The organism is Streptomyces sp. NPDC048254 (assembly GCF_043201895.1).
Taxonomy (GTDB): Bacteria; Actinomycetota; Actinomycetes; order Streptomycetales; family Streptomycetaceae; genus Streptomyces.
In genome coordinates this window covers 341,061-455,905 of sequence record NZ_JBICZJ010000010.1, presented here as the reverse complement: position 1 = coordinate 455,905, position 114,845 = coordinate 341,061, and the positions used below count along the sequence as shown (strand labels likewise).

The window sequence follows — 114,845 nt, the reverse complement described above, 5'->3', positions numbered from 1 at the left end:
AGATCCTCGGCAAGGACGGCCACGTCACCGGCCTGCGCACCGAGCGCACCGCCCTGGACGGCACCGGCAACGTCAAGGGCACCGGCGAGTTCAAGAACTGGGAACTCGGCGCGGTCTACCGCGCGGTCGGCTACCTCTCCGACAAACTGCCCAAACTCCCCTGGGACATCGACTCGGGCACCGTCCCGGACGAGGGCGGCCGGGTCATCGAGGACAGCGGCAACCACCTCCGGTCGACCTACGTCACCGGCTGGATCCGCCGCGGCCCGGTCGGCCTGATCGGCCACACCAAGGGCGACGCCAACGAAACGGTCTCCAACCTGCTCGACGACCACGCCAACGGCCGGCTGGGCACCCCCGAGTCGCCCGCGCCGGAGGCCGTGAACACCTTCCTCACCGAACGCAACGTCCGCTTCACCACCTGGGAGAGCTGGCACAAGCTGGACGCCGCCGAGAAGGCCCTGGGCGAACCGCAGGGCCGCGAACGCGTCAAGCTCGTCGAACGCAAGGACATGCTCCGCGAGAGCGGCGCCGGGATCCGGTCTTGAGGCACGCTTCACACGCCGCGTGCAGCTGCGCACCGCGCCGATGGTGGTCCTGTTCTGGGCATACCGCGCCAAGACATGACAAGTTCCGTGCCAGCTCGGACGGGCCAGTCATGCACGCTTCGGGCGGGCGGAGTGCATCCGTCGGCACCAGTCCTCGATCAAGATCCGGGCCATTCCCGGGCCGGCAAGCCGCTTCCTGCTTCGATTAAGGCTATTCTTGCTGGTCAACGACCTACCAGCAGGGTATCGCCAGCAGACGAAGAACGTTCTTTGTTACGCCCCAGGCAATCTGACACGGTGGACACCTGTGACGAGGATTCTTGGTTGGCGCAAAAGAGGGATGGTTGACACCGATCAGATGTTTGATCCGCCGACCAGCGCCGACGGGCAGGCTGGGCGCCCATCGCCCCCTGAGGAACGGAACCTGAGGTTTGCTGGAGAGGAGCCGCTGACCGTTTGCTCCAGTGCTGCGGATCCGCGGCGTGCATGCGTGGGAGTCGTGAAGAGTTCCCGCATGGTTCTGGGGATTCGGTCACGGGAACGGAAGGATCCGGGGGGCTTTCTCGGCGCCCGCGAACAGGGCGGGCGCCGCTCCATGCGATGGGAGACCGATCAACGATGTTCACTCCGGTACGGAGCAGAATACGGACGGCCGCGCTCGCGCTCTCGGCCATTACGGCCCTCGCCTTAGGCGCGACCGCCACGACCGGCGCGGCAGCGGCCCCCGCTCTCGCGAAACAGGGGCCGACCTCGGTGGCGTACGTCGAGGTGAACAACAACAGCATGCTGAACGTCGGTAAGTACACCCTCGCCAACGGCGGCGGCAACGTCTTCGACGTCGCCGTGATCTTCGCGGCGAACATCAACTACGACACGGGCACGAAGGCGGCGACCCTGTATTTCAACGAGAACGTGCAACGCGTCCTCGACAACGCCGCCACGCAGATACGGCCGTTGCAGCAGAAGGGCATCAAGGTCGTCCTCTCGGTGCTCGGCAACCACCAGGGCGCCGGCTTCGCCAACTTCCCGTCCCAGCAGGCGGCTTCGACGTTCGCGAAACAACTGTCGGACACCGTGGCCAAGTACGGCCTCGACGGCATCGACTTCGACGACGAGTACGCCGAGTACGGCAACAACGGCACCGGCCAGCCCAACGCCAGCTCGTTCGTGTACCTGGTGTCGGCACTGCGCGCCAACATGCCGGACAAGATCATCAGCCTCTACAACATCGGCCCGGCCGCGTCGCGCCTGTCCTACGGCGGCGTCGACATCACGTCCAAGTTCGACTACGCCTGGAACCCGTACTACGGCACCTGGCAGGTCCCCGGCATCGCACTGCCCAAGTCGAAGCTGTCGCCGGCGGCCGTCGAGATCGGCGGTACCTCACAAAGCACGGCCGCCAGCCTCGCCCGCCGCACGGTCAGTGAGGGGTACGGCGTCTATCTGACGTACAACCTCGACGGCGCCGATCGCAGCGCCGATGTCTCCGCGTTCACCAGGGAGCTGTACGGCAGTGACGCCCGCTACACGCCGTAGACCGACCACACTCCCCGGCGTCCGGCTTCCCCTCGGGGCGTGCTGCATCCCGTAGGGCCGCGCCTCGGGCAGGCCGCGCTTCCGACAACGATGTCGGAAGCGCGGTCGCCACAGGTACCGTGGCCGCGCTGTACCGAAGTGCCAGCCGGAGCCGGTGCCCCGGCCGGCAGGATCGCGTCGAACTCGGTGGACCGGGCGGTCGTGAAGGTGCGCTGCACGGTGACCGGGTCTCCGCCTCGGTCCAGCACGCCGCCTGCTGGTGCGATGACCAGCGGAACCGTGCCGGCGTCGAGGATCGCCCGGCGCACTTCCCCTACGCCGTCCAGATCGTCCGCAGCGAGTTGGGAGAGGGCGGGGCTCGGTTCGACCACCGCAGGCGGGAGGGTCGCCCCGGGGACCGGAACCCCGGACCGGCCGCGACGTGCGTGCAGCGGTCCGGGTCAATGTTGGCGAGCACCTTCACCGCCCTGTTCCTTGATCGCCGTCTCCCAGCACTCGCCGAGCTCGAAGGTGTGAGCAGCGACGATGTGTTCGCGCTCGACGGGAGACATGCTGAGCCAGTTCAGCCGGGCCTGGCTGAAGTGGATTCGCCGGCGTCGAAGCCACCGTCGACCGCGGCGGCACCACCGCCGCCCGTCGGCTGACGGGCACTTGGCCTGGCTGACAACTCCCGTCGGCGTCCCCCACGACCCGAACCTGGGCGGACGTCCAGGGGCAGCCGACCTTCCGATAGGAAGGCGCCCTCCACCTCCGCTCCGAGCTCGAACCGGCCCGCGGGACTGGATTCCGTGATGGGTCAGGGGGTGCCCAGCAGGTCGGCGAGCTGTTGGAGTCGCTCGGCGTCGGGGCTGCCTTCGGCGGCGGTGCAGACCATGAGCGCGGGGCCGGGGTTGCCCGGTATCGGGTAGGCGTCCCAGTCCAGGTTCAGTTCGCCGACCCGGGGGTGGTTGAGGCGCATTTGGCCGCGGGTGGGTTCCGCCACGTTGTGCAGCGCCCACAGGGCCGCGAACTCGTCGCTGCGGACGGCGAGTTCACCCACCAGCTCGACCGCGCGCGGGTGGCCGGGATCGGCGGCGACCTGCGTCCGCAGCATCCCGATCAGCTCCGCGACGGTGGCCGCCCGGTTCGGGCACGCCCGGTCGGCTTCGGGGTGCAGGAACAGCGCCAGCAGGTTCCGCTCCCTCTGCGGCTGCCGGGTGAACTCGCCCAGCAGGACACCACCGAGCGGGTTCCACGCCAGCACGTCCAGGAAACGGCCGACGACCAGCGCGGGCGAGGGCATCGTGTGCAGCAACCGCTTTGTGGTTTCCGGGACTTCCTCCGGTTCGTACGAACGCGGCGGGCGCGCCGGCGTGCGCGCCGCGGCGGCGAGGCTGTGCAGGTGCCGGGTCTCCTCGGCGGAGAAGTTCAGGGCGCGCCCGAGGGCGTCGAGGACCTGCTCGGAGGGGCGTACGTCGCGTCCCTGCTCCATGCGCTGGTAGTAGTCCGAACTCACCCCCGCCAGCAGGGCCAGTTCCTCCCGCCGCAGCCCGGCCACACGCCGTCGCGGGCCGGGTTCCAGGCCGACGTCCTGTGGGCGCAGCCGGGTTCGGCGGGTGCGCAGGAACTCGGCGAGTTCGCGCCGGGGATCGTCGCTCATGGCGTGGGAGGAGTCGGTCACGGCGCCAGTATGCCGTCGGCGCGGCCCGCGAGGGTGGGTCTGCCAGACCCAGGAAAAGGAGAACGACCGTGCTGCCGCTTGCGGGGTCCAGCATCGGAGGCAACCACACGGCCCACCACGGAAGGACAGCGACATGAAGGCCGCTCAGATCACGAGTTTCGGTGCAGCGGATGTCCTGCAGATCAATGACGTCGACCGTCCCGCTCCTGACGCGGGTGAAGTTCTGGTTTCGGTCGAGGCGTCCAGCGTGAACGGACACGACGTGATCGTCCGCTCCGGGGAAGTGAAGATGATCTCGGGACGCCGGTTCCCGATCGGTGTGGGCCTGGACTTCGCGGGAGTGGTCGCCGCGACCGGCGCCGGTGTCGAGGGTTACCGGGTAGGGGACCGGGTGTGGGGCATGGTGCATCCTCGTCAGCGGCACTCCGTCGCCGGGGCGGCCGAGTACGTCGTGGTCCCCGCGAACCGGATCTCGGCCGCTCCGGCGGACCTTTCGTCGGTCGAGGCGGCGGCCTTGGTGGTCGCGGGTTCTACGGCGCTGATCGCGCTGCGCGACAGCGTGGACCTGGCGGACGGGGAACGGGTCCTGGTCCGGGGCGCGGCCGGCGGAGTCGGCACGGCCGCCGTGCAACTGGCCCACGCCATGGGCGGCCATGTGACCGCGCTGGCCCGCGACCGGCACGCCGAACTCCTCACCGACCTCGGCGCGGACGAGGTCCTGGACTACCGCTCCACCACCTCGGACGAGATCGGCCCGTTCGACGTCATCGTCGACACCGTCGGCACGGAACTGCACTGCTACCGAAGCCGGTTGACCAAGGGCGGCCGAATGGTCACCGTCGGTCTGTCCCCGTCGGCCCTGGCCGCGATCGCCGCCTCCAGCATCCACGGATCCCGCCGCATCCGCACCTTCAGCGCCAACCCCGAAACCCCCGTACTGCGCGCCGTGGCCGGCCATGTCACCTCGGGTGCGCTGCGCCCGGTGATCGACAGTGTGTATCCGCTCGCGGACATCGCCGCGGCGCACCAGGCGTTCGAACGCGGCGGCGTCGTGGGCAAGCACGTGATGACCGTGCCCCGCGGCTCCCTCTGACGGACTCCGGTCAGCGGGGTGTGGTGCGCAGGTCGATACCGCGGCCATGGGCGTCGGCGGTCACGATCCGGCTCGCGATCCGGGACAGCCGCTTCCGGTCGGCTTCGGGCAGCGGCTCGACACACCTCTCGATCTGCTCAGCGAACTGAGCGGCGACCTGTTCGACGAGTTGGTGGCCGGCGTCGGTGATCGACACCTGGTAGGAGCGGCGGTCGACGGCGCTGACGGTACGGGTGACCAGACCCCGGCGCTGTGCCCGGTCGACCAGGCCCGTGATCGAGGACTTGTCGAGGCCGAGATGCCGACCGAGCTGGTTCATCGTCGGCTCCCGGTCCCGCAGTATCCCGAGCATTCGGGTCTGGACGACCGACAGATCGTGCTGCCCTGCGATCTCGGCCAGGGCGCTCTGCACCAGGAACGACAGCTGAGCGAGCGCGTCGACCAGCCCGAAGTCCTCGTCTGCGGGCGACGGTGCGGGCGGGGGCGACATGTCGCGGGATGACGTCATGCCCCGATCTTACTTGCAAAGGTACGCGGCACCTACTACTTTGATTCGTGGCACGAACTAAAACCTTCGCGGCACCTACTAAATCCTTCGCCCCGCGTACCAAACCTGAGGAGAGCAGCCATGGACATCCACGCCGCCGTCGTCAGCTCGTTCGACAACCCGCCCCGCTACGAGCCCTTCGACCTGCCCGCCCCCTCCGACGAGGACCAGGCTGTCGTCGACGTCCTCGCGGTGGGCCTGCACCCCCGGGTGCGTACCGGTGCGTCGGGCAGCCACTACACCAGCACCGGCAAGCTGCCGATGGTGCCCGGCGTCGACGGAGTCGGCCGGCGCGAGGACGGCCGGACGGTGTACTTCGTCGCCGATGACGAACTCGTCGGCCCGATGGCCACCCGGACCGTCATCGACAGCCGCCACAGCGTCGTACTGCCCGACGGCGCGGACGTGGTGAAGATCGCCGCGGCGATGAACCCGGCCATGTCGTCGTGGGTGGCCCTGCGCCGCCGTGTCCCGATCGAGCCCGGACAGTCGGTGCTGATCCTCGGCGCGACCGGCAACGCCGGCCAGATGGCCGTCCAGGTCGCCAAGCGGCTCGGCGCCGGCCGGGTCGTCGGAGCCGGCCGCGACCGGGCCCGCCTGGCGACCCTGCCCGGGATCGGCGCGGACGCGACCGTCGCGCTCACCGACGACGCCGACGCCACCGCGGCGGCACTGGCCGAGGAGGCCGCCGAAGTCGACCTGGTCATCGACTACTTGTGGGGCAAGCCCGCCGGTGACGCGATCATGGCGGTGCTGCGGGCCCGCTCCGACCGCGGCCGTGCCCTGAACTGGATCCAGATCGGCGCCATGGCCGGCCCCACCATCGAACTGCCGTCAGTGGCACTGCGCTCGGCGAACTTCCGGCTCCAGGGCAACGGCCAGGGCGCCGTGTCCACCAGGACGTACCTGGAGGAACTTCCGTCCCTCATCGACGAGATCGAGAGCGGCGGTCTCGCGGTGACCGCCCGGGCCGTACCCCTCACCGACGTCGAACCCGCGTGGACCGCACCCGAGGTCCCGGGCGTGCGCACCGTCCTGGTGCCCTGAACCCACCCCGGCCGTCACGCAGCCCGTAGTGGACCTACCGAAGGAGCACAGAGCCATGTCACACACCACAGACATCGACACCGACGTGATCATCTGCGGAACCGGTGCGGCGGGTCTGACCCTCGCCATCGACCTCGCCCGCAGGAACGTCCCCTTCCTGCTGATCGACAAGGCGCCGCAGCCGTTCATCGGCTCCCGCGGCAAGGGCATCCAGCCCCGCAGCCAAGAGGTGTTCGAGGACCTCGGCGTGATCGACAAGATCGTCGCCTCGGGGGGTGAGTACCCCGTCCAGCGCGTCTACACCGACAACGGGCCCATCGACCAGGTCGGCGTGGAGCTGTCGGAGCCGACGCCGGAGGAGCCGTACCAAATCCCTCTGCTCGTGCCGCAGTTCCTCACCGAGCGTCGGCTGCGCGAGCGGCTGGCCGAACTCGGGCACGCCCCGCGCTACGGCCATGAACTCGTCGGCTTCGAACAGGACGCCGACGGAGTGACCGCGCGGATCGCCACCCCGGACGGCGAACAGGCAGTACGGGCCGCGTACTTGATCGGTGCCGACGGCGGATCGAGCTTCGTCCGGAAGACTCTCGGCATAGGATTTCCCGGCAAGACCCTCGGCGTGCGGGCGATCGTGGCCGACGTGTACGTCGACGGCGTCCCGTCGGACGCCTGGCACCGCTGGGGCGAGGACACCGCCCGGCAGGTGTCGATGTGCCCGCTCTATGGCACCGACATGTTCCAGCTCCAGGCCCCCGTCCCCTTCGGCGTCGACCTGGACCTCTCGGCCGAGGGACTCACCGCGTTCTTCCGCGAACGCACGGGCCGCGGCGACGTCGTGATCCGCTCCGTGTCCTGGGCGTCCGCGTTCCAGATGAACGCCCGGCTCGCCGACGCCTACCGGCGCGGACGCGTCTTCCTGACCGGGGACGCGGCACACTGCCACCCGCCGACCGGCGGACAGGGCCTCAACACCAGTGTCCAGGACGCCTACAACCTCGGCTGGAAGCTCGCCGCCGTACTCGACGGCGCCCCGGAATCCCTGCTGGAGACGTACGAGCAGGAACGCCGCCCGATCGCCGAAGCCGTCCTCGGACTGTCCGAGAAACTGCTCGAAGCGGCCAGGAACCGCGACATCCACCGGGGCCGCGAGGTCAGCCAACTCGACCTCGGCTACGCCGACTCGCCCCTGTCGCTGCACAACCCCGAGCGCGACAAGGGCGTGCTGGCCGGCGACCGCGCGCCCGACGCGCCCGTGACCGGCGCGGGCGGCCTCCCCACCCGGCTGTTCAGCCTGTTCCAAGGGCCCCACTGGACCCTTCTCGGCCACGACGTCGACGACGCCTCGGCCCCGGCGCCGCGCCCCGGTCTGCACATCCACACCATCGGTGCCCGGGGCGACATCGTCGACAGCGGCGACCGTGTGCACAGCGCCTACGGGCTGTCCTCCGAGCAGTGGGTGCTCATCCGCCCCGACGGATACGTCGCGGCCGTGGTCGCCACCGCCGACCTCGCCGCCATCGAGACCTATCTCGACACCGTCGGCGTCCGCCCCCTCGCGGCCATGCGCCCCACCACCACGGAATCGAGCACCGACATGCCCACGGAGACCCCTTCCGACCGCACCGGCACGCCTCGCACCCGACGCGAGCACCGGCAACTCCGTACCGCCGCCGAGCAGCGACTCGCCACCGCCCAGCGCGAGTTGCACCAGCTCTCACGCCAGGTCCAGCGCGACCTGCGCAGCATCCGACGGCACGGCGAGACCACCGCCATCGTCGCCCGCTCGAACTTCGCCGAACTCGCGGTCCAGAGCATCAACCGACTGACGGCCAACCTCCGCACCGACCGCACCGACCAGTAAGCGCCCAGCTCTTACCGGGGTCCTCGACGACACCTCAGGGCCCCGGGCATCGCCAATGCCGCCGCCCCCGCCGGCGGCATTCTTGTCCCGCACCGGGGCCGCGTCACCGACCGCTCCGACCTTCGCTGCCGAGCCCTGTGCCTGCCCATGGTTTCCACCGGTCGTTCGATCAGCAGCGGCTCTACGCACTGAGCCACTATGCGGAGGCTACGTTCATCACTGTCGTACAGCACTGTGATCACCAACTCCTTCCCCCGTTGTCTTCTTCGCGGTCCTGCAAGAGGGCCGCTGGCCTCCAGACCCCGCATGACGTGCTGCCGTCCGCGCAGGGCATGCCCTGGCAGTTGACGCGAGGATGCTGAGCCGCTACAGGGCCTGGTTGACCACGTCCAGATGCTGGGCTTGCCGCCAAAGCTACGGGGCAACGGCTGTCGGGAACGGGGAAGGTGACGTGCCCGCGACGTTGGATCGGCATCCACCCAGGATCCGGACCATGCCCGGACCAATCCTCCTTCGCTCGTCTCGATCCCGGCCATTTGAACTGGTCAAGCTACGTCCGACTCCTGTACCACCAGCAGACGAAGAATCTGCTGGGCACCTCTAACTGGCTGTTCTCTGTCCGTCCGTGTGGTCGGTGGGATTCGAACAAGGGCCTGGTTCGGGCGGGTTGGCCGGTACTGGTGCATGGAAGAAGGGCCTCTTGGTAGCTCGCGGATGTCGAGTCCAGCGAGAAGCAAGAGGCCCTGTTGTCGAAGTGTCGCGTGGTCGCGGTTGTCGGGTCCGGTCCGGCCACTCGTGGGTGTGACTGTCTCGCCCACAGGTTCGGGAACGCGGCCGACCGGCCAGGCCGGCCGCCTCGGTACGACTCGGACATGAGTGATGCGGAGTGGGCCCTGGTGCGGGATCTGCTGCCGGTTCCGGGGTGGATGGCGGGCCGGGGCGGGCGGCCGGAGGGCCTGGTGCACCGAGCCGCCCCGCATGCCGCGACGTGCACGTGCTTGTGTGTGTCGACGCCGATCACGACGTGCCCAGACATGTGCTGCTCGCCGGTGTTCACCGCGTTCCTTCCGGCCGGTAGCGTGAGGTGCACGCCGTCGCCGGTCGGACGGACAGGACTGTCACGGGGACGCTTTTGACCAGGTGGCTCCAGGCTCTTATCAGGTCACGTCCGGCCGGCGGCAGCGCTTGCTGCGTGCCCGGCCGGACGGTCGACAGATCAACGCCAGGACACCCTCGGGGTCGGTCGTAGCAAGAGTCAGACCGTCACGGCCGGGGCTACCGAATCCTTGCGGGATCCGGTGCCAAGAGACTGACAGTCGTAGCTCGAGCCGACGCGTCCAGACGATCCGCTCGGTCTCGCCGTAGCCACGGGCAGTGTCGATGAGGTTCACGCCGAGGTCGACGGCGCGCTTGAGGGCCCCCACGGACTCGTCCTCCGTGCCGCCGAGCCGGCCGGACTCACCGATGCCCCAGGCTCCGTGACCTGTGTCGGACACGGACAGGCCGCTTCGGCCCGGTTCGCGGCAGCGCATGACCTCCTCCGGCTCGCGGATGCGGTGGGGCGGTGCGGGTCGGAGGCCGGTGAACTCGGCGTTACGTATTCGTTGCGACCGACCGTTGACCGCCCTCTACTTTATCGTTAACTTTACCGACGATGTGAGGCAGTTCACCAAGAACACCCATCCCCTGAGGGAGGCGTTGTGTCCGACCGCGTGACGATCGCGCAGGTGGCCGAAGAGGCAGGCGTCTCCGCGATGACCGTGTCCAACGTGCTCAACAGCAAGCCGGGAGCGTCCGACGACACCCGTCGGCGCGTCATGGAGGTCGTCGAGCGCCTCGGCTATGTCCCGAACGTGTCCGCCCGGGGCCTCAAGGCCGGCCGGACCGGGCTGGTCGGGGTGCTGACCCTCGACCTCACGATCCAGTACGGGCTGGAGATCGTGCGGGGGATCGCCGACGAACTGGCCAGCGTCGAGTTCGAGGCACTGATCAACGCCAGCTACCACGACAGCTCACGCGAACGGGAGCGGATCGAGTTCCTGACCCGGGGGCTCGTCGACGGCCTGCTGATGATCGCGCCGGTGCTGGAGGACCAGACGATCTCGCTGCTGCGCAAGCGCAAGATCCCGACCGTCATCATCGACCCGCGCCGTATCGACGTCGACCTGCCGAGAGTCACCGTCGACAACTACCAGGGCACACGCGGCGCGGCCCAGCACCTCATCGACCTGGGGCACCGGCGGATCGCCTACATCGGGGGCAACCTCGACCTGGAGAGCTCCACCATCCGGTACGAGGGCTTCCGTGACGCGATGCGGCTCGCGGGCCTCCCCGTGGACGAGGACATGGTCGCGTACTGCGACTTCAGCTACGTCTCCGGCTTCCGCACCGCGTCCCGCATCATCGAGGAACACCGGCCGACCGCCATCATGACGGGCGCCGACCTCATCGCCTTCGGGGCGGTCGACGCCGCCCGCAAGCAGGGTTTAAGCGTCCCCGAGCAGCTGTCGGTCGTCGGCTTCGACGACCTCCCGCAGGCAGCACAGTCGTATCCCGGGGTCACCACCGTCCGCCAGCCGCTGCACGACATGGGGCAGACCGCGGTCCGCGCGCTCATGTCGATCATCGACGGCAACGCCCCTCTGATGGAGCACATGCACATGCCGACGTCACTCATAGTCCGTGGCACCACCGCACCACCCGAGCGTGGCTGATGTACGTGGTCTCGTACTTCACGGATGCCGACGAGGCGCTCCATCTGGCGGTCAGCCATGACGGCCGGGAGTTCAGCCCCGTCAACGAAGGCCGCCCGCTCCTGCGGGGAACGGTCGGCACGGGCAGGCTCCGTGACCCCTTCATAGGCATCGGACCCGACGGGCTGTTCCATCTGCTGGCCACCGACGGCTGGACCAGTCCCAGCATCGTCCACGCGACCTCCGCCGACCTGCTGACCTGGTCGGAGCAGGAGCTGCTGCCGGTCATGGCCGGGATCGACGGCGCGCACAACGCCTGGGCCCCGGAGTTCTTCCTGGACCCGGCCACCGGGCTCTATCACCTGATCTGGTCGTCGGTGGTCGAGGGAGCCGGCAGCACGGCCGAGGGACGCGACTTCGCGAACGTCGGTCAGGACCATCGGATCTGGCACTGCACGACCAGCGACTTCGTCAGCTACTCGCCGGCCGCGCTGTTCTTCGACCCGGGCTATTCGGTGATCGATGCGACCGTCACCCACCACGACGGCCGGTTCGTGATGGCCTTCAAGGACGAGCGCGGCACCAACGATCCGTCCACGGACCACAAGTACATCCTGGTCACCACGTTCTCGCAGCCGGGCACGGGCTTCGCCCCGCCGAGCGGGCCGGTCAGCCCGGCGCCCGTGGAAGGGCCCGCCTTCTTCCGGAGGGGCGAGGAGTGGGTGCTGCTCTTCGACCACTACCTGGAGGGCCGGTACGGCGCCGCATCCAGCCCGGACGCGGTCCGGTGGACGCGTTCGGAGATCTCCCTGCCGAAGGGCATACGGCACGCCTCCGTGCTGACCGTGCCCGGGGAGTACGCGGCTGCGTTCGACGGAGAGGGCGTATGAACCGCCCTCTCACAGCCGCTCCGCACGGTCCCGGGAACCGATTAGCCACGACGAACCACCGCAGTTCCACCCGCGTCGCCTGACCGTGTAACGGCCGGTTCGGCACCGCGCGCCGCATCACCCCGCCGCCGCCCGAGGACATCGGCCGGCCGGCCTCCGCCGCCAGCCCCGCCTCATCAGGCGGCTCCCGGCACCTGAGTCACCTCTGCATGCGCGCCCCCACAGCCTGCGCCCCCATCAGCATCCCCACACAGGACGGTCGGCCATGCCGTCATGCGCCAGGCCGACCGCATGCTCTGCCAGCGGTCTTACCAACAGGTCCTATCGAAGGAGTTAGGCACCATGCAGCACTCACAGGCTTTCAGCAGACGCTCGGTGCTCAAGAGCGTGGGCCTCGTGGCCGGAGCGGCCGCCCTCAGTGCCTGTTCGGGCACCTCGTCCTCGTCCTCCTCCGCCTCCGTCAAGGCGCCCAAGAAGGGCACTTTGACGATCATGAGCAACCAGGGTGAGATCACCCCCGCCGAGGTCGCCGCCTTCGAGAAGGCGCACCCGGGGCTGAAGATCAAGATCATCCTGACCGACCCGACCCGCCTGAACGCCATGCTGGCCGCCGGCGACCCGCCGGACCTGGTGCGCGACGCCGGAACGGACGTCACGCCGTACATCGCGAGCCGGGGCATCGCCCTGGACCTGGACGAGTACTTCGCCAAGAGCAGCGTTCTGAAGACCTCCGACGTCCTGCCCATCAACAACTGCTGGAGGTGGGACGGCAAGACCCAGGGCAAGGGCGCCCGCTACGGCATCGCCAAGGACTGGTCGCAGGACGCGATGTGGTGGTACAACTCGGACATGTGGTCGGCCGCCGGGCTGACCGCGCCGGATCCGACGAAGCCGATCACCTACGACGAGCTGTTCGAGGCCGCGAGGAAGCTCACCAAGTCGGCGCACGGCAAGACCAGCGTGTACGGGCTGTACACCACGACGCCCGGCATGGACCAGATCGCCGCGATGGTGGCGACGGCCGGCGGCCGGATCATGTCCGAGGACCTGGGCACCGCGGACTTCACCTCGCCCGAGGCGATCAGGGCCCTGACCTGGCTGGTGGACGTCGCCAAGGCGAAGGTCGGCTACTCGGCCGTCAACCCCAGCCCGGACTGGGACGGCCCCGAATACCTCGGGGGCAAGCAGGCCACGGCCGGCCAGGGGTACTGGTTCAACGGCTTCGTCGCCAGCACCGCCCCGGCGTACCAGTCCAAGACCGTCTTCGCGGCGGCCCCGATGCTGGGCAGCAAGCGGGTCAGCCCCACCTTCGGCGCCGTGGGCTACTGGATCCCGGTCAAGTCGAAGAACCCGGGTGCCGCCTTCGAGTTCATGGAGTGGTACTGCGGCGGTGCCGGTGCCGCCAAGCGGATCGCCGCCGGAAACGGCCTGCCCTCGATGAAGTCGATGCTGTCCCTGGTGCCGCAGAAGACCGACTTCCAGAAGGCCTCCTTCAAGGTCCAGACCGCCGAACTGCCCTACGTGTCCGTCATCCCGGTCGCCACCCCCTACGCCCTGACCACCGCCCTCAACACCACCCTGGCGAAGGACTTCACGGCCGCCGTGGGCGGCGGCAAGTCGGTGGCGGCCCTGGCCGACCTGCTGACCAAGGACGTCAACGCCGTGCTGGCGAACGGCAAGAAGCTCGCAGGAAAGTAGGCACGGTCATGCGACTGCAACGCGTCCGGTCCGTCGGGCCGGCCAAGAGGCGCCGGTACGGCAGCAGTAAAGGCGAGACGCTGGCGTTCTACGGCTTCCTCTCACCGTGGATCATCGGCACCGCGGCGCTGACCCTGTTCCCGGTGGGCTACGCCCTGTACCTCAGTTTCACCGCATGGGACGGCGTCTCCGTCTTCAAACCATGGGTGGGCCTGGCCAACTACCGCGAGGTGCTCACCTCGTCGGACACCTTGTCGTCGCTGTCCAAGACCCTGCTCCTGGTCGCGATCATCGTCCCGGCGACGATCGTCGGGAGCCTGGTTCTCGCCATACTGCTCAACGAACGCGTCCGCGGGCGCACGGTCTTCCGGACACTGATCTACATTCCGGCGATCGTGCCCCCGGTCGCGAGTGCGCTCATCTGGAAGGTGGTCTTCGACCAGAACTCCGGAGCCGCGAACCGGGTGGGGGCGATGTTCGGGGCCGACGCGGTGAACTGGCTCACCGGCAACCGGGCCTTCGTCGTCCTGGTCGTCGTCCTGCTGTGGGGTGTCGGCGCCGGCATCATCATCAACCTGGCGGCCCTGCAAACCGTGCCGATGGAGCAGCTGGAGGCCGTGAAACTGGACGGCGGCAACGCGCTCACCGCCTTCCGGCACGTCACGCTCCCGGTGATCTCCCCCGTCCTGCTGTTCCAGACCGTCCTGGTCACCATCACCACGTTGCAGACCTTCGTCCCGGCCCTGCTGCTCTCACCGATCAGCACCGGCGGCGGCGACGTCTACACCAACATCCCGAACGCCAACCGGGTCTACATGGTCGACGTGTACTCGCAGTTCTTCGCGTATTCGAGGTACGGCTACGGCTCGGCGATGCTGACCGTGTTCTTCCTGGTCATCGTCGTCCTGACGGTGCTGATCTTCAAACTCGTCGGACGCAGCGTGTTCTACGCCGTCGATCCCACCGCGTCCGGGAAGGGCTGATCCGCCATGGCACTCGACGAGAAAACCCGGGTCCCGGTGGCCCGGCGGACGCCCGCGAACAGTGCGGAGCGAACAGCCTGGTACCAGCGGCGGCCCAAGCACCCGGTCGTCTTCACCGTCCTGCTGATCGTCTCCGTCCTGATGGTCCTGCCCTTCGCGGAACTGGTCATCAGTTCGCTGCGGTCCGCCAACGCGGTCAACGAGGACACCTGGCTGCCCTCGGCCTTCGAGTGGAGCAACTACAAGAAGGTCGTCACCCTCATCCCCTTCTGGCGGTTCGCCCGCAACTCGGTGGTCCTGTCGGCACTGTTCGCGCTGCTCACCACCCTCAGTTCCGCGGTCGTCGGCTACGGCTTCGCCCGGCTGCGCGCCCCCGGCAAGAACCTGCTGTTCGGCCTGCTCATCTCGACGATGATGGTGCCGCAGATCGTCACCCTGATCCCCACCTATCTGCTGTTCGCCAACTTCGGCCTGGTGGGCACCTACTGGCCCTGGGTGCTGTGGGGCACGGCCGGAGCACCGTACGCGATCTTCCTGTACCGGCAGTTCTTCTCCAGCTTCCCCAAGGAACTGGAGGAGGCGGCGGTCATCGACGGCGCGAGCCGGATCCGGATCTTCGTGCAGATCTTCCTGCCGCTGTCGCGCCCGCTGCTGGTGACGGCGTTCGTGCTGGCCTTCAACACGGTCTGGGGTGACTTCATCGCACCGAACCTGCTGCTCGACCAGTCCAACACCACGCTGGCCGTCGGAGTCGGCAACGGCTACGTCATCAACCAGGGCTTCCCGCTGCCGAACCTGATCGCGGGCGGCGCGCTGCTCTACGTGATCCCCGTCGTCATCCTCTTCCTCGCCGCCCAGCGCAGCTACGTCCGCGGCTTCGTCAACTCCGGGCTGAAGGGCTGATCCCGTGACCCGTGCCGTGAACGCCCCGCTGTTCCGCGACCCGGTGCACGACGGGGCCGCCGACCCCACCGTCATCTGGAATCGGCAGGCCGGCGAATGGTGGCTGATCTACACCAACCGCCGGGCCACCGCGCCCGGTGAGGGGGTGGCCTGGGTGCACGGCACCGACCTCGGGGTGGCCGCTTCGTCGGACGGCGGCCGGACCTGGACGTACCGGGGGACGCTCACCGGGCTGGACTTCGAATGGGGCCGGAACACCTTCTGGGCGCCCGAGATCATCTGGCACAACGGGCTGTACCACATGTACGTCAGCTACATCCGGGGCGTGCCCGATTCCTGGTCGGGCGAGGCCCGGATCCTGCACTACACCAGCACGGACCTGATCGACTGGACCTTCGTGGGCCCGCTCGACCTGGGTTCCGACCGGGTGATCGACGCGTGCGTGTACCCGCTGCCGGACGGCCGTGGTTTCCGTATGTGGTTCAAGGACGAGCGCCACGGGTCGCATACGTATACGGCCGACAGCACCGACCTCTACGACTGGGCGCCGGCCGGCCCCGCCGTCACCCACCGTCCGCACGAGGGCCCCAACGTCTTCGAGCTGGGCGGCCACTACTGGATGCTCATCGACGAGTGGCGTGGCCAGGGCGTCCTGCGCTCGGCCGATCTGCGGCACTGGGAGCGCCAGGGGCTGATCCTCGACGCCCCCGGCACCCGCCCCGACGACGGCACCATCGGCCTGCACGCCGACGTGGTCGTCCAGGGTGACACCGGATACGTCTTCTACTTCACCCACCCCGACCGCGGACCCGCCGGAGACGACGGCACGCACCCGAGCCGCCGGTCGTCGATCCAGGTCACAGCGGTGCGGGTCGTCGACGGAGCGCTGCGGTGCGACCGCGACAAGCCGGTCGAGCTGGACCTCACCGCCCGCTGAGCGTCCCATCCGTTCACGTTCACATTCACGTTCAAAGAGGAACGCAATGCGAAGATGGCCACGCCGCCTTGTCGCGGCCGCAGGAACCGCGACAGCCGCTCTGGGCGCCTTGATCCTTCCCGTTACGGCAGCCCACGCGGCGACGACCTGCACCACGTACTACGTCTCGTCCAGCAGCGGCAGCGACAGCAACGACGGCTGCACCAGCAGCACCCCGTGGAAGACGCTCACCAACGTCAACGCCACCACCTTCACCGCCGGCAACCAGATCCTCTTCCAGGACGGCGGCTCCTGGACCGGCGAGCTCCACCCCCTGGGGTCGGGCGCCAGCGGCAACCAGATCGTGGTGTCGAGCTACGGTTCGGGGGCCGCACCCATCATCAGTGGCGCGGGCGCCGACGCGGCGGTCTACCTCGACAGCCAGCAGTACTGGACGATCGAGAACCTGGAGATCACCAACACGACCACGACCGCGGCGGTCCGCAGCGGCATCCAGCTCCAGAACGACACCAGTGGCATCCTGCACGGGATCCACATCATCAACAACAACATCCATGACGTGAAGGGCACCTGGGGGGCCGGGCCGCAGCCCAGCACGTCGTCGGGTATCGCGTTCAACCTGAACGACAACAACAGCAGCAACGGCTGGGACGATGTGCTGCTCCAGGGCAACACACTCACCAAGGTCGACGCCGGCGGCATCTACCTCGGTTCCCTCAACGGCACCGGGCACTCCATCCTGACGTCCAACGTCGTGATCCAGAACAACACGCTGACCGACATGGGCGGCAACGACATCGTCTGCGTGTACTGCGACAACCCGCTCGTCCAGAACAACGTGGCGACCAACAGCGGCTACCGCTTCTCCGGCGCCGGATTCTGGATGGCGCTGAACAACAACGGCATCTGGCAGAACAACGAGATCTCCCGCCAGTGGCGTGCCCTCTGGGACGGTGAGGCCTTCGACATCGACCACGACAACACCGGCACGATCATCCAGTACAACTACACCCACGACAATCCGTTCGGGTTCCAGGAGTACTGCTGCAGCTCCACCTTCGGCGCCAAGGACTCCGTCGTCCGCTACAACATCAGCCAGAACGACGGCTCGATCAGCTCTGTGCTGCCGACGCTGGAGGGCGTCGTCACGACCGGTACCGCAAAGGTCTACAACAACACCATCTACCTCGGCCCCGGCGACAACGGCGGGGTCGACGCGGGCACAACGGCAGCGAACAACATCGTCTTCTCCAACAACCTCATCTACAACGCGGGATCCGGGGGCAGCTACTCCTCCTCGGGCACCTGGACCCACAACCTCTTCTACGGCACCCATGCGAGCAGTGAACCGACCGACGCCAACAAGGTGACGACCGACCCGCTGCTCGTCGCCCCCGGTGGAGCAAGCTCGGGCCTCAGCTCGGCGGCGGCCTACAAACTGCAGCCCGGCTCCCCCGCCATCGGCGCGGGCGTACTGGTATCGGGCAACGGCGGCCTGGACTACTTCGGCAACACCGTCTCCGCCACGGCCGCGCCCAACATCGGCGCATACAACGGCAGCGGTGTGACGCCGACAGCGAGCTACGGCGCACGCTGGAACTTCGACGAGGGCACCGGGACCACCGCCGCCGACAACACCAACGATCACAACACCGGCACCCTGAAGGCCGGTACCTCCTGGACCACCGGCAAGGTCGGCGCGAGCGCGGTCAGCCTGACCGGCGGCAGCACCAGTTACGTCGACGTACCCACCACCGCGCTGGACACCAGCGCGAGCTACTCGGTCTCGGCCTGGGTGAAGCTGAACAGCCTCACCGGCAACCAGACCATCGCCAGCATCGACGGCAACTCCATCAGCCCCTTCTACCTGCAACTCACCGGCGGCACCTTCGCCTTCACCGTGCGAAGCAGCGACTCGACCAGCTCGACCGCGACCCAGGTCACCGGCGGCACCCCGGTCACCGGCACCTGGTACCACCTGACCGGTGTCTACGACAACAGCGCCCACACCATCGCGCTGTACGTCAACGGAACCCTCCAGGGCACCACCGCCTTCTCCTCTGCCTGGAAGGCGACCGGGCACACGGTGATCGGCCGCGCCAAGTGGAACGGCAACGCCGTCGACTTCACCAACGGTGCCATCGACGACGTACGGATGTTCAGCAAGGCGCTCAACCGCCAGGAGGCCGTCGCCCTGGCGACCGCCGCCACCGCCGACTACGAACTGGACGAGGGCACCGGCTCGAACACCTCGGACTTCATGGGGAACAGCGCGTGGGGCGGCCTCAACCCGGCCGCCGCGTGGGCCGGCAGCGGCAAGGTCGGCGGCAACGCGGTGAGCCTGGACGGCACAGCCGGCACCGAGGTGAACATCCCGGTGGTGCCCGTGGACACCAGTGCGAGCTACTCGGTCTCGGCCTGGGTGAAGCTGAACAGCCTCAGCGGCAACCAGACCTTCGTCAGCGTCGACGGCGGCCTCATCAGCCCCTTCTACCTGCAGCTCACGGGAGGCGAATTCGCATTCGCCGAACGGGGTGCGGACTCGACCACCTCGACCCTGACCTCGGTCACGGGCCTGGCCCCCTCAACCGGCACCTGGTACCACCTGGTCGGCGTGTACAACAGCAGCGCGTCGACCATCTCGCTCTACGTCAACGGCACCCTCCAGGCGAGCACGGCGTTCTCCTCCGCGTGGAAGGCGGTCGGGCCGACGCAGATCGGCAGCGCCTGGTGGAACGACTACCAGGTTGACTGGACGAACGGCCAGATCGACGACGTCCACTTCTACAGCCGGGCCCTGAACACCACCGAGATCAACCAGCTCGCCGCCGGCTGACGCTACGAGCAGGTGGCGGAGTCCGGCCCGCTCCCCCGGGCCGGACTCCGCCACCACCACCCCACGGCGACCGGGAGGAGCCAGGAATGACCACGTCGACCCGCCAGGTCCGCAGGGCCGCAACCGCCGCACGGCCGAAGAGCGCCGCGCGGCCGAAGACCACGGCCCGCCCCAGGACCACGGGCCGCCCGCCGCACCGTGTACTGCCGTGGTGGCTGCTCGGGGCCGTCGCCCTGGCTGTCGCGGCCGCGATCACCGGCCTCTCCCTCCTCGCCGACGGGGGATCCGCACGGCAGGCGAACGCCCCGTCGCCCACCGCGGTGATCGCCACGATCGACGGCCAGACCATCCCCGTACGCGAGTTCTCGCTCTACCTCGCGCAGGAACGCTCCGCCACCTTCACCCACTTCCAGAACACGTTCGGCGCCCAGGACGGCCCCCGTTTCTGGACGACTTCCTACGGCGGCAGCACCCCCACCGACTACATCAAGAAGCAGGCCCTCGCCGACGTCACCCGCACCACCGTCCAGCAGCAGCTGGCCCACCACTACGGTCTTCTCGCGGACCCGAGCTATGGGGCCTTCCTGTTCAACTGGACCAAGGAGAACCAGCGGCGGCAGCAGGCCGTCGCCGCGCACCAGGTGATCTACGGGCCAGTGCAGTACACCGAGGCGAACTACTTCGACTACGTACTCAACAGCCTGACGTTCAGCCTGGAGAAGAAGCTGGCGGACGCGCACGTCATCACCACGGACGACAAGGCGCTGCGCGCCTACTACCTGGCACACAAGAGCGACTTCCGACAGGCGAAGAAGTCCGGCGCCGTAAGCCTGACCTCGCCCAACGGCAGTACGCCGGTCACCACCCCGCCCTTCACACAGGTACGCAAGCAGGTGAAACAGGCCTACCTCGACGACCGTTACAAGGCGAGGGTGACGCAGCTTGTCCGGTCCGCCCGGGTCACCGTGGCGCGCCGCACTTTCCAAGCGGTCACCGTGAACTAGCGGTGCTCTGTCAGACCGGGGAGCAGAGATCAAGTGCGTGGCCGGTGCCGACGGCGTTGATCAGGGCTTGGAGTTCGGCTGGCGGGGGTGCGTCGGTCCAGGCTCGCCAGCAGCGTTGGAGGGTGGTCCAGGCGGCGAGCCGGGCCATGGCGCGGATCGCCTTGGGCCAGCCGGCCGGATGGGGCTGGTGGATTCCGCTTGGGCCCTCTCTCAGCCGGTCCCGCTGTCGGCGGGACAGCCGGCGGGACCGCTGGGACGACGACGGGCTCACCGGCTGGGGATCGGGCGAACCGGGTGCCCAGCAGAACGAGAACGCGCAGGTGACCAGGGCCTGGTGGCGGCGGATCACGCTGTCGGAACGGACCCGGAGGCCGACCCACCCGAGTTCGCCCTTGACCTGCTCGTGGCTCTGTTCGATCCAATGCCGGATGCCGTAGATCCGTACGCCTTCATGCAGGTCGGCTGCGAGTTCGGGGCTGTCGGCCTCGCGCGGGGCCGGCCGGGCGGGGCAGGTCGGTGGCCAGGTGCCAGGCGGCCTGCGCGGGCAGCGTGTCCGGGTCCGCTGTGGCCGCGCCCAGACGGACGTTTCCGTCCGGCCCCCACCAGCCGAGGTGGGCGTGGGCGGCTCACCAGGTCTCGGTGTGCCCGTCACGGAAGGTCCGCTCGACGGCGGTCCGCTCGGGGTCCGTCCAGGCCAGGGCGCGGGCGGCGTCGGCGGGGGGGGTAGGCGTCCTTGCCATAGGCCCGAGGTGCCGTGGCTAGGCTTGAGGGTCATGACGAACGGCGGTCCCGGCGCGGCGAGTTGTCTGCGGAAGCCGCCCTGGTCGCCGTAGGCGCAGTCGGCGCCCCACGGCTCGGAAGGTCGCTCCGGTGTCCTTGGCCGTGCGGGCCAGTTCGGCGGCGATCTGCGGCTTCGTGCGGAAGCCGGAGTCTCTCTTGCCCTTGGGGAAGTGATGGGCGGGGCTGTAGGGCACGGCGTGCAGCGGACAGTAGAAGTTCTCGTCGGCCCAGCAGGTCGTCACGGTGACGATGCCTTTGTCGGTCCTGCCCAGCCGGCCCAGCCAATGCCGACCGATGTGCGCGGTCGCATTTCCGTCCTAGCGGTCTCCTGAGTCGTCGATCACCGCACTCCACCAGGGTGCGGTCCGGTCGAGGGATCGGCCAGCAGCAGTGCCACCCTGCGGACGTCGACCTGCTCGTGGTCCCACGTCGACTCGGACAGGAAGAACTGCAGCCGCCGCACCGAAGCACGTCGGGCACCTACGACGTTCGGTGCCGGCCATGCAGGTCAGCGTCTTGTTGCGGTCTCGCGGCAGCAACAGCACCACGAGGTACTCGCGGAACCCGCGGCGCCGTGCCGGCGTGGAGAACAGGTCATCGAAGCGTGTGGCGCAGGCTTCCAGCGGGCCCGCTCCGGGCCCGGAGCGGCGGACACGATGGCGTCCCGCCGGGTGGTGTAGCCGATCAAGTCGCCGGAATTCGCAGGTCGGGGATGGCGGCTTTGCCGGTCGGGTGTTCAACTCGCCTCAGCAGGGAGCCTCGTGGGCTGCGCCTCTCCGGAGATCGTCAGGGGCCTCGCAGCGGAACGCGTAACGCTTGATCCTTTGCACCAACGACGTGGGACACGACCCTCAAACACGGTGAGCGGCCCACCCGTGGCGGCGATCAGTGCCCGCAGCGGCTCGGGCCCCCGCCGGCCCCGCGCTCGACACGGCAAGGACTTCGCCGGGAATCGCGCGGCGGTTCAGCGGCCAGGCGCGCGTAACAAACGGCGCCGCAGTCCGCAACGACCCCGATATCTCTGCCCGACCAGCGAACTTCACCTCCCGTACGGGTCGTCGTCGGCGATTCGCAGCGAGCCATTGACACGCCCCAGGCCGTGAATCATTCTGGTCATACGATCTGGTCAATTGATCAGAGATCGCCGACGCACACCGCCGGGGCGGCCGCAACCTGGCGACGAACCCGGTCACACCCATCAGACACACGCCCACCTCGGCGCGAAAAGGGATGATCAGTGATGAGTGCTACCACGACGAATGTCACGCTGCGGTCGGTGCCCAACAGCACCCCCATCGAGGAGATCCTCGCGATCGTGGCCGATGACGGCGGCGTGATCATCAAGGAGTTCCTCACCCCCGACCAGGTCAGCCGGTTCAACGCCGAGGTCGAGCCCGCGATGCAGGCACTGAGCCCCGGCACCAAGAACGAGATGGAAGGCATCGCGGACTTCCACGGAGCCAACACGAAGCGGCTGACCAACCTCGTCACCCTGAGCAAGACCTTCCGCGAGGAGATCATCGACCACAAGCTGGTCAGGCCCCTCGCCGACGCCATGTTCAACGAGGAGTCCGGCTCGTACTGGATGACGACCGCCCAGGTCATCGAGATCGGCCCCGGCAACAAGGCACAGCCGCTGCACCGGGACCTGGAGAACAACTACCCGTTCATCGGGATGGGCCCGGCCGGCCCCATGGTCATGATCAACTTCCTGATCGCGCTGACCGACTTCACCGACGAGAACGGCGCCACCCGCGTCATCCCGGGCAGCAACCACTGGCCCGACTACGAGGACCGCGGCACCCCCGAGATGACCATCCCGGCCGAGATGAAGGCGGGCGACGTCCTGTTCATCAACGGCAAGGTCTCGCACGGCGGCGGAGCCAACCGTACGACGGACTGTTACCGGCGTGGTGTGGCCTTCGCCCTGCAGCCCGGCTTCCTCACCCCCGAGGAGGCGTACCCCTTCATCGTCGACCAGGAGCTCGCCCGTTCGCTGCCCGAGCACGTGCAGCGCCTCATCGGCTTCCGCTCCCAGTACCCCACCGGTTCCCCCGGCCTCTGGCAGGTCGACTACGTCGAGCTCGCCGACTACCTCAAGCTCTGACTCCCTCGTCGACGACAGGAACCAAGAGATCAAGACGATTGGAGAGTCGGCCGTGACCGACCCTGCTGTACCGGTGGTACTTGAGGACGACCCGACCCCGCTCGTGCTGTCGGTGGGCCGCACGCTCCGGGCCGCCGCGCGTGACCCGCAGTCGTCGGGTGTGATGGCCTCTCTACGGGAGACGGTGGTCGTCAAGTCGAAGGACGACCCCCAGGCGGTCACGATCCGGTTCGCACCGGGCCGGGTCCAGGTCGATCACGGCATCTCCTCCGACGCGCGCCTCGTCCTCACCGTGGACCCGGCCCACCGCTTCGCCGTCCGGTCGGTCGACGGAGACGAGCCGGACGCGCCGCTCGTGACCGCGGTGCTCCAGCTTCTCGAACCCGGCCTCCCGCACTGGCGGGACGCTGCCTCGCGCTTCTGGGAGATGACCTCCCAGGATCCCGGGATGCCCCGGGAGCTCGTCGTGGTGTGCGAGGAGGAAGAGCTCGTCCTCGGTGCCGGCCTGCCGCGTTACGTCATCAGCGGCGCGGCCGAGAAGCTCGCCCGGGTGCTGACGGGGGCCGACGTGTTCCTCGACGAGGTCTACACCGGCTCCCTCGCCGTCCGGGGCACCATGACCCAGCTCTCCGTCATGGCGGGCGCATCGCTGAAGGTGAGGTTCCATGGCTGAGGACATCGACGCCTGGCTCGAGGAAAACCGCATCGAGTCGGTCCGTATCGAGGGCACCAACCTCGAAGGCGCGTTCATCGGCAAGAACGTCTCGCCGCGGAAGTTCAGGTCCGGGCTCAAGTCCGGCTTCGCCTTCGCCGACGTGGCGTTCGGTCTCGATCTGGGCAACGCGCCGCAGTTCGGGTTCGCCATGCCCTCGTGGCGGGGCGACCTCGCCGACATCTTCCTGCACGCCGACCTGTCGACGCTCGTCAAGTGGGCACCGGGACGGGCGTCGATCATCGGCGGATTCTGGGACCCGCAGGGCAATCCGGTCTCGGCGTGTCCGCGCAACGCGCTGCAGCGGATGACCGGGCTGCTCGCCGAACGGGGATACGAGGCGAAGGTCGCCGTGGAGATCGAGGCGACCGTCTTCGAGGAGTCGATCCAGGAGGCCCGGAGCAAGGGCTATCGCGGGCTCACCCCCCTGGGCGGGAGCGCCGGTTCGGCCTACCACCTCGCCAAGTCCAAGGACTGGGAGGACTACATGCTGGCGGTCGCCCGCCGGCTGGCGGAACTGGGCATTCCCTGGGAGGCCTGGGGCGACGAAGCCGCCTCGGGGCAGATCGAGTTCAACGTCGCCCCAGCCGATCCGGTGACGGCCGCGGACTACTGGGCCCGTACCCGGCAGGTCATGCGGGAGGTCGCCTTCGAGCAGGGCCGCTGCGTGACGTTCATGGCCAAGTGGTGCGACGAGTACGGGCAGGCCTCGCACATCAACATCTCGCTGGAGCGGGACGGCGAGAACGTCTTCTACGCCGAGGAAGGCCCCTCGGACGTGATGACCCACTTCCTGGGCGGTGTCATGGCCACCCTGGCTCCGGCGACCTCGTTCGCGTTCCCCGCGATCACGTCGTACCGCCGCCTGCAGGAGCTGGAAGGACCGCCGACGACGATCGCCTGGGGCGTGGCCAACAAGAGCACGGCGGTACGCGCCGTCGTCGGGCACCCGAAGTACTCGCGCCTGGAGTACCGGACGCCCGGCGCCGACGCGAACATCTACCTGGTGCTGGCCGCGGTGCTGGCCGGCGGAGTCGCCGGCCTCGACGGCAAGATCGATCCGCCAGAGCCGTTCGACGACATGGCCTGGTGCCTCCCGCCGGGGATGCCGAAGATCCCGAACACCATCAGCAAGGCCGCCGACGCCCTGCGGGCCGACACCCTCCTGACCGATGTCCTGGGACAGGAACTGGTGGACTACTGGCTCGGCACGAGGCAGTGGGAATGGCTGCAGTTCCACACCACCGGCGGTGACCCCGACGCGGGTCTCACCGAGTGGGAGTCCAACCGCTACTTCGAGCTGCCGTGATGAGCGCGACGATCGAAGCGGCGGTCCTCAACGCCGCACCCGGCGCGCTGGAGATCGAGAAGCTCCAGCTGGACAGCCCCGGACCCGATGAGGTGCTGGTCCGGGTCGTCAACGCGGGTCTGTGCCACTCGGATCTGCACGAGATCGACGGCACGTTCGGCACCGAGCCGCCGATCCTCCTCGGCCACGAGGCCTCCGGGATCGTGGAGGCCACCGGCTCCAACGTCACCGGGCTGCGGACGGGCGACCACGTCGTGACCTGCCTGTCCGTGTTCTGCGGACGATGCCGGTACTGCACCAACGGCCAGTTGACGCTGTGCGAGAACCGCAATGGGCTGTCGCACGACCGGCCCCGGCCCCGGCTCCGCAACACCGCGGGGCGCCCGGTGCGCCCGACGGCCGGTATCGGGGCCTTCGCCCAGGCCATGGTCGTCCACCAGAACGCGCTCGTGGCCATCCCCCGGGACATGCCCATGGCCACCGCGAGCATCCTGGGATGCGCGGTGACGACCGGCCTCGGCGCGGTCTTCCGCAGTGCGCGCGTCCAGCCGGGAGCAAGCGTCGTGGTCATCGGCACCGGGGGCATCGGCATGGCCGCGATCCAGGGCGCGAAGATCGCCGGCGCCGCTCAGGTGATCGCCGTGGACATCGTCCCGGAGAAACTGAAGGCCGCGGTCCGGTTCGGCGCGACGCACACCGTGAACGGGCGAGAAGCGGATCCGGTCGAGGCGGTGCGCGAACTCACCCACGGCGGTGCCGACTTCAGCTTCGAAGCCGTCGGAAACAGTGTCACGGCCGGGCAGGCGTTCTCGATGCTCGGCCCCGGCGGCCTCGCCACGGTCGTGGGCATGGTGCCGGACACCGTACCCATCGCCATCAAGGGGTCGGAGCTCTATCTGCAGGAGAAGCGTCTGCAGGGCTCCTTCATGGGTTCCAACCAGTTCAAGGTGGACGTGCCCCGGTATGTCGGCCTCTATCTGCAGGGGCGTCTGCTGCTCGACGAGATGGTCTCCGAGCGCGTCACCCTGCGCGACATCAACCGCGGCTTCGCGTCGCTGAGTTCGGGCAGCGCGACCCGCGTGGTCGCCGACATCGGGGAGATCTGATGCGACCGCTGGTGGGAATCACCGGACGCCGGCTGAGCGCGAGTCTGACCCAGGGCATGGACAAGCGATTCGCCGGACGCCATGTCGACTCCTTCTTCTCCGACTACGCGCGCGGTGTCGCCGACGCCGGCGGCATCCCCGTACACCTGCCCTTCGAGGCGGGAACCGCGGAGGCCGTGGAACGTCTGGACGGCCTGATCATCACGGGTGGCCAGGACGTCCACCCCAGACGATGGGGCGGGGACGAGAGCGCGCTGCCGGTCGACGCCGACCCGCGGTGCAGCACCATGGCTCACGACGTCGAGCGCGACGCCTACGAGGCGGCACTGATCCGCGCCGCGGTCGACCGCGGCGTGCCGGTGCTCGGGGTCTGCCGGGGGCATCAACTGCTCAATGTGGCGCTCGGCGGCCGGCTCGTACCCGACCTCCCGCCGAGCGAAGTGGAGCACTACTCGCCGAACGAGGCCCTGACCGACGGCGAGCCCGACCACGTGGTGACCTTCACGCCCGGCTCGCTGGCCGCGTCGGTGTACGGCGCCAGCAGGCAGGTCAACTCCTGGCACCACCAGGCCGTGGACGCCCTCGGCGGCGGGCTCGTCGTCTCCGGGCGGGCTGCCGACGGTGTCGTGGAGTCGATCGAACTGCCGGGCCGGCCCGTCCTGGGCATCCAGTGGCATCCCGAATGGCAGGCGACCACCGACTCCGCCTTCGCCTGGCTGACAGCCGCCGCGTCCGGCACGCACCGACCAGCCGGTCTGTCCGCGGCTCGTTGAGAGGAAAGCAATACCCATGAGCAGCACACGCAAGCCCGCACCCACGACGAAGGACGAATGGCTCGACCTGCTCCGGTCCACGCCCATGCCCCAGGGAATGTGGGTGGACGGCGACTGGGCGGGCGCCCGCACCGGGGCGACCTCTCCCCTGGTGTCACCGCGTGACGGCCAGGTCGTCGCCCACCTCCCGGCCGCCGACGAAGCCGACATCGACGCCATCGTCAAGAACGCGCACCACGCCTTTCGCAGCGGACGCTGGTCGCGGCTCCAGCCGCGCGAGCGGGGCGAGGTACTGATCCGCTGGGCCGACCTTTTGGAAGAGCATCGCGACGAACTGGCACTCCTGGTCGCGCTGGAGATGGGCAAGCCCGTCACCGACGCCTGGGCCGTCGAGATGCGGACCGTCATCGGATTGATCCGCTGGTACGGGGAACTCGCCGACAAGATCATGGACGAGTCGCCGCGCGGCCGCGAGAACGCCCTGGCACTGGTGACCCGCGAGCCCCTCGGGGTGATCGCGGCCATCACACCGTGGAACTTCCCCATGACCCTCTCGACGTTCAAGGTGCCCGCCGCCCTGATCGCCGGAAACAGCGTCGTCCTCAAGCCCGCCAGCCAGTCACCCCTGTCGATGCTGCGCGCGGCGGAACTCGCTCACCAGGCAGGCGTGCCCGCCGGAGTGCTGCAGGTGGTCACCGGCAGCGGCCCGGTCACCGGCGCCGCCCTCGGCCGGCACCCCGACATCGCCACCCTGACCTTCACCGGATCCACCGCCGTGGGCAAGCAACTCCTCACCTACGCGGGCGAGTCCAACGCCAAGCCGGTCTGGCTGGAGCTAGGCGGCAAGTCCCCGAACATCATCTTCCCCGACGCCTCCGACATGGCCGAGGCGATCAGGACCGCCGCCTGGGCGATCGCCTTCAACTCCGGCCAGATGTGCACGGCGGGGTCCCGGCTGATCGTCCACGAGGACATCCGGGACGAGGTCGTCGCCGGTGTCGTCGAGCACCTGTCGGCTCTGCGCATCGGTGACCCGCTGGACCCGGCCACGCAGTTCGGCCCACTGGCCAGTAGGCGCCACCGCGACGACGTACTGGCCGAGATCACCAAGGGCACGGAGACCTCCGCCAAGCTCGTCCTCGGCTCCGACCAGCCGCTCGACCGCCCCGGGTGGTACGTCGAACCGGCGGTCTTCGTGGACGTCCAGCCCGACGACCGGCTCGCCCAGCACGAGATCTTCGGCCCGGTGCTCTCCGTCCTCACCTTCTCCGACGAGGACGAGGCCATTCGCATCGCCAACAACTCCGACTACGGCCTGGGTTCGTCGGTGTGGACCGGCGACCTGGGCCGCGCCCACCGGATGTCCAGGGCCATCGATGCCGGCCTGGTCTGGGTCAACTGCTTCGAGGAGGGCGACTACTCGGTCCCCTTCGGCGGGCGCAAGCTGTCCGGCCATGGTGCGGACAAGAGCGTGCACGGGCTGGAGAAGTTCACGGCTCTCAAGACGACCTGGATCGCGCTGTGAGTGCGTGCCCCGGCAGTGAGGAGTTCCCTACATGACGCGCGTCAGTGTTCTCGGCATGGGCCTCATGGGGTCCGCGGTGGCGAAGGCCTTCATCGATGCCGGACATGAAGTGGCCGTGTGGAATCGCACTCCGGCCAAGTGCGTGGCACTCGCGAACCACGGTGCCCGGACCGTATGGACGCCGAGTGAGGCCGTCGCCTGGGGAGAAGTCACGGTCGCCGTGCTGTCCGACTACCGGGCGGTCGAGGAGGTCGTGACGTCGATAGCCCCGGGGTGCGCAGCCCCTGGCGCGGTGTTCCTGAACCTCACCACCGGGGACGCCGCCGCCGCGAGGGACATGGAGAAGACCTTCGCGTCGACGGCCATGACCTACCTGGACGGAGCGGTTCTGGCGTACCCCAAGGACGTCGGCGGTACGGCGGACATCCTGGTCTCCGGCCCCGAGGCCGCCTGGCACACGTGCCGGGACGTGCTCGTCGCGCTGGGTTCCGGAACGGTCCACACCTCGGAGGCCGTCCACGAGGCGAATGTCATCGACACCGCCGCCACGGGCGGTTTCTTCTGTACCGCCCTCGGCGCCTTCTACGAGGCGAGCGCCTACGCCTCCCACCACGGGGTTCCGGCGGACCGGCTCGCCGCCCACGCCGTGCGGTTCCTCGATCTGCTCCGTACGGACATCCCGGAGGGCGCGCGACAGATCACCTCCGGTGCGTACGAGACCGATCAGGCCACCATCGACACCTATGAGGCAGCGGTGGATCTGATCACCGACACCATCCGTTCCATCGGCCAGCCCGCGCACATCAGCGCCGGATTCCTGGCGAATCTCAGGGCGGCGCAGGCCGCCGGGTTCGGTGACAGGTCGTTGGCCGCCACCCACGAGGTCCTGCGGAGGTCCGCATGACGCGCGTGACACGTGAGATCCATCTGGCCTCCCGCCCGGCCGGCTGGCCGACCCATGACGATTTCCGTCTGGTCGAGGCCGAGCTCCGGGAGCCGGGCCCCGGGCAGATCCTCGTCCGCAACACGGTCATGTCGGTGGACCCGTACATGCGGGGCCGGATGAACGACGGCAAGTCCTACATCCCGCCCTTCGCGGTCGGCGCGCCACTCGAAGGCGGGGCCGTCGGCGAGGTGATCAAGTCCTCCGACGACTCGTTCGCCGTGGGCGACATGGTCGTCCACGACCAGGGCTGGCGCGAGCACGCCGTGCTCGACGCCGCCCGGGCCAAGGTGATCGGCACCGGCCGCGCCCCGGCCTCGGCGTACCTCGGCGTGCTGGGCATGACCGGCCTCACCGCTTACACGGGCCTGGTACGCATCGCCGAACTGAAGCCCGGCGACATCGTCTTCGTCTCCGGAGCCGCCGGTGCGGTGGGCAGCGCCGTCGGCCAGATCGCCCGGAATCTCGGCGCCGCCAAGGTGATCGGCTCCGCGGGCTCACCGGAGAAGGTCCGCCACCTCCTCGACGAACTCGGCTTCGACGCCGCCTTCGACTACCACGACGGACCGGTCGTCGAGCAGCTCGCCCAGCACGCCCCGGACGGCATCGACGTCTACTTCGACAACGTCGGCGGCGAGCACCTCGAAGGCGCACTCACCCACATGCGGGACTTCGGCCGGCTCGCGCTGTGCGGCTCCATCGCGTCGTACAACGACGACAGCGCGATCCACGGGCCGCGCAATCTGGGGCTCGCCATCGTACGGCGGCTGAAACTCCAGGGATTCATCGTGTACGACAACGACGACCTCGCCGCGGAATACGAGGCACGGGCCACCGAATGGCTGGCGAACGGCCGGCTGACATATCAGGAGACCTACGTCGACGGTCTCGACCATGCGGTGGACGCGCTGCTCGATGTCTTCCGGGGTGCCAATCTCGGGAAGATGCTCGTGCGCCTGGCGCACTGAATCCCCTGATTCCTGCTTTAGATCCTCCCTGAAATACCAGGTATCCCAAAGGAGTTCGGCATGCGGAGAATTCGAGCGGTCGTGTACGGTGCCGGCGCCATGGGTGCCCTCGCCACCAGGCTCATGACCGAAAAAGGCGTGGAGATCGTGGGCGCCATCGCCCGGAATCCCAGTAAGGTCGGCCGCGACCTGGGGGAGTTCGCCGGAATCGGGCGGCTCAATGTTCCGATCGAGGCGGATGCCGAGCACGTACTCGCCACCCGCAGGCCGGACGTCGTCGTGCACGCGACACAGAGCTTTCTGCCGGAGATCAAGGACCAGCTGGCGTTGTGCGTTCGCAGCGGCGCGAATGTGGTGACGATCTCCGAGGAGTCCCTCTACCCCTGGTCCTCCTCCCCCGGCATCGCCGCCGAACTGGACGCGCTGGCCAAGAGGAACGGCGTGACGATCACCGGCTCCGGCCACCAGGACTCCTTCTGGCTCCACCAGGTCAGCGCACTCCTGGGCACCGCGCACCGCATCGACTCCGTCTACGGCAGGGCGACGTGGAACGCCGACGAATACGGCGCGGAAATCATCCAGAGCAAGCACGTCGGCGAGACCCTGGAGCAGTTCCAGGAGTCCATCGCGTCCGAGCACCGGCCGCCGACCTTCGGCGGCAACCTGCTCTCGGCGCTGGCCCAGGCCACCGGCCTGACTCCCAAGGAGCGGAAGACCGAGATCAGCCCGGTCGTCGCGGACGAGGACCGGTACTCGAACAGCATCGGCGTCACCCTCTCCAAGGGAACGGTGATCGGTTACTCGGACATCGACGTGATGACCACCGTCGAAGGGCCCACCTTCACCTTCGAGATGTCCGGCTACGTCTTCGGCGAGGGCGAGAGCGACATGAACAGGTGGGTCATCAAGGGCGAGCCCGACCTGTACCTCGACAACGGCAAGGTCCCCAGTTACACGACCACCTGTACGCAGTGGGTGAACCGGATCCCGGACGTCATCAACGCTCCGGCCGGCTTCGTGACCCCCGACCAGTTGCCCCCGCTCCGCTACCGGGCCCTGCCGATGCACCACCACGTCACCCCCGGCGCCCTCGGCTGACCCGCACCCGGTCTTGGGCTGTTCCGACACGAACTCACCTATGAGGAGACACACATGACGCGCACCATCGCCGTGGTCGGGCTGGGGCAGATGGGCCGCAGCGCCCTGGGCATCCTGCTCGACCAGCTGCCCGACGCGCGGTTCGTCGCGCTGGACCGGTCCGAGGAGGCGGTGAAGCACGCGGAGTCGCTGGCCCCGGAACGAGTGACCGGGCGACTCGCCGATGTGTCGAGGGGCGGGGTGGACCTGACGGGCGTCGACGCCGTCGTCAACCTCACCGGCCCCTTCTTCGCCGGCTCCGACGCCGTCGCGCGCGCCGCCCTGGCCGCGGGAGCCGCGTACGTCGACATCTGCGACGACGTCGAGGGGACCGAGGCCATCCTGGCCCTGGACGCCGAGGCGAAGAAGGCGGATGTCCCCCTCATCACCGGGGCCGGCCTGTCTCCCGGCGTCTCCAACTGGATGGCCAGCCGTCTGCTGGACGCCCACCCCGCCGCCGACGGCGTCCAGGTCGTCTGGCTCGTCCACGAGAGCGACCCCGGCGGCCTGGCCCCGCTGCGGCACATGCTGCACATGGCCGTGAGCACCTGTCCGGTCTGGCGGGACGGGAAGTGGGAGCAGTCGCCCGGGTTCGTGCCTTCGACCGCCGCGTCCTACGGATTCCCCGATCCGCACGGTGTGATCGAGGCCTACGACACCGCGCACCCCGAGCCGCTCACGCTGTCGCGGCACTACCCGCGGCTGACGTACGCGAGTTGCAAGGGCACGCTGCGGCCCGACTGGGCCAACGCCGCCTTCTCCACGCTCGGCCGGATCGGCTTCGGTTACACCGATGTGCGGGTCGACGTCGACGGCACGCAGGTGGAGCCCGCCGAGTTCCTGTGGAAGCTGATGTGGGCCCGCTACAACCGCAAGCCCGCGAAGCGGCCGAGCGCCTCGTCGGCGGTCCTCGTCCAGGCTCTGGCGGGCCAGGAGGTCCTCGACTCCCTCGTGATCACTGACGACGCCCCGATGTCGCGGACCACGGGACTCGGCGCCGCGGTGGCGGCGGTCGTGCTCATGGGCCACGGTGCCCGGGCAGGCGCTTGGGGGCCCGAGGAACTGCGCTGGGACGTGGCGCTGCCGCTGTACGAAGAGATCCTTGTGTCGCTCGCCGGCGAGGGCGCCCGCATCACGCGCGTGCAGCCCTCGTCCGTGGCCTAGTTCAGAGGGTGCCGCCATCCATGCCAGCCATGCCATCCACGCCATCCGTGCGGACAGAGATTCGGAGCGAGCCGGTGCGGACCCTGCCTGCGGCCCTGCGAAGCTGGGCGCGCGAGACCCCGGACAGCGTGGCCCTGCGTCACGGTGCCGAGCGGCTCACCTACGCCGAACTGGACGCGAGCGTCGACCGCGTCGCCGTGACCCTCGCGGCGCGCGGCGCGGGCAGGGGTGACCGGGTTGTCCTCATCGGCCTGAACAGCATGGCCTGGGTCACGGCGTACCTTGCGTGCCTGCGCCTGGGCGTCGTCGTGGCCCCTGCCAACAACCGCCTCAGTCCAGGCCAGTTGAGCGACCAGTGCGATCTGATCGAGGCGAAGGCCGTCCTGCACGACCCCGCCCACGCGGACCTCGCACGGGGCAGTGCGCGGCCCGGCCGCGAGGTGATCGAACTCGGCGACCTGCTCCGGTGGTCCCGGGAGAGCGAACTCCTTCCAGGCTCCGCCGACCCTGCCGTCGGCCCCGAGGACCTCGCCCTCATCAGCTTCACCTCCGGCACCACAGGCGTCCCGAAGGGTGCCGTGATCAGCCACGAGGCCCTGTACAAGGGAGCCCTCGCGGTCGCCGAGTTCCACGGAAGCACCCAGGACGACAGCACGCTGGTTCTCGTGCCGATATTCCACAACACGGGATTCAACGACCAGTTCGGCCACATGCTCGTCGCAGGCGGCTGCACCCACCTGCTGACGAAGTACCGTACGGCCGACGCGATCACCGAACTACGGGAACGACCGGTCACCTTCCTCGCCGCGGTCCCGAGCATCCTGCGGCTGCTCATGATGTCCGACGAGGCCGAGCACATCTACGGCCCCGCCTCGAAGCTGTTCTTCGGCGGCAGCCCGATGCCCGCGGCATGGATCGACGAGCTTCTCGACCGCTGGCCGCACTTGCGTCTTACCCACGCCTACGGGCTGAGTGAGTTCACCTCGATCGTCAGTTTCCTGCCGCATGAACTCGTGGCGGCCAAGGGCGAGTCGGTGGGGGTGCCGGCGCCGCGCGTACGGCTCAAGGTCGTGGACGACGAGGGGCGCGCCCAGGCCCCGGGCCGGACCGGCGAGGTGTGGGTGGCCGGCCCCACCCGGATGACCGGCTACTGGCGCCGGCCCGAACTGACCGCGCAGAAGTTCCGCGGACAGTGGCTCCGGACCGGAGACCTCGGCTACCTCGACGACGAGGGCCTGCTCTGGCTCACCGGACGGGTCGACGACGTCATCAACCGCGGTGGGGAGAAGATCTTGCCGTCCTTCGTCGAGTCGTGCATCGCGCAGCGTCCCGACGTCGGGCAGGTCGTGGTGTTCGGCATCGAGGACCCGGTCCTTCAGCAGCGCGTGGCCGCGGCCGTCGAGCCCCGCCCGGACACCGGGTTCGACGAGCACGCCGCCCGGGACCACCTCTCGCAGCGGCTGCCCGACTACGCGGTCCCTGAGCAGTGGGTGATCTACGACAGGCTGCCCCTGACCGCCTCAGGAAAGGTCGACCGCCGCGAGGTCGCACGACAGTTCTCACTGCATGCCGCCTCGGGGGCGCCCGACGTGCGGTGAGCGCGCAAAGGTACGGCAGCGCACAGGGCTCGGCACCGGAAGTTACCGGTTCCGAGCCCTACGTATCTGTTTTTCCGTGTTCGCCCGGAGATGTCGACCTTGCCGCGTAGAATTGGTGGTCTCAGAGCGGTCTTTTGGTGCGGCCCTGAGGCTTTTTCCTGCGGTGGCTCCACAGAGCGGCAGGTGATGGAGTGAGCGAGAGCGGACGTCGTACTCGTGAGCCCGACACCCCGGCGGAGCGGGTGCGTGAGGCACGGCTGCGGTTGCTGCAGGCGACCGACGGCCCGCCTGACACGGAAATGCTGCGACTCATACTGCACCAGGCCGTCGCCGAGCTCGGCGGACTGGGCGGCATGGTGCATCTGGCCGGCGGCGCGGAGCACGGGTTGCGCCTGGCCGCGGCCAGTGGACTCCCGCGCGCCTTCGCACACGCGTGGGAGGACCTCGCCCAGGACGAGGCGACGGCTCCCGCTCTGGCGGTCCGCACCGGCACTTTCGTATGGCTCTTCGCCGCGGCCGAGCCGGGGCAGAGGCCCGGAGACCTTCCCGAAGGCACCGGGCTGGCAGCCGTCCCCCTCCCCGGCCCGCAGGGCCCGGTGGGCACCGTGTCCGTGCTGACCGCCACCGCGGACGAGCCGGACGCGGACGAGCAGCTGTTTCTGCGGGAGCTGGCGGAGTGCGCCGCCGATTGCCTGCGGAAGTCTCCGCCCGCCCCGAGCCCGTTGACGCCCGCCTGGTGGCAGGAACCGTCCGGCTCCCGCCACCAGGCCATGCGGGCGGTCAAGGTCGGAGCCTGGGACTGGGACCTGCGGACCGGCGCCCTGCTCTGCGACGAGACGATGTTGACGGCGAGCGGACTGGACCCGGACACCTATGACGGGCGGATCGAGACCTGGACAGCGCTCATCCATCCCGACGATCTGCCCGCGGTGAAAGCCGAGGTCGAGAAGGTGATCGCGAACCGGGGTGTGTACAGCGTCGAGTACCGGCTGTGCCGACCGGACGGCAGCATCAGCTGGATCGAGGGCCGCGGCCAGGTCATCCTCGACGAGCACGGAGAGCCCGTTCGTATGATCGGCACCGCCTGGGACACCACGCAGCCGCGGATGGCGCGCGACTGGGTCGGCCGTGCTCTGCGGCACATGAGCGACGGGTTCTTCGCCGTCGACGCCGACTGGTGTATCACCTACGTCAACGTCCAGGCGGAGCGCTTCTTCAGCACCGCGGACAAACTGCTCGGCCAGGTGCTGTGGGAAGCCGTCCACGGCATCAGCGCTGTCGGCCTGGAGAAGCGGTGCCGCCAGGCCGTCGCCGACGGCACGCCGACCGGCTTCGACATCGAGTCGCCCGACACACGACGCTGGTACCACATGAGATTGGTCCCGGTACCCGGTGGTCTGACGGTGTACTTCACCGACGTGACGGAGCAGCGGACGCATGAGGCCGAACGTGCCCATGCCGAACGCGCCAGCGCCGAACGCGCCGCTCGCATCGGGGAGTTGACCAGGGCCTTCGCTCAGGCCCTCACGGTGCAGAACGTCGTGAGCGCGATCCGGGATCACGTGGTGTCGCCCTTTGGCGCCGCGGGGCTGATCATTCACGCCATTGAGGGCGACCACCTGCGGGTGATGGGGGCGGTCGGGTACCCACCGGCATTCGTCGACCGTCTCAACGCCCTACGGCTCACGAAACCGTCACCGGTCGCCGAAGTACTCGACAGCCAGACCCCGCGGTTCATCGATTCCCCGGAGCAGTTCGCCGAACGGTATCCGCAGATCGCCGACTACCCGGCCGCGGGAGAGAAGCAGGCCTGGGCGTTCCTGCCACTGACCGCATCCGGCCATCCCATCGGCTGCTGGGTCATCTCCTTCGCCGCTCCACGCCACCTCACTGGTGAGGAGCGCACCCTGCTCACCACCCTGACCGGGCTCATCGCCCAGGCCTTCGAACGGGCCCATCTGTACGACGCCGAGCACACCCGCGCCCAGGAACTGCAGCGCGGCATGCTCCCGCGCACCCTGCCGGCACTGACCACGATCACCGCCGCCGCCCGCTATCTGCCGGCCGGCCGGGGCGTGGAGGTCGGCGGCGACTGGTACGACGTGATCCCGCTGTCCGCGGCCCGTGTCGCCCTCGTCGTCGGCGACGTCATGGGCCACGGCCTGTCCGAGGCCGTCACCATGGGACGGCTGCGCACCGCGGTCCACACCCTCGCCGACCTCGACCTGCCCCCCCGACGAACTCCTGGCCCACCTCAACGACCTCGTCAGCGACCTCGGCGACGACTTCTACGCCACCTGCCTGTACGGCGTCTACGACCCCACCGCCCGCGTCTGCACCTTCGCCGGTGCCGGCCACCCACCCCCCGCCGTCGTCACCCCTGACGGCACCGTCCACTTCCCCGAACTCGCTCCCGACCCGCCCCTGGGCGCCGCCGTCCCGCCCTTCGAGACCGTGGACGTCGAGCTTCCCGAAGGCAGTCTGCTGGCGCTCTACACCGACGGCCTCATCGAGTCCGCCGACCGGGACATCGAGGAGGGCATGATCCACCTGGGGCGAGTTCTCACCGCCGCCGCGGCCGGGAACTCCGAGCCGACCGCTGACGAATCGACCGTCGATGGGCGAAGGGCCGACTCCGACCGCCCGGGAAAGGCCGGGGACGTCGGCCGCGTGTGCGATGCCGTCACCTCGGCTCTGCTGCCCGCCCAGGAGCAGTCCCTCGACGATGCCGCGCTGCTCATCGCGCGCATCCACGGCCTGCCTGCCGAGGACATCGCCTCCTGGCCCCTGCCCGAACACCCCACCGCGGCGGGCGAGGCACGTCGCCACGTACGCGAGCAGCTGGATCAATGGCACCTGGACGACCTCGCCATGACCACGGAACTCCTGGCCAGCGAGCTGGTCGGGAACGTCGTCCGGCACGCGCAGGGGCCGTGCCAGTTGCGCCTGCTGCGAGGCCAGTCCCTCGTCTGCGAGGTCTCCGACGGCAGCCCGACCACCCCTCGCATCCGCCGCGCCTCGGACACCGACGAGGGCGGTCGCGGGCTCCAGCTCGTCGCGGCCCTCTCCCACCGCTGGGGTGCGCGCTACACCATCACTGGCAAGTGCATCTGGACCGAACAGCTCCTGCCGCCTCCGTCCTAGCCCAAGGAGGTGTTGGTGGCCAGGACGGCGTGCGGATCGGCGACGACCTTGTCGAGGGTCCGGATGACGTTCGTCTTGATGTCCCGGTTCTCGGCGACGGCCTCGATGACGAACTGACGGTCCACCATGTCCCCGAGGTCATGGGTGAACGAGAGCCGAGCGAGGGCGAGTTCGCGCTCCTCCTCACTGGTCTTGCCACGCTCGACGGCACGGTCCAGGGAGCCGGTGATACGGCGCTTGCCGGCGTCGGCAGCCTCCGGTCTGGCCTCGGCGACGAGGACATCGAGGCCGACACTGCATGCGGCGACCTCGGCGAAACCGGAGCCCATCAAGCCGCACCCTACGACGCCGAGACGAGAGATGATTTCCACGGGAGTCCTTAGATGCTCGGGGCACGTGCCACTCGGGTCAGGGAAGGTTGCGGGCCATGACGATCCGTTGAATCTGATTCGTCCCCTCATACACCTGCGTGATCTTGGCGTCATACACCGCACCTCGGCCGGCGAACGGATCACGTCACGGAGCATGTCGTGCTCCTCGGACGTGCGGTAAAGGTCGAAATCGCGGCCCATGGGCACACCCTTCACGACGACCAACAGAAATGGCACTGAGTACCCTACTTTAGGGCACTCAGTGCCACACGCAATGCTGTGTCACCTCAAGATCAGGTGTTATGTTCCACGTCACGACTGCGGAGCGGAGCACGAACCGTGACGCCGGCGGAGCCGCGAAACCCGCCATGCGGGAGCCGCCTCGCCCATCACAGCGGCCTTCCAACTGTTCCTGGAGCGTGGGTTCGAGCAGACCACGATCGCGACATCGTGACGCTCGCGGGGGCGGCGACGAGGAGGACGTGATCGTGCTCATCCGCAGGCGCAGCGCGCCCCTGTGGCGGGTCGTCCAGGGAATCGAATCCGCGCCGGACGTAGACGCGGCCACGACGACACTGGGTGCCACAGTTGAGGGAATTCAGTACCCTATGACTCGACGTGAGCACTCCCACGCCCGCGCCGCGACTCCACGAGCAGTTCGATCGCTTCTCCCGCCAGGGCAATGTCGGCATCCAACCGGGCGCGGTCACCATATCCGTGCCATTGCAGACAAAGGCCATCGAGGTGCGACGCCACCAGGCGAGCCAGCGGTTCCGTCAACTCCGGATCGTCGTCGTCCCGCATTCCCTTCCGAAGCACTGCTGCGAAACGGTCGATGAAAAGGTCGTAAGCCCGGGTGGCCAGTCCTGGATGCTGGCCCTCCTGCCGCAGTGCCCACATGTACAGGTCGAACTGCGCGCGCGCGTAGTCGTCGTTCTCCACGTACCAGTCCATCGTCGTGACCAGGAGAGACACCGCACCCTTCGCGAGTCCGGAGCTCTCCTTGCTCGCACCGATCCGTTCGAGCAACTGGTCTGAAGCATGTTCGAAAACGGCGAAAAACAGCTGTTCCTTCGTATGGAAGCAATAATGCAGCGTTGCCAGAGGCGCTTCGGCGGCTTCAGCGATGCGGCGGGTCGTCGCACCGCGCACTCCACGCTCCCCGATGACGCGCACCGTCGCCTCGATGTAGTCCTGGCGGCGCTGATCCATGGGAACCCGAGTCATCCGAGGACCTCCCCTGATCCTTTGTCTTAGTCATTTGAACGAACATCTCGCAGTCTAGTCCTCCACCGGGGACCACAAGCTGACTCGCGTCCGAAACTGCCCGGTTACCTCCGCGGCTTTCCGGGTCGGGCGGGGCGGATCTGATCACATGATCGAGTCACTTGACCAGAGCCGGGACGCTGAATACCTTGAAAGGCCTTGAAGACGCTGTCTCTTGCCGCTGCTGCCAGGAGGACGTTCGTGAACTCCGTCTCCCACACCCCATTGACGCCACTGTCCTTCCTGGAGAGGACGGCCCGCGTGTGGCCCGACAAGCCGGGGGTGATCTACGGCAACAGGAGCCTGAGCTACGGCGAACTCGCCGCCCAGACGACCCGCGTGGCCCAAGCCCTTCGAGCGAGCGGCGTACGGGCCGGCGACCGCGTCGCCTATCTCATGCCGAACCTGCCCGAGATGCTCGTCGCGCACTTCGCGGTGCCGCTCGCCCAGGCGGTGCTCGTCGCAGTCAACACCAGACTGTCCGGCGAGGAGATCGCCTACATCCTCGACCACTCCGGCGCGAAGGTACTGATCACCGACTCGGCTTTCCTCCCCGCGGTGGCGCCTGCCGTCCAGGTCGCCGACACGGTCACCGAAGTCATCGTGTTCGAGGACGCCGAGGCAGGTGTGGGCACCGACGCGGCGGCGAGCGCGGCGATCGGATCACGGCTGGTGAGCTACGAGGATTTCACGGCCCGCGGCTCGGACACCCCGCTCGACTGGTCGGTGGAGGACGAGCTCGCGCCGATCTCGATCAACTACACCTCGGGCACGACAGGCCGCCCCAAGGGCGTCGTCTACACCCACCGGGGCGCCTACCTGAACTCGTTCGGAGAGATCGTCCACTCGTCGCACCACCCGGACAGCGTCTATCTGTGGACGCTGCCGATGTTCCACTGCAACGGCTGGTGTACGCCGTGGGCCGTGACCGGCATCGGTGGTACGCACGTGTGTCTGCGCGAGGTTCGCGGTGACACCATCTGGCAGCTGATCCGTAAGCACCGGGTCACCCATCTCAACGGTGCGCCGACCGTGGTCACCACCATCCTGAACGCCGAGGAGGCCGGCCCGCTCGACCACCGGCTGGTGATCACCACCGCCGGTGCCCCGCCGAGCCCGACGACGATTCTGCAGATGGAGCGGATGGGCTTCGGGATCGTGCACGTCTACGGACTGACCGAGTCCTACGGCCCGTACTCCGTCTGCCAGACCCAGCCGCAGTGGTCCGCTCTCCCGCCCGAGGAGAGGGCGGCGGTCCAGGCCCGCCAGGGCGTCGGCATGATCCAGACCGAGGGCCTGCGCGTCGTGGACGAGCACATGGCGGACGTGCCGGCCGACGGCAGCACGATGGGCGAGATCGTGATGCGCGGCAACAACCTGATGGCGGGCTACTACCGCGACCCGGAGGGCACGGCCCAGGCCTTCCGCGGCGGGTGGTTCCACAGCGGCGACCTCGGCGTCATGCATCCCGACGGATACGTGGAGTTGCGCGACCGCGCCAAGGATGTCGTGATCTCCGGCGGGGAGAACATCTCCACCATCGAGGTCGAGCAGGCACTGATGAGTCATCAGGCAGTGCTCGAAGTCGCGGTCGTCGGGGTGCCGGACGAGAAATGGGGCGAGCGGCCGAAGGCCTTCGTCGTCCTCAAGACGGGCCGGGAGGCCACCGAGGAGGAACTGATCGAACACGTCCGGACGAAGATCGCGCGCTACAAGGCGCCCCGGAACGTCGACCTGGTGGCCGAACTGCCGAAGACCTCGACCGGGAAGATCCAGAAGTTCGCCCTGCGCGAGCCGGAATGGGCCGGCCGCACTCACCGCGTGCAGGGCTGAGCCCAAGAGGACCGTCTCTCCCCGGCCGCCGTCCGCAACGACCACCGGCCGGGGAGACCTGCACCCCTCCACGATGGCGGCGACACCGGCCGAGTCACCGCCGCGAGCGGAGTCCCATCGGCTGCCGACCAGCCGAACGCGTCTCGTCCGACGTGCGGTCCAGAGAAAGCTCCCGCACGGAGTATTGCGGACCGCGAGTGTTATCGCTAACACTATGGCTCGCGTCACCGACACGTTAACGTCCGATGTCGGAGAGTGCGCCCGAGCCCATTCTGTGGCCACTCTGGCGCATCCACTGCTGTGCCGCCTGCTGCTGCGCCGTCTGTCGCCCAAGTTCTACGGAGTGCAAAATTGTGAGCGCTAACATTCACGGGCGAAGCATCGCCGGCATGGAGAGCACACCGGACTCACCGGCGACCACCACGCCTCCCCGCACCGCTCCCCCCGTCGTCGGGCCTCGGACCCGCCGCCGGCTGCGGCAGACCCTGGAGGCGTACGCGCTGCTCACTCCCAGCCTGGTCGGCTTCATGCTGTTCCTGGTCGCGCCGATCGTCGGCGTCGTGGCGATCAGCTTCTTCGACTGGAACCTGATGGGGTCGCCGCGCTTCGTCGGGCTGGCCAACTACCGCGAGATGACGGGCGACAGCGAGGTCTGGCGCTCGGTGCGCAACACCCTGTACTACGTCGCCCTCAACATCCCCGCCCAGACCGTCCTGGCCCTCCTCCTCGCACTCGCCATGAACCGCAGGCTGCGCGGCGGCAAGGTGCTCCGGGCCGTCACCGACTAGCCAGTACCGACGAGGAGTCGTCCCCATCATGCAGGAAGCGACCCCGGCGCCCCGCTCCGGCGGGGGACCGCAGGCTCCGAAGGCCGTCAGCCTCTTTGACGTGGCCAAGGAGGCGGGCGTGTCCCACCAGACCGTCTCCCGGGTCGTCAACGGTCACCCCAAGGTCAAGGAGTCGACCCGGGCCCGGGTCCTGGACGTCATCGCGGAGCTGGGCTACACACCCAACCGGATGGCCCGGGCCCTGGCCGGCGGAGCGGTGCGCTCGGTGACCGTCCTGACCTCGGACACCTCCCTGTACGGCGCCTCGGCGACCCTGAAGGGCATCGAGGAGGCGGCCAGGGCGGCCGACTTCACGGTCGGGATCAGCGTGCTCGACGCCGACTCGGCCGAGCAGCCCGCGGACGTCGCGGCCCGGGTGAGCCGACCGGGCGAGGCGGTGCTCGTGATCGCCTTCGATGCCCCGGGGGTACGGGCATGGCAGGCGCTGCCCGCCGAGTTCCCGGCCGCGGCGGTGGTGGAACGGCCCGAGGACGGCCGCACCGGCGACCGGCCCCAGGTCTGGCTGGACGACCGGGCGGCCGCCGCCCAGGCCACCCGCTATCTCCTCGGCCTCGGCCACGAGACCGTGCACTACGTGTCGATCCCGTCCTCCACCACGCGTATCGGCCAGCGCGCCGAGGGCTGGCGCGACGCGCTGCGCGCGGCCGGAAAGCCGCTCCCGGAACCTCTTACAGCCGGCTGGGGCCCCCGCTCCGGCTACCTCGCCGCCCGCTCACTGGCGGCCGACCCGTCGGTCACGGCCGTGCTCTGCGGCAACGACGACCTGGCCCTCGGCGTACTCCGCGCGGCCAGGGAGGCGGGCCGTGACGTGCCGGGCGATCTCAGTGTGGTGGGCTTCGACGACGCGCCCCAGTCCGCCTACGTCCATCCGGCCCTGACCACTGTCCGTCTCGACTTCGAGGGCCTCGGCCGGGGCTGCTTCGGCATGCTCCACCGGCTCCTCGAACCCGACACCGCCCCGGCCCTGCCTCTGTGGGGCGAGCCGGAGCTGATCGTCCGGGAGAGCAGCGGCCCGGCCCCGTCACGGCGGGGCCGGCCCACGGACTGAGCCTGGCAACCGCTGCTTCCCGGGGCTCGCATTCGCGGGGGATGTGAGCGTTCACACCCACCCCCACCTAGCCCTCCCGCAGCGCAGCGGGAGGAGAAAGCCAGGTATCCATGTCCACCCGCACAAGACGCACCAGGCATTCCCTGACGAGCGCCCTGCTCGCCACCGCGGCCATGCTCGGGGCCTCCTTGGCGCTGCCGGCCACCGCCTCCGCCGCCACCCAGACCTTCACCGCCGACCTCGGCACGACCACCGGCGATGTCCTGCACGGGGCCAACGGCTCGCTGTACGGACTCAGTGACGACGGCGTACCCGGCGACAACCTGCTGGCGCCGCTCAAGCTGACCACCGTCTCCCAGAAGCCTCCGGGCGGCGCGCAGCACCCCAACGGCGACATTCTGAAGGTGGCGGCATCCTTCAAGCGCAACGGCGGGGGCAAGCTCTTCTGCAACATCCAGGACATGTACTCCGACTGGCCTTACCAGAACCTGGGCATCGCCGACTACCTGACCAAGGTCGACACCGTCGTCAACGCCATCAAGGCCAGCTCCTACGCCTCCGACGTCGTCTTCGTCCCGTTCAACGAGCCGGACGGCATCTGGTACTCCGGTCTCAACTCCTCCGACACCTCCACCTACCAGAGCGCCCGCGACAAGTTCCTCGCCGACTGGTCGACCGTCTATGACCGCATCAAGGCGGACTACCCGGCGGCGGTCATCGGCGGACCCAACACGGCCTCGTACAACTCCACGTTCCTGGGCGACTTCCTGACCTACGCCAAGGCCAACTCCGAACTACCGGACTGGATGACCTGGCACGAGCTCAACCCCGGCTCGCTCGCCGACTACCAGGGCCACTACACCACCTACCGGGCCCTGGAGACCGCCCGCGGCATCAGCGCGCGCCCCATCAACATCGACGAGTACGCCGACCGGCGTGACCTGTCGGTGCCCGGCCAGATGGTGCAGTGGACCTCGATGCTGGAGAACACCAAGTCCTACGGCGAACAGGCCTACTGGGACATGGCGGGCAACCTCGACGGCAACACCGCCATACGCACCAACACACCCAACAGCACCTGGTGGTTCTGGCGCTGGTACGCGGGCCTGACCGGCAAGACCGTCAAGGTGACCCCGCCGTCGGCCAACGCCACGGACACCCTGCAGGGCATGGCGTCCCTGGACACCACCCGCAAGCAGGCCCAGGTCATCGTCGGCGGCTCCGCCTCGGACACCAATGTCGTGCTGAACAACATTCCCGGCGCGACCTTCGGCAGCAAGGTCGAGGTCACCGTCCAGGCCCTCAACTGGGGTGGGTACGAGGGCGCATCGGCGACTCCGCTGACGATGTCCCGCGCCGCCTACACCCCCTCCGGCGGCAGCATCACCGTCCCGCTGACCGGCCTGAACGCCATGTCCGCCTACCGCATCACCGTCACCCCGAACGGCGGCGGCACCGCCACCGCGCCCACCGTGCCGTGGAGCGCGTCCTACGAGGCCGAGAACGCCACCATCACCGACGCCACCGTCGTCACCCAGGGGACGGTGTCCAACTACAACGGCTACGCCACCTCGGGCACCAAGGACGTCGGCTACATCAGCGCCGCCGACAGCAAGGTCGCCTTCTCGGTCTCGGTCCCCAGCGCGGGCACGTACAACCTCGCCATCTTCTACGGCAACCAGCACGGCACCCCCTCCCAGCAGGTGCTGACCGTCGACGGCGCGAACCCGCAGTTCGTGAACTACCCGTCCACGCTCAACTGGCAGTACCGCAGCACCGTGACCGTGCCCGTCACTCTGAGCGCCGGCAGCCACACCATCGCGCTCGCCGTCTCCAACTCCACGCTGGGCACCGCCACCGGTGAGGTCACCCTCGACAAGATCGACCTGACCGCCGCGCAGAGCACCCCGGAGACCGTGTACGACGCGGCCTTCGCCGACACCAGCGGCAGCGCCTCGTACTCGTACAGCAACGTCGGCGAGACCGGCACCGGCGCGGTGGTGCTGACCAGCGGCGGCAGCACGACCTTCGACACCTACGCGGCCACCGACGGGTACTACACCGTCAGCACCGACTACACCTCGGCGGGCGGTTCCACGGCGCTCGCCCTGAACGGCACCACTGTCGCGACCTACGGATCGTCGGGCGGATCGGCGACGACGTCGAGCACCAAGCTCTACCTGTCCGCCGGAATCAACCGCCTCAAGATCACCCCGAACAGCAGCACCACCATCACCCTGCGCGACCTGAAGGTCACCGGCGCCGGTTCCGCCACGGGCGTCACCACCTATCAGGCGGAGAACGCCACCCTCAGCGGCGCGGCGGTCGCGCAGACCGACAGCTGGGCCTCGGGCGGCAAGAACGTCGGCTACATCGGCAACGGCACCGCGAACAAGCTGACCTTCGGCAGCGTCAGTGCCTCGGCAGCCGGCCGCTACACCGTCGTCATCCACTACGCCGACAACGACCGCGCCGGCACCGGCAACTACAACACCAACGTCGAGTCCCGCACCGCCGACCTGTCGGTGAACGGCGGCACCGCCAACACCCTCACCTTCCGCAACACCTACAGCTGGAACGACTACTGGTCGCTCCCCACCACCGTCAGCCTCGCGGCAGGCACCAACACCCTGACGTTCTCCAACTCCACCGGCTGGGCACCCAACATCGACTACATCGAGGTGGCGCCCGTACTCGGCTGACCTCCACCACCTCGTGAGGGCCGTCCACCGCAGCCTCGCGCTGCGGCGGACGGCCCGCCCACCGACCCCGCGTCACCCCGCCCGAAAGGCCTGCTGCCATGCCGCCGTACATCGCCCACGACCCCGACCACCGGCTGTGGGTCCTGTCCGGACCAGCCTCCTCGTACGTCCTGCACCTCGACGACGAGGACCGGCTGCGCGGCCTGCACTGGGGCCCGGTGCTCACCCTGGAGCAGGCCGCCTCCCTGCTCGAACGGCCGCTTCCGCGCCGCCAGTTCGAGGACCCGGCCGACGGCGCCCTCGCGCTCGACACCGCCGGGGCGATGCGCTACGGCCACGCCGCCGTCCAGGTCCGCTTCGCCGACGGCGTACGGGACCTGGAGCTGCGCTGGACCGGCGAGACCCGCAGCGCCCACGAACTGGCCCTGACCTTCTCCGACCGGCACTACCCGCTGACGATCGAGGCACACTTCCGGGTCCACGCCGACACCGATGTCATGGAGCGGCACCTCGTACTGCGTCACACCGGAACCGAGGCCGCCGACGGCCCCGTCACCGTCGTCCGAGCCGACTCCGCGACCTGGAACGTCCCACGCCTGAACGGCTACCGACTCAGCCAGGTACACGGCCAGTGGGGCGCCGAGACCCAGCTCACCCGCACCGAACTGCCCTATGGCGAGACCGTGTTGAGCAGCCGCCGGGGCACCACCAGCCACCACGCCAACCCCTGGGTCATGCTCGACGACGGCACCGCCACGGAGGACCACGGCCGCGTCCACTCCGCCGCCCTGGCATGGAGCGGCAGCTGGCAGCTCACCGTGCAGCGTCTGCCCACCGAACGCGTCGCCGTGTCCGCCGGGGCGGGCCACTCCCCCATCACCCCACAGTTGCCGCCCGGCGCCGAGCTGCGCACCCCGGTCAGCGCCGCCGCGTACACCGAGGGCGGTTTCGGCGGTGCCGGCCGCGCCTGGCACCGCTATCTGCTCGACCATGTGCTGCCGCACCCACGGGAGGTGCGGCCGGTGCTCTACAACTCGTGGGAGGCCACCGAGTTCGACGTCGGCATCGAGGGCCAGAGCGCCCTCGCCGAGCGTGCCGCCGCGCTCGGCGTCGAGTTGTTCGTCATGGACGACGGCTGGTTCGGCGCCCGCACGCACGACGCGGCCGGCCTGGGCGACTGGACCCCCAACCCCGAACGCTTCCCCGACGGACTCACGCCGCTGATCGACCGGGTCCACGAACTCGGCATGCGCTTCGGCCTGTGGGTCGAGCCCGAAATGGTCAACCCCGACAGCGACCTATACCGGGCCCACCCCGACTGGGTCCTGCACCACCTCACCCGCCGCCGCACCGAGGCCCGCAACCAGCTCGTCCTCAACCTGGCCCGCCCCGACGTCGCCGCCTGGATGTACGACCGGCTCGACGAACTGCTCACCAAGAACGACATCGACTTCCTCAAATGGGACTTCAACCGCCCCTTCACCGAGGCCGGCTGGCCCGACGCCGAAGGCGACCCCGAAGCCCTGTGGACCGACCACGTCAATCACCTCTACGCCGTCATCGACCGGCTCCGCGCCACCCACCCGCACCTGCGCATCGAGTCCTGCGGCAGCGGCGGCGCCCGGCTCGACCCCGGCATCCTCGCCCGCACCGACCAGATGTGGACCTCCGACAACACCGACGCCCTCGACCGCCTCGACATCCAGCACGGCTTCTCCCAGCTCTACCCGGCCCGCGTGATGGGCGCCTGGGTCACCGACAGCCCCAACCCCTACACTCGCCGCAGCCTCCCCCTCGACTTCCGCTTCCACGTCGCCATGGCCGGCGTCCTGGGCATCGGCGGCGACCTCACCCGCTGGACCGACCCCGAACTCGCCCGCGCCGCCGAACTGGTCGCCGCGTACAAGCGCGTCCGCCCGCTGGTCCAGCACGGCCTCCAGTACCGGCTGCGCGCCCCGGGAGACGGTGAACTCAGCGCCGTCCAGTACTTGGCCGCCGACGGCACCGAGGCCGCCGTCCTCGTCACGCGCCGCGCCCGCCGTTTCGGCCACGCCGACCCCGCCCTGCCGCTGCGCGCCCTCGCCCCGGACGCCCGCTATCGCGACGCCGACACCGGGGCACGGCACCATGGCGCCGTCCTGCTCAGCCACGGCCTGCCGCTGACACTCACGCCGAACGACAACGCGAGCGCCCTGGTCCACCTGGTGCGGGAGGACTGACGGCGGCAGGACCGGTACAGGGCACCGCAGCCGGCCGGAGCTGCGTCGAGCACGTCGAGCAGCAGAATGCTGTCCGTTGGCGTAGAAGCCCAAGGCGGCCAGAACGCCGTGCGGGGTCCTGCACGGCGCTCGCGCACCACTACTGCTGGACAGTGCACATCCACATGTCGTGGTGGCGTGCCCCGGCGTCACCGGTCGGATGCACCGCACGGCAGTGCCCTGGTCAGTGTGCGGACCGGTTCTTCTGCCTGCCCTCGGCAGACCGGTAGTCGTCGGCCTTGAACCGCTTCGTCTGCCACCAGTACGACACGGTCGTGGCCGGCCACAGCGTGTCGATGCGGCCGTCCGCCGACTGGTACCAGCTCCGGCAGCCGCCGGAGACCCAGACGGTCTTCTTCATCAGCCGCTGGGTCTTGCGGTAGGCGCTCGTCTGAACCTCGGGACGCAGTTCGAGAGCCCGTATCCCCTTCGCGCGCGCGTGCTTGATGGCTCCGACGATGTAACGGGTCTGGGCCTCGATCATGAACACCATCGAGTTGTGCCCGAGTGCGGTGTTCGGGCCGAGCATCATGAAGAAGTTGGGGAACGCCGAGGCCGAGATCCCCAGCTTGGTGGCGGCGCCGTCCTTCCAGGCGTCGGAGATCTCGACACCGTCCCGTCCGAAGACCTTCATCGGGGCGAGGAAGTCCGTGGCGGCGAAGCCGGTGCCGAAGACGATCGTGTCGACCTGGCGCGGCGTTCCGTCCGCAGGGACGACCGAGTCCGCCGTGATCTCGCGCACGCCGGTCGTGACCAGTTCGACGTTGCCGCGCTGCAGCGCGGGGAACCAGTCGTCCGACACCAGCCGGCGCTTGCACCCGGGGGCGTAGTCAGGGGTGAGTGCGGCCCTCAGGGCTTCGTCGGGCACGGACTCCTTCAGGAAGTCCAGCGCCCGCTCCCGGTAGCGCTCCACCACCTTGGGGTGTCCGAGGAATCCGCGGGCGAGCGTTTCGAACTCCCAGTACGTCGCCCAGCGCCGCAGCCGCTGGACGAAGGGCAGACGGCTGTAGAGGCGGCGCCGAGACTCGGGTATCTCCGCGTCGCCCCGGGGCGTCACCCAGTGCGGCGACCGCTGGAACACGTAGAGCTTCTCGGCCTGTTCGGCCAGATGGGGCACGAACTGAACGGCACTCGCGCCCGTTCCGATCACCGCGACATGGCGCCCTGTGAAGTCGTGATCGTGATCCCACCGGGCGGAGTGGAAGGTCTTGCCGTCGAAGGTCTCCAGGCCGGCGATCTCGGGGACGACGGGCTTGCTCAGCACCCCGGTCGCGTTCACCACGAACCTGGTCCGGATGGACTCGCCCGCCCCGGTGCTCACGGTCCAGGTACCGCTGGTCTCGTCGAAGCGCATCTCCTCCACCTCGACCCCGAACCTGAGGTGCCGGCCGAGGCCGTAGACGTCCACCACCTGCCGCAGGTACGCGTGGAGTTCGTCCCAGGACGGGAAGTGCCGCGTCCAGTCCGGGTTCTGGCGGAACGAGTAGGAGTAGAGCACGCTCGGTACGTCGCAGGCGGCGCCCGGGTAGGTGTTGTCCCGCCAGGTGCCGCCGACGTCCGAGTCCTTCTCAAGGATGACGAAGTCGTCGATCCCGGCACTCTTGAGCTTGATGGCGGCGCAGAGCCCCGAGAAGCCCGAGCCCACGATGACGACCGTGGGATGGCCGCCTTGAATACGAGTCATGACCGTCCTCTGTCGGCTGAAGGGCAGGGATGATGTCCTCCGAGCTGCGACCTCCTGGAAGGCCGACAGCGAGGACTTCTGATCAAATGACCTGATCGTACGATCAGAATGCGTGAGACGCCGCCGCGTGTCAATGGCCGCAGAGAGCCGGGAAGCGCCCGCGGAAGGGGACCCCGCCTACCGTCCGAGCGAGTCGCGCAACGCCGAGAGGAGTCCCGCGACCCGCAGGTCCGGCCCCCCTGTGATCCCGGTCTTCAGCAGGTTCTGCACATATCCGAAGCCGACCCGGGCATCGCGGTCGGCGAACCCGAGCGCACCCCCGACACCCTCGTGCCCGAAGGAGCTCTCCGAGAGCATCGGCACCCCAGCAGTGGGCAGCATGAACCCGCTGCCGAACCGCGCGTCCAGTTCGGTCACCCGATCGCGTCCCGCGCTCTGCTCCCCGGTCGCTGCCGTGACCATGTCTCCACTGAGCAGTCTCAGCCCGTCCACCTCGCCGACGCAGGACGCGTAAAGCCGTGCCACGGAGCGGGCGTTGGTGATGCCGTTGGCCGCGGGAAGCGATGCCCGGCGGATGCTCGGGGTGTTCCACTCGTCGGCGTCGGGTGTTCTCAACGCACCGTTGACGGTCATCGCCCGGGTCAGCAACGACGACAGGCCCGCCGCCTCCCGCCGGCCGCCGCCGATCGCCCGTCTCAGCTCCGGATCGGGGATCCTCTCCGCGAGCGAGGAATCGGGCGAGTCGGCGGGGCGAGGCGACATGGGGTCGTCGACCAGAGCCGCGACCCGGTGCTCCACGCCGTCGGGCAGACCGATGAAGAAGTCGAGGCCTAGCGGCCCGACGACCTCACGGGCGAACAGGTCCCGGATCGTGCGGCCGGTGGCGCGCCGGACCACCTCGTCGAGAAGCCAGCCGTAGGTGAGGGCGTGGTAGCCGAAGGCGGTGCCGGGCGTCCAGAGCGGCTCCTGTCCGGCCAGTGCGCGCGCGGCGACGCCGTCCTCAAGGATCTCCGCACGTGTGAACCGGCCGTCGAGCACTGGCAGACCGGCCTGGTGGGCCAGGATCATCCGGACGGAGACACCGGCCTTACCGTTGCCGGCGAAGGACGGCCAGTAGCGTGCGACAGGAGCGTCCAGGTCGAGCTCTCCACGGTCGGCCAGCAGGCAGCAGAGGATCGCCGTGGCGCCCTTCGTCACGGAGTAGGCCAGCCCGACCGTGTCCTGCTGCCACGGCCGTCCGGTGACGACATCGGCCGGCCCGCCCCACAGGTCGACTTTCGGCTCACCGTCGACATAGACCGCGCAGGACGCCCCCACCTCGCCGTACTGCACGAAGTTCCGTTCGAACGCCTCTCGCAGTGGCTCGAAGCCCGGTGCGACGAACCCCTCCGAGTACGTGGTCTGCGACTGAATCGACATGACGCTCCTTACGGCGACTCGGGCATCCAGCGGTCCGGACCACGGACCGAAACCGACGCCGACGGCAACTCCGGAATGATTGATCAAACGGCAACAGTCGAGGTCACCGACCCGGCGGGCCGACATCTGCCGCATCGGCGGACATGCGGATGCACAGACCCCTTGCGGGGCAGCGAACGCCATCGTAATCTAACGACCTGATCAGATGACCAACTAGTGGTCCACTGTGGGATGGCCTCACCAGGCTGTCAACCCACCCCGGAAGCAGACCCGCACTCTCCATTCCGGTCCCCAGAATTCCCTGATTTTCCCGAGAGCCTTGACAGGCTACCTTCGGTATCCCGCTACTAGGCCGACAAGATTCGCCAATGCCTCAGCCGGGGGCCGGGCCATCATCAAAGAGGGTGCACATGAGTTCTGTGTCAGCGGCGAATGAGCCGAAAGCCCCCACGGCAACATCACCCCAGGAACCACAGCTCCGAGGAAACCTCGGCACGGCACATCTGCTCTTCACAGTCCTCGCCTTCAACGCGCCCCTGGCGATCGTCGTCGGCTTTCTCCCGGTGGTCATCGGATACGGGAATGGCCTGGGCGCACCCGTGGCATTCATCGCCGCCGGAGCGATCATCGCCCTCTTCGCCGCCGGATTCACCACCATGGCCCGGCACTTGCCGAATCCTGGGGGCTTCTACGCCTACATCACCGCAGGTCTCGGCCGGGTCGTCGGGCTGGGATCGTCGTTCGTCGCGCTGCTGTGTTACTACTTCATGACCATCGGCAGCTATGCGTACGGCGGCCTCGTACTCGAATCGCTGGTACACGACACCTACCACGGACCCGACATCAAGTGGTGGGTATGGTGCCTGATATTGCTGACCATTGTCGGCACCCTCGGCTACCTCAAGCTCGACCTCTCGGCGAAGATCCTCTCCGCACTTCTGGTCTGTGAGGTCGTCATCGTCCTCGTGTACGACGCCTGCGTCGTGTTCAAGGGCGGCGCCTCCGGCCTCGGCGCCTCGTCATTCACGCCCCATTCCATCTTCTCCGGCTCGGTCGGCATTGCCCTTCTGTACGGCATCACATGCTTCGGCGGGTTCGAGGCGACCGCCATCTTCCGCGACGAAGTACGGAATCCCGATCGCACGATTCCCAGGGCGACGTATCTCGTCGTCGGCCTGGTCACCGTCATGTATGCGGGCGGCGCCTGGGTGATGATCCAGGCCGTCGGCGACGACAAGGTCGTGGCCGCCGCGGCCGCCGACCCGACCGGGTCGTTCATCTCCAGCCTCGAGACCTACAGTGGCCGCGTCAGCGTGGACATCGTGACCGTTCTGCTGAACACGAGCATCTTCGCCGCGCTCCTGTCGAGCCACAACATCACCTCGCGCTACATGTACAACCTCAGCGCGGACCGCATACTGCACCGTTCCCTCAGCCGGGTGCACGACCGTCACGGCTCCCCGCACCGCGCGTCCCTCACCATGAGCGCCGTGTCACTGCTGGGCCTGGTCCCCTTCGTCGCCCTCGGGTCGGACCCCTCGAAGCTGTACGCCGTACTGGTCGGGATCTTCGGCTACGCGCTCATCGTCCTGCTGGTGGTCACCGGCATCGCGGTGCCCGTCTACCTCAGGCGGAACCGGGTGGCCGGGGCGAATCCGTGGAACTCGGTCATCGCTCCCGCCCTCGCGCTCGCCGGCCTCGCCGTCACCGTGGTCCTGGCGACGCAGAACTTCAACCTGCTGATCAGCGGCTCGCAGTCACTCGCGAACACGATGTTCGGCGTCGTGTACGGAACCTTCGTGGCAGGTGTCGTCCTGGCGCTCGTCTACCGCAGGACCAAGCCCGAGGTGTACGCCCGCATCGGCCGACAGTAGGACCTCGCGAACGTGAAGGGCGCGCGAGCCTGGAGAGCCCGGGCTCGCGCGCCCTCACACGTCAGCGGCCGTCATCCCTTCCTGCAGTGGGCCGGTGAGCATCCGCACCGCGTGGTCCGCGTAGGTGTACGCGATCTGCTCGGCGCCGTGCGGTCCGTCCGGACGGAACCACGCCGAGACACCCATGCCCATGTCGAGAATCGCGTACGAGGCGAGCCGGGGCTCGGCGACCTTGAAATCGCCCTCGGTGCAGCCCCGTTCGATGACTGTGCGCAGTCCCCGCTCGTACGCCTGACGCAGCCGCAGCACCTGGTCGCGGTAGGGCTCCTCCAGGTTCCCGATCTCGCGGTTGCCGACGAACGCCTGCTCGCGATGTGCCGCGTGATAGCGCACATGCGCCTCGACCATCCGCCGCAGTTGCAGCGTCACGTCGCCACCGGCGGCGAGTGCCGCCCGCTGGTCGGCGATCAGTGCCCGCATCGTCTCGACCATGATCTCGCCGAGCAGTACCTGCTTCGAGCTCACATGGCGGTACAGGCTCGGGCCGCGGATGCCGATCGCCGCACCGATGTCGGACATCGTCGTCGCGCGGTAGCCGCGTTCGGCGAACAGGCTCAGAGCCGCCGCGGAGATCGTCCGCGCGTCGACGGTCTGCTGCCTCGGCGACACGTCCGCATCCCGTCCCGCCCAGTGCGACCTGTCCTCACCATGGAGCGCCTCAGTCATGGGCCGAGGATACAGGCTACTTATCATTAGCTCCCTGATATGGCCTATAGCACCTACATCACATCCCCCTTGACAACCTTCTGATCAAACGATCAGGATCTGAGCTAATGGCCATTAGCCCATGAGGAGTGGCATGACAGTCCGGCGTACCGCGCTCGTCACCGGCGCATCCCGTGGAATCGGCAGAGCCATCGCGGAGCGACTCGCGGAAGAAGGCTTCGACCTCACCCTGTCGGCCCGTACGGATGGGCCGCTCAAGGACACCGCCGACGAACTGCGCGCCCATGGGCACCGCGTCGAGACCGTGCCCGCGGACATGGCGGACCCGGCGCAGGTCGAGGCCCTCGCCGACGCGCATCTCGAACTGCACGGCGGCCTCGACGTGCTGGTGCTGGCCGCGGGCATGGGAGCGGGCGGTGAGCTTTCGACATACCCCCTGAACAGGTTCGACACGATGATGTCGGTGAACGTCAGGAGTGCGTTGCTGCTGACCCAGCGGCTCCTGCCGGCGCTCCGTACGGCCGGATCGGCGCCGTCGGGACCGGGCGCGAAGATCATCGCCATCGCGTCGATCACCGGAGTCGTGAGCGAGCCGGGCCTGGCGGCCTACGGCGCCAGCAAGGCGGCCCTGATCTCCCTGTGCGAGTCGATCACAGTCGCCGAGGGCGGGCGGGGCGTGAGCGCGACGGCGCTGTCGCCCGGGTACGTCGACACCGACATGGCGGCCTGGGTGCACGACCGGGTCGACCCCGCCTCGATGATCCGGGCCTCGGACATCGCGGAACTCACGGTGGCGCTCTGCCGGCTGTCGCGGCATGCCGCCGTACCCAACATCGTGGTCACCAGGCCCGGGGAGACGTTGTGGCGCGCATGACCACCGCAGGGGGAACGAGGGCCGGACGGGGCGGCCCGGGAAACGATCTGACGAGCCGGACGGAGTCACCGTAGATGTCCTTCGATTTCTCTCTCACGCCCCGAGTCGTGGAGTGGCGCGACCGGATCGCCGAGTTCGTGGCGGACGTGGTCGTCCCGCGTGAACAGGAGGCGTTCGCGAACGGCGTGGACGACGCTCTGCGCCGGGACCTTCAGCAGGCGGCCAAGCTGGCCGGGCTCTGGGCACCCCAGGCCCCCGCCGAACTCGGCGGGGGCGGCTTCCGCTTCGACGAGGCGGCGGTCCTCCTGGAGGAGGCCGGCACGAGCCTGCTCGGCCCGCTCGCCCTCAACTGCGCGGCCCCCGACGAGGGCAACATCCACCTGCTGAACGTGGTGGCCACTCCCCCGCAGCGCGAGAAGTACCTCGTTCCCCTGGTCAACGGCGACATCCGCTCCTGCTTCGCGATGACCGAGCCGCCGCCCGGCGCGGGCTCCGACCCGTCGGCCGTACGCACTCTGGCGACCAAGGTCGCCGGCGGCTGGAGCATCTCGGGCGAGAAGCACCTGATCACCGGGGCCGAGGGCGCCGCGTTCACGATCGTCATGGCACGTGACGAGGAGAGCGGCGGAGCCACCATGCTGCTGGTCGACACCGGCACGCCCGGTTTCGCGGTGAAGGAGCACGCCCGCACCATCGACTCGACCATGGTCGGCGGTCACTGCCGGGTGCTGTTCGAGGACGTGTTCGTGCCCGACGAGGCCGTGCTCGGCGAGCCCGGGAAGGGCTTCAGGTATGTGCAGGTCCGGCTGGCGCCCGCCCGTCTGACGCACTGCATGCGATGGCTCGGTGCGGCCCGCCGCGCCCACGAGATCGCCCTCGGGCGCGCGGTCGACCGCGAGCTGTTCGGGCAGCGGATGACCGACCTCGGGATGGCGCAGCAGATGATCGCCGACAACGAGATCGACCTGGTCGCCGCCCGGGCACTGCTGTGGCAGACCTGCTGGGAGGTCGCCGAGGGCGGCAAGGGCACGGAGTCGTCCTCGCGCGCCAAGGTGTTCATCAGCGAGGCCGTCGGACGCGTCGTCGACCGGTCGGTGCAGCTCGCCGGGGGCCTGGGCACAAGCGAGGACCTGGTCATCGGCCGTGTCTACGCCGACATTCGCGCCTTCCGTATCTACGACGGAGCCTCGGAGGCGCACCGCATGTCGATCGCGAAGCGGGCCGCGCGCCGGGTCGCCGGCGCCGAGCAGGGAAAGGAGGTCCGGTCGTGACCACCGATCTGCCCGGCCTGCCGGCCGCGAACATCGAGAAGTGGCTCCAGGAGACACTGCCGGATCTGCTGGACGGCGGCGGCCCATGGCACGCGGAACTGATATCCGGCGGGCTGTCGAACATCACCTATCGTCTGTACCTTCCGCACGCCGTCGTCATCCTCCGGCGGCCTCCGCTGGGTGAAGTCCTCCCGAGCGCCCACGACATGAAGCGCGAGTACCGCATCCAGACCGCGCTGGCGGGGACAGCCGTCCCGGTGCCCCGGACCCTCGCACTCTGCACCGATCCCGACGTCCTCGGCTGCCCCTTCTACGTCATGTCCGAGGTCCCTGGGCAGGTCATGCGCACGGCGGACGACACCGCCGGGCTCACTCCCGAGACGCGCTCGGCGCTGGCCGACGGTCTGGTGCGCACCCTCGCGGACCTGCACGGCGTCAACCCGTCGAGTGCCGGTCTGGCGGACTTCGGACGGCCCCACGGGTACCTCGCCCGGCAGATCGTCCGCTGGGGCGAGCAGTGGCAGCGCTCACGCACCCGCGGACTCCCGGACATGGACGTCCTCCTGAACAGGCTCTCGGACCATGTGCCGGAGCACTCCGACGCGTCGATCGTCCACGGCGACTACCGCCTCGACAACACGATCGTCGACATGACCGGGCCGCCCCGCATCGCGGGCGTGCTCGACTGGGAGCTCTCCACGCTGGGAGACCCCCTGGCGGATCTCGGCATGACACTGACGTACTGGCACGACCACGGCGACACGGACCGGGAACTGATCCCCGTCGCGGTGGGAGTCACCACGCAGCAGGGCTTCCCCACCAGCCGCGAAGTGGCGGAGAAATACGCCGCGTTGACCGGCCGGGACCTGAGCCTGCTGCCGTTCTACCTCGCCTTCAGCGCGATGAAGCTCGCCGTGATCTTCGAAGGCGTCCACGCCCGCTACATCGGCGGCCAGACGGTGAGCGAAGGCTACGAAGGTGCCGGCGCAGCGGTCCCGGTCCTGGTGTCGAAGGCCCTGAGCGAACTGCGTGCGCTCGGGCGGGCGTAGGCGGCGGTACGGCCGCGGGGCGGGAGCGTTCAGGGCGCCCCCGCCCCGTGGCACAGGCAGCCACTGCCGTCGCGGGGTCTCGCTCGGCCACCGCGACCCGGTTGCGCGGGTCAGGCCCAGGCGCCGACGGGCGCGAAGGAGCTGTCGGCCTGCAGGAGCGTGTCGGTGCTGTCGTACGGGTCCACCCACAGTTCGTTGTTCCTGTGGCGGATGCAGCGCGTGGGGAAGTTGTACGACATCAGCCGGACCGCCGCGTCGTCCCCGGAGCCGGGTACGGCGTGGAAGGTCGCGTCCTGCTTGAAGGTGTCCGAGCCGTCGTCGGCGTCCAGCCTGAGCCGGAAGGCGTAGTGGCGCAGGTAGCGGCCGTCGGCGCTGCGGAAGGAGAAGCCGTCCGAGTCCGCCAGGCCGGCCACCACCGTGAAGCCGGCCTGCTTCTTGACGGCGTCGCTGCTGTCGGCGGTGACCTGGCCGAGGATGCCGAGCCCGCCGGAGTCGTATGCGACGTAGTAGGTCGGGAAGTTGACGGACTGCAGTGACCGGGCCGCGCCGGCCACCAGGGCGTGGCTGGGATCCAGCAGGTCGTACGCGGTGAACACCTCGTCGATCAGGGCGTCCTCGTCGGCGCCGGTCTTCGCCCCCTCCGTCTCGATGCGGTCGAGTTCGGCGGTGAAGGCCGCGTAGCTCTCCCGCGTCCAGGCGGCCTGGTCGGTCTCCCGGGCTTGGGCGAGGACTTGGGCGAGTGTCTGCGCGGTGACGGTGAACTCGCTGAAGTCGGACTCCGCGGCCGTGCTGGAGCCGGCGGTCGTGAAGGTCCCGACGTCCTGAGCGGCCACCGTGCTCGGGACGGTGGCGGCGCCGACGGTGGTCCAGGTGCTGCCGTCGGTGGAGCGGTAGCCGGTGAAGTCGGTTCCGGAGCGGACGAGTTTGAGCCAGGTCGGGTAGGAGGTGCTGCCGTCCGTCTCAATGGTGCGGTCGAGGGCGCCGTCGCCGTCGCTGTCCCACTGGAGGGCGACGCCGTGGCCCGGCGTCACCGAGAGCGTGAGGTAGCCGGGCGAGGTGCCGGCGCCGGTGATGTCGTCGCGGACCATGATTCCGGCTCTGGCCCAGGCGGCGGTGGAGTCCTGCGAGGTCACCGCGACCGTGGCGACGGACGCCTTGGTCAGCGCGCCGGTCAGATAGATGGCGCTGTACTGGTCGGTGCTGCCCCAGACGTCGGTTCCGTCACCGTAGATGGCGAGGTCGGTGCCGGACTGGCCGTAGGCCGCGGTGGCGGCCGTCGCCGAGGTGAAGGTCTTGTAGGGGGCCTGGACGGGCCGGCCGAGGACGGTGGCCGCGCCCGCCGTGACGCTGACGTGGTCGAAGACGGTGGTGTTGAGGGCTGACGGGGTGCGGGAGGTGACGGCGAGCCCGACGTAGAAGGGGGCCGAGCCGAAGGTGGAGATCGTGTCCCGGCCGATGACCGACCAGGTGGTGCCGTCGACGGAGGTGGAGGCGGTGAACTTGTTTCCACTGCGCTCCATACGCAGCCAGGTGGGGGTGGCCACGCTGCTGCCGCTCGCGTTGGTGGTGGACGTGCCGCCGGCCACCACCTGGCGGCGTACGAACTGCTTGACGCCCGTGTCGCCGCTGCCGGTGCTGGTCAGTATCGCGCCGGCCATCTGACCGAACGGGGAGAGGGACTGGGTCATCAACAGGCCGACCTGGTCGTCGCTGCCCGCGTTGGTCCGGCTCGCGACCCGGGCGATGAACGTGGTGTCACCGGTCACCGGCAGGTGGACGTACTGGGCGGTCATGCCCTGACCGTTGACGTTGAGGTCCGTGCCGGCGCCGCGCACCGTGAAGCTGCCGTCCGTGGCGTCGTAGCCGGTGCTGCCCGGTGTCCGCACGGACACCACGCCGTAGCTGCCCAACTGCCGTTCGTCGAGGACGTAGTCGCCGATGTCCTGGTACGACCAGGGTGCGGGCGGCGGTGTCCCGACGCCGAGTTTGAGCGTTGCGGTGTCGGTGCCGGCGGCGTTGGTGGCCGAGATCCGGACGGTGAAGTCCCCCGTGCCGGTGGGGGTCCCGGAGATCAGGCCGGTCGCGGTGTCGACGCTCAGCCCGGCGGGCAGCCCGGTGGCGGCGAAGGACGCGGGATCGTTGGAGGCGCCGATCAGATACTCGAACGGCACACCCGTGTTGGCGTACGCGGTCGAGGCGCTGCTCAGTTTCGGCGCGGGCGGCGTCGGCATCGTCGCGCTGACCTCCGCCGAGACGGGGCCCGTCCCGCCCACGTTGGTCTTGGCGATCACGTAGTAGTAGGTCGTGCCGGGCGTCCCGGTGGGGTCGCTGTAGCGGGTGTGGACGCCGAAACCCACCGGCCCCACGTTGGTGGCGATCACCTCGTAGGGGCCGCCCGGTGAGGTGCCGCGCTTGACGGTGTAGCGGCCGGACAGGTCCGTATCGCTCCAGGTCAGCTCGATCGCGCTGGTCCCGGTGGTCGCCGCCGGTGCGGTGACGGCCCCCTTGGGCGAGGGCACCTGCCAGTGCGTGGCGGACTTGCGGATCACGGTGACGTTGTCGAAGGCCGCCGTTCCGGTCTCCGCGTAGGACTCCGACACGCCCAGGCAGGAGCAGTTCACCAGGCCGACGTAGACGGTGGTGCCGAGGTCCAGTTCGGTGGAGCCGACCTGGGTCCAGTGCACGCCGTCCGGGGAGATCGAGCCGGTGAACTTGTTCTTGACGCGCTCAAGGCGCACCCAGTAAGGCATCCGCATCCGGTAGCCGTCGCCCGCGGCCTCCACGTAGGGGGCCGACAGCGGAGTCGCCGAGTCCGGCAGTGACCCCAGGTTGGAGATCGGGTAGGAGGCGGCCGTCGAGATCGCGGTCTGCTGCGCGGGCGGAACCGGGGTGCTGCCGGTCGCCGCGGTCGTCGCCCCGGTGGCGTCCCGGGTGGTCCACACCCCGCTCCAGGCCGTGAGGGTGAGGCCCTGGAGCAGCATCGCCGCGTGCGCCGAGCCCGCCGCCGTCGAACTGCGCATCATCACGCCGACCTTGGCGTACTGCGAGCTGAGCGGGTACACCACCCGTGCGGTGATGGTCGCGTTCCCGCTCAGCGACATCTGCGCGATCCGGAAGCTGTCGGCGGTGCCCGCGATGTCCCCGCCGCTCGCCTCCAGCGTGAACCGCTCGCCGTCGAAGGTCGTCAGCCCCGACGCCTGGACGGTTCCCACGTTCCGTGACGACCAGCTGCTGGGCAGACCGGCCGTCGCGCAGACCTCCAGAGAGGGCACGCTCGTACCCACCGCGTTGGTGGCCGTGACCGTGTAGTAGTACGTCGTGCCGATGGTGACTTCGAGATCGGTGTACTTCGTGGACGTCAGCCCGGTGGCGATCGTCTGGTACGTCCCGCCGCTGGTGGTGGCCCGCGCCAGCGTGTACGACGCCGCCGAGGTGGCGCTGGCCGGGTCCACCGACCCCACCCAGGCGAGGTCGACGGAGTCCGTTCCGTTGCTCGCGGTCAGCCCGGCCGGAGCGCCGGGGGGCGCGGCGGGGGTCGACGAGGCCGGCGCCTCGCGCGCGCAGGTGAGGGTGCCCCATGACGGGTGGTCCTGGTCGTAGCCCTCGACGAACCGGGCCCCGTCGGTGCCCCGGAAGACCGCCTGTTTCGTGTACGGCGCCGACAGGCCAAGGACGCTCACGTAGTGCGCGTAGGCCAGCTCGAAGATGGGTCGGGACAGACCCCGTACGAGGGTGGTGACCTTGGTCTTGATGTACTTGCCGGTGCGGTCGAGGTCCGCCACGAAGGTCACGTCGTCGTTGCCCAGGTTGTACTTCGCGTCGTACTCGTAGCCGGCGAGTATGCGGTTGCCCGCGAAGCCGAAGAGGTCGACGCCCTGGTTCCACGCCACCTGCGCCGCACTGGCCAGCAGGCCGAGGGCCAGCTGTTCGTGGGTCTGGTCCCGGCCGCTTTCCTGACCCTGCCCTGCCGTGTTGACGATCCGGTGCCTGATGCTGCCGTTGCCCGCGCCGGCGGCGGCGTACCGCACCGCGTCCTCGAACATCACGCGGTCGTCGCAGAAGACGGCGATGCCCAGGACGGTCTGGATGATTCCGGCGTCCCAGCCGCCGTTGGCGAACAGGGCGTAGCCGGACTGCGCCTTGTACCAGACGTCCTTGAGGGACTTCTCGCACCGCGCGATGTCCGCGTCCGCCCAGCCGTCGTAGCCGGTGTGGCGCAGGATCTCGGCCGCGTTGACGAACTTGAACCCCTGCAGGGACGCCCCGAGTTCGCCGTCCGCGCCGGTGATACCCTCCAGGGTCCTCGACCAGATGTCGATGATGTCCCGCGCCTTGTCCGCGTACCGGACGTCCTGCGTGATGTACCACATCAGGGCGTTCTGGTACGCGGCAGCGGCGTCGTTCGGCGCCTGGTCCTGATAGTTGTACGGGCCGCGTCCCCAGGTGGTGATCTGGCCGGTGTTCGCCGCCGTGTAGTCGTAGGAGGACCGGCCGTCCGCCGCCACGGCCCGGTATCCCGAGTAGACCGGCTCCTCCTTGGCCGCGACCGCGGTTCTCATCCGGTCCAGGTCCTCCTGGGTGTGCAGGATCCCCGGGTGGGCGAAGGTGAAGCCGGCGGCCCCGTCCTGCACGGGTATCTCGGCGTGCGCCGTGCCCGCCGCGAGGAGTGTGGTGGGACCGGTCGCGGCGATCGCGGCTGCGGTCATGGTCCCGGTGCCGCCCAGGAACGACCGACGGCTGAAACGTCCCGTCACTCTCGCCATGTCAGCCCACCACCAGGGTGAGGGTCTGGGTGCCGGTGCCGACGGCGTTGGTGGCGCTGAGCTCGACGGACGAGGTGCCGGTGGCCGTCGGCTTCCCGGTGATGGCTCCGGTGGACTTGTTCACGGTCAGGCCGTCCGGCAGGCCGGTGGCCGCGAAGGTGTAGGGGTGGTTGGATGCCTCGATGGTGTAGCTGAAGTCGGAGCCGGCGTTCGCGGTGGCGGAGTCCGCGCTGCTGATCGCGGGCAGCACGGCGGTGAGCGAGGCCCCGGAGTCGACGAACTTCAGGTTGGTGACGTGCTCGTTGGTGTACATCGGGACGAAGTCCGAGGTCTTGTACCAGGAGGCGTGCCCGTCGGTGTCGGAGACGACGGCGCCGTTGATGACGAGGTTCTCGAAGGTCACGTCCTTGATGCCGTGGTCCGCGTCGTATCCCACCATGTGCGAGGTGGAGGCGTGGGTCCCGGTGTAGGTGAGGTCCTTGACGTAGACCATCTCGATGCCGCGGCCGGCGGAGGTGTTGTACGACTTGTTGAACATCACCCGCATGTTGATCAGCTGTCCCCAGCGGAAGTCCTCCACCCGGACGTCCTCGATGCGGACGTTGCGGATGAGGTTGCTGTCTCCGGCGTTGAGTGCGAAGCAGCCCTGGTAGTCGAGTTGTGGTTCGCGATGGTCGAGGATGTCGATGTTCTTGAAGGTGAGGTTCTCGATGGTCTCGGGGTTGTCGGTGTTGCCGTGCGTGCCGATGTTGACCGGGTGCGCCACGTCGGCCCACAGGGTGGAGTTCTTGACGACGATGTTGCCGCTGTCGCCGACGTAGTCCCAGCGGTGGTTGTAGACGGCGACGCAGTCGTCAGAGTTGCGCATGAACACGCCGTCGATCACCACGTCCTGGCAGCAGAACAGGTCGATGCCGTCGCCCCAGCCCGTCGCGGACATCGAGCGGAGGTTGCGGATGGTGAGGTTCTTGGTCTGTCCGGCGCTGATGGAGTGGCCCCAGGGGAGCATCATCGTGACGCCGTCGATCTCGATGTTCTCGCAGTAGTCGACGCCGCAGGCGCCGCCGTTGGGTGCCTCGTAGACCAGGCCCCGGCCGAGCAGTTTGGCGTTCTGGACGTGGTCGAAGACGACGCGCGCCTTGAGCACCGCGCCGCCGGCCAGGTAGACGGTCTTGCCGCTGGGCACGATGACCTTGCCGTCGGAGGGTGCGTGGACGCCGGGGCCGAAGTAGAGGACGTCCGGGTCGTCCTCGCTGGGCGGGTTGGTGTCGATCGCTCCCGCGAACAGCTGGAGATTGTCGAAGCGGTCGTCGTTGAACTCGATGGACAGGTTGCGCGGTCCGGTGAGGCTGAAGGTCAGGGTGCCGCTGCTCTTGTCCAGCTTGTGTGCGATGTCGTACGAGGCAGGGCGGATCCTGGCCTTCTTGACGGTGTCCTGGGTGTAGGTGACCTGGACCTGGACCTCGCCCGAGAAGTCGAAGTACGCCATGGACGAGTTCTGCGTGCTGCCGCTTCCCGTCTTCGGATCGATGGTCATGAACCTCGCGCGGTAGACGTCGACTGCCTTCCAGGTGCCGCCCGGGGTTCTCACCTTCACGGCGAAGCTGTCGTTCGCGGCGATGTCGTCGGGGATGGGGTAGGTCGCCACTCGGTTGGCGGAGGCCGATGCGTCCGCCGCCTGCGCGGGGCTCGCCAGGCTCGACACGTAGCCGGCGACGGCTACGGCACCCGCGGCGTGCAGCAGCGTCCGGCGTGACATGCGGGATTCGGGGAGGCTCATGTCGGGGGTACCCCTTTCTGGGAGGCCGCCGCCCGTGGGGAGGCACGGGCGGCGGCCGGGTGATGGGCCGGGTTGTGCGATCAGGCCCAGGCGGTGACGGGGACGAAGGAGCTGTCCGCCGGGAAGGTGCCGGAGACGAGGTCGTAGGTGTCGACCCACAGCTCGTAGTTCCGGTGGCGGATGCAGCGACCCGGGTAGTTGTGGGACACCAGGCGCACCGATCCGCTCGTGGAGCCGGCCAGTGCGTAGAAGGTGGCGTCCTCGTTGAAGGTGTCCGTGCCGTCGCTGGTGCCCAGCTCGACGCGGAAGGCGTAGTGGCGCAGATAGCGGCCGTCGGACGCCCGGAGGGAGTAGCCCGCCGAGTCGGCGAGGCCGGCCACGATCGTGTAGCTGGCCTCCTGCTTGAGCGTCGACGAGCTGCTGGAGGTGACCTGGGTCAGGGCGCCCAGGCTGTCGGTGCCATACGACGCGTAGTACGTCGGGTAGTTGACCGACTGGAGGGAGCGGGTGACACCGGTGGGCAGGGTGGAGCGGGTCTGTTCGGTGGAGGTCAGCTGGGTCAGGCCCAGGTGGTCGTAGCCGCCGCTCGTCGAGCCGTAGTCACCTCCCCCGCCCTCGGGCTCGACGATCTTGGCGTACGCGGCCGTGTTGGGCACGAACAGGCCCTTGCGCACCGCGTAGTGGTTGTGGATCTGCGCCCAGATGGGACGGACCTGGCCCCTGCTGTCGGTGGCCGGCGCGGTGAAGGTCTGCCAGCCCTCCCACACGCCGGGCGCGCCGTAGTGCCAGGTCCAGTCGGTGAACGGCACGTCCTCGCCGAGGTTGTAGCGGGCGACGTACTCGCACGCCTTCATGAACCGGTTGCTGTCGTAGCCGTACAGGTCGTAGCCCTGGTGCCAGGCCATCTCACAGATGGTGGCCATCAAGCCGATGCCCAGCATGGAGTGGCCCTGGTCGCGGCCGCTCTCCACCCACTGCGCCAGGCCCTGGTCGTCGTACAGGTAGGGGATGGCGTTCTCGATGGAGCCCATCCCCACACCGGACTTGAAGTACGTGACGGCCTCATCGACCTTGGCCTGGTCGTCGCAGAGAATGCCGGTGGCCAGGACGCAGGCGATGTTGCACAGGTCCCAGCTCGCCCAGTAGTTGCTGTCGTAGGCGCCGTTGTGGGTGGCCAGGAAGCCGCTGCTGAGCGGGTAGAAAGCGTTCCGCATGAGGTTCTGGGACCCGGTGAGGTCGAAGCCGCTGTAGCCGCGCATGATCTCGGCGGCGTTGGCGAGTTCGTAGCCGTAGATCCCGGCGGCCAGGAAGCGGTCGGCGCTTCCGGAGATCTCGGTGAGCGTGGACGACCAGGCGTTGAGGATGTCGCGGGCGGCGTTGCCGTGCTCGCCGGCGCCCTGGATCTTCCAGCGCAGCGCGTTCTGGTAGGCGGCGGCGACGTCGTTGTACAGGACGGGGTAGTTCTCGACGCTGCCGTCGCCCCGGTAGATGACCGACTGCGGGTTTGCCGTGTAGGTGGACAGCGAGTGGGCGTTGGCGATCAGCAGCGCCCAGCTGTCCTGCCAGGGCTGCGCGGCGGCACCGACCTTGGCGGCCATGCGGTCGAAGTCGTCCTGGGCGTGCAGCATTCCGGGGTGGGTCAGGCTCGCGGCCGAGGCCGGGCCCGCGGTGAGGAGCGGGCCCGCCAGGGCGGCGGCGCCGACACCCGCGGCGGCTTTGAGTACGTTGCGGCGAGTGGTGCCTTTCGGTGGTGGTGCGGCTCTTTCTGTCACGTCGGGCTCCTTTGCCCTGCGGTCGAGGTCGTGCGGTCGAGGTCGTGCGGGTCCTCCCCCGGCTACCGCCGGGGGTGCCCCCAGGACGGCAGGTCGCCGCCCCGGAGAGCGGGCGTGCGGTCCGCTCGCAGTCGCAGGTCGAACGCCGCGTCGCGATCGCAGCGCAGTCGGCCTTCGCGCACCGCCAGCGGGGCGACCTGGACGCAGGAGCGCTGCCCGTCGGCGGAGTGTGTGAAGTAGAAGAGGTACGCGTCGTCCTCGCCTTGGGAGAGCGCGAACGCGTGGTGGCCGTCTCCGTCGTCACCGGGGCGCAGGCCCTTGCCCGCCAGGAGCGGCTGGTCCTGCCGCGCCCAGTGGGTCAGGTCGTCGGAGCGGTAGACCGGCAGCCCCGACCAGAAGTCGGTGACCATCCAGTAACTGCCCTGGTGCCAAAAGACGTTGGGTCCCTCCTGCGCCTGGTCGTCCAGTGCGCGGCCGATGGGCCGCCAGTCGAACAGGTTCGGCGAGTCCGCCGCGTGGATGCGGTTCCCGTCGGCCTCGTCCTTGTGCCACATGCGCCAACTCCCGTCGGGCAGCGGCCATACGCAGGCGTCGATGACCCGGTTGCCGGACAGCTTCAGCACCGACTCGAACCGCCAGCTCACTAGGTCCCGGGAGGTGTGGTGCAGGATGTGCCGGTCGGCGTCCCAGTCGGTGGGCACTCCGGGGACGTAGGAGACGTACATGTGGTAACTGCCGTCGTGCCACAGGACCTCGGGCGCCCAGTAGGTGTTGCGGCCCGGCTCGTGAGCCAGGCCCTGGGCTATGCCGCGGTAGGTCCAGGTGCGGCCGCCGTCCGCGCTGGTGGCGATGCCGATGTCGGTGCCGTGCACCCAGCCGAAACCCTCGGTGGCCAGGTTCGCCCGGCGGGCGGTGTAGAACATCCACCAGTCGCCGGACTCCCGGTCGCGGATCAGGGTCGGGTCGGCGGCGCCGTCGTGGACCGGGTCCCGGAAGAGCGGGGCGGCGGGGGCGAGGGGCGAGGTCACTGCTGGAGGCTCCTTCTCGGTGCTGGGCGGACAGACCGGGGCGGCGGCGAATGTCAGCTGTGGAAGTGCGGCCGGCTACGCTCGGCCAGGACGGCGAACCGCTCGGCGGTCAGTGGCGGTGCGTCGCCGGCCACCGCGTTCCGCTCGACGTTCCCGACGCCGCGCATGCCGACGACGACGCTGGAGACGGCCGTGCCGCCGAGGGCGAGACACAGGGGCCCCGCGCTCTCATCCGCTGCGATGCCCAGGTCGTCGACGTTCGCGGCGACACGCTGGGCGACCTCGGCGGGCCCCTCGTCGCGGAAGTACCAGTCGCGGAAGTACCAGTCGGCGAAGTACCAGTCGCGCCAGTCGTTCTCAGGGAAGGTGAGCCGGACCTGATTCGTCCGGTCGCGGGGGCGCGCGTCGCGCGGGTTCTCATCCGGCGTTCCCGGTGAACGCGGCTGCCACGGCGGCGCCTCGGCGGACGAAGACCGGGATGCGCTCCAGCGGTGCCGGCACGTCCAAGGTCGTACCGCCCTCGTGGAGTTCGCCGGTGGCGGTGTCGGTCCAGTGTGCGTCGGCCGGCAGGTAGACGATGCGGCGGCGGGCGCCCGCCTCGGTGACCGGGGCGACGAGGACATCGGGGCCGAGCAGGAACTGGTCGTCGACGCTCCAGGCGTGTTCGTCGTCCGGGAAGTCGAAGAACAGCGGGCGCATGACGGGGGCGCCGGTGCGGTGCGTGGTCTCGGAGAGTTCGAGGAGATAGGGGCGCAGGCGCTCGCGGAGGTGCAGATGCGCGCACAGGATCGGATACGCCTCCTGTCCGTACGACCAGACCTCGTTCGGCCCGCCGGTCATGTCTGCGGAGAAGGTGGGCCAGCTGGGCTGTCGGTCGCCGTGCAGCCGCATGACCGGGCTGAAGGTGCCGTACTGGAACCAGCGGACCATGACCTCCTGGTAAGACGGGTCGGTGGGGTCGCCGCCGCCGAAGCCGCCGATGTCCGTGTTCCACCAGGGGATGCCGCTCATCGCGACGTTCAGACCGGCCCGCACCTGCTGGGCCAGGGACTCGAAGGTGGGGCGGATATCGCCGGACCACAGGGCGGCGCCGTGGCGCTGGCTGCCGGCCCAGGCGGAGCGGATCAGGCTGAACGGGCGGTCGTCGCCGTCGTCCGCGAGCCCTTCGGCGACGGCCCGCGCCTGCATCAGTCCGTACAGGGTGCCGACCTGGACGCCGGGGCCCGCCGCGTAGACCGCTCGGGCGGCCAGTTCCGGGGTCAGGTCGGGTTCGCAGGCGTCCAGCCAGAATGCGGCGACGCCGAGGGCCCGGTAGTGCTCGCGCAGCTGCTCCCAGAGAAGGCGGCGGGCGCCGGGATCCGTCGCGTCGAGGTACGTCATCGGCTGATGGTCGGCGCCGTGGCCGCGGGCGGGCCAGGGGAAGGTGAGCAGGCCACCCTGGCTGTCGCCGACCAGGTGTCCGGCGGTGTGCAGGGCCTCGTAGTTGTCGCTTCCGGGCTCCACCGTGGGCCAGACGGACACGGCGAGCTTGACGCCGAGAGCCTCCAACTCCTTGACCATGCCCTCGGGATCGGGCCAGTCGGTCCGGTCGAAGTCCCAGTCGCCCATATGGGTCCAGTGGAAGAAGTCACAGATGATCGTGGCCAGTGGCAGTCCTCGCCGCTTGTACTCCCGTGCCACGGCGAGGAGTTCGTCCTGGGCGCGGTAGCGCAGCTTCGACTGCCAGAATCCCGTGGCCCAGTCGGGCACCAGGGGTGGATGCCCGGTGACGTCCGCGTACGCCCGCATGATCTCGGCGGGGGTGTCGCCCGCGGTGATCCAGTAGTCGAGCTGGCGTGCTTCGTCCGCGACCCAGCGGGTGGTGTCACCGCCCAGTTCGACCCGGCCCGTCGCGGGGTTGTTCCACAGCAGGCCGTAGCCGCGGGAGGAGTGCAGGAAGGGGATGGCGACGATGGTGTTGCCCTGGACCAGGTCAATCACCAGGCCCTTCTGGTCGAGGCGGCCATGCAGATGCTGGCCGAGGCCGTGGATGCGCTCGTCGTCGTACGCCTCGAAGCTCTGCTCGATGCGGTAGACGCCGATGCCGCCGAGCGGTGCGAACGTGCGCGGCTCCGGGTACCAGGTGTACGGGCGCTTGTCGGCGAGGAGTTCGCGGCCGGTCGCGGTGTGCAGGAAGCGCAGCTTGCCGTCCTGGTCGGCCTCGACGGTGAGACGGCCGTTGACGAGCCGGGCGGTGCCGTCCGGGTGCGCTGTCGCCGTGGCGGTGGAGTCGGGCGGAGGGATGTCGAGGGCCCCGGGCAGCGTTGCGTCGATTCCCTCTACGGTGCCGCCCTCGTCGGTGTGGGTGACGCTGCTGCCGTCCAGGCTACGGCCGGCGATGGTGTCGTCCAGGTTCCGGAGGGCTCGGGCACGGACCCGTACCGCGTGCGGGCCCCAGGGTTCGATGACGAGGACCTCGTGCGGGGCGCGCCGTTCCAGAGCGCCGTCCTGAGCGGTGAAGACAGTCATGGATCCGGGGTCTCCTTCTCAACTCTGGGCGGTGGCACGGGCGTTGGCGCCGACGGGGGCCAGACGGATGACGTTCCAGGACAGCGGAGGCAGCGTGGAGGTCAGCACGTCACCGGTGACGCCGCTGGCGTCGACCGTGCGGGGAGCGACCCGTTCGGGGTCCGTCAGGGTGTTGCGGGCGTCGGGGTCGTCGCCGGTGAGCAGCAGATGCTCGACGACCCGGACTGCGCCGAGACCGCGGAGGTCCACTTCGAGCGGGAGTTCCCGGGTCAGGCTGCGGTTGACGGCGAAGACGGTGATCGTGCCGGCCTGCTCGTCGTGGGTGGCCGTGGCGTGCAGCAGGTCGACCTCGCCGAAGCGCCCGGTGGTGTGCGTCGGGCTGTCCACCTCGACGCGCAGCACCCGGCCACGGCCGTACTTCGACGCCTGGGCGAAGGGGAAGAAGGTGGTCTGCCGCCAGGAGGGGCCGCCCGGCTCGGTCATGATCGGGGCGATGACGTTGACCAGCTGGGCGAGGGAGGCGGAGGTGACCCGGTCGGCGTGGCGCAGCAGGGCGATCATCAGTGAGCCGACGAGCACGGCGTCCGTGAGCGTGTAGCTGTTCTCCAGGAGCCGCGGAGCCTGCGGCCAGTCGTCCTCGGGGCGAGACGCGGGCGGCGACGGAGGCTCGCTGTGCCAGACGTTCCACTCGTCGAAGGAGATCATCATCTTCTTCTGGGACTTGAGTGTGGCGCCGACATGGTCGCAGGTGGCGACCGCCGCCTCGATGTAGCGCTCCATCTCCACGGCCGAGGCGAGGAACGAGTCGCGGTCGGGGTGCTCGCCCTTCATCTCGAAGTAGGCGTGCAGCGAGACGTGGTCGACCTTGTCGTAGCACTCGGTCAGGACCGTCGACTCCCAGGTGCCGAAGGTGGGCATCGCGAAGCTGGAGGAACCGGCGACGACCAGTTCGAGGCCGGGGTCGATCATCTTCATGAGGTTGGCGGTCTCGCGGGCGACCTGCCCGTACTCCTCCGCGCTCTTGTGTCCGATCTGCCAGGGGCCGTCCACCTCGTTGCCCAGGCACCACATACGGATACCGAACGGTTCCTTGTTCCCGTGCGCGGCCCGCAGGTCGGACAGCTCGGTGCCGCCCGGGTGGTTCGCGTAGTCGAGGAGCCGGCCGGCGTCCTCCACACCGCGCGTGCCGAGGTTGACGGCCATCATCGGCTCGATGTCCGCCTTGGCGCAGAAGTCCATGAACTCCGCGAGGCCGAACTCGTTGGTCTCGGTGGAGCGCCAGGCCGGCTCCAGGCGTCGCGGCCGCCGCTCGACCGGGCCGACGCCGTCCTCCCAGCGGTAACCGGAGACGAAGTTGCCGCCCGGGTAGCGGACCGTGGTGACGCCGAGTTCGCGGATGAGCGCGAGGACGTCCTCCCGTAGGCCCCTCTCGTCGGCGTCGGGGTGTCCGGGCTCGTAGAGACCGCTGTACACGCAGCGGCCCAGATGCTCGACGAATGAGCCGTACAGCCGTGGATGGACGGCCCCGATACCGAAGGCGGGGTTGAGGGTGAAACGGGCAGCGGAGGGCGAAGACATGCTGCGTCCTTGGGGATCTAGGAGGGGGCCGTTGCTACATGTGTCGTTGCTTCACGTGCCGTTACGTCAAGTGCCCGTGCTTCAGGTGCCGTTACTTCACGTGACCTTGCCTCAGGCTCCGTTACTTCAGCCCCGAGGTGGAGACCCCGGTGACGAAGCCGCGTTGGAGGACGAAGAAGAGCAACAGGACGGGGAGGATGTAGAGGACCGAGCCCGCCGCCATGAGGTTGTTGATCGGCGTCTGGCTGCTCTCGTTGACGTACTGGGTGGCCACGGCGACGGCCAGCGTGGTGTGGTCCGTGCTCAGCAGCAGGGACGGGGCGATGTAGTCACCCCAGACCCAGGTGAACGACAGCAGCATGCTGGTGGCGAGCACCGGCCAGGACTGCGGCAGGAAGATCCGCCAGAAGATCCGGCCGTAGCCGCATCCGTCGACGATCGCGGCCTCCTCCAGCTCCCGGGGCATGTGGGCGAAGAACTGCCGGAACAGGAAGATCAGGTAGGGCGCTCCGGCCAGCCCCCAGAGAACCCAGGGCCAGTAGGTGTCGATCATCCCGAGCCTGGCGAAGATGATGTAGGTGGGGATGAGAGTGATCATCGCCGGCATCATCATCGTGGACAGCAGGACGCCGAAGACCAGCCGCTTGCCCCGGGCTGCCAGCCGGGCGAATCCGAAGCCGGCCCAGGCCGAACTGAGGGTGATCAGCACCGAGTAGATACTTGCGATGACCAGTGAGTTCCGGGCGTAACCAAGGTAGTTGAAGAAGGTCAGGGCCTTGGAGAAGTTCCCGAACTGCCATTTCTCGGGCAGCCAGTGCACCGGGTAGGCGGCCATCTCCGAGCTGTCCTTGAAGGCGGTGATGACGAGCCAGCCGAACGGGCTGACGAACAGCGCGACCAGTGCGATGAGAACGAGGTAGAGGCCGGTGCGACGAGCGAGGATCATTTCTTGGTCTCCGGCTCGAAGTTGTAGAACACCGCACCGGAACTCACTTTGAAGATCAGCGCGGTGACGACGAGGATCACGGCGAACAGCACCCACAGCAGCGCGGACGCGTAGCCGAAACGGCCGTTGGCGAGGTACTGCGCGAACACGTTGATCATGTACAGGTAGTTGCCCTGCGGCACCGACGTGACCGCCGCGGGGCTGGGGTTCGCCGCGAGCAGCATCGGCATGATGCTCTGCAGTGCGCCGATGACGCCGGTGATGACCTGGAAGAAGATCACGGGCGAAAGGAGCGGGAGGGTGATCCGCCGGAACGACTGCCAGGAGTTCGCACCGTCGATGCGAGCGGCCTCAAGCAGCTCCTTGGGCATGTCCTGCAGACCGGCCAGCGAGATGATCATGGCGTTGCCGCAGCCCCAGAGCGTCAGCATGAGCAGCACGTACCGGGCGTAGGGATCGGCCAGCCAGGTGACCGGGCCCCCGCCGAAGAAGCCGAGGATCCCGTTGGCCGCGCCGGTGTCACGGTCGAAAAGCATCTTGAAGGCCATTGCAGCGCCTACCGGGGGGAACACCGCGGGCAGGTAGAGCAGGGTGCGGTAGACGCCCCGTCCCCGTATCGGACGGTTGATCAGCACCGCGAGGGCTAGCCCGGCGATGATGCCGGTCGGTACGACGGCCGCGACGAAGATCCCCGTGCGGACCAGCGTGTCCCGGGTGACCGGGTCCGAGAGCAGTTCCCTGTAGTTGTCCAGGCCGATGAAATGGGTGTGCGGCGAGATGCCGTCGGAGTCGGTCAGACTCAGCCACAGCGCGTACCCCAGCGGATACAGGGTCAGGCCGAGGAAGCCGAGCAGCCATGGGGTGACGCTGAGCCAGAAGGCACGTTCCTGCTGGCGACCGCGGGCGCCGAGGCGGACGCGCGGTCGGCCGGACGGCACCCGCGAAGGCCGGGACGGCTTCGCGGGCGACTCGGCGAGCCGGCTCGTACGTACTGCATCAGCACTCGCCCGATCAGCGCTCACGTGACCGGCACTCACTTGATCAGCTTCTTGCCGTTGGCGAGCTGCTTGTTGATCCCCTCGTTCAGCTGGTCCGCCAGCTTGCTCACGGGCACTTTGCCCTTGATCGCCGCGGGCAGCACCTGGTTGATCACGGCGTCGACGGCGTCCTTGCGGACGTACGGGGTGAAGGGCAGGACCTCGAAGTACGACAGTTCCTTCTCCTGCACCGCGTACGCCTGCTTCTGGAAGCCCTCGCTCTTCGGCAGAAGGGAGCGCAGGGACTTCAGCGCGGGGAGGCCGGCACCGGACTCGGCGCGCTTCTTGGCGGGTGCGCCGCCGAGGAAGTACTCCATCGCTTCCCAGGCCGCGTCCTTGTTCTTGCCGGCCTTGGGCATCCACAGGCCGGTCCCGGTGTAGCCGGTGCTGATCCGCTTGCTGCCGAACTGTGGGGCGGGCGCCAGACGCGCGGTGGCGGCGATCTTCTTGTCGGTGACGACCATGCCGCCGAACCAGTAGCCCGAGGTGGAGATCGCCATGCGGCCGGCCTGGAAGGTGGGCCAGTCCCAGCCGTTGGGGTCCGGGGTGGCGATCGTGGGGGCGATGCCGGACTTGGCGAGTTCGAGGTACCAGCTCAGCGCGGAGCGGGCCTCGGAGGTGGTGAAGTCGACGGCGGAGTAGTCCTCGTTGAAGAGCTGTCCGCCGGCCTCGGTGGTGAGGATCATGAAGGTCTCGAAGTTGCCGGCCATGCCAAGGCCGTACACCTTGGACTTCTTGCCGTTCTGCGCGAGGCGCCTGCCCACGTCGAGCAGCTTGTCGTAGGTCAGCGGCTGGGTGTCACTGAGGTAGGGCTCGTCGGCCTTGTCGAACAGCGCGGTGTTGTACCAGAGCATGTAGCTCTGGGACCAGTCCTTCGCCATCCCGTAGCGCGGGCCGCTGCCCTGCTGCTTCCCGTCCCAGCGCCATATGTCGTTGACGGGATCCAGGTCGCCGACCTTGAGGACCGTGCTCTTGGCGAAGCGGTCGTCCAGGTCCTGCGCGACGCTGTGCGAGGCGAGGTAGGGGGCGTCCGAGCCCTCGGCGCGCACGAGGTCGGGTGCGTTGCCGCTGGTGAGCATGGCCGTCAGGCGGGTCAGGTCGTACTTGACCATCTTGAGATTCATGCCGAGCGCCTTCTCGGCCGCCTTGATCTCCGCGGCCGTGCCCAGCTCGGTACCGCTCGACATGATGGTCAGGGTGGTCTTGCCACCGGAACCGCCCGAGGACACCGAGCCGGCACAGCCCGAGAGCAGACCGCCCGCGGTGGCCGCGGCGGCGACACCGGTGGAGGTGGTGAGGAACCGACGCCGTGACATCGGAGCACCAGATGTGGACCGCATGACTGCTTCCTGCCTTTCCGGCTTCTTCGCAGGACTTCTTTGACGTGACGTGACGTGAGGTGACGGGGAGCGGGCAGCGCGCGGCCGTGGAGGGGCGTGCGGAGTTCCCGCCTGACTGCCGTGGGGGATGCCGGAACCGAGGGCCGTCGAGATCGGCTCCGCCTCGCTCAATGAATGATCAGAAGTCGTACACAGCACGGTTTTTGACCGGTCAAATGCCGTTGCCGAGTGACGTTAACTACGCGTGTCGGGAGCGTCAAGAGGTCGCGCACAACCGGTTTCTGCCGCGCCCAGAAGGCTCCGGAAGGGTCCACAAGGCGCCTTGACCGGCCTCCCGGGCCGCTGTAAGAATCCAGAACACCAGGCAGTTTTACCGGTCAAACGAGAGGTGGATCCGCCCCGTGGTCACCATGGCCGACGTCGCGAAGCGCGCCGGCGTCACCAAGCAGACCGTCTCCAACGTGGTCCGGGGGCGCGCGGTCGTCAGCCCCGAGACCAGGGCGAGAGTCGAGGCCGCCATCGCTGAACTGGGTTACACGCCCAATCTGGTGGCCCGGAGCCTGTCCACGGGCACCACCATGACCATCGGCTTCATCGTGCCCACCATCGCCAACCCGTTCTACTCGGAGGTGGTGGAGGAGGTGGAGATGCTGCTGGAGGAGCGCGGTTATCACCTGTTGCTGGCCACGACCCGGGGCGACGGGGACCGCGCCCGACGTCACCTGGCCACCCTCTCCAACCGGTCGGTGGACGCGCTTCTGGTGGCCGGCGACTTCGAGTTGGGCGAACAGCTGTCCCCGCAGAGCGAGTTGGAATTGCCGGTCGTTCTGTGCGCCTGGGAGATCGATCCTCCGGACGCGCTGCCCGTGGTCACCATCGACTACGAGAAGGCCGGGTATCTGGCCGGGCTGCACCTCCGGGAGCTCGGCCACCGACGGGTGGCGGTGATCGCGGACCTCCCGGCGCACCGTGTCCGGGTGGCCGGCGTCCGGCGGGCCTTCGCCGAGAAAGGGATCGTGGTTCCTGACGACCTGGTGTTCACAGCCCCGGGAGCGACACCCGAGTCCGGCTACGAGGCGGCGCTGCGAGCCCTGCCGCGACTGCGTACGACGGCGCCCGTGACAGCCGTGTTCACCTCCACCGACGCCATCGCCCTGGGGGTGATGGAAGTCTGCCGGCACCAGGGACTTCGGGTGCCGGAGGACATCTCGGTCGTCGGCATCGACGACATCCCCCAGGCGGCACACGCCCATCCGCCCCTGACCACGGTGGCCCTGCCCAAGCGGCAGATGGCCAGGGAGGCCACCGAGCTGCTGTGGCGAGGAATCGCCAACAGCAGGCCCACGGCCCCCTCCCTGACCCTCCTGCGGCCCGAAGTCGTACCCCGCGCGAGTTCAGCAGCGCCCGGCATCCACTGACTTCCGGTGCGGCGTCGAGAGCGCTGCCCGGCCCGGAAACCCCACGCGTCGGTCCCTCTCCGCCCGGCGCGCGCCGCCATGCCCACGCGCTCCCCATCCCCGTACTGCCGGAAAGCGCGCACCGTCCCCTGCCCGAAAGAAGGCACCTGCTGTGATGAGTGAGCCCACCGCACACGACTACCTGGAGAGTTTCTCGCCGGGCCGCGGCCGCGAGCAGCCCCGTGCCGCCTTCACCTCCGACGCCCCCGTACTGGATCTGACCGGACCCTGGCGCTTCCAGCTGGCCGCGGGGCTGCCGCAGGTCGTCGAGGGTTTCCAGGAAGCCGGGTTCGACGACAGCGCCTGGGACACGATTCCGGTGCCGTCCTGCTGGCAGATGGAGGGTCTGCCGGGCGAGCCGCGCTTCGGCCCGCCCGCGTACACCAACCAGGTCTATCCGTTCCCGGTGGATCCACCGCACGTACCGGACGCCAACCCGACCGGCGAGTACCGCCGCGCGTTCCTCCTCCCCGGCGACTGGCCGGAGGGCCGCACCCTGTTGCGCTTCGAGGGCGTCGACTCCTGCTTCGCCGTCTGGCTCAACGGCACCCTGCTCGGCGACGGCAAGGGCAGCCGTCTGCCCACCGAGTTCGACGTCACCGACGCCCTGCGGCCGGGCCGCAACGTCCTCGCGGTCCGGGTGCACCAGTGGTCGTCCGGCAGCTACCTCGAGGACCAGGACATGTGGTGGCTGTCGGGGATCTTCCGCCCCGTCACGCTGGTCTCCCGCCCGGTCGGCGCGCTGACCGACTTCTTCGTGCACGCCGACTACGACCACCACACCGGCGACGGCACCCTCTCCGTAGGGACCAAAGGCCCGGCCCTGCTGACCGTCCCCGCCCTGGGCATCGTCGACGCCGACCCGGCGGGACCGCACCCCGCCCCCGGCGTCGTACCCTGGTCCGCCGAGCAACCACACCTCTACGAGGGCGAGTTGGTGACCGAGGGCGAGCGGATCCCCCTTCGGATCGGCTTCCGCCGCATCGAGGTGGTGGACGGCGTCATCCTCGCCAACGGGCGGCCGCTGCTCTTCCGCGGCGTCAACCGCCACGAATGGCACCCCGACACGGGGCGCACCCTCAGCCACGAGGACATGCTCACGGACGTCCTGCTGATGAAGCGCCACAACATCAACTCCGTCCGGACCAGCCACTATCCGCCGGACTCCGCGTTCCTCGACCTGTGCGACAGGTACGGGCTGTGGGTCGTCGACGAGTGCGACCTGGAGACGCACGGCTTCGGACTGGTCGGCTGGGAGAGCAATCCGAGCGACGACCCGCGCTGGCGCGAGGCGTATCTGGACCGGATGCGCCGCATGGTCGAGCGCGACAAGAACCACCCCAGCGTGGTCATGTGGTCGCTCGGCAACGAGGCGGGCACCGGCACCAATCTCGCGGCCATGGCCGCCTGGGCGAAGGACCGCGACCCGGACCGGCTCGTCCACTACGAGGGCGACTACGACTGCCCGTACACCGACGTCTTCAGCCTGATGTACGCCGACCACGGACAGGTGGGTCTCCTGGGGCGGGGCCAGGAAGCGGTCGCCGAGGACCCGGCGCTGGACGCGCGACGCCGCGGGCTGCCGGTCATCCTCTGCGAATACGCACACGCCATGGGCAACGGCCCGGGCGGTCTGAGCGAGTACCAGGAACTCTTCGAGGCCCACCCCCGGCTGCACGGCGGCTTCGTCTGGGAGTGGATCGACCACGGCGTCCGGCGCCGGACCCCGGAGGGCCGCGAACACTTCGCGTACGGCGGCGACTTCGGCGAGCCGGTGCACGACGACAACTTCTGCTGCGACGGACTGGTCTTCGCCGACCGCACCCCCTCCCCCGGCCTCACGGAGTACAAGAAGGCCGTGGAGCCGGTGCGGATCACCGTCGACACCACGTCGAGGACGGTACGCGTCCGGAATCTGCTGCTCACCCTGGACACCGCCGGTCTGCGGTTCCGCTGGTCGGTCGAGGACGACGGACAGCCGCGCGGGGACGGGGAGCTGGTGGTACAGCCGGTGCCCGCGGGCGCCGACGGGGAACTGCTCTGGCCCGAGGCGCTCACCAAGCTCTGCGACGCGCCCCTGGAGGACGGCGAGGAGCGCTGGGTCACGGTCGCCGCGGAACTCGCGGAGGACGAATCGTGGGCGCCGGCCGGCCACGAGATCGCCTGGGACCAGGCTGCCGTCGTGGGCCCCGCACCGGAAGCCCCACCGGTCGTCCGGCCAGTGGTCCCGGTCCTCGCCGACGGCACGTACGCCCTCGGACCGGCGGTCTTCGACGCCGTATCCGGCACGCTGACCGCGCTGGGCGCCCTCGAAGTCGACGGCCCCCGCCTCGACTTGTGGCGTGCCCCCATCGACAACGACCTCCGCACCTGGAACGGCCCCCTCGCGGAGGCCTGGCGCAAGGCGGGCCTCGACCGCCTGGAACACCGGCTGGTCGGACTCCGCCCCCACGACGGCGGCCTGGAGGTCATCACCCGCACCGCTCCCGCGGGCGCCGACTTCGCCATGCGCACGGTCTTCCACTGGTCCTCCGACGCCGAGGACCCCGGCCTGCTCCGGCTCACCCTGACCACCGAGCCCGTGGGCACCTGGCCCTGCCCGCTCCCCCGCATCGGTGTCCGCATGGCGCTCCCGCGGGACATCGAGACGGTCGACTGGTTCGGGCTCGGCCCCGGTGAGGCGTACGCCGACACCACCGCCGCAGTCCGCGTCGGGCACTTCAGCGCCGCCGTCGACGACCTCCAGACGCCGTACGTCCTGCCGCAGGAGAACGGCAACCGGCGCCAGGTGCGCCACGCCCGCCTCACCGGCCCGGACGGCGTCGGGCTGACCGTCACCGGGCACCCGTACACCGATCTCACCGTGCGCCGCTGGACCAGCGAGGACCTCGACGCCGCACAGCACACCAGCGACCTGCGCCCCCGCGACCGTGTGTACGTCAACCTCGACGCCGCGCACCATGGCATCGGCAGCGGCGCCTGCGGTCCCCGCACCCAGCCCCAGTTCCAGCTCGACGCCCGCCCGGTGACGCTGACGCTCGGCTTCCGCCCGTGCTGACGCTCTGGTACCGGCAGCCCGCGGAGAACTTCCTCGCGGCGCTGCCGCTGGGCAACGGGTCCCTGGGCGCGATGGTGCCCGGGCGCGTCGTGCGGGAACGGATCGACCTCAACGCCGACACCCTCTGGTCCGGGGGTCCGGGAGACCACAACGACTACGGGGCCGCCGAGCACCTTCCCGCCCTGCGCGAGGCGGTGCTCCGTGACCGCGACCATGTGCGGGCCGAGGAGCTGGCCACGCGGATGCAGGGTCCGTTCACGCAGGCGTACCAGCCACTGGGTGCCCTGTTGTTCGACCTGGACCACGGCGATGAAGTCACCGGGTACCGGCGGGAGTTGGACCTTGCCGAAAGCATCGGCAAGGTCGCGTACACCGTCGACGGCGTACGCCACACCCGCGAACTGTTCGTGTCGGCGGTCGCGGGTGTGCTCGCGGTACGGCTGAGCTGTGACCGCCCGGCGGCGCTGTCCTTCACGGCCCGCCTTCACTCGGCACACCCGGGATCGGCGCCGGGCTCGGTCATCACGGGCCGTGCCCCGGCGCACGTGCAGTTCGAGGCCACCGGCCCCGCCGCCGTCACGTACTCGCCCGACGCGGGGACCGGATTCGCCGCGGCACTGCAAGTCCAGACCGACCGGGACGGCACCGTCGAGCGCGCTTCGGACGGAAGCCTGCGCGTCACCGGAGCGACGACCGCCACCCTGCTCGTCGCCGCCACCACCGGCTACCAGGGGTGGAACCGCGCCCCGCTCGGCCCGGAGTCCGGCCTGGGCAGCGAAGTCGTGCGGCAGTTGGAGACCGCCTGCGCCCTTCCGTACGAGCGGTTGCGCGCCGAGCACACCGCCGACCACCGGGCCCTGCAGGGAAGGACCGACCTGCACCTCGATCACGACCCGGCCCGCGACGACCTGCCGACCGACGAACGTCTCGCCGCCGTCAGAGCGGGCACCGACGACCCGGGCCTGACCGCACTGCACTTCGCGTACGGCCGCTACCTGCTCATCGCCTCCTCCCGTCCCGGCTCCCAGCCGGCCAATCTCCAGGGCATCTGGAACACCACCGTCCAGCCACCCTGGCAGTCCAACTGGACCACCAACATCAACCTCCAGATGAACTACTGGCACGCCGAGACCACCGGCCTGCCGGAATGCCACGAGCCGCTCTTCGACCTGGTCGAGGACCTCGCCGAGGCAGGCCGGCGCACCGCGCACGCCTACTACCGCTGCCGGGGTTGGACCGCGCACCACAACGTCGACATCTGGCGCAGCGCCAATCCGGTGCAGGGCAGCCCGAGTTGGGCCAACTGGCCGATGGGAGCGGCGTGGCTGTGCGCCCATCTCTGGGAGCACTACCGGTTCACCTCCGATCGCCGCTTCCTCGCCGAGCGTGCGTACCCGGCGATGCGGCAGGCCGCCGTCTTCCTCCTGGACTTCCTCGTCGAGGACACCGACGGACGACTCGTCACCTGCCCCTCCACCTCACCCGAGCACCGCTTCCGGGCAGCCGACGGATCACTGGTCGCCACCAGTGCGGCGAGCACGATGGACCTCTGGCTCGCCGCAGAACTCTTCGGGAACTGCCTCGCGGCGATAGAGGAGTTGGGCCTGCACGACGAGATCGAGGGCTCGCTGCGCACCGCCCGCGAACGGCTGCGCCCGGTGGCACACGTGGCTGGGGAGCCGTTGCCCGAGTGGTGGGAGGACGTCGAGCCCGAGGACCTCGGGCACCGCCATCTCTCCCACCTCTACGGCCTCTACCCCGGTTCACTGATCGACGCCGAGGGCACGCCGGAGTTGTTCGCCGCCGCCCGCGCGGCCCTCGACCAGCGCCTCGCGCACGGCGGCGGGGGCACCGGCTGGAGCCTCGCCTGGGTCGCCGCGCTCGCCGCCAGGCTCGGCGACGGAGACCTCGCCCAGCGCAGTATCCGCGCCCTCCTGGCGGGCTCCACTGCGGACAACCTCTTCGACCTGCACCCGCCGGAGCTGTTCCAGATCGACGGCAACTTCGGTGCCACGGCCGCCGTCGCCGAACTGCTCCTGCAGAGCCACACCGGCGAACTGCGGCTGCTGCCCGCGCTGCCGTCCGCCTGGCCGGGCGGCAGTGTCCGGGGCCTGCGGGCCCGGGGCGGCGTCGGCGTGGACCTCGACTGGCAGGACGGCGCACTCACCGATGCCCGACTGACCCTCACCGACCCGGGCCCTTACACGGTGACCGCCCCCACCGGCGGGCGCCTCCTGCGGGTGACGGACAGCGAGGGCCGGCCCGTCGCGGTGGACAGCACGCCCCTGCCGGACGGGTTCGTACGCGCGGCCTTCACGGCGCACGGGACATCGGTCCACCACGTGCGCCCCCGTCGGCGGTGACAGGCTGGCGGATCAGGTCCAGGGCGCGACGACGGTGAAGGAACGGCTGGCGCGGAACGCGGCGGTGTTCTGAGCGGGGTCGAGCCACAGTTCGAGGTTGGCGCGGTGGCGAAGGTAGCGGCCGGGGTAGTTGTACGACTCCAGGGAGACCGACCCGTCGGCGGAGCCGGGCCGGGCGCAGAAGGTGGCGTCCTTCCGGAAGACGGCCGATCCGTCGTCGGCATCCAGCCGGATGCGGAAGGCGTAGTGGCGCAGGTACCTGCCCGAGGCGTCCCTGAGCGAGTAGCAGTGGGAATCGGCCAGCCCGGCGACGAATCGGAAGGTGGCCTCCTGCTTCGTGAGCCCGGGACTGGTGGCGGCGACCGGACCGAGGACGCCGAGACTGCCGGCTTCGCTCACATAGCGGCCGGACTGGTCGACCGATTGCAGGGCGTGGCTCCCCACAAGCGTTGAGGCGGTCGTCGACGTCGGCTTCGGGGTGGCGGACGTGGTCGGGGCCGGCGGTGCCGACGAGGCGGCGGGCGATGCCGGGGACTGGGCCTGCACCTGGGCCGCGGGGGGTCGTACGGGCGTGTCGGACCGCGTGTAGGCGTACAGGGCGCCACCGCCCGCGAGGGCCACGGCCCCTGCCGTCACCGTCGCCACCGGCTTGGCCGCCAACTTGCCCAGCAGGTGTGCCACCCGGCCCACGCTGTCGGGAGCGTGCGCGGCCCCACCCGCCGCCGCGCCGGCCGAGGCCGAGGGTATCGACCTGGCCAGCAGCAGCCCCGCCAGGCCGATCGGCACCGGGACCAGCGCGAAGCCGCCCAGCAGCCCCTCCGCCGGCACCAGCTCGGAGGTGTTCAACAGGCACTGCGGGCACTCGCGGACATGGCGCGCCAGCCGCTTGCGCCACCGTGCGGACGGCCGGCCGTCCCAGGAGGTCAGCTGTGCCTCCAACTCCGCACAGCGCGGCGAGGCGGCCAGGGCGCGCAGCACGGCCCGCGCGGACTCGAGCCGTTCCTTGACCCGCTGCACCCGTACCGCGGCATGCTGCGGCGCGAGTTCGCAGGCCGCCGCCAGTTCGGCGCGGGACAACTCCCCGGCGGCCTCCAGCCACCACAGCGAGAGCACCTCACGCTCCTCGTCCTCCAGCCAGCGGGTCGCCTCCACCGCCTCGCGCCGCTGCCCCGACAGCGCCAGGCGCAGAATCGCCAGATCGGCGAAGTCGGCCTCCGGGGCCGCCTCCTGGACGGCCTCCTCCAGCAGGGCCGCCTGCGGCCGGCCCTGCCGGCTGCGCCACCGGTCGCGGACCTGCCGTACGGCGATGGCGACCAGCCAGGAACGGAACCGCTCCGGTTCCTCCAGGCCCGGCAGCCCGTCCAGGGCCCGCAACATCGTGTCCTGGACCACGTCGTCGACGTCGCTGTGACCGTCGAGGGCCCGCCCGACGATGTTGTAGACCAACGGCAGACAGCCCCGTACGAGGTGCTCCAATGCCTGCGGCTCACCGGCCCGCGCCGCCACGACCACCGCGACGTCCGGCCGTTCCCGCATGTCCTGCGAGGGCACCCGTCCCACCTTGTCCCGCCCCAACTCGTCTACGAACGCCTGATGCTGATGTGCCAGAGGGTGCAGTGTGCCAGAGGAGTTTGAGATTCCCTGCAGCGGTTCTGTTATCCGCGATCGGCCCGCACGTCTCCTGTGCGTACGACCGAAATCCGACGGGAGCCAATCAGTGTCAGTGAGCCAGGACAACAGCCGACCGATGATGAGCCGGCGCAGCGTGCTGCGGGTCGCGGGAGCAGCCGGAGCGGCCGGCATCGGGGCAGCCGCCGTCGGTGCCGGAGCCGTTCCCGCTCTGGCCGCCCCCGCCAAGGCGAGCGCCGCGTTCGCGCATCCGGGAATGCTGCACACGCAGGCCGACTTCGACCGCATGGCGGCGAAGGTGAAGGCGGGCGTCGGGCTCTGGAAGGAGGGCTACGCCAAGCTGGCGGCGAACCCGCGCGGTGCGAGCACCTGGAAGCCGAACCCGCTCGCGACGGTGATCCGCGGCGCCGACGGTGACAACGTCACCACCCTCGCCTTCGACATCCACGCCGCCTACCAGAACGCCCTGCGCTGGAAGGTCACCGGCGACACCGCCCACGCGGACGCCGCCCGCGACATCCTCAACGCCTGGTCGGCCAAAATGACCACGCTCGACGGCAGCGGCGACCGGTTCATCGCGGCGGGTATCCAGGGCTACCAGTTCGCGAACGCCGCGGAGATCATGCGCGACTACGACGGCTTCGACCTGGCCCGGTTCAAGAAGATGATGCTCAACATCTTCTACCCGATGAGCAGCGACTTCCTCGCCAAGCACAACGGTGCGTACGACTCCAACTACTGGAGCAGCTGGGACCTGCTGAGCGTGGCGTGCGTACTGGCCGTCGGCATTCTCTGCGACGACCAGGCCAAGGTCGACGAGGCGGTCACGTACTTCAAGTCCGGCAAGGGCATGGGCTCCGTCAAGAACGCCATCCCGTACATCCTCCCCGGTGGTCTCGGGCAGTTGGTGGAGGTCGGCCGCGACCAAGGGCATGCCCTGCTGAGCGTGGGCCTGCTGGGCACCATCTGCGAGATGGCGTGGAACCAGGGCATCGACCTGTACGGCTACGACGACAACCGCGTCCTCAAGGGCGCCGAGTACGCCGCCAAGTGGAACCTGGGCCACGACGTCCCCTTCACCTCCTGGACCTGGAACTACGGCGCCCCCGGCGTGTGGTCGGGGTCTCAGACCCTCACGAAGGCGTCCGAGAGCGGCCGCGGCGGGGTGCGCCCGATCTGGGAGAGCCTCTACAACCACTACGTCAACCGCCGCGGCCTCGACGCGCCGTACGTGAGCGCCATGGCCGCCAAGGTCAGGCCCGAGGGCGGCGGCGGTGACTACGGAACCGGCGGCGGCCTCGACCACCTCGGCTTCGGCACCCTGGCCTTCACCAGGCCCAAGGCGATCGTCTCCGCCACCACACCGACTCCCTCCGCGAGTACGTCCAGCACGACGTCCTCCTCCGACACCGGCGCCGCGACGGCCACCGCGACCCCCACCGCCGACGCCTCCGGCGGAGTCCAGCCGCAGGGCGGCCGGGGCGAGGATCTGGCTGCCACCGGCGCGGGCGGCATCGCCGCCGCAGCCGCCACCGGCGTCCTCGCCATCGCGGGCGGCTTCATCGCCCTGCGCCGCAGAGGCGCCCGCGACAGCAGCTGAACACGGCCCGACTCGGGCGGAACCACAGGCTGGGACGAGGCCTGGCACTGTCCTGCGCGGTGCGCGGTGCCGGCCCGCCCCAGGCATGCGGGACACGGCCCGCCTCGGGCAGAACCACAGGCTGGGGCGAGGCCTGGCACTGTCCTGCGCGGTACGCGGTACGCGGTACGCGGTGCCGGCCCGCCTAAGGCATGCGCCTACGGGTCGTCGCCGCGAGGGTGCCAAGGGCTTCGCGGTTCCGCGCGGTGATGCGGTCCCGGCACGCCGACGCGGGCGGGCGTCGTCCCCGGCCTTCCCGCACAACCCGGGCAGGGTCTTCGTACCGGCCGGCGTGTGCGACGCGTGCCGGCCCGCGAACTTCGTCGCCGGGAGGCGGCGACGCCGCGCGGCAAGCGCGTCCTGAGCACGGATGACCGGCCGACCATGACGGTGGCACTCCCTACCCGACGGCGTCCTGTTCGCCGGTCGTCAGGTAGGCGATGACCATGTCGCCCAGCAGGGTCCGGTAGTGATCGCGGCGGTCCGGTGCGATGAGGTCCCGTCCGAAGAGGGCGCCGAACGTGTGCCGGTTCGTGATCCGGAAGCAGCAGAACGCGCTGATCATCATGTGCAGATCGACGGCGTCCACTTCGGCGGTGAAGACGCCCTGTTCGCGGCCCGCGCGGAGGATCCGGTCGATGATGGCTATCACCGGCGCGTTGAGCGAACGCAGTGCCGGCGAGGCGGCGATGTGCTCGGCCTGGTGGATGTTCTCGATGCTGACGAGACGCATGAAGTCCGGGTGCGCCTCGTGGTGGTCGAAGGTGAGACCGGCCAGCCGACGGATCGCGGACACCGGGTCGAGATGCTCGACGTCGAGTTCCTGCTCGCTGTGCCGGATGCCGGCGTACGCCCGCTCCAGCACGGCCGTGAACAGCTGCTCCTTGCTGCCGAAATAGTAGTAGATCATACGTTTGGTGGTCCGGGTGCGGTCGGCGATGTCGTCGATGCGGGCGCCGGAATAGCCGATGCGCGCGAACTCCTCCGTCGCGGCCTCGATGATCTCGGCCTGGGTCCGGGTGGCGTCACGGGTACGTCTGGCAGCGGGCTGTCCCTCTGTCCGTGTCAGTGGCTGCGGGGGGACGGAAGCTGGCATGAGGTTCCTCACCGGGTGGGACTGCCGACGAGGTCGGCGAGATCTTCGAGCATACGATCGGTGTGCGGCTCGCAGCCGGTGAACAGCCGGAAGGCGTCGGCGGCCTGGAAGACGGCCATGCCACCGCCGTCGAGGGTGCGGCAGCCGAGGGCGCGTGCCGTGTGCAGCAGTTCGGTCTCCAGCGGGCGGTAGACGACCTCGGCCACCCACAGCCGTGGGTGCAGCAGCTCGGCGGGGAACGGCAGCCCCGGGTGGCCCGCCATGCCGGTGGGGGTGGCGTGGACCAGGCCGTCGACGCGGGCCAGCTCGGCCGCCAGGTCCGGCAGCGGCGCGGTGTTCACCCGGCCGGGCCCGAAGGTGCGGTGGAGAGCGGCGGCGAGGGCGGTCGCGCGGGACTGGTCGGCGTCCACGAGGACGAGCCGGTCGACCCCGACGGTGAGCAGCGCGTGGGCGACGGCGGCCCCGGCCCCGCCCGCCCCGAGCTGCAGGACCGAACCGGTCGGTACGTCGGGCAGTCCGCGCGCGAAGGACTGGGCGAAGCCGGTGCCGTCGGTGTTGTGCCCGATGGCGCGCCCGGCCCGGAAGACGACGGTGTTGACGGCGCCGATCTCCGCCGCCTCGGGCGCGAGTTCGTCCAGGTGCCCGATCACGAGCTGTTTGCAGGGGTGGGTGATGTTGAGGCCGTCGAATCCCAGGGTGCGGGCGGACCTCAGCAGTTCGCCGACGGCCGTGGCCGGCAGCGCCAGTTCGTCGATGTCGATGATGCGGTAGACCAGCCGCAGGCCGTGCCGGTCCGCTTCCCGCTCGTGCAGGGCGGGGCTGAGCGAAGGGCCGATACCGGCGCCGATCAGCCCTGTGAGACAGGAGGAACTCACGGTGGAGGGGGTCACGGTGGAGGAGGTCACAGTGATCGCGGGGTTCCTTCCGGTAATCGGAGGTTGTGCGCCTGCGGCCGTCCGTACGGGGGCGGACGGCCGCAGGCGCGGCGGGGACGGGGACAGGGTCAGGCTGCCGCCGCCTCGCGCTCGGCGGTCTCGGCCGGGCGCATGCCCGGCTTCATGCCGAGTTCGGCGGTGGGCACGTTGTAGGTCTCGCGGGCGGTCAGCACGGCGATCGAGCTGACGACGCACATCGAGGCGGTGAGGATCCCGACGGCGACCCAGTTCTTGCCGTCGGAGCCGGAGAGCTGTGCCGCGTAGGTGACGGCGAACCCGGTGATGGCGAAGCCGACCTGGGTGCTGATGGCCATGCCCGACAGACGGACCCGGGTGCTGAACATCTCGGCGTAGAGCGAGGGCCAGATGCCGTTGGAGGCGCTGTACACCAGGCCCATGGTGGCGGCGCCGGCCAGGAAGATCAGCGGGTAGCTCTTCGACGCCACCGCTCCCAGGAAGACGAAGATCATGACGGCGCTGCCGATGGAGCCGATGAGGAAGACGGGCTTGCGGCCGATGCGGTCGGAGAGTTTGGCCCACAGCGGGAGCGCGATCAGGGCCACCAGGTTGGCGAAGACGCTGACCCACAGCATGGTGGTGCGGTCGAGGCCGACGGCGCCGGTGGAGAAGGACAGCACCCAGACCCCGCCGATCGTGCTCACCGACGCGATGAGCGCCGCCGCAGCCACCCTCAGCATGTCGGCCCAGTGGTCCCGGAGGAGTTCGATCACCGGCAGCTTGGCCACCTCGGCGCGCTCCGAGATCTCCTCGAAGGCGGGTGCCTCCTGCAGGTTTCGCCGGATGAAGTACGCGGTCACGGTCACGAGCGCGCTCAGCAGGAACGGGATACGCCAGCCCCAGGTGAGGAGTTGGTGCTCGGGGAGGGAGGCGATCGGGATGAAGACCAGAGTGGAGATGATCAGGCCGAACTGAGTCCCGTTGAGGGTGAAGCTGGTGAAGTAGCCGCGTTGGTTCTCCGGCGCGTGTTCGAGCGTCAGGGAACTGGCGCTGGACTGCTCACCCGCGGCGGACAACCCCTGGAGGAAGCGCAGCACCACGAGCAGGACGGGGGCCAGCGTGCCGACCTGGGCGTAGGTGGGCAGGCAACCGATCAGGAGGGTCGACAGGCCCATCATGAAGAGCGTGAGGATCATGATCTTCTTGCGGCCGATCCTGTCCCCGAAGTGCCCGAGGAAGATGGCGCCGATGGGGCGGGCCGCGTAGGCCACACCGAAGGTCGCCATCGAGATCAGCGTCGCGGTGGCCGGGTCGCCCGGGTCGAAGAAGACCCTGGGGAAGACCAGCGCGGCGGCGCTGCCGTAGATGAAGAAGTCGTAGTACTCCAGGGCGCTGCCGATCCATGCGGCCAAGGCCGCCTTTCGGTGCCCACTGCGTGGAACCTTCGATTCCGAGGTGTCATCGAGCGAACGAGCGGTCACGTGTGCTCCTCTTTGAGTACCGCGAGTGCTCCCGTTGCGGGAACGGCCGGGGTGAGCGGGGACAGAGGGGGGACGAACGCGGCGGACGACTTCACAACTCGCTTACGGGGATGCCGTGTCGAGCGGACTCGCCGGTTGGCTGGTGGGGATGGCAGCCAATTAACGTACTAGGAAGTTAATAGGGGACTGTGCGGGTCGTTTCCGGCTCACGTCAAGACATCCGACCGAAATTTATTCGTCACGGCCCACCTCTTGCCCCGGAGTCGCCCTGCCGCTACACATAACGAACCAGTACGTACATTGCTCGGCCACGAAGAGGTGGGGCTCATGCCAGGGATGCACGTGGAGACCTTGACAGGGCCCGTCAGAGGCACCGCGGAGGGCTGCCCGGTCCTCTCCTGGAAGAGCATCCCCTACGCCGCGCCACCCACCGGAGAGCTGCGCTTCCGGCCGCCGGCTCCTGTCAAACCCTGGACGGCGGTGCGGGACGCCGCCCGCTACGGCCCGCAGGCGGTCCAGTTCACCCCGGCCTCCCGCGCCTCCGGCCAGGACGTCGAGGGCGAGGAGGACTGCCTCACCCTCAATGTCTGGGCCCCGGCCGAGCCGGCCGCGCCCAGGCCGGTTCTGTTCTGGATCCACGGCGGCGCGTTCCTGCACGGCAGCGGCAGCCTCTACGACGGCGCATGGCTGTCCGAGGTGTGCGACGCGGTCGTGGTGACCGTCAACTACCGGCTCGGCCCGCTCGGCTTCATGGACCTGGGGCACGTCGCTATGGCCGACACCGCCAACCCCGCGCTGCGTGACCTGGTCGCGGCCCTGGAGTGGGTGCGGGGGAACATCGCCTCGTTCGGCGGCGACGCCGGCCGGGTGACGCTCTCCGGCCAGTCGGCCGGCGGCATGCTCACCACCACCCTGTTGGCGGTCCCGGCCGCCCGTGGACTGTTCCACCAGGCCCTGGTGCTCAGCGGCGCCGCTCGCAACGTCCACACCCCGGACCAGAACGCCGAGGTCGTCGACCGACTGCTCACCGCTCTGGACACGACCGTCGACCAGCTGGCCGACGTGCCGGTCCGGGCGCTGCGGGACGCGGCGGCGCACGTCGTGGCCACCGCGGGCGACGAGGTGCTGCGCGGCGACGGCTTCTGCCCCGTGGTGGACGGCGCCGTGCTGCCCAGGGCGCCGCTGGCTGCGGTCTCAAGCGGTGCGGCCCGGCACCTCCCGGTGTGGATCAGCCACGTCAGCCACGAAATGGACATCTTCCTGGGGCCTCCCCCGGCCCCCGTCCTGGCCGGAACGGACGCGGCCGGGCGGGCAACCCTCGGCGAGAAGACCTGGGCCACGCTCTCCCACGCCTACGCGACTGTCGCCGAAGCCGACCGGGACCCTCGACTCGACCTGCTGGACGACACGATGTGGCTGATCCCGGCCATCCGGCTGGCCGAGGCCCAGCACGCGGCCGGCGGCCAGGTCTGGTTCAGCCGCTTCGACCATGTGCCCGGCCTGCCCCCGTACGACCGGCTCGGCGCGACCCACGGCGCCGACAACCGCTGCCTCTGGGCCCACCCGCCCGCCTTCAACAACCTGGCCGGCCTGCCGCCCGCCCCGCCCATGGGCCCGGCCGACCTCGCCGTCGCCGCGCGGCTGCACCGAGCGGTGCGGGCCTTCCTGCACACCGGCGCCCCCGGCGGGCTCCCCGACGGCCTCGACTGGCCCCGCTACGAGCCGCGGGACCGCGCCACGGTGATCCTGGACGACCGGCCCCGGATCGTGTACGACCCCCGCCGCGAACGCCGCCTCCTCTGGGCGGGCCTGCCCGGTGGCACTGCCCCCTGATGACCGGCGAGCCCGGGCCGGCCCCGAACCGGACAGGTCTTGGCCCCGCCGGTGAACAGGCCGGTCTCGGCGGCGATCCGCTCGACCGACGGATCGCGCACGTAGTGCAGGGTGGGTGACCGTGCGGCGCTGCCTGGCCGCAGCAGCTCGAGTGCCGCGTCCGCTGCTGCCAGGCCCGGGTCGGAACCCTGGCCCGGTGGCAGCGGGCCGTACCGCTCCCATGCCTCGTCCGAGCGTCCGTTCCGGAAGCCGTCCGCTGACCGCCGGCCGACACGTCATCGTGCGGATCCGCGCTCCGGCGCGGCCGTCGCACGTGCGCCGGGCTCAGCGGTTCCAGCCACCTCTTTCGTGATACCAGGACAGCCGAACAGCCCCAGGTCACCGACCTGGGGCTGCGCTCTGCAGCGCACAGTGCCGCTCGTGGCCGTGCCGCGTTCAGTGTGCGGGAAGCGCCTCCAGGGCCTTGGACGCCGTGGTGAAGGCCTGGGCCGCCATCTCGTCGACCGGGAGATCCCGGTAGCCGGGGTAGTTGACCTCGACGCAGTACGGGCCGCGGAAGCCGCGTTCGTGCAGGCCCAACAGCAGGCCCTGGACGTCCAGTTCACCGTCGCCGGGCAGCAGGCGCCCCTGTCGCGCCTCAATGAGGAAGTCGCCGTCCACGACGCGGCCGTCGTTGAGCTGGACGGCCACGATCCGGTCGGGCGGCAGACCGTCGAGGTCGGCCAGGCTGGAGCGGGAGTTGTAGAAGTGCCAGACGTCGATCATCAGCCCGGCGTTGGCGGCGCCCGAGGCCTCCACCACCGCACGGGCGGTGGCCACGTCCTTCAGCCCGGACCAGGGGAACGCCTCGACCGCGACGCGCAGCCCGTACGCGGCGACGTCGTCGCAGATCGTACGGAGCCGGGCACCCGCGGCGTCGATGTCGAGGTCGTCCGCGGTGAACTCGCCCGCTGTGACGTGATGCGGCCGGAACGCCTCGCCGAGCGCGCCGACGACGGCGACGGTGTCAGCGCCACCTGTGCCGGCTGTGGCCCAGCCGCTCAGGAACTCGATCTCGTTCAGGGCGAGTCCGTGCGTACCGAGCACCGCGCGGAGGGAGGCGTCACTCGCCCCGTCGGCCCGCATCAGCCGGTAGTCGTCGGTGTGCAGGCCGATGCCGGTGAAACCCGCGGCGGCAGCCGCGCGGCAGCGTTCCGCGAACGGCACCCGCGCGGGCTGGGCGAAGCCCGCGCCGGAGAGGGTCACGAAACTCGCGGTCAGCTCCCGCGTCATGGCACGACCGGGGTGGCGTGGGAGTGGAAGCTCGGCGGCACGTCCAGGCCCCAGGCGGTGGAGCGGCCCTGACCCTCGGTGGTCCAGGTGACCGGCTCCCAGTCGGGGGCGAAGATGTGGAAGCCGCCGGAGAACACCTCGATCCTGTTGCCGCCCGGCTCCAGGACATAGAGGAAGAAGCCCTGGGTGCGCGAGTGCTTGGCCGGGCCGAACTCGATCTCGACGCCCAGCTCGCAGAAGATGTCGGCGGCGCGGAGCACGTCCTCACGGTTCTCGACGGCGTACGCGAGGTGGTGCAGCCGCCCGGTGACGCCGGGGGCCGGCTCGCGGGTGATGGCGAGGTCGTGGGCCTTGTTCATCAGACTGAGCCAGGCGCCGACCTCGGGCTGGCCGGGCGGGATGAGGTGTTCGCGGAGCTTGAAGCCCAGGGTGTCACACATGAACGCGCGCGTGCCCGGTACGTCGTCCGCGAGGACGTTGATGTGATCGATGCGCGCCGCGCCCACGCCCCGGGTGACGGAGGACTGGGGCTGGTTGGGCAGGTACGAGGCCTTGCCCGCCGGGGCACGGTACTTCTCGGTCTCGTAGTAGAGCTCCATACGCTGGCCGCTCGGGGCGACGAAGGAGTACGCCTTGCCGTGCCCGAAGTCCCCGTCGATCCACTCCCCTTCGGTGCCGCGTTCCTCCAGGGCGGCGACCCGGCGGGTCAGGGCCTGCGGGCTCACCGCGCGCCAGGCGACATGGCCGAGGCCGGCCCGGTCGGCGGCGGTCAGTTTCAGGGTCGTCAGGTCGTGGTCGCCCCAGGCGCGCAGATAGGCGCTGCCGCCGAACTCGTGCACCAGGTCGAGGCCGTAGACCTCGGTGAAGAAGGCCAGGCTCTGGTCGTACACGGGGGTCAGCAGCTCGGCGTGGCCCAGGTGGGCCAGCTCGTACAGCGGCTCAGTCACGCTCGTTCTCCTTCGCCTTCTTCTCCAGCTCCGCGATGTCGGCCAGCACCTGGGGGCCGCGGTTGACCGCGGAGAATCCGGTGAACAGGAACGCCAGGTCGATGACGGCGCGCAGCTCGTCCCAGCTGGCACCGGCCCGTAGCGCGGCGAGGCCGTGCAGCTTGGCGGCATCACTGAGCTTGGCGTGCAGGATGCCGAAGAGCACCAGCTGGACGGTCTTCTGGTCCAGCGTCTCCGGATACATGACCATGTTGCGCAGTCGTTCCTGCGCCAGCAGCAGTTCCGGGTTGTCCTTCTCGGACGCCTCGAAACGGGAGGCCACGCGCGGCGGCACGAAGCCCAGCATCCGTTCGTACGTCGCCCGGAAGTCGTCGATGCTCTCGGGGCGCTCATCGCTCATGGGATGCCTCCTGTTCGGCCTGTTCGGCCTTGGTGATGTCGCCCGCCGCCCAGTGCTCCGGCGGGATCTCGCGTACGAGGACCCGGATGGCCGCGTCGGGCGCGTCCAGGGAGTCCCGTACGGCGGCGTGCACCTGGTGGATGAGGTCGCGGATCTTCTCCGGGGACCGTCCGGCGACGATGCTGATCTCTACGAGTGGCATGTCAGGCCCCGACCACCCGCAACGTTCCGAGGTGGGTGAACTCGGCGCTGATCTCCCGTCCGGGCTCGACGAAGACGGCGTCGGTGAGGCCGCCGGTGAGCACGATCCAGCCGGGCTCGATGGCGATGCCGCGCCGGCCGAGGGAGTTCGCCGCCAGCGCGAGTGCCTCGGCTGGGTGACCCTGTACGGCGGCGCCGGTCGCGGAGTCGGTGATCTCGCCGTCGATGCCGAGCAGGCAGGCCTCCAGCGCGAGGTCGAGGCCCTCGGGCGGCAGGCCGGTGCCGCTGACGACGAAGCGTGACGACGAGGCGTTGTCGGCGACCACGTCGGGGAGGGTGAACTTGAAGTCGGTGAAGCGGCTGTCGATGACCTCGAAGCCCGCGTGCACGCTCCGGACGGCGGCGAGCGCGGTCGCGGCGGTCACCCCGGGCCCCTCCAGCCGCTCCCCCATGACGAAGACGATCTCGGGCTCGACGCGCGGGTGGATGAGCTCGCCCATCGGGACCGGGACGCCTTCCGGGAGCACCATCGCGTCGGTGAGCCAGGCGGTGAGCGGGGAGTCGATGCCCATCCGCTGCTGCTTGGCGCGGGAGGTGAGGCCGAGCTTGACGCCGACGGTCTTCTCGCCGGAGTCGACCTTGCGCTGCAGCAGCGCGTCCTGCACCTGGTAGGCGGTCGGCAGGTCGAGGCCGGGCCATTCGTCGGTGATCCGGCCGCCGTCCCTGCGGTCGGCCTCCCGGCCGAGCAGTTCTGTCGCGGCGCGGTCGATGGTCCAGTCGGTCATGCGGGTACGCCTTCCGAGGTCGTGGCGCGGGTGGAGAGGTCGATCGCCACGTCGATGATCATGTCTTCCTGGCCGCCGACGTACCCGGCCTCGCCGACCGCGCGCAGGATGGCGTGGGCGGGCACCCCGTAACGCTCGGCAGCGCGCTGCGCGTGCAGCAGGAACGAGGAGTAGACGCCGTGCCTGCCCTGTTCGATGGCCGGGCGGTCGGCGATGGGCAGCCGGGGAATCAGCGGGGTGAGCACCTCGTGCGCGGCGCGCAGTACGCCGTCCACGTCCAGGCCGATGGGGATCCGCATCCGTTCGAAGACGGTGGCGAGCAGCTCGGTCGGCGAGTTGCCGGCGCCGGCGCCCAGCGCGCACAGACTGCCGTCGATCTGGCGGGCGCCCGCCTCGTACGCGGCGATCGAGTTCGCGACGCCGAGCGAGAGGTTCTGGTGCCCGTGGAAGCCGATCTGGGCGTCGTCTCCGAGCTCGGCGGCCAGCGCCGACACGCGGTCGGTGACGTCGGTGGGCAGCAGCCAGCCCGCGGAGTCGACGACGTACACGCACTGGCATCCGGCGTCGGCCATGATCCTTGCCTGCTTCGCCAGCGCGTCGGGGCCGACCCGGTGCGAGAGCATCAGGAACCCGACGGTCTCCATACCCAGTTCGCGGGCGGCCCCGAAGTGCTGGACGGAGACATCGGCCTCGGTGCAGTGGGTCGCCACCCGTACGATGCCGGCGCCCGCGTCGTGGGCCCGGTGCAGGTCCTCGACGGTGCCGAGGCCGGGCAGCAACAGGACGGCGATACGGGCCTGGCGGGCTTCGGCGACGGCCGCCTTGACGAGCTCGATCTCGTCGGTATGCGAGAAGCCGTAGTTGAAGGACGACCCGGCGAGGCCGTCGCCGTGGGTGACCTCGATGACCGTCACACCCGCGTCGTCCAGGGCGCGGGTCACGGCCCGTACCTGCTCCACGGTGAACTGGTGGGCCACGGCGTGAGAGCCGTCGCGCAGCGTGGTGTCGGTGATGCGTACGGCCGGTCGGAGGTCCGCGGTCGTGCTGGAGATCGGGTCCGTGGTCATCGGGTCACCGCCTTCTGTCGCCGGCTGATGAGTTCGCCGACGCGGACGGCGGCGGCGGTCATGATGTCGAGGTTGCCTGCCCACGGCGGCAGGTAGTCGCCGTTGCCGCGGACTTCGAGGAAGACCGCGACCCGGGCCTGCCCCTTCCATCCGGGGCGCGGGTCGTCGAACTGCGGCTCGGAGCGCATCTGGTAGCCGGGTACGTAGACCCGTACCTCCTCGGCCATCCGGTGGATGGACTCGGTGATGGCGTCGCGGTCGGCGTCGGCGGGGATGGCGCAGTACACCGTGTCGCGCATGATCATCGGGGGATCGACGGGGTTGAGGATGATGATCGCCTTGCCGCGTCCGGCGCCGCCGACGGTCTCGATCGCGTGGGAGGTGGTCTCGGTGAACTCGTCGATGTTGGCGCGGGTGCCGGGACCGGCCGAGCGGGAGGCGATGGAGGCGACGATCTCGGCGTACGGCACGGGCACGACCCGGGAGACGGCGGCCACGATGGGGATGGTGGCCTGCCCGCCGCAGGTGATCATGTTGACGTTCGGGGCGGCCTCGTGCTCGGTGAGGTTCACCACCGGGCAGACGAAGGGACCGGCCGCGGCGGGGGTCAGGTCGATGGCGGTGATCCCGGCCTCGGCGTAGCGGGCGGCGTTGGCCAGATGCGCCTTGGCGGAGGTGGCCTCGAAGACCAGGTCGGGCAGTTCCGGCCGGCCGAGCAGCCAGTCCACGCCTGAGGCGCTGGCTTCGACGCCGAGCTTCTCGGCGCGGGCCAGGCCGTCGGAGGCGGGGTCGACCCCGACCATGTACCGGACGTCGATGTGCTCGTTGCGCAGCAGCTTGACCATCAGGTCCGTGCCGATGTTGCCCGGCCCGACGATGGCGGCGGTGGCGGTCATGCGTCCTCCCCTGTTCCTTGGCCGCGTGTTTCCAGGACGTGGGCGAATCGGGCGGTGACGGTGCCCAGGCCACCGAAGGCCGCGGTGACGGAGTCGCCACCGGCTACGGGCACGGCGGCGCAGACCGAGCCGGGCAGGATGACATGGCCCGGCTCCAAGGTGACTCCGAGCCGGCCCACCGTGTTGGCCAGCCACACCAGGGCGTTCAGCGGTGAGCCGAGGACGGCGCCGCCGGCGCCGGTGCCGACGACCTCGCCGCGCCGGGTCAGTACGCAGCCGGACAGCCGCAGATCGACCGCGTCCACCGGGACGGGGCGGCTGCCGAGCACCACGCCGCCCGCCGACGCGTTGTCCGCGACCGTGTCGATCAGGCCGATCCTCCAGTCCCGGATGCGGGAGTCGATGAGCTCCAGGGCCGGCAGGACATAGTCGACCGCCGACAGCGCCTGCGCGGCGTTCACGCCCGGCCCGGTCAGCGGCCGTTTGAGTACGAAGGCGATCTCCGGCTCGACCTTGGGGCTGATGAACTCGTCCAGTGCGATCGGCAGGCCCTCCAGATGGAACATGGACTCCATCAGGTGCCCGTAGTCGGGCTGGTCCACGCCGAGCTGGCGCTGCATGGCCGCCGAGGTGAGCCCGACCTTGTGGCCCTGGATACGCTGCCCGTCCTCGGTCCAGGTGCGGACCTGCTCCAGCTGGATCGCGTAGGCGTCGTCGACGGTCAGCCCCGGATGGGTCAGGGCGACCGGATCGATGGGCTCGCGGGTGCGCCGCGCGGCCAGCAGTTCCTTCGCGACCACGGCGTGCGTGGCTTTGTCCATCTGCGGCTCTTTCCTCGGGTGACGGGCGATCTCCTCGCAGCATGTTGCGCCGGGCACCACCCGGGCAAGCATGTGATCCGCTGAGCGGAACAAAATCGAGTGGCTTCGCCTCCGGATTGTTCCGCTCAGCGGATCGTCCAGCTTGCCCGCTCCTCGTCACGGGAGGACAGTCCTCCCGTGACGTGGCACCTCACGGACCGGACGCCAGGAAGGGGACGTCATCAGCGGACACCCCATGGGAGCCTGCTCAGCTCTCGCCCATGGAGGGGCTCGGGCCCCGCAGCTCACGGCTTATGGCCAGCCCCGCCGTGCGCACGGCGGGGCCCACCCGGCGCAGGTTCAGCCGCCCGCTCCAGCCCGAGATGGACATCGCCGCGACGGGCCGGTCCTCGACCCCGAGGATCACGGTCGCGACACACCCCACCCCGGGGCCGGTCTCCTCGTTCTCGTAGGCGACTCCCGCGCCCCGGATCCGTTCCAGCTCACGCCGGAACAGGCCGGGCGCGGTGATGGTGCGCGGGCCCACCGGTGCGAGCCCATGAGCGCAGACCGCGTCGACGGCCTCCGCGTCACCGAAGGCGAGGAGCACCTTGCCCACAGCCGCGGCGTGCGCGGGCAGCCGGCCGCCCACCCGCGATCCCATCCTCGGGGCGTCCTTGCTCCGCAGGATCTCGACGTAGACCACCTCGGTGCCGTCCAGCACGGCCAGATGCACCGTCTGCCGGGTCGCCTCGCGCAGATCGGCCATGTACGGCAGGGCGATCGCACGCAGATTGCGGTGCCGGGAGGCCAGCTCGCCGAACTCGAAAAGGCGCGTTCCCATATGCAGGAGCGCGCCATCGTTCCTGTCGCGCTCCAGGAACCCGTAGCCGACGAGGTCGTGCACCAGGCGGGAGGTCGTGGACTTCGGCAGGCCGGCCCGGCGGGCGATCTCCGACACCCTAAGCTCGGTATGAAGCGCGTCGAAGGCTCCGAGCACGGCGGCGACCCGCGCGACACCGGAGTCAGGAATGTTCCGTTCAGCGGGACACATCGGTGAAGCATGACGGGCGAACCGCACGGCATGCAAGCGTCTGCGTCGGCCTCGTCGGCGCGGGTACGGACATCGCCGTCACCCGCTGGTCGACCACCGGCGGGAAGGCGGCCGATGCGGGCCGCGTGCCGGTCGAGGGTCGGGCTGCGCCGGGCGGTGGCAGCCCGTGGCCTGCGCCTCCGGGCCGCACGGGCAGGTGCGCGTTCCGGGACGGGCGAGGCATTCGAGTGCGTCAGGGGCCGCCTGGCCGGCACGTGCGGATGTCCCCACCACCTGGCACGGATGCTCCTGCCCACGCACCGGGAAACGCCCTGCCCACCCGACCCGCATACCCGTACTGATGAAGGAGTTGCACATGTTCGACGCCACCACCGACGACGACCCCGGCCGGACCGTCCTGTTCCTCAACGGCCCCAACCTCAATCTGCTCGGCGTGCGCGAGCCCGACAAGTACGGTTCCACCACGCTGCGCGAGGTCGAGGAGACCGTGGCCAAGACGCTGTCCGCACACGGCCTGACCGCGCGCTTCGTGCAGAGCAACCACGAAGGCGTGCTGGTCGACGCGATTCATGCCGCGCGCACCGAGTGCGGCGCGATCGTCATCAACCCCGCCGCGTTCACGCACACCTCCGTCGCGCTCCGGGACGCGATCGCCGCCGTCGCCCTGCCGACCGTCGAACTCCACATCACCAACGTGCACAGGCGCGAGGAGTTCCGGCACCACTCCTACATCTCGGCGGTGGCCGACGCCGTGATCGTCGGCGCCGGCACACACGGCTACGTCCTGGCCGCGTTGCACGCCGCGCATCTTCTCCTCGGCTGACTCACGCCCCACCCGAATCACCTTCTTCGGGACCTCATGCTCAGCCGACCGGTCGGGCGGTGCCGACCGCTCTGCCCGGCGCCGATGTCCCGAGCCGTGCACCGGCTGGAAGGCTCCCCCTGTCCCTGTGGTCCCGCGACGCCAGTCACCTCGTACGGTTACCGGGGTCCGTACGGATACGGTCCCCGGCGGTCTGTTCTCTGTGATGCTGTCCCGCTGGTCATTCCGGGCGGCCGTCAGCGGCTCGTCCAGGAACGCCGCTCCGGCGGTCGGCGCCACCGCGGGTTCACGGGGGTGAGGACACTCGCCATCGACAGGCGCACCTCCCGGATCAGTTGCCGGAACACCACGAAGGACAGGGCCGTGCAGATCACGCACAGAGCGGCCGGCGACTCCGGCGCGTAGAACAGAGCCTCGGGGTGGCCGCGTGCGCCGTGCACACGCCGCCACCCCGTCCGCCTGTGCGGCTCCGGGCCCCTAGGGCGCTCTGGCGAAGTCCAGTGCGGTTTCGGCAGCACCCCAAAGGGGCGCGGGGCGTCATCGATATGCGGCTCCGCCGCGATGGGGCCCCCGCTCGAGCGAAGCCGAGAGTCGGGGAGCGACCAGTCACGACGCACCCGCAGGCGACATGCCGGACTTCCAGCCGAGTGCTCAGCGGGTGACCATCAGTTTGCGGACGCCGTAGTTGGTTCCGGTGAAGTCCATCGGGACCTCTTCCAGCGGGGTGGCGAGCCGCAGGTTCGGGAAGCGCTCGAAGAGCTTGGGCAGGACGGTCCTCAGCTCGGCGCGCGCGACGTTCTGTCCCAGGCAGGCGTGGACGCCGTAGCCGAAGCCCATGTGGCGGACCATCTTGCGGTCGATGTCGAGGGTGTCGGGGTTCTCGAAGGCGCGGGGGTCGCGGTTGGCGGCGTTCATCGCCACCACCACCAGTTCGCCCTTCTTGATCTGCGCACCGCCGATCTCCAGGTCCTCCAGCGCCACCCGGCCGAGACCGAACTGCACGATGGTCAGGTACCGCATCAGCTCCTCGATCGCGGGACCCACCTTCGCGGGCTGGTCCAGCAGCTTCTGCCGCTCCTCCGGGTGGGTGAGCAGGGTCAGCGTGGACAGTCCCATCATGGCGGCGGTGGTGTCGTGCCCGGCGAAGAGCAGCAGGACGCCGAGGCCGATCAGCTGCCGCTCGGTCAGGATCGAGTCCTCGCCGTCGGCTTTGTTGATCAGCTCGGCGAGGATGCCGGTGGTGTCGCCGGTGCTGCGTTTGTCCGCGACCAGGTGGGTGATGTAGTCGACCAGCCAGTGCGCGCCCTTGTCGCGCTCCTCCTTGGTCTTGCCCATGTCCATCATGTCCACGGTGGCGTGGTGGAAGCCGTCGCGGTCCTCGTACGGGACGCCGAGCAGCTCGCAGATCATCAGGCAGGGGATCGGCAGCGACATCGCCTGGACGAAGTCGAAGGTCTCGGGTCCGGCGGCGATGGCGTCGAGGTGCTCGTCGACGATCTTGTCGAGGTACGGCTGGAGCTTGGTCTGCACGGCCTTGGGCGTGAAGCGGGCTGTCAACAGGCGGCGGTAGGTGCCGTGTTCGGGCTCGTCCATGAAGACGAACCCCACGTCGAAGGGCGCGTTCTCGTGGTCTTCGGGCTCCTCGCCCTCGGGAGTGTCGTGGCGGTTGCGCTTCGCGCTCAGCCGCGGGTCGTTGAAGACCTGGCTGCCCTCCTCGAAGCGGGTGACCAGCCAGCCGGTCGTCCCGTTGGGGAAACGCACCCGGAGGATCGGCTGGTCCTCGCGCAGCTGGGTGAACTCCGCGGGCGGGTCCAGCGGACGGCTCGGGTCGCGGGTGACGGGCTGGCTCACTACGGTGTCGCTCATCGGGACTCCTTGGCGGTGCTCTGTGCGGCGGTGCTGTGTGCGGCGGTGCTCTGTGCGGCGGTGCTGTGTGCGGAGACGGCGGCGGAGATGCCGCGGTGGGCGGAAGTGGCGTTGCCCCAGCCGACGTAGAAGGCGAGATGCAGGACCACTTCGCTGAGCTGATCCGTCGTCAGTTCCTCGTTGATGAGGGCGCCTTGGACCTGGATCTGCATGAGGTCCGCGCGGCCGAGGGCGGCGGTGGCGCCCATCACCAGCAGCCGGCGGTCGCGGACGGACAGGCCCGGACGGCTCCAGATGTCGCCGAACAGGTGCTCCACGGTTTCGCTGGTGTACGGGTCCAACTGCTCCGGCATGGTCGTGCTGAACCCCGGTCCGTAGACCGTGTCCATCATCGCCAGGCCGCGCTGCAGCGGGTCCGCGTCGGCGGCCGACGGGGCCGGCCCGGCGTCCAGCCCGAGGGTGCGTTCGGCCTCCGCGCGGGTGACGTCGACGAGGGGGGTGTCGACGCCGAGCGTGGCGGCCAGGTCGCGGGCGGCGTCCAGGTCCTTGGTCATGAGCGGCTCGATCTGCCGGGCGACGGGCTCGGGCAGGGTGCCGTCGGCGCCGCGCATGCGCAGCAGCTGGAGCAGGGTCCGGCCCTCGGGGTCGGCGGTGTCGATCACCTCGGCCAGCCTCGCCGGTTCGACCCCCGCGGCGGCGGCCAGCGCGGCGGCCTCGGTGACGGTGCGCCAGGTTCCGTAGGTGACGACATTGCGGGCGATCTTGGTGGCCATCCCGGCGCCCAGCGGGCCGCAGTGCACGACCTTCTTGGCCCAGTCGTCCAGCACGGGCCGGGCGTGGTCGACCACGGACTGTTCGCCGCCGATGATGGCGACCATGCCGTGCTCGGCGGCCTTGTCGCCGGGGGTGACGCCGCAGTCGAGGAAGCCGACCTCCTCCTTGGCGCACAGCTCGGCCAGTTCGTGGACGACGGGCAGGGCGACGGTGGACTGCAGCACGATCGTCAGGCCCGGGTGGGCGCCCGACAGCAGGCCGTCGTCGCCGGCGATGACCGTGCGGGCCTGGGCGGCGTTGACCACCGCGACCATCACCACGTCGGAGGCCTGGGCCACGTCGGCCGGGGAGGCGAGCGGGGCGGGTACGCCGTCCAGCTTGTCGGAGGCGTCCGGCCTGATGTCGTAGACCGCCGGGACGCGCCCGCTGCGGGCGAGACTGACGGCGACTCCCCCGCCGATCATGCCGAGGCCGACGACTCCGGCCCTGAGCGCCTGGGTGTTCGTCATCACGCGGTCCTTCCGATGAGAGCGGTGTCGACGGCCTGGTCCCACTCGGCCGCCTCGGCGATCAGTGCGCGGTAACCGCGGGTCGCACGGGGCAGGTTGACGCCGACGACGCCGCACACCCGGCCGTCCTTGCCGTAGAGCGCGACGAGCTTGCGGTCCTCGACGGTGCCCTCGACGATGCGCACCTCGTCCGCGCCGCGGGTACGGCCGTAGATCTGGATCTTCAGGTCGTACTGGTCGGACCAGACGTACGGCACCGGGTCGAAGGGGGTCGCCTCGCCGGGTGCGGCCAGGATGTTGCGGGCGACGGCCAGGCCCTGTTCGGCGGCGTTGGTCCGGTGCTCGATCCGGGTCGGCTCACCGGTGCGCGGGTGCAGCCAGCAGGCGACGTCTCCGGCCGCCCAGACTCCGCTCCCGGCGTACAGCGTGGAGTCGCACTCCACCCCGTTGCCCACCGCGATGCCGCTGCCTTCCAGCCACGCGGTGCCGGGCCGGGCGCCGATGCCGACCAGGACCTCGTCCGCCTCGATCACGCGGCCGTCCGCGAGCCGGACGCCGGCGGCCCGGCCGTTCTCGGCGAGGATCTCCTTGACCAGCATCCCCGCCACGATGCTCACGCCGTGTTCGAGGTGGACTTCCGAGAGCATCCGCCCGAGCTCGGGGCCGAGCGCGTCGGCGAGCGGCACCGCGACGTCGGTGACCATGGTGACCTCGGCGCCCAGCTCCCGGGCCACCGCTGCCGCTTCGGCGCCGACGAAACCCGATCCCACGATCGCCAGGCGGGGTCGCGTGCGCAGTGCCTCACGGAAGGCGAGGGCGTCCTCCAGGGTGCGCAGCACATGCACGCCGGCCACCCCCTCGGTACCCGGCAGCCGACGGGCCGCCGCGCCGGTGGCGACCACCAGCGCGTCGTAGCCGACCCGGCTGCCGTCGACCAGGGCGACCTCGCGGTTGCGGGTGTCCAGGGCCACGGCCGCGACGCCCAGCCGCAGGTCCAGGTCGAGCGCCTCGATCGCCTCGCCGTCGCGCAGCTGAAGCCGGGCGACGTCCCACTCACCGGAGAGCAGCTGCTTGGACAGCGGCGGCCGGTCGTACGGGAGGTGCTTCTCCTCGCCGATCAGCGTCACCCGGCCCGCGTAGCCCGCGCGGCGCAGGCCTTCCACCACGCTCAGGCCGGCCGCGGAGGCGCCGACGACGGCGATCCGTGCCGGGGAACTCATGCGCGCACCTCGATCGCGGCCGCGGGACAGACGGCGGCGGCCTGGCGCACGTTCTCGTACTGCTCCTCGGGCGGGTTCTCGTCGAGCAGGACGACGATGCCGTCCTCGTCCCGCTGGTCGAAGACCTCCGGGGCGGCGAGCACGCACTGGCCCGCGCCGCAGCACTTGCCAAAATCGATCGCAATTTCCATGGGGGTTACCTCCGTCAAGCCCCTTCCAGGGGCGACACCGGTCAGGAGCCGGAGCAATGCGGTTGCCTCAGTCACCTAACTAAGTTCAGTTCCGACTGTACTGCTCCCTCGCCAGGTCGGCGAACCGCCCCTGAGTGATACAGGTCACAGGCTGTGGGGGTTGCGCCCAGCCTGCCGCGACACCGCGACGAAGTGGCGGTTCATGGGTGAAGGGACGTTGGTGGACGGCGCCCCGTGGGTGGTCAGGCGTGCCCGCGCAGCCGGAACAGAAGCAGCGCGAACTCGGCGCGGAGGCGGCCGGATTCGCTGTCCAGGCTGAGGTTCATGACCGTCTCGGCGCGGGCGACACGGGCGGCCATCGAGCTGTGGTGGAGGTGCATCTTGGCGGCGGCGCGGCGCAGTGACCTCTCGCGGCACAGCGCCTCCACCGAGTCGATGACCTCCTGGCCGCGCGGCTGCGCCACCAGCCGCTCCAGGGCCTGTACGTCCGGCTGGGCATCGATGGCGTCATCGGGAATGTGCTCGGCGAGCAGAGCCAGCACGCCGAGGCTCTCCCAGGACGTCACCCGGCCACGCCGGGCATCGGTGACGGAGAACCGCAGGGCGATGCGGGCGGCGACCCAGGAATCGGCGACGAGCCGCCCCGGCACGGCGGTCCCGATGCCCAGACGGAGCGGAAAGTCACCTCCGGGCAGCCGTTCACCCGGCGCGACCGCGGACAGGACCGCGACGAGAGGGCCCATCCGGGCCCAGCGGGCGGACAGCCCCAGTGCCCTCAGCTCCTGGGCCACCGATGCGCCGGATTCGGTGTCGGACCTGCCGTCGTCATCACCCTCGCTCTCGCTCTCCCTCTCACCACCGTCGGCGTCCTCGGCGAAAGCGGCGAAGACCCGGATCGGGCGCGCGGGGTCGAAGCCGAGCAGCTCCAGAGCCCGCGCCCGCGCGGTGGAGTCGGCGGCAGGGGCAAGGGCAAGGCGGATCAGGCTCTCCGGGTCGTCGATGCCCGGTACGGAGCGCTCGGCGCGCTCCAGCGCCAGTTCGGCGGCGAGCGCGAGCCGTCCCAGGACGGTCTCGTCCAGGGGGTCCGGATCACCGTCACGCACCAGCCACACACGGCCCGCTCGACCGCCGGTGCCCGGGCGCCCCAGCGGCGCGACTCCGGCGGCAGCGGGCGGCCCTTCGACCGGATGCGTATCGCCCTCGGCGCCGGGTTCGGCCTGTACGCACTCGCCACTGTCCGGCGCTTCGAACCCGACCGGGCAGCCTGTGAACAGCGCGGCTGCCCGCAGCAGTTCAGGGAGCTCGGCCCGGTCCCGAACGAGTTCGTCGAAGTACGACACCACGTCCATGACGCCCGTCCCGGCTCCCAGTACTCGCACGTCATCACCCTAATCACCCGCCAGGCGGCGGGCCACGGGCGCCATGTTCCCGCCAGTTCGCGGTCGTGGCGGCCGGGCCCGGCGAACCACCATGAGGGTGTGCGCGGCGCGTGAGCGAGCCGCTCGGCCACCGCCCGGAGACTCCCGGCGCGGAGCGCTCCGCGTCCGCCCCTATTCCTGAGCAGACGGGAGCTCCCCATGACGAGCAGCGCCCTCCCCCATTTTCCCGGGGTCCGCGGCAGCGGCACCGGCTGTCCCTTCTCCCCGCCCGCCGAGTACGCCGACTGGCGTGCCACTCAGGGCCTGCAGAAGGTGAGCCTGTGGGACGGCAGGACCGCCTGGGCCGTGACGCGGTACGAGGACATCCGGGTCGCCATGAGCGACCCGCGGATCAGCGCCGACTCCGCGAACCCGGGAATGCCCAGGGTCCACGCGGGGCAGGACGCCGGCACCCCGCTGTCCACGACCTTCATCCGCATGGACGATCCCGAGCACGCCCGGCTGCGCCGGATGGTCACCAAGAACTTCATGGTCAAACGGGTGGAGGCGCTGCGCCCGCGGATCCAGGAAGTGGTCGACGACCTCATCGAGAAGATGACCGCCGAGCCGGGCCCCGCCGACCTGGTCCAGGACTTCGCGCTCCCGGTGCCCTCGCTGGTGATCTCCATGCTGCTGGGCGTGCCGTACGAGGACCACGAGGTCTTCCAGAAGAACAGCGCCACCATCATCAGCAGTGAGGCCACGGTCGAGGAGACCAAGGCCGCCGGGGCGGCGCTCTTCGGCTATCTGCGAGAACTGACCGCGGCGAAGGAGCGCGACCCCGGCGACGACATCCTCAGCGGTCTGATCACCGAGCAGGTCGCCAGGGGGGAGCTCACCCGCGACGAGGTGGCGAGCATGGCCATGCTCCTGCTCTTCGCCGGACACGAGACGACCGCCAACATGATCGCGCTCGGCACGCTGGTCCTGCTCCGCCACCCCGACCAGCTCGCCCGCGTCCGAGACACCGACGACCCCAAGCTGATCGCCAACACGGTCGAGGAGCTGCTGCGCTACCTGACCATCCTGGAGAACCCGATCACGCGGGTGGCCACGGAGGACATCGTCATCGGCGGCCAGCCCGTGCGGGCCGGTGAAGGCCTGATCATCAGCCTGCCCGCGGGCAACCGGGACACGGCCTTCTTCCCCGACTCCCCCGACGAATTCGACATCGACCGTGGCACCCTGGGCCATCTCGCCTTCGGTTACGGCATCCACCAGTGCATCGGCCAGGCGCTGGCCCGCGTGGAACTCCAGGTGGCGCTGCCCACCCTGCTGCGCACGCTGCCCGGCCTGCGACTCGCGGTGCCGTTCGAGGAGGTTCCGTTCCGCAAGGACGCGCTCGTCTACGGCCTCGACCGGCTCCCGGTGGCCTGGTAGGACCACCGGGCACCACACCAACCGCAGGCGCATGGCAGATACTGCCATGCGCCTGTTAGCGTCGGGCCAGGAACGGGACACGGAAGCAGAGGTGGACGTGCAGACGCGTACGGCACGGGAGGTGAAGGAGGAGAAGGAGCGGACGATGCTGGACGCCTCCAGGGCCGCCGTCGAGCTCTTCATCGACCACGGCAGCAGCTCCTTCACCATCAGGGAGCTCGCCGCGCACGCCGGCATCTCGGAGCGCTCCTTCTACCGCTACTTCCCGCGCAAGGAGGACGTCGTACGGCCCTTCCTCGCGGCGGGCTCCGAGCGGATCGCCGCGGAGGTGGCCGGACGCCCGGTCGACGAGCCGCTGTCCACCGCTCTGGTGCACGCCTGGTCTGGGTCCTGGGCCGCCACCCACGTCGAGCAACTGCGCGCTCTGCACGGCATCCTGCGGGAGTCCGAGGCGTTCCGCGCCCAATGGCTGCAGGTCATCACCGACAGCGAGCTGCTGTGGTCCCGGGTCATCGCCGAGCGGCTGGGTATCGGCCCGCGCTCCTACCGGGCCGCGCTGGCCGGTGCGGTGGTCGCCGCCGCGATCCGGCTGTCGACGCAGGCGTACGACGACACGGGCGGCGACGAAGACCCCACGAGGATGTTCGCCACCGCCCTGGAACTGGTGGGCCCCTCCCTCTTCACACCGGCGGAGTCCGAGGCGGAATCCGAGGCGGAGTCCTGACGCAGAGCGACGTAACGCGAAGAGTCGAGCCCGGCGTGGCGGAACGCCGGGCTCGACTCGTTTCGGGGTGTGGCTCAGACCGCGGCCCAGCCGTTGTCGACGGGCAGGACCACTCCGTTGATGTTGCTTCCCGCGTCGGAGGCCAGGAAGACGATCGCGGCGGCGACCTCGTCGGCCTCGCCCAGGCGGCCCGCGTTGAGCTTGGCGTAACCGCTGACGGTGCCGGGGCCGAGGGCGGCCGGGTCGACCTTCATCTCGGTGACCAGGTTCGTGGCGACGCCGCCGGGTGCGACGGCGTTGACCCGCAGCCCCTTGTCCCGGTACATCACCGCGGTGGACCGGGTGAGTCCGACCAGTCCGTGCTTGGAGACGGTGTAGGCGGTGCCGGCCGCGCTGCCGCGCAGACCGGCCTCGGAGGTGGTGTTGACGATGGCGCCCCGGCCACTGGCCAGCAGGTGCGGAAGCGCGGCGCGGGTCATCAGGAACGGCGCGGTGAGGTTGATCCGGATGATCCGCTCCCACTCGGCGTCGCTGACATCGCCGGCCGCGGACATCATGTCGTAGACCCCTGCGTTGTTGACCAGGATGTCGAGCCCGCCGAAGCCGTCGACGGCGGTGGCGACCGCCCGGTCGACGACGGCCTGGTCGCTCAGGTCGCCCACGCAGGTGAGTACGGTGGCGCCGCCGTCCTCGATCTGGTGGATCTCCTTGGCGACGGTCTCGGCACGCTGGGCGTCGAGGTCGGCGACGACCACTTGGACGCCTTGGCGGGCGAGGAGGAGGGCGGTGGCGCGGCCGATGCCGGAACCGGCGCCGGTCACGAGGGCACGGCGGCCCGCGAGGGAGGTGGTGAGGCTCATGGTGGTGTACTCCGTTGTACTCGTGGCTGCTGGCGGCCCCGGGGACCCGGTGCGGTCCGGGGCCCAGGGCCCGTCCAGGTCTCCGTGTGCAGCCGGAGCCCGGGGTTCTGGCGCGGGTCAGCGCAGGGGCGCGATGGCGACGGTCTTGGGGCGGATGAACTCGGCGATGCCCTGGTAGCCGCCCTCGCGGCCGAACCCGCTCTCGCCCTGTCCGCCGAAGGGGCTCCAGGGCTGGACGACGGCGGCGCCGTTGACGTAGACCGTGCCCGCCTCCAGGCGGTCGGCGACGGCGTGCACGCGGGTGACGTCGCGGGAGTGGAGGTACGCGGCCAGTCCGAAGTCCGTGCCGTTGGCGATCTCCACCGCCTCGTCCTCGGTCGAGAACCTGATGACGGAGATGACCGGGCCGAACACCTCGTTCTGGGCCAGGCCGCTGTCCGGATCGACATCGGCGAAGATGGTCGGCTCGATGAAACTGCCCGCCGCGAGATCGCCGCGGATCGGGTTCCCGCCCGTGACCAGCCGGCCGGAGCCGTCGGCGCGGGCTCCGTCGACCAGGGAGAGGATCCGGTCGCGGGCGGCGGTGTTGATGACCGGCCCGAACAGCACGCCGGGGTTCGACGGGTCGCCGATCGGCAGCGATTCGGCGGCCGTCACGAGCTTGGCCACCACCTCCTCGTACACACTGTCCTGGACCAGGACGCGCGAGCCGAGGATGCAGGCCTGGCCGCTCAGCGCGGACAGCCCCATCCTGACGGCCTCGGAGGCCGCCTTCTCCAGGTCGGCGTCGGCGAAGATGATGTTGGCGGACTTGCCGCCCAACTCCATGACGGACGGCTTGAGATGCTCGGCACAGGTCGCCAGGATCTTGCGGGCGGTGGCGGGGCCGCCGGTGAAGGAGATCTTCTGCACCTTGGGGTGAGCCACCAGGGCCTGACCGGCATCGGCGGTGCCGGGTACGACGGTGATCACGCCGGCGGGTATGCCCGCCTCCTCGGCGAGGCGCGCGAACATCTCCGCGGTGAACGGGGTGAGTTCGGACGGCTTGACGACGACGGTGTTGCCCGCGGCGAGCGCCGGGACGACCTTCATGCACAGCGAGGCGAGCGGCACGTTCCAGGTGATGATCGCGCCGACCACGCCGTACGGCTCGGGCTGGCTGTAGGCGAAGTCGGTGCCCTGGACGAACGATCCGGCGACCGACCCCTGCAGCTTGTCGGCCCAACCCGCGTAGTAGGTCAGCCAGTTGGCGGCCAGCTTCACGTAGTGCGGACCGCCGATCACGGGAGTGCCGTTCTCCAGGGCGGCGATCCGGGTGAGCTCGGGCTGGTTCTCGCGGATCAGGTCGCCCAGCCGCAGCAGGAGGTCGCGGCGCTGGTCGGGGCGGAGTCCGCGCCAGACCCTGAAGGCCTCGGCCGCCGCTTCGACGGCGTCCGCGACCTCGGCGGAACCGGCCAGCGGGATCTGTGCCTGTACCTGTCCGGTCGCCGGGTTGACGTGGTCGAACACACCTCCGGAGCCGGTCGGCAGCTTCTTCTCGCCCACCCAGAGGCGGACCTCGGGCAGGACCGTCACGCCGCACCGCCCTTGAGTACGGCGTGCGCCTCGGCGCCGGTCGCCACCGGGCGGCCGACCTTGTCGGCGAGCGCGACGGCGGCCTCGACGGTCTCGCGGTTGGACATCGGGGTGGCGCCCGCGGTGTCCTCGACGCCGACCCGCAGGTGGCCGCCGAGCTCCAGAGCGTGCTGGGCGATCTCGGAGTCGAGCAGGACACCGCCCTGGATGCTGACGATCCAGGGGAGGCCGCAGCCCTCCATCATGGAGAGGTACATGTCGAGGGCCTGGTTGGTGGCGGGCAGACCGAATCCGGCGGTCGGCCATTTGTCGCCGCCGAGCTGGTACTCGCCGCCGAAGTAGAGCTTGATCATCGATCCGGCCGGGAACAGGCCCTTGGCCGCGTAGGCGAGGATCCAGCGCAGGTTGCTCGGGTCGTACACGCCGAGGCTGAGCGGGGTGCCCGTCTTCCGGGCGAACTCGACGACCTCGTGCGCGGAGGCGTAGTCGGCACCGCCCTGCACGTGGATCGACGGAAGACCGTTCTCGCCGAGCATGCCGAACTGCGTCAGGCCCGGGTCGAGCGCGGCCATCGTCAGTACGCCCGCCTCGGCGAGCGCCGGCAGGTGGGCGTTCTTCTCCTCCATGATCTTCTCACCGCGGAGGTAGTCGTTGTAGACGAAGGCCTCCGGGTAGGTCTTGAGGATCTCGCTCTCGACGTGGACGACCTGCTCGACGGCGCCCTCCCGGGTCTGCCGGAAGTCGTGGTGGTGGTGGACGATCGCGGCACCGGCGGCCAGCGACTCGGTGGCCTCGTGGACGAGTTCCTCGCTCGTCTGCAGCGGCTCCCCCTTGCGCAGCGGGGTGATGGCGGCCTCGATGACGACGGGGCTCGTGACGGATGTGCGGCTCATGACCAGTGCTCCTTCAGGAGAAACGGAGGACGGCGACGGGATGTGGGGATCGGAACGGGATCCGGATGGTGGGGTCGAACGCGACCTCCGGAGGTGCGTCCGAGCTTCGACGCTAACAGGGGGTGGCAGAAACTGCCATACATGGGTGGCAGAAACTGCCACGCCTTGGCGAGGTCCGGCACCCTGCGCGGCCGCACACCCCGCGCGGCGTCGTACCACGGGACACCGGCCGCGATCGCCGCACGCCAGGCGCGGATCACCTGCGGCGGAACGCCCCCAGTCGCGACGGCCAGACCGGACCGCCATACGGCCACCTGACCGCCGCCGGCCAGTGCGACGCTCCGGCCCGCCGTGATCAGGGTTATGGCGCCACCGCCGGCCAGTGCGACGCTCCGGCCCGCGGTGTCAGGGCGATGGCGCCGCCGCCGAAGTTCTCCCCGCGCAACTCTCCGCGGCGGCGAGACCTGCCGCCGAGGCCCCGCCGACGGCAACGCGCCTCACGCATCCACCAGACGGATCGCGGCAGCCGGGCAGACCATGGCCGACTCCCGTACCCCGTCCTGCAGTTCGGCCGCCGGCCGCTCCTCGAGGAGTACGACCATGCCGTCGTCATCCCGCTGATCGAAGACCTCAGGAGCGATCAGAACGCACTGCCCCGAGGCCACACACTTCGGCACATCGACTTCTACGAGCATCTTGTTGCTTCCTCTTTCCGGTGACGCCTCGATGATCAAGAGGATCAGAAGGACAGCTGAACCCAAGGCGGATGGATGGGGGCATGTCCGTGGGGGGACCTCTTCATGCTGGTACGCACCCCCATGCGGCGGCCATCGCCAGACGGCGGGTTTTGCCTGGTCCGGGTGCCGCCACCTGGCGGGGTGGTCGCACCCCTGGATACCGCCACAGCCAAATGGTTAAATTAATAAACTCTCAGATCGGGCGTCTGGGCGCCGGGGCGAAGAACCGGACCGAAAGGGGACCTGTGACGGCGACGCACATCCGCAGCATCGGCACCTGTCTCCCGCCCAGGGAGGACGTCGGGCTACGGCTTCCCCGCGGGGACGAGGACGCCGTCACCACGGCCGTCGAGGCGGGACGCGCCGCACCGGAGGCGGCGGCCGTGGCCGCGCTGGACGCCGTACTGTCCGTCCGGCCCCGCATCCTGGTGGCTTCGCTCTCCGGCACCACGACGACATCCGTCGGCCACCGATCGGCCGTGCCTGTCAGATGGGGGCTTGATGTATCTCGGAACACACGCTCGTACCACCCCGGACCGCACGGCCGTCGTCATGGCAGGTACCGGCGAGCGCCGGAGCTACTCCCAGCTCTACGCCGGAGCGAACCGCATCGCACACGCACTGCGGGCTGCGGGGCTCCGGCGCGGCGATCACATGGCGATCCTCGCGGAGAACCGCGTCGAGTACTTCGAAGCCCTGTGGGCCGGGCTGAACTCCGGTCTCTACGTCACACCGGTCAACACCAGGCTCACCGCGGCCGAGGCCGCCCACATCATCCGCGACTGCGGAGCCAAGGCCCTGATCACCAGCCAGGCACTGGCCGCTGTGGCCGGCGAGGCCGTCGGGCAGATCCCCGACGGCCCGGACATGCTGTGCTTGGACGGCCCTGCCCCCGACTGCGCGGACTGGGCTGCGGAGAAGGGCAATTGGCCGACGAGTCCGCTCGCTGACGCGTCACGCGGCGCCTTCATGTTCTACTCCTCGGGCACCACGGGTCGGCCCAAGGGGATTCTGACTCCGCTCCCCGAGCACAGCGTCGAAGAGGGCGACCCGGCGATGTATCCCGGGACACGGGCCACGTTCGGCATGTCCGAGGACACCGTGTTCCTCTCGCCCGCGCCGTTGCACCACGCGGCACCGCTGCGGGTGTCACAGGTCGCGCAGTGCCTCGGCGGCACAGTGGTGTGCATGGAGAGCTTCGACCCCGTCGGCGCACTGCGGGCGATCGAGACCTACCAGGTCACCTGCTCACAGTGGGTGCCGACGATGTTCGTCCGCATGCTCAGGCTGGGGCCGGGCGAGCGCGCCGGGTTCGACCTGACCAGCCACCGGATCGCCGTGCACGCCGCCGCCCCGTGTCCGGTCGGGATCAAAGAAGCGATGATCAGCTGGTGGGGGCCGATCCTGCACGAGTACTACTCCGGCAGCGAGAACATCGGCACCACCGCCATCGACAGCCACGAGTGGTTGCGGCACCGCGGATCCGTCGGGCGCGCCACCTACGGCACCATCCACATCTGCGACGAAGCAGGGCAGGAGCTGCCGGCCGGGCAGACGGGCACCATCTACTTCGACGCGCCCGGCGTCACGGTGCGCTACCACGGCGCCCCCGGGGCATCCGCCTCCCTCGCCCATCCCGATCACCGCGACTGGCGCACCCTCGGCGACGTCGGCCATCTCGACGCAGATGGCTATCTGTATCTGTGCGACCGACGCAGCTTCACGATCGTTTCCGGCGGGGTCAACATCTACCCGCAGGAATCCGAGAACCTCCTCGTACAGCACCCCGCGGTGGCTGACGCAGCGGTCTTCGGCATCCCCGATTCCGAGTTCGGCGAGCAGGTCAAGGCGGTGGTCCAACCAGAACAATGGGCAGAGGTCGGCCCAGAGCTCGCTGCCGAGTTGCTCTCCTGGTGCCGCGAACGGCTCGCGCACTACAAGTGTCCACGATCGGTCGACTTCGATCCGAAGCTGCCGCGCATGGATGACGGGAAGCTACACAAGAAGTCGGTGCGGGACCGGTATTGGGACACTACGGTGTCCCGCATCCTCGGCTGAGCATCGGCAGTGCGGGCACCCCACGCAGGCCGTGGCACGGCCCAGTTGGTACGGCCCACTCAACAGGACGAGATCCAGGAGGCAACCCAGTGGCAGCCGACGATCAACCAGCCCGAGGGCACGATGTCGCGGCGCTCCTGCTGCGCGCGACGCTGGGCGGGATGCTGTTCACGCACGGATACAACAAGGTCAACGGACCCGGCGGCCTTCAGGGCACCACCGGATGGTTCAGGTCCCTCGGCCTGGAACCCGCCGGGCTGCACGCCCGATTGGCCGCGGGCACGGAAATGGCAGCCGGAGTGGGGCTCGCACTCGGCGCAGCGTCTCCCCTGCCCGAGGCCGCTGCCGTCGGCCTGATGACAGTAGCCGCCCGCACCGACCACCGCGGCAAAGGCTTCTTCGTCTTCAAGGGCGGCTGGGAGTACACCGCCGTCGTCGGCGGTACCGCGATCGCACTCGCCGCACTGGGCAGCGGGCGCTACTCGGTCGACAAGCTCCTGCGGCGTCGAACCTCAGGGCTCAAGCCCGCCCTGCTCGCCGTCGGCCTGGGGACAGCGAACGCCGCCCTGCTGCTCAAGCTGTGTTACCGGCCGGAGGAGTAGCCGGCCGACAGCCAGGTCGACATCGGCGGAAGCCAAGTTGACAGCGACGGAAGCCAGGTTGACAGCGGCGACAGCTCCGCTGCCTGACCACGGTCCTGCCCACCGGCACGGGCCGAAAACACACCGCAGCGGGCCTCGCCCGGCTCCGCGAGGTGGTCGCGGCCGAGAAGGCCGCGCTCAACGACCCCATGGCACGGGTCGAGGCCCAGGACGCGTTCCACGCACTTGTCGTCGAGCTCGCCGGGAACCAGACGCTCAACCTGCTCAGCGGCATGCTGCGCCACATCGTCGACCGCGCCAACGCCGCGCACCTGGCCGGTGCTGTGGAGTCCGAGCTCCAGAAGAGCCAGAGCCGCAAGGCACATCGCACCCACGCCAAGCTCGTCGACCTCATCGCGGCAGGCAAGGCGGACGAAGCCGAGAAGCTCTGGCATCGCCACATCACTGCCGCGGACGACGCAGTCAACGCCGCAGGTGCCAAGACGCTGCTGGACCTGCTCGACTGACCTCTTCCCGGTCTACCGACCTTGATCGGCTGGTGCAGGCTCCGGGCAGCGTGATTGGCTGCCTGTCCGGAGCCTTTCGTCGTTCGTGAGCCGCTGCCGAGCCCTCCACGCAGGCCCGCGACGACCACGGCTCGCCCCGCCGCACATCAGACCCGGGGCATGGGCCAAGCCCGCGCCATGACCACCTCGACGGTGCACACCTGGCGCGCCGCCACCCTCCCCCTTATAGTTAAACTATTCTACTATACAGTTCCGTGCGGGCCACCTCTCAAGGGAGAACTGGGCACAGTGGACATGAACTATCCACCAGAGGCGGAGTCCTTCCGAGAGCGCGTCCGTCAGATACTCGCCGAGGAGCTTCCCCTCGACTGGGCCGGCATCGGATCGATCGCCGACCGCCAGGACGCTCTGGACTTCTCCGAGGCGTGGCGTGCCACCTTGCACCGCCGCGGCCTGCTGGGGCTCACCTGGCCCACCGAGTACGGAGGACAGGGACTGTCCAAGCTCCACCAGGTCGTCCTGGTGGAGGAGTTGATGCGCGCGGGCGTGCCCAACGGGGGCATGAACGACATGGTCAGCATCAAGATGATCGGCAACATCCTGCTGATGTGGGGCACCGAGGAGCAGAAGCGCTACTTCGTTCCACGCATCCTGAGCAACGAGCACATCTGGTGCCAGGGCTTCTCCGAACCCGAGGCCGGCTCTGATCTGGCCGCCCTACGGACCCGGGCGGTGCGCGAGGGGGACCAGTGGGTCCTCAACGGCCAGAAGATCTGGACCTCGCAGGCCCACCGTGCGAACTGGATCTTCGCCCTCGCCCGCACCGACCCGTCAGCGCCCAAACACCGCGGGATCTCCTTCCTCCTCGTGCCCATCGACCAGCCCGGAGTGGAGGTCCGTCCCATCAGGATGATGAACGGCGACAGCGACTTCTGCGAGGTCTTCTTCGACAACGCCAAGGCATCCGCCGACCACGTCGTCGGACCCGTCCACGGCGGCTGGAAGGTGACGAAGTCACTCCTGGGCTTCGAGCGCGGCGAAGAAGCGGCCACCATGCCCATCGCCTTTCGCGCCGAACTCGACCGTCTCATCGAACTCGCCCGCAGCCGCGACCTGTCGAACGATCCGGTGATCCGCCAGCGTCTCGCCGATTGCCACTGCCGTGTCGAAAGCATGCGCCACCTCGGCCACCGGGTACTCACCGGCTACCTCAAGGGCAACCCACCCGGACCGGAGTCCTCCGTCCTCAAACTCTTCTGGAGCGAGTACCACCAGGACGTCACCACACTCGCGCTGGACATCCTCGGACCGGCGGGCCAGGTCCCCCAGGGCAGAGGACCACTGCGCACACTGCGCACCGACGATCCGGGCGCCCCCTTCGACTCGACCGGTTCCTGGACGACCACCTACCTCAACGCGCTGGCCGGCACCATCTACGCCGGCACCTCGGAGGTCCAGCGGAACATCATCGCCGAGACCGTCCTGGGACTCCCCCGCGAACCGGTCCCGGCAACCGCGGCCGACTGACGGACGGCGGGGACCATGTGGAGGGCGGCTGCACAGACGCTGCGGCGCCCAGACCGCCCTGCCAGGGAAGTTGCAAAAGCCCCCCTCTCATGTCCCAGTCTCCAGGTGTCCAGTCACAAGGGAAGCATCCACCGCACGACGGACACTCGATTGTTTCGCGCCATGAGCGGGCTGTGAGACAAATCCTGGCGCCTCCACGCTCGGACCTGTCACCCGCATGGGGACACACCCCTAGGACGCAAGGACTACCGACGTGCGCAAAACCAAGAAGGCGGCGATGGTTGCCATCGGCCTGGCCGCCAGCCTGACCTCGGTGGTGGCACTGGCCGCCCCCGCCAGCGCGGACACCGACATCCGCGGGACCGAGTCGTGGGACACCAACAGGCTGCTTATGTCCCTGTGCACGGGCAACACCGGCGTGCACTCCTGGTTCTTCGACACCCGCACCGGGGCAATCAGGCCCGACAACATCAGGGCCGACTGGCAGACACGCGTGAGCGCCCCGGCGTGGGAGGAGCAGTTCTCCGGCTACTGCAGCTACCCGCAGGCGTCCTCCTGGACCTGGGCCGGCCCGCAGACGCAGATCAGCAATCTGGTGATGAACTGCGGCTACCGGGTCACCCAGTCCGAGGCGATCACCAAGAGCATCACCAAGACCAGCACCACGACCAACAGCGTCGGCGGCTCGATCAGCGTCGAGTGGGGCATCCTCAAGGACGTGCTGTCGGTCGAGGCGACCGCCAGCTACCAGCACACCTGGTCCTACAGCAAAGCGACCACCTGGACACAGACGGACACGCTGAACGTGCCGCCGCGGACCAAGGCGCAGCTCAA

At 69.5% G+C, this 114,845-nt stretch carries 89 protein-coding genes and 5 pseudogenes (1 of these 94 only partly in view); 50 read left to right on the top strand and 44 right to left on the bottom strand.

Translation table 11 applies throughout. The features are described from left to right. Both ACGFZQ_RS28885 and ACGFZQ_RS28880 read left to right on the top strand, forming a co-directional pair. Positions 1-548 (top strand): annotated as a pseudogene (locus ACGFZQ_RS28885) (pyridine nucleotide-disulfide oxidoreductase); the annotation flags it as partial. 618 nt (positions 549-1,166) lie between these two features. Then, the gene (locus ACGFZQ_RS28880; protein WP_393842784.1) at positions 1,167-2,084 is read left to right on the top strand and encodes an endo-beta-N-acetylglucosaminidase H; all 918 of its coding nucleotides are present in this window, start codon (positions 1,167-1,169) and stop codon (positions 2,082-2,084) included. A 143-nt stretch (positions 2,085-2,227) separates the two neighbouring features. Here the strand turns inward: ACGFZQ_RS28880 and ACGFZQ_RS28875 are convergent. Both ACGFZQ_RS28875 and ACGFZQ_RS28870 read right to left on the bottom strand, forming a co-directional pair. Next, positions 2,228-2,668, bottom strand: a pseudogene (locus ACGFZQ_RS28875) (catalase-related domain-containing protein); the annotation flags it as partial. A gap of 212 nt (positions 2,669-2,880) precedes the next feature. Beyond that, complete coding sequence (locus ACGFZQ_RS28870; RefSeq protein WP_393842806.1) at positions 2,881-3,723, bottom strand: helix-turn-helix transcriptional regulator; 843 nt, start codon at positions 3,721-3,723, stop codon at positions 2,881-2,883. 154 nt (positions 3,724-3,877) lie between these two features. On the opposite strand from ACGFZQ_RS28870, the gene ACGFZQ_RS28865 reads away from it, so the two are divergent. Then, entirely contained in the window at positions 3,878-4,837 is a 960-nt protein-coding gene (locus ACGFZQ_RS28865) for an NADP-dependent oxidoreductase (protein ID WP_393842783.1), read from the top strand. 10 nt (positions 4,838-4,847) lie between these two features. Here the strand turns inward: ACGFZQ_RS28865 and ACGFZQ_RS28860 are convergent, their stop codons facing one another. Then, the gene (locus tag ACGFZQ_RS28860; RefSeq protein ID WP_393842782.1) at positions 4,848-5,345 is read right to left on the bottom strand and encodes a MarR family winged helix-turn-helix transcriptional regulator; all 498 of its coding nucleotides are present in this window, start codon (positions 5,343-5,345) and stop codon (positions 4,848-4,850) included. Positions 5,346-5,465: 120 nt separating this feature from the next. Here ACGFZQ_RS28860 and ACGFZQ_RS28855 point away from each other — a divergent pair, with 120 nt between their 5' ends. From ACGFZQ_RS28855 to ACGFZQ_RS28845, 3 genes and pseudogenes are all read left to right on the top strand, one after another. Beyond that, the gene (locus ACGFZQ_RS28855) at positions 5,466-6,431 is read left to right on the top strand and encodes a zinc-binding dehydrogenase (RefSeq protein WP_393842781.1); all 966 of its coding nucleotides are present in this window, start codon (positions 5,466-5,468) and stop codon (positions 6,429-6,431) included. A 55-nt stretch (positions 6,432-6,486) separates the two neighbouring features. Next, positions 6,487-8,292: an FAD-dependent oxidoreductase gene (locus tag ACGFZQ_RS28850; RefSeq protein ID WP_393842780.1), complete on the top strand. Its 1,806-nt coding sequence runs from the start codon at positions 6,487-6,489 to the stop codon at positions 8,290-8,292. Between the two features lie 761 nt (positions 8,293-9,053). Next, positions 9,054-9,245: pseudogene (locus ACGFZQ_RS28845) on the top strand (transposase); the annotation flags it as partial. Positions 9,246-9,449: 204 nt separating this feature from the next. Here ACGFZQ_RS28845 and ACGFZQ_RS28840 read toward each other — a convergent pair. Then, the gene (locus ACGFZQ_RS28840) at positions 9,450-9,788 is read right to left on the bottom strand and encodes an aldo/keto reductase (protein WP_393842779.1); all 339 of its coding nucleotides are present in this window, start codon (positions 9,786-9,788) and stop codon (positions 9,450-9,452) included. Positions 9,789-9,992: 204 nt separating this feature from the next. On the opposite strand from ACGFZQ_RS28840, the gene ACGFZQ_RS28835 reads away from it, so the two are divergent. From ACGFZQ_RS28835 to ACGFZQ_RS28800, 8 genes are all read left to right on the top strand, one after another. Continuing rightward, positions 9,993-11,006, top strand: coding sequence for a LacI family DNA-binding transcriptional regulator (locus ACGFZQ_RS28835; RefSeq protein WP_393842778.1), 1,014 nt, complete (start codon positions 9,993-9,995; stop codon positions 11,004-11,006). Further along, complete coding sequence (locus tag ACGFZQ_RS28830; RefSeq protein WP_393842777.1) at positions 11,006-11,875, top strand: glycoside hydrolase family 43 protein; 870 nt, start codon at positions 11,006-11,008, stop codon at positions 11,873-11,875. The genes ACGFZQ_RS28835 and ACGFZQ_RS28830 overlap by 1 nt, the downstream gene beginning before the upstream one ends. Positions 11,876-12,217: 342 nt before the next feature. Beyond that, the gene (locus ACGFZQ_RS28825) at positions 12,218-13,573 is read left to right on the top strand and encodes an extracellular solute-binding protein (protein ID WP_393842776.1); all 1,356 of its coding nucleotides are present in this window, start codon (positions 12,218-12,220) and stop codon (positions 13,571-13,573) included. A gap of 8 nt (positions 13,574-13,581) precedes the next feature. Then, positions 13,582-14,556, top strand: coding sequence for a carbohydrate ABC transporter permease (locus ACGFZQ_RS28820; protein ID WP_393842775.1), 975 nt, complete (start codon positions 13,582-13,584; stop codon positions 14,554-14,556). Between the two features lie 6 nt (positions 14,557-14,562). Beyond that, the gene (locus ACGFZQ_RS28815; RefSeq protein ID WP_393842774.1) at positions 14,563-15,459 is read left to right on the top strand and encodes a carbohydrate ABC transporter permease; all 897 of its coding nucleotides are present in this window, start codon (positions 14,563-14,565) and stop codon (positions 15,457-15,459) included. Between the two features lie 4 nt (positions 15,460-15,463). Further along, on the top strand, positions 15,464-16,396 hold the full coding sequence (locus ACGFZQ_RS28810; protein WP_393842773.1) for a glycosyl hydrolase: 933 nt from the start codon (positions 15,464-15,466) through the stop codon (positions 16,394-16,396). A 109-nt stretch (positions 16,397-16,505) separates the two neighbouring features. Continuing rightward, positions 16,506-19,232: a LamG-like jellyroll fold domain-containing protein gene (locus ACGFZQ_RS28805; protein ID WP_393842772.1), complete on the top strand. Its 2,727-nt coding sequence runs from the start codon at positions 16,506-16,508 to the stop codon at positions 19,230-19,232. An 86-nt stretch (positions 19,233-19,318) separates the two neighbouring features. After that, entirely contained in the window at positions 19,319-20,236 is a 918-nt protein-coding gene (locus ACGFZQ_RS28800) for a hypothetical protein (RefSeq protein WP_393842771.1), read from the top strand. 10 nt (positions 20,237-20,246) lie between these two features. Here the strand turns inward: ACGFZQ_RS28800 and ACGFZQ_RS28795 are convergent, their stop codons facing one another. From ACGFZQ_RS28795 to ACGFZQ_RS28785, 3 genes are all read right to left on the bottom strand, one after another. Continuing rightward, positions 20,247-20,585 carry a hypothetical protein gene (locus ACGFZQ_RS28795; protein ID WP_393842770.1) on the bottom strand — a complete coding sequence of 113 codons (339 nt, stop codon included), beginning with the start codon at positions 20,583-20,585 and terminating at the stop codon, positions 20,247-20,249. Between the two features lie 409 nt (positions 20,586-20,994). Further along, on the bottom strand, positions 20,995-21,288 hold the full coding sequence (locus tag ACGFZQ_RS28790; RefSeq protein WP_393842805.1) for a hypothetical protein: 294 nt from the start codon (positions 21,286-21,288) through the stop codon (positions 20,995-20,997). 68 nt (positions 21,289-21,356) lie between these two features. Next, the gene (locus ACGFZQ_RS28785; protein WP_393842769.1) at positions 21,357-21,479 is read right to left on the bottom strand and encodes a hypothetical protein; all 123 of its coding nucleotides are present in this window, start codon (positions 21,477-21,479) and stop codon (positions 21,357-21,359) included. Positions 21,480-22,256: 777 nt separating this feature from the next. Between ACGFZQ_RS28785 and ACGFZQ_RS28780 the strand changes: the two genes are divergently transcribed. From ACGFZQ_RS28780 to ACGFZQ_RS28715, 14 genes and pseudogenes are all read left to right on the top strand, one after another. After that, positions 22,257-23,123: a phytanoyl-CoA dioxygenase family protein gene (locus ACGFZQ_RS28780; RefSeq protein WP_393842768.1), complete on the top strand. Its 867-nt coding sequence runs from the start codon at positions 22,257-22,259 to the stop codon at positions 23,121-23,123. A gap of 52 nt (positions 23,124-23,175) precedes the next feature. Next, positions 23,176-23,796: a hypothetical protein gene (locus ACGFZQ_RS28775; protein ID WP_393842767.1), complete on the top strand. Its 621-nt coding sequence runs from the start codon at positions 23,176-23,178 to the stop codon at positions 23,794-23,796. Beyond that, the gene (locus ACGFZQ_RS28770) at positions 23,789-25,144 is read left to right on the top strand and encodes a glutamine synthetase family protein (RefSeq protein ID WP_393842766.1); all 1,356 of its coding nucleotides are present in this window, start codon (positions 23,789-23,791) and stop codon (positions 25,142-25,144) included. Before ACGFZQ_RS28775 ends, ACGFZQ_RS28770 begins: the two co-directional genes overlap by 8 nt. Beyond that, positions 25,144-26,250: a Zn-dependent alcohol dehydrogenase gene (locus ACGFZQ_RS28765; RefSeq protein ID WP_393842765.1), complete on the top strand. Its 1,107-nt coding sequence runs from the start codon at positions 25,144-25,146 to the stop codon at positions 26,248-26,250. Before ACGFZQ_RS28770 ends, ACGFZQ_RS28765 begins: the two co-directional genes overlap by 1 nt. Next, complete coding sequence (locus ACGFZQ_RS28760; RefSeq protein ID WP_393842764.1) at positions 26,250-27,023, top strand: gamma-glutamyl-gamma-aminobutyrate hydrolase family protein; 774 nt, start codon at positions 26,250-26,252, stop codon at positions 27,021-27,023. The genes ACGFZQ_RS28765 and ACGFZQ_RS28760 overlap by 1 nt, the downstream gene beginning before the upstream one ends. Before the next feature lie 16 nt (positions 27,024-27,039). Beyond that, entirely contained in the window at positions 27,040-28,548 is a 1,509-nt protein-coding gene (locus ACGFZQ_RS28755; RefSeq protein ID WP_393842763.1) for an aldehyde dehydrogenase family protein, read from the top strand. A gap of 31 nt (positions 28,549-28,579) precedes the next feature. Next, positions 28,580-29,452, top strand: coding sequence for an NAD(P)-dependent oxidoreductase (locus ACGFZQ_RS28750; RefSeq protein ID WP_393842762.1), 873 nt, complete (start codon positions 28,580-28,582; stop codon positions 29,450-29,452). After that, positions 29,449-30,459 carry an NADP-dependent oxidoreductase gene (locus ACGFZQ_RS28745; protein WP_393842761.1) on the top strand — a complete coding sequence of 337 codons (1,011 nt, stop codon included), beginning with the start codon at positions 29,449-29,451 and terminating at the stop codon, positions 30,457-30,459. Before ACGFZQ_RS28750 ends, ACGFZQ_RS28745 begins: the two co-directional genes overlap by 4 nt. Before the next feature lie 60 nt (positions 30,460-30,519). Then, positions 30,520-31,557: a dihydrodipicolinate reductase gene (locus ACGFZQ_RS28740; protein WP_393842760.1), complete on the top strand. Its 1,038-nt coding sequence runs from the start codon at positions 30,520-30,522 to the stop codon at positions 31,555-31,557. A gap of 54 nt (positions 31,558-31,611) precedes the next feature. Further along, complete coding sequence (locus ACGFZQ_RS28735; RefSeq protein ID WP_393842759.1) at positions 31,612-32,760, top strand: saccharopine dehydrogenase family protein; 1,149 nt, start codon at positions 31,612-31,614, stop codon at positions 32,758-32,760. Between the two features lie 74 nt (positions 32,761-32,834). Then, complete coding sequence (locus ACGFZQ_RS28730) at positions 32,835-34,358, top strand: class I adenylate-forming enzyme family protein (protein ID WP_393842758.1); 1,524 nt, start codon at positions 32,835-32,837, stop codon at positions 34,356-34,358. Between the two features lie 299 nt (positions 34,359-34,657). After that, entirely contained in the window at positions 34,658-36,742 is a 2,085-nt protein-coding gene (locus ACGFZQ_RS28725) for a PAS domain-containing protein (protein WP_393842804.1), read from the top strand. Then, positions 36,657-36,893 (top strand): annotated as a pseudogene (locus tag ACGFZQ_RS28720) (PP2C family protein-serine/threonine phosphatase); the annotation flags it as partial. The gene ACGFZQ_RS28725 and the pseudogene ACGFZQ_RS28720, both read left to right, overlap by 86 nt. 6 nt (positions 36,894-36,899) lie before the next feature. Beyond that, entirely contained in the window at positions 36,900-37,502 is a 603-nt protein-coding gene (locus tag ACGFZQ_RS28715) for an ATP-binding protein (protein WP_393842803.1), read from the top strand. A 5-nt stretch (positions 37,503-37,507) separates the two neighbouring features. On the opposite strand, the pseudogene ACGFZQ_RS28710 reads toward ACGFZQ_RS28715, so the two are convergent. Together ACGFZQ_RS28710 and ACGFZQ_RS28705 are read right to left on the bottom strand one after the other, a co-directional pair. Then, positions 37,508-37,873 (bottom strand): annotated as a pseudogene (locus tag ACGFZQ_RS28710) (3-hydroxyacyl-CoA dehydrogenase NAD-binding domain-containing protein); the annotation flags it as partial. 606 nt (positions 37,874-38,479) lie between these two features. Continuing rightward, the gene (locus ACGFZQ_RS28705; RefSeq protein ID WP_393842757.1) at positions 38,480-39,085 is read right to left on the bottom strand and encodes a TetR/AcrR family transcriptional regulator; all 606 of its coding nucleotides are present in this window, start codon (positions 39,083-39,085) and stop codon (positions 38,480-38,482) included. 255 nt (positions 39,086-39,340) lie between these two features. On the opposite strand from ACGFZQ_RS28705, the gene ACGFZQ_RS28700 reads away from it, so the two are divergent. The 5 genes from ACGFZQ_RS28700 (at position 39,341) to ACGFZQ_RS28680 (ending at position 47,789) form a co-directional block, all read left to right on the top strand. Beyond that, positions 39,341-40,972 carry a long-chain-fatty-acid--CoA ligase gene (locus ACGFZQ_RS28700; protein WP_393842756.1) on the top strand — a complete coding sequence of 544 codons (1,632 nt, stop codon included), beginning with the start codon at positions 39,341-39,343 and terminating at the stop codon, positions 40,970-40,972. Between the two features lie 389 nt (positions 40,973-41,361). Further along, positions 41,362-41,760, top strand: a complete 399-nt coding sequence (locus ACGFZQ_RS28695) for a carbohydrate ABC transporter permease (RefSeq protein ID WP_393842755.1) — start codon at positions 41,362-41,364, stop codon at positions 41,758-41,760. A gap of 28 nt (positions 41,761-41,788) precedes the next feature. Continuing rightward, on the top strand, positions 41,789-42,868 hold the full coding sequence (locus ACGFZQ_RS28690) for a LacI family DNA-binding transcriptional regulator (protein ID WP_393842754.1): 1,080 nt from the start codon (positions 41,789-41,791) through the stop codon (positions 42,866-42,868). A 110-nt stretch (positions 42,869-42,978) separates the two neighbouring features. After that, positions 42,979-45,570, top strand: a complete 2,592-nt coding sequence (locus ACGFZQ_RS28685) for a CBM35 domain-containing protein (RefSeq protein WP_393842753.1) — start codon at positions 42,979-42,981, stop codon at positions 45,568-45,570. Between the two features lie 98 nt (positions 45,571-45,668). Next, a complete protein-coding gene (locus ACGFZQ_RS28680; RefSeq protein WP_393842752.1) occupies positions 45,669-47,789 on the top strand; it encodes an alpha-galactosidase in 2,121 nt (706 codons plus the stop codon). Between the two features lie 223 nt (positions 47,790-48,012). Here ACGFZQ_RS28680 and ACGFZQ_RS28675 read toward each other — a convergent pair whose 3' ends face one another. Further along, a complete protein-coding gene (locus tag ACGFZQ_RS28675) occupies positions 48,013-49,512 on the bottom strand; it encodes a flavin-containing monooxygenase (protein ID WP_393842751.1) in 1,500 nt (499 codons plus the stop codon). Between the two features lie 177 nt (positions 49,513-49,689). Beyond that, the gene (locus ACGFZQ_RS28670) at positions 49,690-50,931 is read right to left on the bottom strand and encodes a serine hydrolase domain-containing protein (protein WP_393842750.1); all 1,242 of its coding nucleotides are present in this window, start codon (positions 50,929-50,931) and stop codon (positions 49,690-49,692) included. A 410-nt stretch (positions 50,932-51,341) separates the two neighbouring features. Here ACGFZQ_RS28670 and ACGFZQ_RS28665 point away from each other — a divergent pair, with 410 nt between their 5' ends. Then, complete coding sequence (locus tag ACGFZQ_RS28665; protein WP_393842749.1) at positions 51,342-52,805, top strand: APC family permease; 1,464 nt, start codon at positions 51,342-51,344, stop codon at positions 52,803-52,805. Between the two features lie 54 nt (positions 52,806-52,859). Here ACGFZQ_RS28665 and ACGFZQ_RS28660 read toward each other — a convergent pair whose 3' ends face one another. After that, entirely contained in the window at positions 52,860-53,531 is a 672-nt protein-coding gene (locus tag ACGFZQ_RS28660; RefSeq protein WP_393842748.1) for a TetR/AcrR family transcriptional regulator, read from the bottom strand. 133 nt (positions 53,532-53,664) lie between these two features. On the opposite strand from ACGFZQ_RS28660, the gene ACGFZQ_RS28655 reads away from it, so the two are divergent. The 3 genes from ACGFZQ_RS28655 to ACGFZQ_RS28645 all read left to right on the top strand — a co-directional run bounded on the left by ACGFZQ_RS28655 (position 53,665) and on the right by ACGFZQ_RS28645 (position 56,725). Beyond that, positions 53,665-54,405 carry an SDR family NAD(P)-dependent oxidoreductase gene (locus ACGFZQ_RS28655; protein WP_393842747.1) on the top strand — a complete coding sequence of 247 codons (741 nt, stop codon included), beginning with the start codon at positions 53,665-53,667 and terminating at the stop codon, positions 54,403-54,405. A 74-nt stretch (positions 54,406-54,479) separates the two neighbouring features. Then, a complete protein-coding gene (locus tag ACGFZQ_RS28650) occupies positions 54,480-55,676 on the top strand; it encodes an acyl-CoA dehydrogenase family protein (protein ID WP_393842746.1) in 1,197 nt (398 codons plus the stop codon). After that, a complete protein-coding gene (locus ACGFZQ_RS28645) occupies positions 55,673-56,725 on the top strand; it encodes a phosphotransferase family protein (RefSeq protein ID WP_393842745.1) in 1,053 nt (350 codons plus the stop codon). Before ACGFZQ_RS28650 ends, ACGFZQ_RS28645 begins: the two co-directional genes overlap by 4 nt. A gap of 110 nt (positions 56,726-56,835) precedes the next feature. Here ACGFZQ_RS28645 and ACGFZQ_RS28640 read toward each other — a convergent pair whose 3' ends face one another. The 9 genes from ACGFZQ_RS28640 to ACGFZQ_RS28600 all read right to left on the bottom strand — a co-directional run bounded on the left by ACGFZQ_RS28640 (position 56,836) and on the right by ACGFZQ_RS28600 (position 73,453). Further along, positions 56,836-61,488, bottom strand: a complete 4,653-nt coding sequence (locus ACGFZQ_RS28640; protein ID WP_393842744.1) for an AbfB domain-containing protein — start codon at positions 61,486-61,488, stop codon at positions 56,836-56,838. Position 61,489: 1 nt separating this feature from the next. Then, positions 61,490-63,268 (bottom strand): putative Ig domain-containing protein, encoded by a 1,779-nt coding sequence (locus tag ACGFZQ_RS28635; protein ID WP_393842743.1) that lies wholly within the window; start codon positions 63,266-63,268, stop codon positions 61,490-61,492. Positions 63,269-63,348: 80 nt separating this feature from the next. Next, positions 63,349-65,040 (bottom strand): AbfB domain-containing protein, encoded by a 1,692-nt coding sequence (locus ACGFZQ_RS28630; protein WP_393842742.1) that lies wholly within the window; start codon positions 65,038-65,040, stop codon positions 63,349-63,351. Positions 65,041-65,102: 62 nt separating this feature from the next. Beyond that, the gene (locus ACGFZQ_RS28625) at positions 65,103-66,068 is read right to left on the bottom strand and encodes a glycosyl hydrolase (protein ID WP_393842741.1); all 966 of its coding nucleotides are present in this window, start codon (positions 66,066-66,068) and stop codon (positions 65,103-65,105) included. Between the two features lie 417 nt (positions 66,069-66,485). Beyond that, positions 66,486-68,576 (bottom strand): TIM-barrel domain-containing protein, encoded by a 2,091-nt coding sequence (locus ACGFZQ_RS28620; RefSeq protein WP_393842740.1) that lies wholly within the window; start codon positions 68,574-68,576, stop codon positions 66,486-66,488. A gap of 18 nt (positions 68,577-68,594) precedes the next feature. Further along, a complete protein-coding gene (locus ACGFZQ_RS28615) occupies positions 68,595-70,154 on the bottom strand; it encodes an alpha-N-arabinofuranosidase (RefSeq protein WP_393842739.1) in 1,560 nt (519 codons plus the stop codon). Between the two features lie 121 nt (positions 70,155-70,275). Next, entirely contained in the window at positions 70,276-71,100 is an 825-nt protein-coding gene (locus ACGFZQ_RS28610; RefSeq protein ID WP_393842738.1) for a carbohydrate ABC transporter permease, read from the bottom strand. Continuing rightward, positions 71,097-72,038, bottom strand: coding sequence for a carbohydrate ABC transporter permease (locus tag ACGFZQ_RS28605; RefSeq protein ID WP_393842737.1), 942 nt, complete (start codon positions 72,036-72,038; stop codon positions 71,097-71,099). The genes ACGFZQ_RS28610 and ACGFZQ_RS28605 overlap by 4 nt, the downstream gene beginning before the upstream one ends. Positions 72,039-72,133: 95 nt before the next feature. After that, positions 72,134-73,453: an extracellular solute-binding protein gene (locus ACGFZQ_RS28600; protein WP_393842736.1), complete on the bottom strand. Its 1,320-nt coding sequence runs from the start codon at positions 73,451-73,453 to the stop codon at positions 72,134-72,136. A gap of 434 nt (positions 73,454-73,887) precedes the next feature. Between ACGFZQ_RS28600 and ACGFZQ_RS28595 the strand changes: the two genes are divergently transcribed. The 3 genes from ACGFZQ_RS28595 to ACGFZQ_RS28585 all read left to right on the top strand — a co-directional run bounded on the left by ACGFZQ_RS28595 (position 73,888) and on the right by ACGFZQ_RS28585 (position 80,355). Then, a complete protein-coding gene (locus tag ACGFZQ_RS28595; protein WP_393842735.1) occupies positions 73,888-74,895 on the top strand; it encodes a LacI family DNA-binding transcriptional regulator in 1,008 nt (335 codons plus the stop codon). 154 nt (positions 74,896-75,049) lie between these two features. Next, positions 75,050-77,992 carry a glycoside hydrolase family 2 TIM barrel-domain containing protein gene (locus ACGFZQ_RS28590; RefSeq protein ID WP_393842734.1) on the top strand — a complete coding sequence of 981 codons (2,943 nt, stop codon included), beginning with the start codon at positions 75,050-75,052 and terminating at the stop codon, positions 77,990-77,992. Further along, positions 77,986-80,355: a glycoside hydrolase N-terminal domain-containing protein gene (locus tag ACGFZQ_RS28585; protein WP_393842733.1), complete on the top strand. Its 2,370-nt coding sequence runs from the start codon at positions 77,986-77,988 to the stop codon at positions 80,353-80,355. Before ACGFZQ_RS28590 ends, ACGFZQ_RS28585 begins: the two co-directional genes overlap by 7 nt. Before the next feature lie 12 nt (positions 80,356-80,367). On the opposite strand, the gene ACGFZQ_RS28580 is transcribed toward ACGFZQ_RS28585, so the two are convergent. Continuing rightward, positions 80,368-81,906: a sigma-70 family RNA polymerase sigma factor gene (locus ACGFZQ_RS28580; protein ID WP_393842732.1), complete on the bottom strand. Its 1,539-nt coding sequence runs from the start codon at positions 81,904-81,906 to the stop codon at positions 80,368-80,370. A gap of 196 nt (positions 81,907-82,102) precedes the next feature. On the opposite strand from ACGFZQ_RS28580, the gene ACGFZQ_RS28575 reads away from it, so the two are divergent. Next, a complete protein-coding gene (locus tag ACGFZQ_RS28575; RefSeq protein ID WP_393842802.1) occupies positions 82,103-83,584 on the top strand; it encodes an alginate lyase family protein in 1,482 nt (493 codons plus the stop codon). Positions 83,585-84,023: 439 nt separating this feature from the next. On the opposite strand, the gene ACGFZQ_RS28570 is transcribed toward ACGFZQ_RS28575, so the two are convergent. The 3 genes from ACGFZQ_RS28570 to ACGFZQ_RS28560 form a co-directional block, all read right to left on the bottom strand. Continuing rightward, on the bottom strand, positions 84,024-84,719 hold the full coding sequence (locus ACGFZQ_RS28570; protein ID WP_393842731.1) for a TetR/AcrR family transcriptional regulator: 696 nt from the start codon (positions 84,717-84,719) through the stop codon (positions 84,024-84,026). A gap of 8 nt (positions 84,720-84,727) precedes the next feature. Next, on the bottom strand, positions 84,728-85,624 hold the full coding sequence (locus ACGFZQ_RS28565) for a shikimate dehydrogenase (protein WP_393842730.1): 897 nt from the start codon (positions 85,622-85,624) through the stop codon (positions 84,728-84,730). Between the two features lie 98 nt (positions 85,625-85,722). Then, entirely contained in the window at positions 85,723-87,093 is a 1,371-nt protein-coding gene (locus ACGFZQ_RS28560; protein WP_393842729.1) for an MFS transporter, read from the bottom strand. Positions 87,094-87,420: 327 nt separating this feature from the next. Between ACGFZQ_RS28560 and ACGFZQ_RS28555 the strand changes: the two genes are divergently transcribed. Then, entirely contained in the window at positions 87,421-88,926 is a 1,506-nt protein-coding gene (locus ACGFZQ_RS28555; protein ID WP_393842728.1) for a carboxylesterase/lipase family protein, read from the top strand. Positions 88,927-89,361: 435 nt separating this feature from the next. Here the strand turns inward: ACGFZQ_RS28555 and ACGFZQ_RS28550 are convergent, their stop codons facing one another. The 9 genes from ACGFZQ_RS28550 to ACGFZQ_RS28510 form a co-directional block, all read right to left on the bottom strand. Next, positions 89,362-90,198, bottom strand: a complete 837-nt coding sequence (locus ACGFZQ_RS28550) for a sugar phosphate isomerase/epimerase family protein (protein WP_393842727.1) — start codon at positions 90,196-90,198, stop codon at positions 89,362-89,364. After that, on the bottom strand, positions 90,195-91,145 hold the full coding sequence (locus ACGFZQ_RS28545; RefSeq protein WP_393842726.1) for a VOC family protein: 951 nt from the start codon (positions 91,143-91,145) through the stop codon (positions 90,195-90,197). The genes ACGFZQ_RS28550 and ACGFZQ_RS28545 overlap by 4 nt, the downstream gene beginning before the upstream one ends. Further along, the gene (locus ACGFZQ_RS28540; protein ID WP_393842725.1) at positions 91,138-91,545 is read right to left on the bottom strand and encodes a carboxymuconolactone decarboxylase family protein; all 408 of its coding nucleotides are present in this window, start codon (positions 91,543-91,545) and stop codon (positions 91,138-91,140) included. Before ACGFZQ_RS28540 ends, ACGFZQ_RS28545 begins: the two co-directional genes overlap by 8 nt. After that, on the bottom strand, positions 91,535-91,747 hold the full coding sequence (locus ACGFZQ_RS28535) for a 4-oxalocrotonate tautomerase family protein (RefSeq protein WP_393842724.1): 213 nt from the start codon (positions 91,745-91,747) through the stop codon (positions 91,535-91,537). Before ACGFZQ_RS28535 ends, ACGFZQ_RS28540 begins: the two co-directional genes overlap by 11 nt. A gap of 1 nt (position 91,748) precedes the next feature. Next, complete coding sequence (locus tag ACGFZQ_RS28530) at positions 91,749-92,531, bottom strand: 2-keto-4-pentenoate hydratase (RefSeq protein WP_393842723.1); 783 nt, start codon at positions 92,529-92,531, stop codon at positions 91,749-91,751. Beyond that, positions 92,528-93,598: a 4-hydroxy-2-oxovalerate aldolase gene (gene dmpG / locus ACGFZQ_RS28525; RefSeq protein ID WP_393842722.1), complete on the bottom strand. Its 1,071-nt coding sequence runs from the start codon at positions 93,596-93,598 to the stop codon at positions 92,528-92,530. Before dmpG ends, ACGFZQ_RS28530 begins: the two co-directional genes overlap by 4 nt. After that, positions 93,595-94,494 (bottom strand): acetaldehyde dehydrogenase (acetylating), encoded by a 900-nt coding sequence (locus tag ACGFZQ_RS28520; RefSeq protein ID WP_393842721.1) that lies wholly within the window; start codon positions 94,492-94,494, stop codon positions 93,595-93,597. Before ACGFZQ_RS28520 ends, dmpG begins: the two co-directional genes overlap by 4 nt. Then, a complete protein-coding gene (locus ACGFZQ_RS28515; RefSeq protein WP_393842720.1) occupies positions 94,491-95,315 on the bottom strand; it encodes a 2-keto-4-pentenoate hydratase in 825 nt (274 codons plus the stop codon). The genes ACGFZQ_RS28520 and ACGFZQ_RS28515 overlap by 4 nt, the downstream gene beginning before the upstream one ends. A gap of 247 nt (positions 95,316-95,562) precedes the next feature. Continuing rightward, positions 95,563-96,348 carry an IclR family transcriptional regulator gene (locus ACGFZQ_RS28510; RefSeq protein WP_393842719.1) on the bottom strand — a complete coding sequence of 262 codons (786 nt, stop codon included), beginning with the start codon at positions 96,346-96,348 and terminating at the stop codon, positions 95,563-95,565. Between the two features lie 355 nt (positions 96,349-96,703). Here ACGFZQ_RS28510 and aroQ point away from each other — a divergent pair, with 355 nt between their 5' ends. Beyond that, positions 96,704-97,171 carry a type II 3-dehydroquinate dehydratase gene (gene aroQ / locus ACGFZQ_RS28505; RefSeq protein WP_393842718.1) on the top strand — a complete coding sequence of 156 codons (468 nt, stop codon included), beginning with the start codon at positions 96,704-96,706 and terminating at the stop codon, positions 97,169-97,171. A gap of 236 nt (positions 97,172-97,407) precedes the next feature. On the opposite strand, the gene ACGFZQ_RS28500 is transcribed toward aroQ, so the two are convergent. The 6 genes from ACGFZQ_RS28500 to ACGFZQ_RS28475 all read right to left on the bottom strand — a co-directional run bounded on the left by ACGFZQ_RS28500 (position 97,408) and on the right by ACGFZQ_RS28475 (position 103,110). Beyond that, a complete protein-coding gene (locus ACGFZQ_RS28500) occupies positions 97,408-97,611 on the bottom strand; it encodes a hypothetical protein (protein WP_393842717.1) in 204 nt (67 codons plus the stop codon). 211 nt (positions 97,612-97,822) lie between these two features. After that, the gene (locus ACGFZQ_RS28495; protein ID WP_393842716.1) at positions 97,823-99,037 is read right to left on the bottom strand and encodes a cytochrome P450; all 1,215 of its coding nucleotides are present in this window, start codon (positions 99,035-99,037) and stop codon (positions 97,823-97,825) included. Next, the gene (locus ACGFZQ_RS28490) at positions 99,034-100,320 is read right to left on the bottom strand and encodes an NAD(P)-binding domain-containing protein (RefSeq protein WP_393842715.1); all 1,287 of its coding nucleotides are present in this window, start codon (positions 100,318-100,320) and stop codon (positions 99,034-99,036) included. Before ACGFZQ_RS28490 ends, ACGFZQ_RS28495 begins: the two co-directional genes overlap by 4 nt. Next, complete coding sequence (locus tag ACGFZQ_RS28485) at positions 100,320-101,540, bottom strand: NAD(P)/FAD-dependent oxidoreductase (RefSeq protein ID WP_393842714.1); 1,221 nt, start codon at positions 101,538-101,540, stop codon at positions 100,320-100,322. Before ACGFZQ_RS28485 ends, ACGFZQ_RS28490 begins: the two co-directional genes overlap by 1 nt. Continuing rightward, on the bottom strand, positions 101,537-101,731 hold the full coding sequence (locus ACGFZQ_RS28480) for a ferredoxin (protein WP_393842713.1): 195 nt from the start codon (positions 101,729-101,731) through the stop codon (positions 101,537-101,539). Before ACGFZQ_RS28480 ends, ACGFZQ_RS28485 begins: the two co-directional genes overlap by 4 nt. Positions 101,732-101,973: 242 nt before the next feature. Continuing rightward, positions 101,974-103,110, bottom strand: a complete 1,137-nt coding sequence (locus ACGFZQ_RS28475; protein ID WP_393842712.1) for a helix-turn-helix domain-containing protein — start codon at positions 103,108-103,110, stop codon at positions 101,974-101,976. A gap of 198 nt (positions 103,111-103,308) precedes the next feature. On the opposite strand from ACGFZQ_RS28475, the gene ACGFZQ_RS28470 reads away from it, so the two are divergent. Further along, on the top strand, positions 103,309-104,529 hold the full coding sequence (locus ACGFZQ_RS28470) for a cytochrome P450 (RefSeq protein ID WP_393842711.1): 1,221 nt from the start codon (positions 103,309-103,311) through the stop codon (positions 104,527-104,529). Between the two features lie 91 nt (positions 104,530-104,620). Continuing rightward, a complete protein-coding gene (locus ACGFZQ_RS28465) occupies positions 104,621-105,253 on the top strand; it encodes a TetR/AcrR family transcriptional regulator (protein ID WP_393842710.1) in 633 nt (210 codons plus the stop codon). A 74-nt stretch (positions 105,254-105,327) separates the two neighbouring features. Here ACGFZQ_RS28465 and ACGFZQ_RS28460 read toward each other — a convergent pair whose 3' ends face one another. The 4 genes from ACGFZQ_RS28460 to ACGFZQ_RS28445 all read right to left on the bottom strand — a co-directional run bounded on the left by ACGFZQ_RS28460 (position 105,328) and on the right by ACGFZQ_RS28445 (position 109,276). Continuing rightward, positions 105,328-106,113: an SDR family NAD(P)-dependent oxidoreductase gene (locus ACGFZQ_RS28460; protein ID WP_393842709.1), complete on the bottom strand. Its 786-nt coding sequence runs from the start codon at positions 106,111-106,113 to the stop codon at positions 105,328-105,330. 117 nt (positions 106,114-106,230) lie between these two features. Further along, on the bottom strand, positions 106,231-107,688 hold the full coding sequence (locus ACGFZQ_RS28455) for an aldehyde dehydrogenase family protein (RefSeq protein ID WP_393842708.1): 1,458 nt from the start codon (positions 107,686-107,688) through the stop codon (positions 106,231-106,233). Beyond that, the gene (locus tag ACGFZQ_RS28450; RefSeq protein ID WP_393842707.1) at positions 107,685-108,581 is read right to left on the bottom strand and encodes a 3-keto-5-aminohexanoate cleavage protein; all 897 of its coding nucleotides are present in this window, start codon (positions 108,579-108,581) and stop codon (positions 107,685-107,687) included. Before ACGFZQ_RS28450 ends, ACGFZQ_RS28455 begins: the two co-directional genes overlap by 4 nt. A gap of 497 nt (positions 108,582-109,078) precedes the next feature. Beyond that, positions 109,079-109,276: a ferredoxin gene (locus tag ACGFZQ_RS28445; protein ID WP_393842706.1), complete on the bottom strand. Its 198-nt coding sequence runs from the start codon at positions 109,274-109,276 to the stop codon at positions 109,079-109,081. Between the two features lie 543 nt (positions 109,277-109,819). On the opposite strand from ACGFZQ_RS28445, the gene ACGFZQ_RS28440 reads away from it, so the two are divergent. From ACGFZQ_RS28440 to ACGFZQ_RS28420, 5 genes are all read left to right on the top strand, one after another. Further along, complete coding sequence (locus ACGFZQ_RS28440; RefSeq protein WP_393842705.1) at positions 109,820-111,376, top strand: acyl-CoA synthetase; 1,557 nt, start codon at positions 109,820-109,822, stop codon at positions 111,374-111,376. Positions 111,377-111,465: 89 nt separating this feature from the next. Further along, on the top strand, positions 111,466-111,978 hold the full coding sequence (locus tag ACGFZQ_RS28435) for a DoxX family protein (protein ID WP_393842704.1): 513 nt from the start codon (positions 111,466-111,468) through the stop codon (positions 111,976-111,978). Positions 111,979-112,061: 83 nt separating this feature from the next. Further along, positions 112,062-112,484 carry a FadR/GntR family transcriptional regulator gene (locus tag ACGFZQ_RS28430; RefSeq protein WP_393842801.1) on the top strand — a complete coding sequence of 141 codons (423 nt, stop codon included), beginning with the start codon at positions 112,062-112,064 and terminating at the stop codon, positions 112,482-112,484. Between the two features lie 294 nt (positions 112,485-112,778). Then, positions 112,779-114,011 carry an acyl-CoA dehydrogenase family protein gene (locus ACGFZQ_RS28425; RefSeq protein WP_393842703.1) on the top strand — a complete coding sequence of 411 codons (1,233 nt, stop codon included), beginning with the start codon at positions 112,779-112,781 and terminating at the stop codon, positions 114,009-114,011. 253 nt (positions 114,012-114,264) lie between these two features. After that, positions 114,265-114,845, top strand: the 5' portion of a protein-coding gene (locus ACGFZQ_RS28420; protein ID WP_393842702.1) for a hypothetical protein. Its footprint extends 376 nt past the window's final position; only the first 581 of its 957 coding nucleotides appear in the window; its start codon is at positions 114,265-114,267; its stop codon lies off the right edge, out of view.

Bases quoted from the DNA above. Each gene is read 5' to 3' on its own strand.
- ACGFZQ_RS28620 (WP_393842740.1), bottom strand. From the start codon at position 68,576: ATGACTGTCTTCACCGCTCAGGACGGCGCTCTGGAACGGCGCGCCCCG.
- ACGFZQ_RS28850 (WP_393842780.1), top strand. From the start codon at position 6,487: ATGTCACACACCACAGACATCGACACCGACGTGATCATCTGCGGAACC.
- ACGFZQ_RS28755 (WP_393842763.1), top strand. From the start codon at position 27,040: ATGAGCAGCACACGCAAGCCCGCACCCACGACGAAGGACGAATGGCTC.
- ACGFZQ_RS28825 (WP_393842776.1), top strand. From the start codon at position 12,218: ATGCAGCACTCACAGGCTTTCAGCAGACGCTCGGTGCTCAAGAGCGTG.
- ACGFZQ_RS28490 (WP_393842715.1), bottom strand. From the start codon at position 100,320: ATGACGAACACCCAGGCGCTCAGGGCCGGAGTCGTCGGCCTCGGCATG.
- ACGFZQ_RS28745 (WP_393842761.1), top strand. From the start codon at position 29,449: ATGACGCGCGTGACACGTGAGATCCATCTGGCCTCCCGCCCGGCCGGC.
- ACGFZQ_RS28765 (WP_393842765.1), top strand. From the start codon at position 25,144: ATGAGCGCGACGATCGAAGCGGCGGTCCTCAACGCCGCACCCGGCGCG.
- ACGFZQ_RS28860 (WP_393842782.1), bottom strand. From the start codon at position 5,345: ATGACGTCATCCCGCGACATGTCGCCCCCGCCCGCACCGTCGCCCGCA.
- ACGFZQ_RS28470 (WP_393842711.1), top strand. From the start codon at position 103,309: ATGACGAGCAGCGCCCTCCCCCATTTTCCCGGGGTCCGCGGCAGCGGC.
- ACGFZQ_RS28880 (WP_393842784.1), top strand. From the start codon at position 1,167: ATGTTCACTCCGGTACGGAGCAGAATACGGACGGCCGCGCTCGCGCTC.
- ACGFZQ_RS28770 (WP_393842766.1), top strand. From the start codon at position 23,789: ATGGCTGAGGACATCGACGCCTGGCTCGAGGAAAACCGCATCGAGTCG.
- ACGFZQ_RS28870 (WP_393842806.1), bottom strand. From the start codon at position 3,723: ATGAGCGACGATCCCCGGCGCGAACTCGCCGAGTTCCTGCGCACCCGC.
- ACGFZQ_RS28615 (WP_393842739.1), bottom strand. From the start codon at position 70,154: ATGTCTTCGCCCTCCGCTGCCCGTTTCACCCTCAACCCCGCCTTCGGT.
- ACGFZQ_RS28520 (WP_393842721.1), bottom strand. From the start codon at position 94,494: ATGACCGCCACCGCCGCCATCGTCGGGCCGGGCAACATCGGCACGGAC.
- ACGFZQ_RS28830 (WP_393842777.1), top strand. From the start codon at position 11,006: ATGTACGTGGTCTCGTACTTCACGGATGCCGACGAGGCGCTCCATCTG.
- aroQ (WP_393842718.1), top strand. From the start codon at position 96,704: ATGTTCGACGCCACCACCGACGACGACCCCGGCCGGACCGTCCTGTTC.
- ACGFZQ_RS28670 (WP_393842750.1), bottom strand. From the start codon at position 50,931: ATGTCGATTCAGTCGCAGACCACGTACTCGGAGGGGTTCGTCGCACCG.
- ACGFZQ_RS28595 (WP_393842735.1), top strand. From the start codon at position 73,888: ATGGCCGACGTCGCGAAGCGCGCCGGCGTCACCAAGCAGACCGTCTCC.
- ACGFZQ_RS28570 (WP_393842731.1), bottom strand. From the start codon at position 84,719: ATGCCAGCTTCCGTCCCCCCGCAGCCACTGACACGGACAGAGGGACAG.
- ACGFZQ_RS28555 (WP_393842728.1), top strand. From the start codon at position 87,421: ATGCCAGGGATGCACGTGGAGACCTTGACAGGGCCCGTCAGAGGCACC.
- ACGFZQ_RS28725 (WP_393842804.1), top strand. From the start codon at position 34,658: ATGCTGCGACTCATACTGCACCAGGCCGTCGCCGAGCTCGGCGGACTG.
- ACGFZQ_RS28480 (WP_393842713.1), bottom strand. From the start codon at position 101,731: ATGGAAATTGCGATCGATTTTGGCAAGTGCTGCGGCGCGGGCCAGTGC.
- ACGFZQ_RS28815 (WP_393842774.1), top strand. From the start codon at position 14,563: ATGGCACTCGACGAGAAAACCCGGGTCCCGGTGGCCCGGCGGACGCCC.
- ACGFZQ_RS28695 (WP_393842755.1), top strand. From the start codon at position 41,362: ATGGAGAGCACACCGGACTCACCGGCGACCACCACGCCTCCCCGCACC.
- ACGFZQ_RS28675 (WP_393842751.1), bottom strand. From the start codon at position 49,512: ATGACTCGTATTCAAGGCGGCCATCCCACGGTCGTCATCGTGGGCTCG.
- ACGFZQ_RS28740 (WP_393842760.1), top strand. From the start codon at position 30,520: ATGCGGAGAATTCGAGCGGTCGTGTACGGTGCCGGCGCCATGGGTGCC.
- ACGFZQ_RS28445 (WP_393842706.1), bottom strand. From the start codon at position 109,276: ATGCTCGTAGAAGTCGATGTGCCGAAGTGTGTGGCCTCGGGGCAGTGC.
- ACGFZQ_RS28460 (WP_393842709.1), bottom strand. From the start codon at position 106,113: ATGAGCCTCACCACCTCCCTCGCGGGCCGCCGTGCCCTCGTGACCGGC.
- ACGFZQ_RS28655 (WP_393842747.1), top strand. From the start codon at position 53,665: ATGACAGTCCGGCGTACCGCGCTCGTCACCGGCGCATCCCGTGGAATC.
- ACGFZQ_RS28425 (WP_393842703.1), top strand. From the start codon at position 112,779: ATGAACTATCCACCAGAGGCGGAGTCCTTCCGAGAGCGCGTCCGTCAG.
- ACGFZQ_RS28600 (WP_393842736.1), bottom strand. From the start codon at position 73,453: ATGTCACGGCGTCGGTTCCTCACCACCTCCACCGGTGTCGCCGCCGCG.
- ACGFZQ_RS28715 (WP_393842803.1), top strand. From the start codon at position 36,900: ATGATCCACCTGGGGCGAGTTCTCACCGCCGCCGCGGCCGGGAACTCC.
- ACGFZQ_RS28660 (WP_393842748.1), bottom strand. From the start codon at position 53,531: ATGACTGAGGCGCTCCATGGTGAGGACAGGTCGCACTGGGCGGGACGG.
- ACGFZQ_RS28635 (WP_393842743.1), bottom strand. From the start codon at position 63,268: ATGAGCCTCCCCGAATCCCGCATGTCACGCCGGACGCTGCTGCACGCC.
- ACGFZQ_RS28760 (WP_393842764.1), top strand. From the start codon at position 26,250: ATGCGACCGCTGGTGGGAATCACCGGACGCCGGCTGAGCGCGAGTCTG.
- ACGFZQ_RS28855 (WP_393842781.1), top strand. From the start codon at position 5,466: ATGGACATCCACGCCGCCGTCGTCAGCTCGTTCGACAACCCGCCCCGC.
- ACGFZQ_RS28680 (WP_393842752.1), top strand. From the start codon at position 45,669: ATGCCGCCGTACATCGCCCACGACCCCGACCACCGGCTGTGGGTCCTG.
- ACGFZQ_RS28575 (WP_393842802.1), top strand. From the start codon at position 82,103: ATGATGAGCCGGCGCAGCGTGCTGCGGGTCGCGGGAGCAGCCGGAGCG.
- ACGFZQ_RS28685 (WP_393842753.1), top strand. From the start codon at position 42,979: ATGTCCACCCGCACAAGACGCACCAGGCATTCCCTGACGAGCGCCCTG.
- ACGFZQ_RS28550 (WP_393842727.1), bottom strand. From the start codon at position 90,198: ATGACGCGGGAGCTGACCGCGAGTTTCGTGACCCTCTCCGGCGCGGGC.
- ACGFZQ_RS28735 (WP_393842759.1), top strand. From the start codon at position 31,612: ATGACGCGCACCATCGCCGTGGTCGGGCTGGGGCAGATGGGCCGCAGC.
- ACGFZQ_RS28440 (WP_393842705.1), top strand. From the start codon at position 109,820: ATGTATCTCGGAACACACGCTCGTACCACCCCGGACCGCACGGCCGTC.
- ACGFZQ_RS28510 (WP_393842719.1), bottom strand. From the start codon at position 96,348: ATGTGTCCCGCTGAACGGAACATTCCTGACTCCGGTGTCGCGCGGGTC.
- ACGFZQ_RS28800 (WP_393842771.1), top strand. From the start codon at position 19,319: ATGACCACGTCGACCCGCCAGGTCCGCAGGGCCGCAACCGCCGCACGG.
- ACGFZQ_RS28590 (WP_393842734.1), top strand. From the start codon at position 75,050: ATGAGTGAGCCCACCGCACACGACTACCTGGAGAGTTTCTCGCCGGGC.
- ACGFZQ_RS28640 (WP_393842744.1), bottom strand. From the start codon at position 61,488: ATGGCGAGAGTGACGGGACGTTTCAGCCGTCGGTCGTTCCTGGGCGGC.
- ACGFZQ_RS28530 (WP_393842723.1), bottom strand. From the start codon at position 92,531: ATGACCGACTGGACCATCGACCGCGCCGCGACAGAACTGCTCGGCCGG.
- ACGFZQ_RS28665 (WP_393842749.1), top strand. From the start codon at position 51,342: ATGAGTTCTGTGTCAGCGGCGAATGAGCCGAAAGCCCCCACGGCAACA.
- ACGFZQ_RS28650 (WP_393842746.1), top strand. From the start codon at position 54,480: ATGTCCTTCGATTTCTCTCTCACGCCCCGAGTCGTGGAGTGGCGCGAC.
- ACGFZQ_RS28450 (WP_393842707.1), bottom strand. From the start codon at position 108,581: ATGAGCCGCACATCCGTCACGAGCCCCGTCGTCATCGAGGCCGCCATC.
- ACGFZQ_RS28540 (WP_393842725.1), bottom strand. From the start codon at position 91,545: ATGAGCGATGAGCGCCCCGAGAGCATCGACGACTTCCGGGCGACGTAC.
- dmpG (WP_393842722.1), bottom strand. From the start codon at position 93,598: ATGACCACGGACCCGATCTCCAGCACGACCGCGGACCTCCGACCGGCC.
- ACGFZQ_RS28610 (WP_393842738.1), bottom strand. From the start codon at position 71,100: ATGATCCTCGCTCGTCGCACCGGCCTCTACCTCGTTCTCATCGCACTG.
- ACGFZQ_RS28535 (WP_393842724.1), bottom strand. From the start codon at position 91,747: ATGCCACTCGTAGAGATCAGCATCGTCGCCGGACGGTCCCCGGAGAAG.
- ACGFZQ_RS28780 (WP_393842768.1), top strand. From the start codon at position 22,257: ATGAGTGCTACCACGACGAATGTCACGCTGCGGTCGGTGCCCAACAGC.
- ACGFZQ_RS28820 (WP_393842775.1), top strand. From the start codon at position 13,582: ATGCGACTGCAACGCGTCCGGTCCGTCGGGCCGGCCAAGAGGCGCCGG.
- ACGFZQ_RS28865 (WP_393842783.1), top strand. From the start codon at position 3,878: ATGAAGGCCGCTCAGATCACGAGTTTCGGTGCAGCGGATGTCCTGCAG.
- ACGFZQ_RS28495 (WP_393842716.1), bottom strand. From the start codon at position 99,037: ATGAGCGACACCGTAGTGAGCCAGCCCGTCACCCGCGACCCGAGCCGT.
- ACGFZQ_RS28485 (WP_393842714.1), bottom strand. From the start codon at position 101,540: ATGAGTTCCCCGGCACGGATCGCCGTCGTCGGCGCCTCCGCGGCCGGC.
- ACGFZQ_RS28750 (WP_393842762.1), top strand. From the start codon at position 28,580: ATGACGCGCGTCAGTGTTCTCGGCATGGGCCTCATGGGGTCCGCGGTG.
- ACGFZQ_RS28690 (WP_393842754.1), top strand. From the start codon at position 41,789: ATGCAGGAAGCGACCCCGGCGCCCCGCTCCGGCGGGGGACCGCAGGCT.
- ACGFZQ_RS28705 (WP_393842757.1), bottom strand. From the start codon at position 39,085: ATGGATCAGCGCCGCCAGGACTACATCGAGGCGACGGTGCGCGTCATC.
- ACGFZQ_RS28515 (WP_393842720.1), bottom strand. From the start codon at position 95,315: ATGGACAAAGCCACGCACGCCGTGGTCGCGAAGGAACTGCTGGCCGCG.